This window comes from Solimicrobium silvestre (genome assembly GCF_002976435.1).
GTDB lineage: Bacteria > Pseudomonadota > Gammaproteobacteria > Burkholderiales > Burkholderiaceae_D > Solimicrobium > Solimicrobium silvestre.
Genome location: NZ_PUGF01000015.1, coordinates 1 through 115,343 on the forward strand (window position 1 = coordinate 1; position 115,343 = coordinate 115,343).

The 115,343-nt window shown below is 46.2% G+C and carries 104 protein-coding genes and 1 tRNA gene (1 of these 105 running past the window's edge); 72 read left to right on the plus strand and 33 right to left on the minus strand.

Translation table 11 applies throughout. The features are described from left to right. Window positions 1-325: 325 nt before the first annotated feature. On the minus strand, window positions 326-2,935 hold the full coding sequence (mutS, locus tag S2091_RS15155; RefSeq protein WP_243405444.1) for a DNA mismatch repair protein MutS: 2,610 nt from the start codon (window positions 2,933-2,935) through the stop codon (window positions 326-328). 537 nt (window positions 2,936-3,472) lie between these two features. On the opposite strand from mutS, the gene S2091_RS15160 reads away from it, so the two are divergent. From S2091_RS15160 to lon, 6 genes are all read left to right on the plus strand, one after another. Beyond that, window positions 3,473-5,386, plus strand: a complete 1,914-nt coding sequence (locus S2091_RS15160) for a bifunctional diguanylate cyclase/phosphodiesterase (RefSeq protein ID WP_105532795.1) — start codon at window positions 3,473-3,475, stop codon at window positions 5,384-5,386. Between the two features lie 358 nt (window positions 5,387-5,744). Further along, window positions 5,745-5,831: transfer RNA gene (locus S2091_RS15165), tRNA-Leu, on the plus strand. A 26-nt stretch (window positions 5,832-5,857) separates the two neighbouring features. Further along, window positions 5,858-7,207: a trigger factor gene (tig, locus tag S2091_RS15170; protein ID WP_105532796.1), complete on the plus strand. Its 1,350-nt coding sequence runs from the start codon at window positions 5,858-5,860 to the stop codon at window positions 7,205-7,207. 46 nt (window positions 7,208-7,253) lie between these two features. Then, the gene (gene clpP / locus S2091_RS15175) at window positions 7,254-7,880 is read left to right on the plus strand and encodes an ATP-dependent Clp endopeptidase proteolytic subunit ClpP (protein ID WP_105532797.1); all 627 of its coding nucleotides are present in this window, start codon (window positions 7,254-7,256) and stop codon (window positions 7,878-7,880) included. 161 nt (window positions 7,881-8,041) lie between these two features. Next, window positions 8,042-9,310 carry an ATP-dependent Clp protease ATP-binding subunit ClpX gene (clpX, locus tag S2091_RS15180; RefSeq protein WP_105532798.1) on the plus strand — a complete coding sequence of 423 codons (1,269 nt, stop codon included), beginning with the start codon at window positions 8,042-8,044 and terminating at the stop codon, window positions 9,308-9,310. 183 nt (window positions 9,311-9,493) lie between these two features. Then, entirely contained in the window at window positions 9,494-11,902 is a 2,409-nt protein-coding gene (gene lon / locus S2091_RS15185; RefSeq protein ID WP_105532799.1) for an endopeptidase La, read from the plus strand. Window positions 11,903-12,023: 121 nt separating this feature from the next. Here lon and S2091_RS15190 read toward each other — a convergent pair whose 3' ends face one another. The 3 genes from S2091_RS15190 to lexA form a co-directional block, all read right to left on the minus strand. Next, window positions 12,024-12,530: a hypothetical protein gene (locus S2091_RS15190; protein ID WP_243405445.1), complete on the minus strand. Its 507-nt coding sequence runs from the start codon at window positions 12,528-12,530 to the stop codon at window positions 12,024-12,026. An 89-nt stretch (window positions 12,531-12,619) separates the two neighbouring features. Next, window positions 12,620-13,132 carry a carboxymuconolactone decarboxylase family protein gene (locus S2091_RS15195; RefSeq protein ID WP_105532800.1) on the minus strand — a complete coding sequence of 171 codons (513 nt, stop codon included), beginning with the start codon at window positions 13,130-13,132 and terminating at the stop codon, window positions 12,620-12,622. 54 nt (window positions 13,133-13,186) lie between these two features. Then, a complete protein-coding gene (gene lexA, locus S2091_RS15200) occupies window positions 13,187-13,828 on the minus strand; it encodes a transcriptional repressor LexA (RefSeq protein WP_105532801.1) in 642 nt (213 codons plus the stop codon). A 398-nt stretch (window positions 13,829-14,226) separates the two neighbouring features. Here lexA and S2091_RS15210 point away from each other — a divergent pair, with 398 nt between their 5' ends. Further along, window positions 14,227-14,379, plus strand: a complete 153-nt coding sequence (locus tag S2091_RS15210) for a DUF3096 domain-containing protein (RefSeq protein ID WP_105532803.1) — start codon at window positions 14,227-14,229, stop codon at window positions 14,377-14,379. Window positions 14,380-14,463: 84 nt separating this feature from the next. Here S2091_RS15210 and S2091_RS15215 read toward each other — a convergent pair whose 3' ends face one another. Further along, the gene (locus tag S2091_RS15215) at window positions 14,464-15,816 is read right to left on the minus strand and encodes a sensor histidine kinase (protein WP_105532804.1); all 1,353 of its coding nucleotides are present in this window, start codon (window positions 15,814-15,816) and stop codon (window positions 14,464-14,466) included. A gap of 18 nt (window positions 15,817-15,834) precedes the next feature. After that, window positions 15,835-16,491, minus strand: coding sequence for a response regulator transcription factor (locus S2091_RS15220; protein WP_105532805.1), 657 nt, complete (start codon window positions 16,489-16,491; stop codon window positions 15,835-15,837). A 146-nt stretch (window positions 16,492-16,637) separates the two neighbouring features. Between S2091_RS15220 and S2091_RS15225 the strand changes: the two genes are divergently transcribed. Further along, complete coding sequence (locus tag S2091_RS15225; protein ID WP_105532806.1) at window positions 16,638-17,834, plus strand: serine hydrolase domain-containing protein; 1,197 nt, start codon at window positions 16,638-16,640, stop codon at window positions 17,832-17,834. 113 nt (window positions 17,835-17,947) lie between these two features. Here the strand turns inward: S2091_RS15225 and S2091_RS15230 are convergent, their stop codons facing one another. From S2091_RS15230 to map, 3 genes are read right to left on the minus strand one after another with little or no spacing between them, the layout of a single operon-like run. After that, on the minus strand, window positions 17,948-18,706 hold the full coding sequence (locus S2091_RS15230; protein WP_279338094.1) for a pseudouridine synthase: 759 nt from the start codon (window positions 18,704-18,706) through the stop codon (window positions 17,948-17,950). Between the two features lie 46 nt (window positions 18,707-18,752). Next, complete coding sequence (locus S2091_RS15235) at window positions 18,753-21,308, minus strand: [protein-PII] uridylyltransferase (RefSeq protein WP_105532808.1); 2,556 nt, start codon at window positions 21,306-21,308, stop codon at window positions 18,753-18,755. Window positions 21,309-21,319: 11 nt separating this feature from the next. After that, window positions 21,320-22,132: a type I methionyl aminopeptidase gene (gene map / locus S2091_RS15240; protein WP_105532809.1), complete on the minus strand. Its 813-nt coding sequence runs from the start codon at window positions 22,130-22,132 to the stop codon at window positions 21,320-21,322. Window positions 22,133-22,454: 322 nt separating this feature from the next. On the opposite strand from map, the gene S2091_RS15245 reads away from it, so the two are divergent. The 22 genes from S2091_RS15245 (at window position 22,455) to S2091_RS15350 (ending at window position 45,244) form a co-directional block, all read left to right on the plus strand. Next, the gene (locus S2091_RS15245) at window positions 22,455-23,324 is read left to right on the plus strand and encodes an ABC transporter ATP-binding protein (protein WP_105532810.1); all 870 of its coding nucleotides are present in this window, start codon (window positions 22,455-22,457) and stop codon (window positions 23,322-23,324) included. Next, a complete protein-coding gene (locus tag S2091_RS15250) occupies window positions 23,321-24,883 on the plus strand; it encodes a hypothetical protein (protein WP_105532811.1) in 1,563 nt (520 codons plus the stop codon). The genes S2091_RS15245 and S2091_RS15250 overlap by 4 nt, the downstream gene beginning before the upstream one ends. Before the next feature lie 226 nt (window positions 24,884-25,109). Continuing rightward, window positions 25,110-25,862 carry a 30S ribosomal protein S2 gene (rpsB, locus tag S2091_RS15255; RefSeq protein WP_105532812.1) on the plus strand — a complete coding sequence of 251 codons (753 nt, stop codon included), beginning with the start codon at window positions 25,110-25,112 and terminating at the stop codon, window positions 25,860-25,862. Between the two features lie 132 nt (window positions 25,863-25,994). Then, complete coding sequence (tsf, locus tag S2091_RS15260) at window positions 25,995-26,876, plus strand: translation elongation factor Ts (protein ID WP_105532813.1); 882 nt, start codon at window positions 25,995-25,997, stop codon at window positions 26,874-26,876. A 328-nt stretch (window positions 26,877-27,204) separates the two neighbouring features. Next, window positions 27,205-27,924, plus strand: a complete 720-nt coding sequence (pyrH, locus tag S2091_RS15265; RefSeq protein ID WP_165795001.1) for a UMP kinase — start codon at window positions 27,205-27,207, stop codon at window positions 27,922-27,924. Window positions 27,925-27,952: 28 nt separating this feature from the next. Further along, window positions 27,953-28,513 carry a ribosome recycling factor gene (gene frr / locus S2091_RS15270; RefSeq protein ID WP_105532814.1) on the plus strand — a complete coding sequence of 187 codons (561 nt, stop codon included), beginning with the start codon at window positions 27,953-27,955 and terminating at the stop codon, window positions 28,511-28,513. A gap of 109 nt (window positions 28,514-28,622) precedes the next feature. Beyond that, window positions 28,623-29,381, plus strand: coding sequence for a polyprenyl diphosphate synthase (gene uppS, locus S2091_RS15275; protein ID WP_105532815.1), 759 nt, complete (start codon window positions 28,623-28,625; stop codon window positions 29,379-29,381). After that, window positions 29,381-30,217, plus strand: coding sequence for a phosphatidate cytidylyltransferase (locus S2091_RS15280; protein WP_105532816.1), 837 nt, complete (start codon window positions 29,381-29,383; stop codon window positions 30,215-30,217). The genes uppS and S2091_RS15280 overlap by 1 nt, the downstream gene beginning before the upstream one ends. Further along, a complete protein-coding gene (ispC, locus tag S2091_RS15285; protein ID WP_105532817.1) occupies window positions 30,214-31,386 on the plus strand; it encodes a 1-deoxy-D-xylulose-5-phosphate reductoisomerase in 1,173 nt (390 codons plus the stop codon). Before S2091_RS15280 ends, ispC begins: the two co-directional genes overlap by 4 nt. A gap of 1 nt (window position 31,387) precedes the next feature. Then, a complete protein-coding gene (gene rseP / locus S2091_RS15290; protein ID WP_105532818.1) occupies window positions 31,388-32,737 on the plus strand; it encodes an RIP metalloprotease RseP in 1,350 nt (449 codons plus the stop codon). A 95-nt stretch (window positions 32,738-32,832) separates the two neighbouring features. After that, window positions 32,833-35,220 (plus strand): outer membrane protein assembly factor BamA, encoded by a 2,388-nt coding sequence (bamA, locus tag S2091_RS15295; RefSeq protein WP_105532819.1) that lies wholly within the window; start codon window positions 32,833-32,835, stop codon window positions 35,218-35,220. Between the two features lie 115 nt (window positions 35,221-35,335). After that, a complete protein-coding gene (locus S2091_RS15300) occupies window positions 35,336-35,812 on the plus strand; it encodes an OmpH/Skp family outer membrane protein (RefSeq protein ID WP_105532909.1) in 477 nt (158 codons plus the stop codon). After that, on the plus strand, window positions 35,812-36,882 hold the full coding sequence (lpxD, locus tag S2091_RS15305; protein ID WP_105532820.1) for a UDP-3-O-(3-hydroxymyristoyl)glucosamine N-acyltransferase: 1,071 nt from the start codon (window positions 35,812-35,814) through the stop codon (window positions 36,880-36,882). Before S2091_RS15300 ends, lpxD begins: the two co-directional genes overlap by 1 nt. Next, on the plus strand, window positions 36,875-37,357 hold the full coding sequence (fabZ, locus tag S2091_RS15310) for a 3-hydroxyacyl-ACP dehydratase FabZ (protein WP_105532821.1): 483 nt from the start codon (window positions 36,875-36,877) through the stop codon (window positions 37,355-37,357). The genes lpxD and fabZ overlap by 8 nt, the downstream gene beginning before the upstream one ends. Window positions 37,358-37,371: 14 nt before the next feature. Next, window positions 37,372-38,160, plus strand: coding sequence for an acyl-ACP--UDP-N-acetylglucosamine O-acyltransferase (lpxA, locus tag S2091_RS15315; protein WP_105532822.1), 789 nt, complete (start codon window positions 37,372-37,374; stop codon window positions 38,158-38,160). Next, window positions 38,160-39,302 (plus strand): lipid-A-disaccharide synthase, encoded by a 1,143-nt coding sequence (lpxB, locus tag S2091_RS15320; RefSeq protein WP_105532823.1) that lies wholly within the window; start codon window positions 38,160-38,162, stop codon window positions 39,300-39,302. The genes lpxA and lpxB overlap by 1 nt, the downstream gene beginning before the upstream one ends. 413 nt (window positions 39,303-39,715) lie before the next feature. After that, entirely contained in the window at window positions 39,716-40,495 is a 780-nt protein-coding gene (locus S2091_RS15325) for a TatD family hydrolase (RefSeq protein ID WP_105532824.1), read from the plus strand. Then, window positions 40,492-41,154: an ankyrin repeat domain-containing protein gene (locus tag S2091_RS15330; RefSeq protein ID WP_105532825.1), complete on the plus strand. Its 663-nt coding sequence runs from the start codon at window positions 40,492-40,494 to the stop codon at window positions 41,152-41,154. The genes S2091_RS15325 and S2091_RS15330 overlap by 4 nt, the downstream gene beginning before the upstream one ends. A 370-nt stretch (window positions 41,155-41,524) precedes the next feature. Next, entirely contained in the window at window positions 41,525-42,046 is a 522-nt protein-coding gene (locus S2091_RS15335; RefSeq protein WP_165795002.1) for a DUF2844 domain-containing protein, read from the plus strand. After that, entirely contained in the window at window positions 42,043-43,362 is a 1,320-nt protein-coding gene (locus tag S2091_RS15340; RefSeq protein ID WP_105532827.1) for a DUF3443 family protein, read from the plus strand. Before S2091_RS15335 ends, S2091_RS15340 begins: the two co-directional genes overlap by 4 nt. Before the next feature lie 185 nt (window positions 43,363-43,547). Next, complete coding sequence (locus tag S2091_RS15345; RefSeq protein WP_243405446.1) at window positions 43,548-44,234, plus strand: transposase; 687 nt, start codon at window positions 43,548-43,550, stop codon at window positions 44,232-44,234. 458 nt (window positions 44,235-44,692) lie between these two features. Then, window positions 44,693-45,244, plus strand: a complete 552-nt coding sequence (locus tag S2091_RS15350) for a hypothetical protein (protein WP_105532828.1) — start codon at window positions 44,693-44,695, stop codon at window positions 45,242-45,244. A gap of 191 nt (window positions 45,245-45,435) precedes the next feature. Here the strand turns inward: S2091_RS15350 and S2091_RS15355 are convergent, their stop codons facing one another. Then, a complete protein-coding gene (locus tag S2091_RS15355) occupies window positions 45,436-45,753 on the minus strand; it encodes a hypothetical protein (RefSeq protein WP_105532829.1) in 318 nt (105 codons plus the stop codon). A 670-nt stretch (window positions 45,754-46,423) separates the two neighbouring features. Here S2091_RS15355 and ltrA point away from each other — a divergent pair. From ltrA to S2091_RS15375, 3 genes are all read left to right on the plus strand, one after another. After that, window positions 46,424-47,665, plus strand: coding sequence for a group II intron reverse transcriptase/maturase (ltrA, locus tag S2091_RS15365; RefSeq protein WP_105532910.1), 1,242 nt, complete (start codon window positions 46,424-46,426; stop codon window positions 47,663-47,665). A 556-nt stretch (window positions 47,666-48,221) separates the two neighbouring features. Beyond that, on the plus strand, window positions 48,222-49,091 hold the full coding sequence (locus S2091_RS15370; protein WP_243405447.1) for a YXWGXW repeat-containing protein: 870 nt from the start codon (window positions 48,222-48,224) through the stop codon (window positions 49,089-49,091). Window positions 49,092-49,185: 94 nt separating this feature from the next. Further along, a complete protein-coding gene (locus S2091_RS15375) occupies window positions 49,186-49,497 on the plus strand; it encodes a BON domain-containing protein (protein ID WP_105532832.1) in 312 nt (103 codons plus the stop codon). Between the two features lie 162 nt (window positions 49,498-49,659). Here the strand turns inward: S2091_RS15375 and S2091_RS15380 are convergent, their stop codons facing one another. Genes S2091_RS15380 through S2091_RS15390 form a run of 3 tightly spaced genes read right to left on the minus strand, consistent with a single transcriptional unit; the run spans window position 49,660 to window position 53,648 of the window. Beyond that, window positions 49,660-50,505, minus strand: coding sequence for a response regulator (locus tag S2091_RS15380; protein ID WP_105532833.1), 846 nt, complete (start codon window positions 50,503-50,505; stop codon window positions 49,660-49,662). A 33-nt stretch (window positions 50,506-50,538) separates the two neighbouring features. Continuing rightward, window positions 50,539-52,836, minus strand: coding sequence for a PAS domain-containing hybrid sensor histidine kinase/response regulator (locus S2091_RS15385; protein ID WP_243405448.1), 2,298 nt, complete (start codon window positions 52,834-52,836; stop codon window positions 50,539-50,541). A 47-nt stretch (window positions 52,837-52,883) separates the two neighbouring features. Beyond that, window positions 52,884-53,648, minus strand: coding sequence for a Crp/Fnr family transcriptional regulator (locus tag S2091_RS15390; RefSeq protein ID WP_105532834.1), 765 nt, complete (start codon window positions 53,646-53,648; stop codon window positions 52,884-52,886). Between the two features lie 238 nt (window positions 53,649-53,886). On the opposite strand from S2091_RS15390, the gene S2091_RS15395 reads away from it, so the two are divergent. Continuing rightward, window positions 53,887-56,763, plus strand: coding sequence for a bifunctional diguanylate cyclase/phosphodiesterase (locus S2091_RS15395; protein ID WP_105532835.1), 2,877 nt, complete (start codon window positions 53,887-53,889; stop codon window positions 56,761-56,763). 187 nt (window positions 56,764-56,950) lie between these two features. Here the strand turns inward: S2091_RS15395 and S2091_RS15400 are convergent, their stop codons facing one another. Further along, window positions 56,951-57,616, minus strand: a complete 666-nt coding sequence (locus tag S2091_RS15400) for a glutathione S-transferase family protein (RefSeq protein WP_243405449.1) — start codon at window positions 57,614-57,616, stop codon at window positions 56,951-56,953. A 1,067-nt stretch (window positions 57,617-58,683) separates the two neighbouring features. Here S2091_RS15400 and S2091_RS15405 point away from each other — a divergent pair. After that, window positions 58,684-59,421 carry an NINE protein gene (locus S2091_RS15405; protein ID WP_133166925.1) on the plus strand — a complete coding sequence of 246 codons (738 nt, stop codon included), beginning with the start codon at window positions 58,684-58,686 and terminating at the stop codon, window positions 59,419-59,421. A 210-nt stretch (window positions 59,422-59,631) separates the two neighbouring features. Here S2091_RS15405 and S2091_RS15410 read toward each other — a convergent pair whose 3' ends face one another. From S2091_RS15410 to S2091_RS15430, 5 genes are all read right to left on the minus strand, one after another. Beyond that, window positions 59,632-60,021 carry a VOC family protein gene (locus S2091_RS15410; RefSeq protein WP_105532837.1) on the minus strand — a complete coding sequence of 130 codons (390 nt, stop codon included), beginning with the start codon at window positions 60,019-60,021 and terminating at the stop codon, window positions 59,632-59,634. A gap of 105 nt (window positions 60,022-60,126) precedes the next feature. Next, window positions 60,127-62,841, minus strand: a complete 2,715-nt coding sequence (acnA, locus tag S2091_RS15415; RefSeq protein ID WP_105532838.1) for an aconitate hydratase AcnA — start codon at window positions 62,839-62,841, stop codon at window positions 60,127-60,129. A 122-nt stretch (window positions 62,842-62,963) separates the two neighbouring features. After that, entirely contained in the window at window positions 62,964-63,389 is a 426-nt protein-coding gene (locus tag S2091_RS15420; RefSeq protein WP_243405450.1) for an MliC family protein, read from the minus strand. A 13-nt stretch (window positions 63,390-63,402) separates the two neighbouring features. Beyond that, window positions 63,403-64,368 carry an HpcH/HpaI aldolase/citrate lyase family protein gene (locus S2091_RS15425; protein ID WP_105532839.1) on the minus strand — a complete coding sequence of 322 codons (966 nt, stop codon included), beginning with the start codon at window positions 64,366-64,368 and terminating at the stop codon, window positions 63,403-63,405. Window positions 64,369-64,474: 106 nt separating this feature from the next. Then, a complete protein-coding gene (locus S2091_RS15430) occupies window positions 64,475-65,464 on the minus strand; it encodes a malate dehydrogenase (protein WP_105532840.1) in 990 nt (329 codons plus the stop codon). A gap of 383 nt (window positions 65,465-65,847) precedes the next feature. Here S2091_RS15430 and S2091_RS15435 point away from each other — a divergent pair, with 383 nt between their 5' ends. The 18 genes from S2091_RS15435 (at window position 65,848) to modC (ending at window position 86,422) form a co-directional block, all read left to right on the plus strand. Continuing rightward, a complete protein-coding gene (locus S2091_RS15435) occupies window positions 65,848-66,660 on the plus strand; it encodes a GntR family transcriptional regulator (protein ID WP_105532841.1) in 813 nt (270 codons plus the stop codon). Between the two features lie 149 nt (window positions 66,661-66,809). Beyond that, window positions 66,810-67,211 carry a succinate dehydrogenase, cytochrome b556 subunit gene (sdhC, locus tag S2091_RS15440; RefSeq protein WP_105532842.1) on the plus strand — a complete coding sequence of 134 codons (402 nt, stop codon included), beginning with the start codon at window positions 66,810-66,812 and terminating at the stop codon, window positions 67,209-67,211. A 1-nt stretch (window position 67,212) separates the two neighbouring features. Beyond that, complete coding sequence (gene sdhD / locus S2091_RS15445) at window positions 67,213-67,578, plus strand: succinate dehydrogenase, hydrophobic membrane anchor protein (RefSeq protein ID WP_105532843.1); 366 nt, start codon at window positions 67,213-67,215, stop codon at window positions 67,576-67,578. A 20-nt stretch (window positions 67,579-67,598) separates the two neighbouring features. Then, the gene (gene sdhA / locus S2091_RS15450; RefSeq protein WP_105532914.1) at window positions 67,599-69,371 is read left to right on the plus strand and encodes a succinate dehydrogenase flavoprotein subunit; all 1,773 of its coding nucleotides are present in this window, start codon (window positions 67,599-67,601) and stop codon (window positions 69,369-69,371) included. A gap of 22 nt (window positions 69,372-69,393) precedes the next feature. Then, entirely contained in the window at window positions 69,394-70,104 is a 711-nt protein-coding gene (locus S2091_RS15455; protein WP_105532844.1) for a succinate dehydrogenase iron-sulfur subunit, read from the plus strand. Between the two features lie 107 nt (window positions 70,105-70,211). Next, entirely contained in the window at window positions 70,212-70,481 is a 270-nt protein-coding gene (locus S2091_RS15460) for an FAD assembly factor SdhE (RefSeq protein WP_105532845.1), read from the plus strand. An 88-nt stretch (window positions 70,482-70,569) separates the two neighbouring features. Further along, entirely contained in the window at window positions 70,570-71,871 is a 1,302-nt protein-coding gene (gene gltA / locus S2091_RS15465) for a citrate synthase (protein ID WP_105532846.1), read from the plus strand. Window positions 71,872-72,143: 272 nt separating this feature from the next. After that, complete coding sequence (locus S2091_RS15470) at window positions 72,144-74,999, plus strand: 2-oxoglutarate dehydrogenase E1 component (RefSeq protein WP_105532847.1); 2,856 nt, start codon at window positions 72,144-72,146, stop codon at window positions 74,997-74,999. A 126-nt stretch (window positions 75,000-75,125) separates the two neighbouring features. After that, entirely contained in the window at window positions 75,126-76,367 is a 1,242-nt protein-coding gene (gene odhB, locus S2091_RS15475; RefSeq protein ID WP_105532848.1) for a 2-oxoglutarate dehydrogenase complex dihydrolipoyllysine-residue succinyltransferase, read from the plus strand. A gap of 84 nt (window positions 76,368-76,451) precedes the next feature. Further along, entirely contained in the window at window positions 76,452-77,879 is a 1,428-nt protein-coding gene (gene lpdA, locus S2091_RS15480; protein WP_105532849.1) for a dihydrolipoyl dehydrogenase, read from the plus strand. Between the two features lie 137 nt (window positions 77,880-78,016). Next, window positions 78,017-79,114, plus strand: coding sequence for a cell division protein ZapE (gene zapE, locus S2091_RS15485; protein ID WP_105532850.1), 1,098 nt, complete (start codon window positions 78,017-78,019; stop codon window positions 79,112-79,114). Further along, window positions 79,101-79,565: a hypothetical protein gene (locus tag S2091_RS15490; RefSeq protein ID WP_105532851.1), complete on the plus strand. Its 465-nt coding sequence runs from the start codon at window positions 79,101-79,103 to the stop codon at window positions 79,563-79,565. The genes zapE and S2091_RS15490 overlap by 14 nt, the downstream gene beginning before the upstream one ends. A 4-nt stretch (window positions 79,566-79,569) precedes the next feature. Beyond that, window positions 79,570-80,145, plus strand: a complete 576-nt coding sequence (locus S2091_RS15495; RefSeq protein WP_105532852.1) for a chromate transporter — start codon at window positions 79,570-79,572, stop codon at window positions 80,143-80,145. Window positions 80,146-80,149: 4 nt separating this feature from the next. Then, window positions 80,150-80,728 carry a chromate transporter gene (locus tag S2091_RS15500; RefSeq protein ID WP_105532853.1) on the plus strand — a complete coding sequence of 193 codons (579 nt, stop codon included), beginning with the start codon at window positions 80,150-80,152 and terminating at the stop codon, window positions 80,726-80,728. A 372-nt stretch (window positions 80,729-81,100) separates the two neighbouring features. Next, the gene (locus tag S2091_RS15505; protein WP_165795003.1) at window positions 81,101-83,854 is read left to right on the plus strand and encodes a DUF1631 family protein; all 2,754 of its coding nucleotides are present in this window, start codon (window positions 81,101-81,103) and stop codon (window positions 83,852-83,854) included. A gap of 80 nt (window positions 83,855-83,934) precedes the next feature. Next, on the plus strand, window positions 83,935-84,678 hold the full coding sequence (gene modA / locus S2091_RS15510) for a molybdate ABC transporter substrate-binding protein (RefSeq protein ID WP_105532855.1): 744 nt from the start codon (window positions 83,935-83,937) through the stop codon (window positions 84,676-84,678). Further along, the gene (modB, locus tag S2091_RS15515; protein WP_105532856.1) at window positions 84,678-85,361 is read left to right on the plus strand and encodes a molybdate ABC transporter permease subunit; all 684 of its coding nucleotides are present in this window, start codon (window positions 84,678-84,680) and stop codon (window positions 85,359-85,361) included. Before modA ends, modB begins: the two co-directional genes overlap by 1 nt. Beyond that, a complete protein-coding gene (modC, locus tag S2091_RS15520) occupies window positions 85,358-86,422 on the plus strand; it encodes a molybdenum ABC transporter ATP-binding protein (RefSeq protein WP_105532857.1) in 1,065 nt (354 codons plus the stop codon). Before modB ends, modC begins: the two co-directional genes overlap by 4 nt. Before the next feature lie 83 nt (window positions 86,423-86,505). Here modC and S2091_RS15525 read toward each other — a convergent pair whose 3' ends face one another. From S2091_RS15525 to S2091_RS15560, 8 genes are all read right to left on the minus strand, one after another. Beyond that, window positions 86,506-86,748, minus strand: coding sequence for a DUF6868 family protein (locus S2091_RS15525; RefSeq protein ID WP_105532858.1), 243 nt, complete (start codon window positions 86,746-86,748; stop codon window positions 86,506-86,508). Then, on the minus strand, window positions 86,745-87,155 hold the full coding sequence (locus S2091_RS15530) for a SpoIIAA family protein (RefSeq protein WP_105532859.1): 411 nt from the start codon (window positions 87,153-87,155) through the stop codon (window positions 86,745-86,747). Before S2091_RS15530 ends, S2091_RS15525 begins: the two co-directional genes overlap by 4 nt. 322 nt (window positions 87,156-87,477) lie before the next feature. Next, window positions 87,478-88,395, minus strand: coding sequence for a pseudouridine synthase (locus S2091_RS15535; protein WP_105532860.1), 918 nt, complete (start codon window positions 88,393-88,395; stop codon window positions 87,478-87,480). Further along, entirely contained in the window at window positions 88,392-89,765 is a 1,374-nt protein-coding gene (locus S2091_RS15540) for an MATE family efflux transporter (RefSeq protein WP_105532861.1), read from the minus strand. Before S2091_RS15540 ends, S2091_RS15535 begins: the two co-directional genes overlap by 4 nt. A gap of 164 nt (window positions 89,766-89,929) precedes the next feature. Continuing rightward, the gene (locus S2091_RS15545) at window positions 89,930-90,178 is read right to left on the minus strand and encodes a DUF2164 domain-containing protein (protein WP_105532862.1); all 249 of its coding nucleotides are present in this window, start codon (window positions 90,176-90,178) and stop codon (window positions 89,930-89,932) included. 131 nt (window positions 90,179-90,309) lie between these two features. Next, entirely contained in the window at window positions 90,310-92,649 is a 2,340-nt protein-coding gene (locus S2091_RS15550; RefSeq protein WP_243405452.1) for a TonB-dependent receptor, read from the minus strand. A 54-nt stretch (window positions 92,650-92,703) separates the two neighbouring features. Further along, on the minus strand, window positions 92,704-93,507 hold the full coding sequence (locus S2091_RS15555) for a substrate-binding periplasmic protein (RefSeq protein ID WP_243405453.1): 804 nt from the start codon (window positions 93,505-93,507) through the stop codon (window positions 92,704-92,706). A 357-nt stretch (window positions 93,508-93,864) separates the two neighbouring features. Next, window positions 93,865-94,224, minus strand: a complete 360-nt coding sequence (locus tag S2091_RS15560) for a YXWGXW repeat-containing protein (protein WP_105532864.1) — start codon at window positions 94,222-94,224, stop codon at window positions 93,865-93,867. Window positions 94,225-94,516: 292 nt separating this feature from the next. Between S2091_RS15560 and S2091_RS15565 the strand changes: the two genes are divergently transcribed. Then, window positions 94,517-94,933 carry an ANTAR domain-containing response regulator gene (locus S2091_RS15565; RefSeq protein ID WP_105532865.1) on the plus strand — a complete coding sequence of 139 codons (417 nt, stop codon included), beginning with the start codon at window positions 94,517-94,519 and terminating at the stop codon, window positions 94,931-94,933. 15 nt (window positions 94,934-94,948) lie between these two features. Here S2091_RS15565 and S2091_RS15570 read toward each other — a convergent pair whose 3' ends face one another. Next, complete coding sequence (locus S2091_RS15570; protein ID WP_105532866.1) at window positions 94,949-95,560, minus strand: Maf-like protein; 612 nt, start codon at window positions 95,558-95,560, stop codon at window positions 94,949-94,951. Window positions 95,561-95,633: 73 nt separating this feature from the next. On the opposite strand from S2091_RS15570, the gene S2091_RS15575 reads away from it, so the two are divergent. The 17 genes from S2091_RS15575 (at window position 95,634) to S2091_RS15655 (ending at window position 109,195) form a co-directional block, all read left to right on the plus strand. Then, window positions 95,634-96,131 carry a YceD family protein gene (locus S2091_RS15575; RefSeq protein ID WP_105532867.1) on the plus strand — a complete coding sequence of 166 codons (498 nt, stop codon included), beginning with the start codon at window positions 95,634-95,636 and terminating at the stop codon, window positions 96,129-96,131. Window positions 96,132-96,232: 101 nt separating this feature from the next. Beyond that, on the plus strand, window positions 96,233-96,415 hold the full coding sequence (gene rpmF, locus S2091_RS15580; RefSeq protein WP_105532868.1) for a 50S ribosomal protein L32: 183 nt from the start codon (window positions 96,233-96,235) through the stop codon (window positions 96,413-96,415). 271 nt (window positions 96,416-96,686) lie between these two features. Next, window positions 96,687-97,793, plus strand: coding sequence for a phosphate acyltransferase PlsX (gene plsX, locus S2091_RS15585; RefSeq protein WP_105532869.1), 1,107 nt, complete (start codon window positions 96,687-96,689; stop codon window positions 97,791-97,793). Window positions 97,794-97,814: 21 nt separating this feature from the next. Next, on the plus strand, window positions 97,815-98,798 hold the full coding sequence (locus tag S2091_RS15590; RefSeq protein ID WP_105532870.1) for a beta-ketoacyl-ACP synthase III: 984 nt from the start codon (window positions 97,815-97,817) through the stop codon (window positions 98,796-98,798). 47 nt (window positions 98,799-98,845) lie between these two features. Continuing rightward, entirely contained in the window at window positions 98,846-99,778 is a 933-nt protein-coding gene (gene fabD, locus S2091_RS15595) for an ACP S-malonyltransferase (RefSeq protein ID WP_105532871.1), read from the plus strand. A gap of 22 nt (window positions 99,779-99,800) precedes the next feature. Then, a complete protein-coding gene (gene fabG, locus S2091_RS15600; protein ID WP_105532872.1) occupies window positions 99,801-100,553 on the plus strand; it encodes a 3-oxoacyl-ACP reductase FabG in 753 nt (250 codons plus the stop codon). Window positions 100,554-100,722: 169 nt separating this feature from the next. Further along, window positions 100,723-100,962 (plus strand): acyl carrier protein, encoded by a 240-nt coding sequence (acpP, locus tag S2091_RS15605; protein WP_105532873.1) that lies wholly within the window; start codon window positions 100,723-100,725, stop codon window positions 100,960-100,962. A 165-nt stretch (window positions 100,963-101,127) separates the two neighbouring features. Next, window positions 101,128-102,375: a beta-ketoacyl-ACP synthase II gene (gene fabF / locus S2091_RS15610; RefSeq protein WP_105532874.1), complete on the plus strand. Its 1,248-nt coding sequence runs from the start codon at window positions 101,128-101,130 to the stop codon at window positions 102,373-102,375. Between the two features lie 134 nt (window positions 102,376-102,509). Next, entirely contained in the window at window positions 102,510-102,920 is a 411-nt protein-coding gene (locus S2091_RS15615; RefSeq protein WP_133166926.1) for a hypothetical protein, read from the plus strand. A gap of 184 nt (window positions 102,921-103,104) precedes the next feature. Further along, window positions 103,105-103,707: an RNA polymerase sigma factor RpoE gene (gene rpoE, locus S2091_RS15620; protein ID WP_105532876.1), complete on the plus strand. Its 603-nt coding sequence runs from the start codon at window positions 103,105-103,107 to the stop codon at window positions 103,705-103,707. A gap of 34 nt (window positions 103,708-103,741) precedes the next feature. Continuing rightward, a complete protein-coding gene (locus S2091_RS15625) occupies window positions 103,742-104,365 on the plus strand; it encodes a sigma-E factor negative regulatory protein (protein WP_105532877.1) in 624 nt (207 codons plus the stop codon). Next, entirely contained in the window at window positions 104,365-105,345 is a 981-nt protein-coding gene (locus S2091_RS15630; protein WP_105532878.1) for a MucB/RseB C-terminal domain-containing protein, read from the plus strand. Before S2091_RS15625 ends, S2091_RS15630 begins: the two co-directional genes overlap by 1 nt. 81 nt (window positions 105,346-105,426) lie before the next feature. After that, window positions 105,427-106,896 (plus strand): DegQ family serine endoprotease, encoded by a 1,470-nt coding sequence (locus S2091_RS15635; protein ID WP_105532916.1) that lies wholly within the window; start codon window positions 105,427-105,429, stop codon window positions 106,894-106,896. Between the two features lie 73 nt (window positions 106,897-106,969). After that, window positions 106,970-107,248, plus strand: coding sequence for a glutaredoxin family protein (locus S2091_RS15640; RefSeq protein WP_105532879.1), 279 nt, complete (start codon window positions 106,970-106,972; stop codon window positions 107,246-107,248). Beyond that, a complete protein-coding gene (gene rnhB, locus S2091_RS15645; RefSeq protein ID WP_105532880.1) occupies window positions 107,241-107,858 on the plus strand; it encodes a ribonuclease HII in 618 nt (205 codons plus the stop codon). The genes S2091_RS15640 and rnhB overlap by 8 nt, the downstream gene beginning before the upstream one ends. Continuing rightward, window positions 107,855-108,628: a TrmH family RNA methyltransferase gene (locus tag S2091_RS15650; RefSeq protein ID WP_105532881.1), complete on the plus strand. Its 774-nt coding sequence runs from the start codon at window positions 107,855-107,857 to the stop codon at window positions 108,626-108,628. Before rnhB ends, S2091_RS15650 begins: the two co-directional genes overlap by 4 nt. A gap of 54 nt (window positions 108,629-108,682) precedes the next feature. Then, window positions 108,683-109,195 (plus strand): GAF domain-containing protein, encoded by a 513-nt coding sequence (locus S2091_RS15655; RefSeq protein WP_105532882.1) that lies wholly within the window; start codon window positions 108,683-108,685, stop codon window positions 109,193-109,195. Window positions 109,196-109,212: 17 nt separating this feature from the next. Here S2091_RS15655 and S2091_RS15660 read toward each other — a convergent pair whose 3' ends face one another. The 4 genes from S2091_RS15660 to moaA all read right to left on the minus strand — a co-directional run bounded on the left by S2091_RS15660 (window position 109,213) and on the right by moaA (window position 113,124). Continuing rightward, window positions 109,213-109,824, minus strand: coding sequence for an OmpW/AlkL family protein (locus S2091_RS15660; RefSeq protein WP_105532883.1), 612 nt, complete (start codon window positions 109,822-109,824; stop codon window positions 109,213-109,215). 85 nt (window positions 109,825-109,909) lie between these two features. After that, window positions 109,910-111,163, minus strand: a complete 1,254-nt coding sequence (gene moeA, locus S2091_RS15665; RefSeq protein WP_105532884.1) for a molybdopterin molybdotransferase MoeA — start codon at window positions 111,161-111,163, stop codon at window positions 109,910-109,912. 198 nt (window positions 111,164-111,361) lie between these two features. Beyond that, window positions 111,362-111,982 carry a molybdenum cofactor guanylyltransferase MobA gene (mobA, locus tag S2091_RS15670; protein ID WP_105532885.1) on the minus strand — a complete coding sequence of 207 codons (621 nt, stop codon included), beginning with the start codon at window positions 111,980-111,982 and terminating at the stop codon, window positions 111,362-111,364. Window positions 111,983-112,002: 20 nt separating this feature from the next. Then, entirely contained in the window at window positions 112,003-113,124 is a 1,122-nt protein-coding gene (gene moaA / locus S2091_RS15675; RefSeq protein ID WP_105532886.1) for a GTP 3',8-cyclase MoaA, read from the minus strand. A gap of 151 nt (window positions 113,125-113,275) precedes the next feature. On the opposite strand from moaA, the gene S2091_RS15680 reads away from it, so the two are divergent. Beyond that, window positions 113,276-114,646, plus strand: coding sequence for a DNA recombination protein RmuC (locus S2091_RS15680; protein ID WP_105532887.1), 1,371 nt, complete (start codon window positions 113,276-113,278; stop codon window positions 114,644-114,646). A 406-nt stretch (window positions 114,647-115,052) separates the two neighbouring features. Here the strand turns inward: S2091_RS15680 and S2091_RS15685 are convergent, their stop codons facing one another. Then, window positions 115,053-115,343, minus strand: partial view of a GNAT family N-acetyltransferase gene (locus S2091_RS15685; RefSeq protein ID WP_105532888.1) — the 3' portion only. 126 nt of this gene lie beyond the right edge of the window; only the last 291 of its 417 coding nucleotides appear in the window; its start codon lies off the right edge, out of view — the gene reads right to left on this strand; the stop codon is at window positions 115,053-115,055.

Here is a 115,343-nt window from a genome sequence, read left to right on the forward strand (position 1 = left end):
AACGTAAGTCCATAGTATTGGCTGTATTCCAGGTCATAATGGCGGCTCCGATTGGACATCATTCTTGATGCCCAATAGTGTTACCTATGTCCTGATACAGGTGTTACCCATGTCTCACGTCTATACACTTTTACAAATAAAGAAAAGCCCGAAGTGAATCAGGCAGATCAATGCAAACATGCTTAACTTTATTAGTTTTTCAAAAAGTCGCATTTGGGAAGTTTTATATTGAAATTGCTTTATTGTAATTTATTTAGTTGAAATTGTATTTCAACTATTTTTAAGAATAAAAAAACCGCTCAATTGAGCGGTTTTTTATAACCGATTACAGAGTTAGCGCTAATTTTTTGAGCTGGTACAAAGCATCCAATGCTTCCCTCGGACTTAACGAGTCTGGATCGATGGCATCCAGCGCTTGTTGCAAAGGTTCGTCTTTCGTTTCAATTACTGGTACCGCTTCGGCAAATAAATCAAACTGCGGTGTGCTTTGGATTGAATGTGCTTCTAATTCCGCCAAATGTTTGCGTGCGGCGCGGATTACCTGATTTGGAATTCCAGCCAATTGAGCTACTTGTAAACCATAGCTTTGTGAAGCAGGGCCGTCTTGCACTGCATGTAAAAACACAATGGTTTCCTGATGCTCGACTGCCGATAAATGCACGTTCTGCGCGCTGGAATGAATGTCAGGTAACTGCGTCAACTCAAAATAATGCGTGGCAAACAGCGTGTAGCTGTTGGTTTGGGTGATGAGTTGCTTGGCGATGGCCCAAGCTAATGCCAGACCGTCAAAAGTGGATGTGCCGCGTCCAACTTCGTCCATTAATACCAGCGACTGCTCAGTGGCCGCATTCAGAATGGCGGCTGACTCGGTCATTTCCACCATAAAGGTGGAGCGTCCGCCAGCTAAATCATCTGCCGCGCCGATACGGGTAAAAATGCGATCAATCGGGCCGATGGTGGCGCTGTTGGCTGGCACATAACTACCGACATATGCCAATAAAGTAATTAGTGCGACCTGACGCATGTAGGTCGATTTACCGCCCATGTTCGGGCCGGTAATTAGCAGCAGTTTGCGATCAGCATTTAATTGGCAATCATTGGCAATAAAACGCTCAATCTGATTTTCTACGACTGGATGGCGACCTTGCTGAATATCTAAAATTGGCTCTGTTACCAATTGCGGCGCGCACCATTGATGGCGCGTTGCGTGTTCAGTCAACGCCACTAAACAATCGAGTTGCGCTAAGGCTTGCGCTATCGTTTGCAGCACAATAATGTGCGGTAACAGTTGCTGCAACACTTGTTCGTACAAGTATTTCTCACGCACCAGGGCGCGTTCCTGAGCGGACAAAGCCTTGTCTTCAAAGGTTTTTAATTCCGGGGTGATATAGCGTTCGGCATTTTTTAATGTTTGCCGACGGCGATAATGTTCTGGAACTTTGTCGGTTTGTCCGTTAGTGACTTCGATATAAAAACCGTGTACGCGATTGTATTCCACACGCAAATTAGCAATGCCGGTAGCGGCTCGTTCTCGGGTTTCCAGGTCGATTAAAAATTGTCCGGCGTTTTCAGACAGGCCGCGCAATTCGTCGAGTTCTGCATCAAAGCCGGCAGCTATAACGCCACCGTCACGTACCATCGTGGCCGGTTCTTGCATGATGGCGATTTCGAGCAAGTGCTGGCACTCGTCAGGTGTTGCTAGTGCGCCTAATAAGTCGTTTAGTAAAGGCGTCGCAGGTGTGCATTTTTCTAATGAGTTGCACAGTGCTGGTAACTGCAGCAAGCCGTCGCGTAAGCCGGCTAAATCACGCGGCCGAGCGGATGCTAGGGCGATACGCGTGGTGATACGTTCGATGTCGGGAACTTCGCTTAACGTTGCCAGTAAACTAGGGTTGGCGTCGGATTCTATCAGCGTTTGGATGGCCTGATGGCGTGCAATTGCTTGCTGCTGGGCGCGGCTCGGGTGGTGCAGCCAATGGCGTAATAATCGCGAACCCATGCTGGTGCGGCAATGATCCAACAGCGAAAACAAGGTTGGCGACTCTTGGCCGCGGATGGTTTCGGTAAGCTCCAGATTGCGTCTGGTGACGGCATCCAAACCAATAAATTCATCAACAGTTTCCAACCTTAAGCTATTCACATGGCGCAGGTTTTTACCTTGTGTTGCAAGTGTGTAGCGCAACAACGCGCCGGCGGCAGTGATGGCACTGGTCGCGTGTTCTGCGCCAAAGCCACTTAGGCTGGCGACGCCGAGTTGTTCTTGTAGTGATTTTTTAGCGTGTGCAAAATCAAAATGCCAAGCGGGCAGGGCGGTAATTTTGCAGGGCAGGCTGGCGAGTAGTGCGCTGATGTCGGGTTGATTGACGTCTTCGGTATATAAAATTTCAGCCGCTGCAATCCGTTCGCATTCTTGCAGTAATAGATGGCTGAAGTTTTTTTCAGTAGTGCTGACTTCCAATAACTTTAGCGCGCCGCTGGAAAGCGATAACCACGCAAAACCCAACGTCATTTGCTTGCGCTGGGTGGTTACAGCAATCGATAACAAAGGTCGTTCTGATTTGGCTGGCAATAAGTCCGTTTCGGTCAGTGTGCCCGGTGTAATGACGCGCATCACTTTACGTTCAACCGGCCCTTTGCTGGTGGCCGGGTCGCCGATTTGTTCGCAGATTGCAATCGATTCGCCGAGCTTGATCAGTTTGGCTAAGTAGCCGTCGATCGAATGATAGGGCACGCCGGCCATTTTGATCGGGGTGCCGCCGGAACTGCCACGCTGAGTCAGTGTGATGCCGATTAAGCGCGACGCTTTTTCTGCATCTTCAAAAAACAATTCGTAAAAATCACCCATACGGTACAACACCAATGTGTCTGGGTAATCTGCTTTAATGCGCAGGTACTGCTGCATCATCGGGGTGTGTTTTGCGTCTTCAACAGCCATAGTCTTTGGTTTTTCGTTTATTTGGGGTGGATCTGATTGCTTGAATTCTGATTTTTGTGTTTCAGCATACTAAAGTATATTTTTGTGATTTTTGTTCTAAGTGGCGGTGAACGCTTTGAGCTTTAAATATACTGTCTGAAAACTACTTTTTATCGTCTGGAAAGCCATTGGATACGTTAAGTTCTTATAAAAATAGGGTGGGGTATATGAAAATACGTGAAAAAGCGTGAATTTTCTGAATTAAAGCCGCTAAATAAGCTAAATAGTTACACCCGGAGCGCACCTTAGCATAGACATAAACAGCGGTCTAGAGTTTGACCGGTTCTGTCCCGCCAAAATTGTGCGGCATTGCCAGCAAGGCAATCAGCAATTAACCCTGAAATTGTTATCACTCCTCAAATTAATTCAAAAATAAAATTAAACTTTACTAAAATCAACAATATTGAGTGTTCTATTGCCGTACGCATCATGAAGGAATTTAATTCGATGGGATTCATTAGCCGGAAATAAGCTGAGACCAATAATCGGAAATTAACCATGTCCATGTATCGTCAAATCTGGCTTTCTTTGATACTTACGGCGCTGCTGAGTTTGGCGGGTGGTTTGTTTGCCTCAACATTTAGCGTACGTGCTTATCTTGAAGATCAGTTGCGCATGAAAAATACCGACAATGCGACATCGTTGGCGTTAGCGTTAAGTCAGCGCAACATCGGTACGATAGAAATAAAATTAGCCGTTACTTCCTTGTTCGATAAGGGGTATTACGACCTGATTCGTGTCGTTGACGCCAGCGGTCGTGAAATTATCTCGCGCAAAGCACTGACCAATAGTGATGATACGCCTAGTTGGTTTATGCAAAGTCTGCCGCTCACTGTGGTACCTGGGATAGCGCACTTTAACAATGGCTGGAATCAGGTTGGCACAATCACGTTAGTGAGTAATACCCGCTTTGCCTATAAAGCCTTGTGGGAGTCGACATTGGCGCTAATTGGCGCGCTGGTTTTCACCAGTCTGGTTGGTGGCTGGTTAGGCACTTTAGTGTTGCGACGAATTAAAGCGCCGCTCAATGCGGTGATCGCTCAAGCACAAGCTATTACCGCACACCATTTCATTACCATCCCGGAATCGACCGTGCCTGAGTTGCGGCAATTGACTTCTGCCATGAATTCCACGGTATTGCTGCTGAAAAAAATGTTTGCTGATGAAGCGCAGCGCCTTGAGTTAGTGCGGCTGGAGGCGAATTCAGATTCGCTGACCAAGTTAGCTAATCGTCTTTCTTTTATGGCGCAGCTACAAGCGACGCTGGAAATGGAAGATTCTTATGCGGGCGCATTAGTACTGGTAAAGATTGCGGATTTAGGTGCGATCAACAAACGGCTGGGGCGCACAGAGACTGATAATTTTTTAAAATCGGTAGCAGTAACGATGTCTAAGGCGGTAGCAGTAGTGCCGAATGCATTAGTCGCGCGCTTGAATGGAGCGGATTTTGGGCTGCTGCTACCGTTATCGGAAGCGCACCCGATCACTGACCAGTTATTGGATGCGCTAGTGCTGGAAACCTCGGCCTATATACAGAGTGGCCCCGTGGCTTTTATCGGCGTCGGTAAATTTAGTTACGGTGTAAATCTCGCCAGTTTGATGATGCAAGTCGATGCGGCGTTGGCTGGGGCTGAGGCACAAGGGATTAGCTGTATCAGAGATGCGGCTAGCTTGAAGAGCGACGATGCACCGCGTAGCAATGAAGAGTGGTCAAAATTAATCTATCACGCGATAGAAAACCAGGAAACCAAACTCGGCTCTTTCCCCTTGACGGACTTTGCAGGTAAATTGCTGCATAGTGAATGCCCCTTACGGCTGAGGTTGGCGCATGAATGGCTTCCGGCCGGGAGTTTTTTGTCGGTAGCGGAACGCTTGGGAATGAGTTCAACTCTGGATACCATCGCCATTACGCTGGGTATTGATGAGCTGAATATGAATCGGGAAATTGTTGGGCTCGCTATTAATCTATCGGCCCGTTCATTGGAAGATGGCACGTTCTGTGAATATATACGCGCAATGTTACTGGCCAACCCCAAAGCTGCCCGGCGGTTATGGATAGAATTTCCTGAATATGGTGCTTATGCGCATTTTGCGGCTTTCAACGAGTTCCTCAATAAAATGGCAGGAACCGGTTGTCGTTTAGGTTTGGAACATTTTGGGCGACAATTTAGCAAAATCGGCTTGTTGCAAGATTTAAAGCTGGATTATCTGAAAGTCGATGTCAGCTTCATCCGCGATATTAATAATAATCAGGGCAATCAAGTTTTCCTCAAAGGCTTAATTGGGATTGGTCACAATTTTGGCATGCAAATTTTTGCAGAAGGAGTTGCCAGCCCAGATGAATTAATCACCTTGGCGCAGTTGGGGTTTGATGGCGCCACTGGGCCAGGGGTTAAAGTTGCATCTATGTAGGATTAATGCGGGTGGGCAGAAAAGCTTGCCCACATTCATATTTGCGCACGATGGTATTAAATCCACAATTTATTTTAAATATATGTTTTTGAGATTTATTTGATGAGATTGCGCGCTTTTTGTATTTGAGCGAATGAGGTGAGCGCATGATAATTCGAGCTGGATTCGAATAACCCACCGCAAAATCGAGAAAAAATGCAAAAAGGAACAGTTTTCTTCATAAATTGAGAGCAATCTTGAATAAATTCTTGTAGAATACGCGGCTGGAGTTAAAATGCCGCAAGCGGAAATGTGGGCGACTTAGTCGCTTTTGTTTTTTCTGCGCAATGCATACAGTAGTTAAAGTTATGCACATCCCGCGAGGATGGCGAAATTGGTAGACGCACCAGGTTTAGGTCCTGACGCCAGAAATGGTGTGGGGGTTCGAGTCCCCCTTCTCGCACCACAGACAATTTTTATTTGGACGATTAAATGGCAACTGCTGTCGAAACATTGGGTAAATTAGAACGCCGTCTTACAATCACTGTGCCTTTGGCCGATGTGCGTGTAGAAGTTGAAAAACGACTAAAAGTGCGCGCCCGTACAGCTAAAGCGCCAGGCTTCCGTCCTGGTAAAGTTCCTATGAAAATGGTCGCAGCACAATACGGCTATCAAGTAGAAACAGAAGTATTGAACGACAAAGTTGGCCGCGCTTTCAGCGAAGCTGCCAACGAAAACAAATTACGCGTGGCCGGTTATCCAAACATCGCGCCTAAAACCAGCGCAGAATCACAAGAAGGCCACGTGGCTTTCGATGCAACGTTTGAAGTTTATCCAGACGTTACTATCGGTGATTTGGCTGGCGCAGAAGTTACGCAAGTTAAAACCGTAGTTAGTGATGTTGAAATCGATAAAACTGTCGATATTCTGCGCAAGCAACGCGTTCATTTCCACGTTAAAGGTCAAGCTGGCGAACATGGCGACGGCGGTGCAGATGTTTCCGCACAAACCGGTGACCGCGCTACAGTTGACTTCGTCGGCTCTATCGATGGCGTTGAATTCCCAGGCGGAAAAGCTGATGGTTTCGTGTTTGTATTAGGCGAAGGCCGTATGTTGCCTGAGTTTGAAGCCGCAACATTGGGCTTGAAAGTCGCTGAATCAAAAACTTTCTCAATGACTTTCCCAGCGGATTACCACGGTAAAGACGTTGCAGGCAAGACAGCTGAATTCACCATCAAATTAACTAATTTGGAATGGGCGCACTTACCAGAAGTTGACGCAGAATTCGCTAAAATGTTGGGCGTAGAAGATGGCGATATGGCCAAAATGCGTGCTGATATTAAAGAAAATTTAGAGCGTGAAGTTGGTGGTCGCGTTAAAGCACAAACTAAAAACAGTGTGATGGATGCATTGTTGAAAATCTGCGAATTCGATGTGCCAAAAGTCTTGATCACTCAAGATTCAGAGCGTTTGTCAGAAATGACACGTCAAGATATGGCGCAGCGCGGCATGAACGTTAAAGACGTTCCATTCCCACTCGAAATGTTCGCAGCACAAGCAGAACGTCGTGTACGTTTAGGTTTGATCTTGGCTGAAATGGTTAAGGCAAATGGCTTGAAAGCGACTTTTGAGCAAGTTGAAGCGCAAGTTGCTGACTTTGCTAAAAGCTACGAAGATCCTAAACAAGTGATGCGTTATTATTTTAACGACAGAAATCGTTTGGCTGAAGTTGAAGCCCTTGTATTAGAAGAAAACGTCGTTAACTATGTGCTTGGACAATCAAAAGTAACTGAAAAAGTTATTTCTTTTGATGAGTTGATGGGCAATAATAATCAAGCGTAAGCTTAATTAAGCCACTAAAGCATAAGCAAACCACTAGGAAAAATACATGACAAGCTTGATACGAAATTCTGCACTAAACACCGAAATGCTTGGTATGGTTCCGATGGTCATTGAGCAGAGTGGACGTGGTGAACGCTCGTATGATATTTACTCGCGCTTATTGAAAGAGCGGGTAATTTTTCTGGTTGGTCCAGTTAATGACCAAACTGCTAATTTGGTCGTCGCGCAATTGTTGTTTTTGGAAAGCGAAAATCCGGATAAAGATATTTCGTTTTACATCAATTCACCAGGTGGTTCTGTATCAGCTGGTTTGGCAATTTACGACACGATGCAGTTTATTAAGCCCGATGTTTCTACATTGTGTACCGGTATGGCGGCGTCCATGGGTGCATTTTTGTTGGCAGCCGGTGCTAAAGGCAAACGTTTTTCCTTGCCTAATTCACGCATTATGATTCATCAGCCATTAGGCGGCGCGCAAGGTCAAGCGTCCGACATCGAAATTCAAGCCCGCGAAATTTTGTATTTGCGTGAGCGTTTGAATGAAATGTTAGCTACTCATACAGGTAAAACTGCTGAGCAAATTGGCAAAGACACGGATCGCGATAACTTTATGTCAGCAGCTGATGCTGTTGAGTATGGCCTGATTGATAAAGTCATGGCGCACCGGGTTTAATCTACTTGCAATAATAAAACGCCCGTTATGGGCGTTTTTTATTTGTTGAGTTGCACTTTTGATTTTATTCTTAATGCTGCAATTAAAAATCGAATTAATCACGATGACGAATTCAGTAATTACAGGTAATATCAAACCACTTCCTTCTTTAAATTAGTATCATGCCAGATAAAAAATCATCCAGTGGTGAAAAATTGCTCTATTGCTCATTTTGTGGCAAGAGCCAGCACGAAGTCAAAAAATTAATCGCCGGTCCTTCCGTATTTATCTGTGATGAATGTATCGATCTGTGCAATGACATTATTCGCGACGAAATTTCTAGCATAGAAACCATCGGTAACGCGAAAGCAGACTTGCCAACGCCAGCCGAAATTTGCGAACTATTAAACCAGTACGTGATCGGTCAATCAACTGCTAAACGTATTTTATCGGTAGCGGTTTATAACCATTACAAACGTCTGAAATACCTCGGTAAAAAAGACGATGTAGAACTGGCAAAAAGTAATATCTTATTGGTTGGCCCAACCGGCTCCGGTAAAACTTTATTAGCGCAAACCTTGGCGCGCATGTTGAACGTGCCTTTCGTTATCGCTGATGCGACTACATTGACTGAAGCTGGTTATGTAGGCGAAGACGTTGAAAACATCATTCAAAAATTACTGCAAAACTGTAATTATGAAGTTGAAAAAGCGCAAAAAGGAATCGTCTATATTGATGAGATTGATAAAATCTCACGAAAGTCCGACAACCCATCGATCACCCGTGACGTATCCGGTGAAGGCGTGCAACAAGCGCTGTTGAAATTGATTGAAGGCACTATGGCATCGGTTCCACCACAAGGTGGACGCAAGCACCCTAATCAAGATTTCGTACAAATTGACACGACCAATATCATGTTTATTTGCGGCGGCGCATTTGATGGTTTAGCTAAGTTGATTTCTAATCGTTCTGAAAAAGGCGGGATTGGATTTTCGGCCAGTGTAAAAAGTAAGGTCGAATCCACTTCTAACCAACATCTGCAAGAAGTTGAGCCAGAAGATTTGATTAAATTTGGATTGATTCCTGAATTGGTCGGTCGTTTGCCGGTGGTTGCTACATTGAATGAATTGGACGAAGAATCGTTAATTCAGATTTTGATCGAGCCTAAAAACGCGTTGATCAAACAATATGCAAAATTACTGGAAATGGAAGGCGCAGAATTAGAAATCCGTCCTTCGGCTTTACATGCTATTGCTAAAAAAGCGATTGAACGTAAAGCTGGCGCACGCGGTTTGCGTTCAATTCTGGAAAGTGCGTTGTTAGATGTCATGTATGACTTGCCTAACGAACAAAATGTGGCAAAAGTTGTCATTGATGAAAACACGATCACGCAGGGAGCTAAACCGATCTTGATTTATCATGAAAAACCGAAGGCTTCTGGTGCAAACTAGGTGTATTGTTTGAGCTAGCTAGCAAGCGCGATCGAAACCAGGCAATTGGTTCGTAAAGCCACTTCGGGTAAATCCCGTGAGTGGCTTTTTTTATGAAATAGATGTGAATATATTCTTTGTTGGGCTTGTGTTTTAACAATCCGTGCCAACATGTTGTTGAGAATTAATTAAATAAGGTAAACCATGACGACTTCACTTCCTACAGAGCACACCCAGTTGCCATTGTTACCCTTGCGGGACGTTGTAGTATTTCCGCATATGGTGATTCCACTTTTTGTGGGGCGTCCTAAATCAATTAAAGCACTTGAAGCAGCGATGGAGCAGGGCAAAAGTATTTTGTTAGCAGCGCAAAAAGCTGCCGCTAAGGATGAGCCTTCCCCTGACGATATCTATGAAATTGGTTGTATCGCCAATATTCTGCAAATGCTGAAACTGCCGGATGGCACAGTTAAGGTATTGGTAGAAGGCGTACAACGTGCGCGGATTAATCAGATTCGTGAATTGGATACGCATTTTGTAGCGAACTTGATTCCGGTTGAAACCGAAGAGAGCGATGATTCCGAAGTCGAGGCGATGCGCCGTGCGATTGTTCAACAATTTGATCAATACGTCAAACTCAATAAAAAAATCCCCCCTGAGATTTTAGCTTCCTTGTCTGGCATTGATGACGCTGGCCGTTTGGCCGATACCGTTGCCGCCCATTTGCCGTTGAAGCTCGATCAGAAGCAAGAAATACTTGAGATTTTTAGCGTCGCCAAACGTCTAGAGCATTTGCTTGGACAATTAGAGGGCGAGCTGGATATTCTGCAAGTAGAGAAGCGTATCCGTGGTCGGGTCAAGCGTCAGATGGAAAAATCTCAGCGCGAATACTATTTGAATGAACAAGTTAAAGCCATTCAAAAAGAATTGGGCGAAGGCGAAGAGGGCGCGGATTTAGAAGAGATCGATAAAAAAATCATTGCGGCTAAAATGCCGAAAGAAGCCAAAGACAAGGCCATGGGCGAGTTGAAGAAACTCAAAATGATGTCGTCCATGTCGGCAGAAGCAACCGTGGTGCGCAATTATATTGATACCTTGATTAATTTACCTTGGAAGAAAAAATCCAAAGTAACCAATGATTTGGCACATGCTGAAAAAGTGCTCGATGCCGATCATTACGGTTTAGATAAAGTCAAAGAACGGGTATTGGAGTATTTGGCGGTACAACAGCGCGTGGATAAACTCAAAGCACCGATTTTGTGTTTTGTAGGTCCGCCAGGCGTGGGTAAAACTTCCTTGGGGCAATCGATAGCGCGTGCCACGAATCGTAAATTTGTGCGCATGGCATTAGGTGGCGTGCGTGATGAAGCTGAAATTCGCGGACATCGCCGTACTTATATCGGTTCGATGCCGGGTAAAATTTTGCAAAGCCTGTCTAAAATTGGCGTGCGCAATCCTTTATTCTTGCTCGATGAAGTCGATAAAATGGGCGCCGATTTCCGTGGCGATCCTTCCTCTGCCTTATTGGAAGTGTTAGATCCAGAACAAAACCATACTTTCTCAGATCATTATCTGGAAGTCGATTTTGATTTGTCTGACGTGATGTTTGTGGCGACGTCCAATTCCTACAACATTCCTGCCGCCTTGTTAGACCGGATGGAAGTGATCCGGTTATCGGGTTACACCGAAGATGAAAAAAGTAGCATCGCTCAGCGTTACTTATTGCCTAAGCAAATTAAAAACAACGGCCTGAAAGAAGAAGAAATTTCGATTTCAGAAACAGCGATTAAAGACATTATTCGTTATTACACGCGTGAAGCCGGCGTACGTTCTTTAGAGCGCGAAATTTCCAAAATCTGCCGCAAAGTAGTCAAGATGCTGCTCTTGAAAAAACAAGAGAAAAAAGTCACGATTACTTGCAAAAACCTGGATAAATATTTAGGTGTGCGACGTTACGATTTCGGTATGGCAGTTAAAGAAAACCAGGTTGGTCAGGTAGTTGGTTTAGCCTGGACTGAAGTCGGCGGCGATCTGTTGACGATTGAAGCGGTATCCATGTCAGGCAAAGGTAATGTCATCCGCACTGGTACTTTGGGTGATGTGATGAAGGAATCAATCGAAGCAGCCCGCACCGTGGTCAGAAGCCGTTCTGCGCGTTTGGGCATTAAAGCTGATGTGTTTGAAAAAACCGATGTACATATTCACGTACCGGAAGGTGCAACACCTAAAGATGGCCCATCCGCGGGTATTGCTATGACGACTGCTTTGGTCTCGATCTTTACTGGTATTCCAGTCAGAGCCGATGTGGCGATGACAGGTGAAATCACCTTGCGCGGCGAAGTGTTGCCAATTGGTGGATTAAAAGAGAAGTTGTTGGCAGCGCATCGTGGTGGTATTAAAACCGTCATCATTCCAGAAGAAAATGCCAAAGATCTGGTGGAAATTCCAGATAATGTCAAAAATCATTTGGAAATTATTCCGGTACGCTGGATTGATCGTGTGCTGGAAATCGCGCTGGAGCGTCAGCCTACTCCGCTAGTGGAAGAAGAAGTTGTAGTGAGTGCCAAGCCGGCGGTGCCGGGTGAGGTTGTTGATCCTGTGGTTAAGCATTAATACATATTAAATACGCAGTAAATTCAGCTTTAAAATCCCACAATAAAAAACGCCCGTCAGGGCGTTTTTTATTGTGGGGGAATAGAATGAATTGTTATGTTCAAAATTAGGAATAGGTTTACTAAATATTTTGCATATCTAATTCAAGAGACGCATAAAAAGGAACTTGTAGCCATCGTTGAGCTAGTGCCAGCACGACTTCGTATAAATCTCTCTCAGGATTAATTTTGCTCAAATCTGGTACTGCTCGATTACGCATTGAGCATGCTCCTTCTAGTCCAGCTAAAAACTGTTCGTTATCAAACATGCCGCTCCACATTTGCGCTTGAAGGCTTTCCACCAAGGCTTCAGCATGTGTCGCCTGATCAGCAATTTGTTGATTTTGGATGTCGTGCGTTTGCTCCATCGCAAAGGCAAGATCAGCCCCTTTCGCTATTAAACCTAAAAAACCATGCTCGTAGCCCAATGCAGTTTCCACTACATAGTGAATCAAATCATGAGGTAGTTGGCCTTGGCGCGGCATCTTTGTCGAAGTTTCAGTTCCGTTCTTACGCACGCAGCGTAATACATCGTATTTTTCGGTTTTACCTTGTTTGGTGGCGATTAATTTCATTTCCTGTAAATTCACTTAAAGTTCACAACATGGATTCAAGTTTGAAATGCGAATGGACGGCTTTTAATGTGAGTATGTGTAAACTGGCAATCCGTGTTTTTTGATTACTCAATTTTGTTTGAAAATACCGGCGCAGGTGGTGCGTAATTAAACGCGACTGCAATACGATTCCAGCTATTAATTGCGGTGACAGCTGCTGTTAAGAACGGTAATTCGGCGTCGCTAAACTGCAATTTAACCACTGCGTATGCGCTCTCAGACACGCCGTTGCCTGCGATGTTGGTTAAGGTTTCGGTCCATGCAAAGGCTGCCATTTCTCGTGCGCTAAACACGCCTGCCTCTTGCCATACTGCGATCAGATCGAGCTTGGTTTGCGGTATGCGTAATTCACGCGCTACGTTTAAATGATATTGCACGCAAAATGCACAGCCGTTAATTTGCGATGCCCGTAATTTAATAAGTTCAGATAACTCTTTTTCTAAGCCGGAATCATCGATCGCTTTGCCCATCGCATAGAGCGCTTTGTTCACAGCAGGAGCTATGTCGTTAAAGCCATCGCGACTTAAACGATTGTGTGCATTAGAGACTGGACTTGAAGTTGAATTTGTTAATGACATTTTTCACCTTTGTTAATGAACTAAATGGAATAAAAAATTACTGCAAGCCCTGAGTTAATTCCAGCTGCGTAATAATCCTACAGCTAAACCTTCTAATGCAAAATCTTCGGTCTCGACCTTGATGACGCTGTAATCAGGATTTTCTGGGAACAGTTCAATCAGCGAGCCGGTTTTTTTATAGCGTTTAACCGTTACTTCATCACCAATCCGCGCCACGACTATTTGTCCATTATTTGCATGGCTGGTTTTTTTGACGGCCAATAAATCACCTTCCAAAATACCGACGTCACGCATTGACATGCCACGTACTTTTAATAGGTAATCCGGGCGGGTTGAGAACAGGCTAGGGTCAACATTGTAGCTGGCTTCGATGTGTTCCTCGGATAACATCGGCGAGCCTGCGGCAACACGGCCAACGAGTGGTAATACGAGTTGTGGTGTTGAGGAGATAGCACTAACTTGCTCTGATGCACGCGATTGTATTGATTCACATAAACGAATTCCGCGTGACGTGCCAGGTGTCAATTCAATTACTTTTTTACGTGCCAATGCTTGTAGATGTTCTTCTGCGGCGTTGGCGGAGCGGAAACCTAGTTCTGTTGCGATTTCTGCGCGAGTAGGTGGGAAACCGGTGTTTTGGATGGCGTCGCGAATGAGATTTAAAATTTGCTCTTGGCGTGCGGTAAGTTTTTGCATGGCAATGGTATCCAACTGGGTTTATATGCAGTCTGTAATTTTATACAGTATTTGTAGGATTGTAATTGTTGTTTTGCATATTGGGGAGTTTTTATGTGTATTTACATAAAAATAGCCACGGAAAGCCGCATTAAAATTTCAAAATTTAAATTTTGGAATAATTAAGGTGAACTCGGGGTTTCAGGCGATACAGTGTCAGCCGACGAAGCGATTTTGCCTTGCAAGGTAAAATTCTTTAGCGGCCATTTTATTTTTGTAATACAGGAGCATAAGTGTCATATTAATGCGTTATTGCCGATGTATGACTTTGAGATTAAAATATACTGTCAAAAAATGGTTTTTTCATCGAAAGTAGAGCCATTAGATACGTTAAATATTTTAAAAAATAGGGGGAGTATATGAATTTGCATTTTTCAATCATGCCTTTGATCTCATTGATCGCTGGTATCCTGATTCTGGTCATGCCGAAATTGTTACATTTGATTATTGGATTGTATTTGATTTGCATCGGTTTGATCGGTTTGGTTGGCGCTGGTCATTTGCATTTATAGTTTGTTCGAATAGACATACACTGCTCTGCACTGATCGTTTTTCCTTCTCCGGCAAAACGATTCATCATTCACCTATCCAACGTCTCAAATTCGCGCGGTCACAGTTGGAATAACAACCGTGAATTGGCAACCGCGACCAACTAATCCAGTTGAAAGCAGCACCTCGCCACCCATGCGTGCTGCTGCTTGCTGCACAATCGCCAAGCCTAGCCCTGAGCCGGGCAGGTCGTGCGCTTTTCCTCGGTAAAACCGTTCAAATACCGCGCTTCTATCTTCTTCCGCAATACCGGGCCCATCGTCGGCTACTGTCAGTGTGAGTGTATTTGCTTGTCGTTTGAGTTTAACGATAATTTTTCCGCCGGGATGAATATAGCGGATCGCGTTGTCGACCAGATTATGCAAAATAGATTGAAATGCGTGCATTTCCATCGGATGCGGCAATTTGTCCGGAGCATCCAGAGAGAGTTCTATCTGGCGGGCTTTGGCGGCAGGCGCAGCTTGTGCCAGTGTCAGCCGGGTGAGATGTGATGCATCGAGAGGCGCAAGATTCTCTAAGGGTTTTCCATCTACCCGTGCTAGTTCCAGTAATTGTTGAACTAGATGGGATGCACGTGCAATGGCGTTGTCAACGCGCTGTTCTGCTTCCAGTTTTTCTTGAAATGTATCCGCTTTGGCTAATACATGGACATGTGCCGATATCACTGCCAGTGGTGTTCTTAATTCATGCGCTGCGTCTTGTACAAAGGCGTGCTCCCTGGCTATTTTTTTGCTGAGTTGGTTCAACAGGCGATTGATGGCGGAGACTACTGGTTTGAGTTCGCCGTAATAAGGATCAAAATCGACGGGGGATAAGTCGTCGGTATGGCGTGCCGCAATGAGCGCTGACAGTGTGCGCAATGGGTGTAATCCACGCCAAACCGCATACCAGATCGGTAGCAGGATGAAGGGAAATGCAATGAGCATTAGCGTGCCAATGACACTGCCAAATTTGCGCACGGCGTCGCCGACAGTCAGGATCGGATAAGCGATCTGAAAAGTCCAGAGCGCAGTTTCGCCTCTGAAGATCAGATAGTCCTTTCCATCCAGCTGAGTGGGAACGACCTGATTCAATATTCCCTTCAGCGGGTGATCGGTTACCCAGAACAAGCGTTTGCCGTGCTGATCCGATAGCTCCATTAAGACATCGTGACGACCATCGGAACGGCGGCTTCGGTTGAATTCCCGCTCCAGCGAAAAGGCATATTGAATCGCTTCGGGTGCGGTGCTGGCCGTATCGAATCCCTGCATTTCGTATTGTATAAATGAGCTCATGCCAGCGCGAACATCATCGGTGTTGCGCTCAGTAATATATTTGTATGTAGTGAGTACCAGCCAAATGACGGAAAACGCGATGAAGATCGCCGTCACCACACGTCGGACTAGAGTAGGTTTGAACATGGTTGCTTGGTTGTTTTGTTACGAGGCGAGCGTGTAGCCGACGCCATGCACGGTTTGAATCCGGTGCGCGCCGATTTTCCGGCGCAGATTCGATATATGCACTTCAATTGCGCTGAAATCCACCGGGTCGCCTAATGGTTCCAGTCGTTGCGAAAGTTCTCCCTTGGGCATGACGACGCCAGGTTCACGTGCTAACTCCAGGATCAAACGGAACTCGCGTGGAGATAGGTCGAGCAATGTGCCGTTCAGGCGTGCGAGGTATTTTCTCGGCTCGATTTCGATATCGCCGACTGACCAGATATCGCTGGCTTGACGTACATAGCGACGTTGCACGGCATAAATACGGGATATCAATTCGGCGGTTGCAAACGGTTTTACGAGATAATCGTCTGCTCCACTGTCGAGGCCGGCCAGCCTGTCATCTAATGCCGATCTTGCGGTAATCACGATTATTGGGATAACGATTCCATCGTCACGCCATAGTTTCAGCAGGTCGAGGCCAGCGCCGCCTGGCAGGCAAAGATCAAGCAATATGCAATCAAATGGAGCTGATTCAAATGAACGCGGCGCATGGTCAACCCTGCGAACCCATTCGCTACTGAGGCCGTTGGTTTTTAGTGCCTTCTGCAAGGCAAAACCAAGGTCGATGTCGTCTTCAACAATCAAAATATGCATAGCGGGAGAGTGTACAGCGAGCCATTAAGGTTTGCCAAAGGTTTGGTTTGTTATAGTGCAAATCGTCGTAGTCTAGTCACACACTAATCTGATTAGGTAATACATCGATGAATCATCGCAGCCAAAAATAATTACCCGGAGATTCCATGCAATTTTTTGTAAAAGATATTTTCAAACAGATTTATACCTGCACCATTGTCGTTTTCCTGGGCGCCTGCGGAGGCGGAGGAGGTAGTTCGACAGCGACCACGCCAACCCAGCCAGTGAGTTTGAGCGCGACAGTCGACGGTATTATGTCTTCTACGATGGCGAGTACCGGAGTGACTGCTGCGACAGTGACCATTATGCATAACGGCGTGGTGCTGCATGATAAAGGGTACGGTTTTTTAGACGCAGCTGGTACGATCCCATTGCCCGCTAGTGCCTTGATGGTAACGGCCAGCATAGTCAAGCCAGTTACCGCTTCAGCGATCCAGACATTGGCCAGCAATGGCACGCTGGCATTATCGGATCATGTTTTTTGCACGGGCAGTAATACACCGTGCTGGTTGTCTGCGGATTTGCTTTCCTCTAGCACTGATCCACGCGTTGCAAACATCACTATTCAGCAGCTTATTGCGCATGAAGGAGGCTGGGATATATCCCAACACGGTAACGTGGATTTCGATAAGCTTGAATCTGTCGTTCAAAGCTCGCTAGCATTGAGCACGCCACCGGCGCAGACTGATGACATTCGCTACTGGATGGCAAAGCCGCTCGATTTCACGCCAGGCGCTCGGGCGGCATATACCAATTTCGGTTATTTGTTGTTAGGTCGAATCATCGCGCAGGCAAGCAATACCAGTTATCTCCAGTATCTGCAAAACACGATTTTGAGGCCGCTGGGTGTTGCTAGCGCCGATTTTTCTGGAGCGGCTTCATTGCTGGCAGACCGTAATCCGCGCGAACCAAACTACATCACATCGATTATGGCGCCCAGTATTTTTGCCCCCGGCACAACCGTCATTTGCACTAATGGCGCGATTAATACGCTGAATTGGGTTTCCGCCACAACCTCTATTACGACCTCAAAAGCTATGGCAACGTTTGCCGGTAGTTATTTGATACAGACCAACGCTGATGGAACTGACGAGGCGCAAGATGGTATTCCTCTCGCTGGCAAGACCAATGATGGATTTCATTTTGGAAATTATCCGGGCACTTCTGCCATCATCCGGCAATTACCATCGGGCGTGAGCTACGCCGTTTTGATGAATAAATCCAACGAGACCGGGTCGGTTGGATATCAGGGTTCGCTAATGACTAGTATTGATGCAGCGATTGCTGCAGCGGGTTTATATTAATGTGTAGTTGAAAGAGGGGGCGGGATGCGTGCATTCTGTCCACATAACGATTTAGCATATCTTTGCAAATATTTTCAATATAGCGTCATTGAAAATATTTGCATTGGGCTAATTTAAAACATTTCCGTTTCACTCAAATAACGCCATTTTCCTTCCGGTAAATTACCCAATTTAACTCGTCCAATACGCACTCGTTTTAAGCCAATAACGGTCAACCCAACCGCTTCACACATGCGGCGAATCTGGCGTTTTTTGCCTTCTTTTAAAATGAAATTTAATTGATCTTCATTTTGCCAGCGAACTTTGGCAGGCAGCAATGCTTTGCCATCCAGCCACAAGCCATGATTCAGGCGTTTTAAATCGGCATCGGGCAGGGTGCCGCCTTTGCTGTAGGAAACGCGCACCAAATATTCTTTTTCAACTGAAGTGTCTTGGCCGATCAGGTGCTTGGCAATGCGGCCGTCCTGTGTGAGCACTAACAGGCCGGTCGAATCAATATCCAACCTGCCAGCGGGCACCAGGCTACGTAATTGAGTTGGATGGAAATGAATCGGTAATTTATCTTCTTCCCAGCGATTTTCCACCGTCACCATACAGATTGCCGGTTCATAGCCATCTTCTGCCTGGCCGCTCACATAACCAACCGGTTTGTTGATGAGCACGGTAACGCGTTTTGATTGTTCAGCGGCGGCTTGACGTTCGATGGTGATGTGCTGATCGGGCAGGATTTTAGTGCCCAGTTCTGAAACCACTTTGCCATCCACTCGTACCCAGCCACGGCTAATCCATTCGTCGGCTTCGCGGCGTGAGCACAGCCCTAATTCGGACATACGTTTTGAAAGGCGGAGCGGTTCGTTGTTCGGAGTATTCATGAGATTTTTAAGGTTAAATTGCAGCTAAATTTTTGATGAGTCGCAGTTAAATTGTGAGAGCATCCAGCAAATCCGTTTCCAACTGGATTTGCGTACGTGAATTTTGCAGGGCTGCGCCATCAATTAAGAAAACGTCTTCGACCCGTTCACCGAGCGTCATAATTTTAGCGGTATGCAGGTTGATTTTATATTTGGCGAGTACTTTTGCAATCGAATACAACAAGCCATTGCGGTCATTGGCAGTGACGGAAAGCAAATAGTATTGGCCGCGTTCATCCGGCAATAAACCAACGGTGGGCGTAATGGGGAAAGTACGCGATAAGCGTGATAAGCGGCCTTTGCTTGGTACCGGCAATGCGGTTTGCGAGCTTAATAATTTCGTCAATTCGTGCTCCACTAAATTGATGATGTCGCGATAATTTTTAGAAAACGCGGACGCGGAAATTAAAAAAGTATCTAGTGCGTAATCATGTTGCGTGGTGTGGATTTTGGCGTCCAAAATGCTAAAGCTCTTGGCATCGAAATAACTGCAAATACGGGCAAATAGATCAGGCTGGTCTTTGATGTAGACGGCCACTTGCAAACCTTCGCCGATCGGTGCGGTGCGGCATTTTACTGCCGGTTTTTCGCTATTGACCTTGTCATAAAATACCCGCGTTTGCCACACAATGTCGCTGGCATCGTTACGTAAAAAATAAACGACGTCCAGCTGCTTCCATAATTCGGCGTGCGCGTTTTCTGGTAAGCCATACAGTCGTAAATTCTTTAATGCTTCGTCTTGACGGTTTTTGAGTTCCCGGTCCGGTGATGGGATTTCACCACCTAAAGCACGTAAAGTGAGGTGGTATAAATCTTCCAGCAATTTGCCTTTCCACGCATTCCACACTTTAGGACTGGTACCGCGAATATCGGAAACGGTCAGTAGATATAAAGCGGTCAGATGGCGCTCGTCTTTGACAACCTTGGCAAAGTGTTGAATCACTTCAGGATCGGATAAATCTTGTTTTTGCGCGACTTGCGACATTAATAAATGATGCTCAACCAAAAATACCACCAGCTCGGTTTTATCTTTTGCCATGCCATGTTGGCGGCAAAATCGTCTGGCATCTTCTCCGCCTAAATGGGAGTGATCACCATTGCGACCCTTGGCAATATCATGGAACAGCGCGGCCACATACAGCACCCAGTGCTGCGGGAAGTTGGCGATTAACTGACTGCAAAATGGATATTCATGTGCATGCTCCGGCATCGTAAAACGCCGCAAATTCCGCACCACCATCAAGATATGCTGGTCAACGGTATACACATGAAATAAATCGTGCTGCATCTGCCCGATAATACGACGGAAATTCGGTAAATAGCGGCCCAATATACTCATCTGATTCATGCCGCGTAAAGCGTGGGTTACTCCTTGTGGAGCTTGCAGAATTTGTAAAAACAAGTCGTGATTGATCGGGTCGCGTCTAAATTTGCTATTGATTTTGAAGCGGGCATGCCAAAGCGCGCGCATGGTTGGCGCGGACATGCCTTTGAGTTCGGTCTGCTGCGACAGTAATAAATAAAGCTCCAGCATGGCCGAGGGGCGATGTTCAAATAACTGTGGATCAACCGGTTCAATAAAACCATTGATTTCATTGAAATCGGCATTAATAGCGTGCGGTTTTGAGGTGGAGATAAACAGTTGCGCTTCAATATTTTGCAGCAAAATCGTGTTTAATTGGGTGACCGCTTTGGCTGCCCAATAATAGCGCTGCATTAAATATTCGCTGGAACGACGGGTAGGCGTGGCGACGAAGCCAAAGGTTTCCGCTATTGGTGTTTGTACGTCAAAAACCAAGCGGTCTTCACGTCGTTTGGCGAAGATGTGCAGGCGTATCCGAATGTCTTTGAATGCGCGTTCATTACGTCTTAACTGGCGCGCTTCCGGGCCGGTGATCAAACCACGTGCGGCTAATTCAGACCATGAATTGCCTAGTTTTGCGGCTTTGGATATCCACAAAATAACCTGTAAGTCGCGTAACCCGCCGGGGCTTTCTTTGCAGTTCGGTTCCAGGCTATATGGGGTGTCTTCAAACTTGACATGGCGCTGGCGTAATTCCAGTGTTTTTGCCTGAAAAAAGGCTTGTGGATTCATCGCGGCATTGTAGTGCTCGCGCAGAGCTCGGAATGATTTGCGGCTCCCGGTGACCAGCCGTGCTTCTAGCAGACTGGTTTGAACGGTAATGTCCGCTTTTGATTCTTGCAGGCATTCATCAATCGTGCGGATGCTATGGCCGATTTCTAAGCCCAAATCCCAAAATTGTTGCACTAATAATTCAAGTTTTACCCGTAACGCATCATCTGCTGCATGCGGCAACAGAACCAGTACATCAACATCGGAATAAGGAAACAACTCGCCTCGGCCATAACCGCCAACGCCAATTAAGCTAACGTCATTGGGTAACGCTAATGCCTGCCAAAGCTCGATGAGCGCTGTATCGACACTGTGGCAAATGTCATGTAACAGCGCCTCCGGTTTTTTCTGGTTTTGTGAAAATGCGGCAGTAATTAGCTGATGGCGAGCCTTTAATTGTTCCTTTAGCTTTTGCGCTAAGGGTTGCATAGTGACTTTGCTTAAGATTTTGCCGATATAAATTCAGGAGGAGGTGGCATTCCAGCTGATGCGGTGAGTACTTCATAGCCGGTTTCGGTCACTAACACAGTGTGTTCCCATTGTGCTGACAAGCTGCGGTCGCGGGTTTTAATTGTCCAGCCGTCCGGCATTTCACGAATTTCCTTGCGTCCGGAGTTAATCATCGGTTCGACGGTAAATATCATCCCCGGCAACATTTCAGCCAGAGTTCCTGGGCGACCATAATGCAGAATCTGCGGCTCTTCATGGAAAATTTTACCAATGCCATGTCCGCAAAATTCCCGGACTACGCTGTAACCGGCTTTTTCTGCGTATTGCTGAATAATGAAACCGATATCACCTAAATGATTACCCGGTTTGATTTTAGAGATGCCCAGCCACATGCATTCAAACGTAATCGCTGAAAGGCGTTTCGCCATAATTGACGGCTCACCGACAAAAAACATGCGGCTAGTGTCGCCGTGATAGCCATCTTTAATCACGGTAATGTCTAGATTCACTACATCGCCGCTTTTCAATACTTTATCGCCAGGAATCCCGTGGCAGACCACATCGTTGACCGAGGTGCAAATTGCTTTTGGATAAGGCGTGTAACCAGGCGGGCAGTAATTTAACGGCGCAGGAATCGTGCCTTGCACGTTCACCATATATTCATGGCATAAGCGGTCAAGTTCGCCGGTTGTTACGCCAACCTTGACATAGGGGGTGATGTAATCAAGAACTTCAGAACCTAAACGGCCTGCTATACGCATACCTTGAATGTCTTCTGCAGTTTTGATTGTAATAGCGCTCATGATGTTGCCTGATAAGTTAGTGGTGCAATTGAGGGGGTAAGTTTGACCTGCGGCGGTGACGATGTGGCGGCCAATAATTAAATATAGACCGAAATTATAGACGATTTGCAACCGGCTGGACTTTGAATCCGCCTAAATCTGGCGCTAAATTAATGAAAAGCCAGTCCGTAACGCCATTCTATTTTTTCATCAATTCCCTATAAATTTGCAATCTACACCACTAAATTTGCAATCCGTCGGATTCAGGGCCGCTCTTAAAGCCGCTTCCAATACAGTTCAGTCATTGATCATCTTGATGGCTTATTACTGTAAGGGGTAAGAAATGTTAGAACTTCGTCATGTAGTTAAACGCTTTGGTAAAAACCTCGTCGCAGTGGACGATGTCTCGCTCAATCTGACGCATGGGGTGGTCGGCTTGATCGGGCATAACGGTGCCGGCAAGACCACGCTGATGCAAATGATCGCCACACTCACTGTTCCGACTAGCGGGCAGATACTACTTGATGGGCAGGATATTACTAAAAAGCCAAAGCTGATCCGCCCACGATTGGGCTATTTACCACAAGATTTTGGTATTTATCCTAATCTGAGTGCGCTCGAATTCATGCAGTACTTTGCTGCCTTAAAAGGCTGTAATGATCCTGAGCGGATACGTTATTTGCTGGAACTGGTTAATCTGCATGAGCATGCCAAACGTCCGGCCGCTTCATTTTCCGGCGGTATGCGACGTCGTTTGGGGATTGCCCAGGCACTCATCAATGATCCGGATATATTAATTGTTGATGAACCAACCGCAGGTTTAGATCCGGCAGAGCGCATGCGCTTTCGCAATTTGCTCTCGGAATTAGGCTTTAGTAAACTGGTGATTATGTCTACCCATATCGTGTCGGATGTAGAAAGTATCGCCACACAGCTAGCCGTGATGCGTTCCGGGAAATTGCTGGCATTTGAAACACCTGAAACTATTTTGGAGCAAGCGCAGGGGCAAATTTGGACAGCGGAAATTGACAGCCAATATTACGAACAGCTGCGCAGTAAAGTGCACGTACTTAATGCGCAAAGGTTGGGGAATTCAATGGTCGTGCGTATCGCCCATCCGCATCAGCCATGCTTTGATGCGGTGCTGGCAGAGCCAAGTTTGGAAGAAGCTTTAATGGCGCAACAACTTACAAAGCAGGTGGCGCTAGCATGAATGCTACTACTATCAAGATACTTATATTGACGGAGGCGCGCTTGAGACTGCGCCGCCTAAGCACGTTGGTTACTTTATTGCTCGTTGCCGCGCTCGCCTGGTTGATGTTAGCGGATCAAAGCAGTGGTAATACCTTCATTGCGGTTCAAAATGCAAAAGTACTCTATACCAGCTCAGCTTTAGCGTTAGGCAGTGCAACGATGTTTAGTCTGGTATTTGGTTTGGCAGGTTTTTATTTAGTGCGTGGACGTATTAGCGAAGATGTGCGTAGCGGTGCAAGTGGTGTGATCGCATCAAGTACGATTAGTAATGCTCTGTTTTTATTGTGTCGCTGGTTGGGTGGGGTCGGGTATTTGGTGGTGTTAGCCGGCGCATTTATGCTCAGTATTATGGCTTGCCATTTGTTTCGTGGGGTAGGGGCGATTAATGTATTTGTTTACCTTGAAACTTACGGTGTCATCTTGCTGCCATTGATTTTTTTTAGCGTGAGCTGTGCGGTTTTATTTGATGGTATTGCGCCATTGATGGGGAAGCTCGGCGATGTCATTTATTTCTTTTTGTGGATTGCGCAAATTTCAATCTTAGGTAGTTCTGAAGCTAATGCTACTCATCAAATAACGAGCATAATGTTATTTGATTTTTCTGGAATTGTGATGACTATGCAAAGTTTGTTCGCGTATTTACACACTTCCAATATTTCAATGGGTTACGCATCCTTTGATCCTAAACTGGTACCAGTTACTCTTACTAATGATTTATGGTCTGGTCCGATGTTGTTAATGCGCTTTGCATCGGCGGCAGTTGCCAGCTTAATTTTATTACCCTCATTTTTTCTGTTTCATCGCTATTCTCCAGATAAGGTCAAGGTGAGTCATGCCCGTGAGCGGCGTTCGCCTATTGCGGTACTGAATCAGGTTTTGCGTCCTTTATCAGGGTTGGTACAGCCATTGTTTCCGATGGCGGCACGTTTGCCAGGCATTTTGGGGCAGGCTTTGGCTGATGTTGCGCTGACCTTAACCAGTTCTCCTGCCGCCATTCTCGCTTTGATCCTTGTGCTGTTGAGTTCCATTTTCGTTAATTTGACCATGTTACCTAGCGTGTTGCTGGCAGCGCTTGCCTACTGGGGTATTTTAGTTAGTGACATCAGCACTCGCGATTACATGACCGGATGTGAAGACATGACTGGCGTTGTTGCTGGTGGAGCTAAGCAGCGTTATCTTCGACAATTAGTTGCAACATTCATGCTGGGCTTGTTATTTACTATTTCTATTGCATTGCGTTTAGCATTTCATGCACCATTGTTAGCTTGTGCTTTGTTGGTTGGGCTATTTAGTTTGAGCGCGTTAGCTAGTCTGTTAGGGCGTACTTCGCGCTCTTCCCGCACATTTTTAGCTCTATTCTTATTTTGGCTATATGTTGCGACCCAAGTATCGAATGTGCCCATAATCGATGTGGCTGGGTTTAATGCGGTAGCAAATAGCATCTCGATAACAACGCAAATGATCATAGCAATAACTGCCTTAATTTTTGGTTATAGTTACAACCGTTTGGCGAAATAGGGTGGAAAGTAGGGTGGAACCAAGGATGAAGTGCGTGGCAATGTAGGTTTAGCTTGAATTAATGAGTGGTCTTGGTGTAAAATCCTGCCCTGACTCATGAAGTGGTGCTTATGTAAGTAAATAAGTTCGCAAATGAGTTGTAAATTTGAAATCGCGAATCCGATCTAAAAAGGGTGCTCAGTATTGAGTCACTGATTGGATTCCAGACCAAACCCTGGAGAAAATTATGTCAGTAACAATGCGCGAAATGTTGGAAGCCGGTGTCCATTTTGGTCACCAAACTCGTTTCTGGAATCCAAAGATGGCTCCGTTCATCTTCGGTCACCGCAACAAAATTCACATCATTAACTTGGAAAAAACCTTAGGTTTGTACCAAGAAGCAATGAAATTCATCCGTCAAACTTCCGCTAATCGCGGCACTATTTTGATGGTTGGCACAAAACGTCAAGCACGCGAATTGATCGCTTCCGAAGCGCAACGCGCTGGTATGCCGTTTGTTGATCAACGTTGGTTGGGCGGTATGCTGACTAACTTCAAAACTGTTAAAACTTCGATCAAACGCTTGAAAGACATGGAAGCGCAAGTTCAAGAGGGTACAGTTGAGAAGTTGAGCAAAAAAGAAGCCTTGATGTTTGATCGCGAAATGACCAAATTGCAAAAAGCAATTGGCGGCATTAAAGACATGGGCGGCGTTCCTGATGCAATTTTTGTTGTAGACGTTGGCTACCACAAAGGTGCTATCACTGAAGCAGCTAAATTAGGTATTCCAGTTATCGGCGTGGTTGATACCAACCATTCACCAGACGGCGTTCAATTCATCATTCCAGGTAACGATGATTCATCTAAAGCAATCGCTTTGTATGCTCGCGGCGTTGCAGATGCAATCCTCGAAGGCCGTGCAAATGCGTTGAATGAAGTTGTTGAATTGGTTAAAGCTGGTGGCGATGACTTCGTTGAAGTTAATAACGAACAAGCTTAAGTTTTAAATATAGAAGTTATCGCTAAGATGACTTTATGAAAAAGGGGCAGTTTAGCCCCTTTTTTTTAAGACGCTTATTGTGATATTTATTTTGATACGCCCGTATTGGGCATAGTGAACCAGGAGAGAAACATGGCAGCGATTACAGCAGCGATGGTAGGTGAATTGCGCGCAAAAACAGATGCGCCTATGATGGAATGTAAAAAAGCATTGACTGAAGCCGAAGGTAACATGGAACGCGCTGAAGAAATTTTACGCGTTAAATTGGGCGGTAAAGCTTCTAAAGCAGCTTCACGCGTTACAGCTGAAGGTGTTATTGCAGCATATGTTGCTGGCAATGTTGGCGCGTTAATTGAAATTAACTGCGAAACCGACTTTGTTACTAAAAATGATGAATTCTTAGCGTTGGCAAATGCCTGCGTTAAATTGGTTGCTGAACACAACCCGGCTGACGTAGCAGCTTTGTCTGCATTGCCATTGGGCGAGTCTACCGTTGAAGGTTTGCGTACTACATTAATCGGCCGTATCGGCGAAAACATGTCGATCCGTCGTTTTGTGCGTTTTGAGTCAACTTCTAAAATCAGCACATATCTGCACGGTACACGTATCGGCGTTATCGTTGATTTTGATGGCGCAAATGAACAAGTTGGTAAAGACGTTGCTATGCACATCGCTGCAATGAAGCCAGTTTCTTTGTCAATAGAGCAAGTTCCTGCTGAATTGATCGAAAAAGAACGTTCAGTAGCGACATTGAAAGCTGCTGAATCAGGCAAGCCTGCTGATATCGCCGCAAAAATGATTGAAGGCTCAGTACAGAAATTCTTAAAAGAAGTTTCTTTGTTGAATCAACCATTCGTTAAGAGCGACAAGCAAACTGTTGAGCAAATGTTAAAAGCAGAAGCCTCAACTGTTAAAGCATTCCAGATGTATGTGGTTGGTGAAGGCATTGAGAAGAAACAAGATGACTTCGCTGCTGAAGTTGCTGCTCAAGTAGCTGCCGCTCAAAAGGCATAAAGTATCGACAGGGAGTAATCAGATGAATTTGACACTGACCAATAGAGGTAAGGCAGATCAAGATGCAAAGCATCTTTGGTCAGTTATTCTGCTCAGTTGTTTTGATTCATCTGTGAAGTAAGCTAGGCGGGCCGTTGGGCCCGTTTTTTTTAATGCTTATGATGTAACAAGATATAGAATGTAACTTTTACGGGAAATGTCCATTTTCGCCAAAGTTTGCAGGAATGCAGTTGAAGTAGCGCGCAGAAGTAGTGTGTAGAAATGCTGTGCAGAAGCGCTGTGTAGAAGTACAGCAACCAGACAGTCAGATAAAAACAGTGGAGAAAAAATGTTGAAAAAATCAGCTTATAAACGCGTACTACTGAAACTTTCTGGTGAAGCTTTAATGGGTGATGATGCTTATGGCATTAATCGCGCCACAATAGAGCGCATGGTCGCTGATGTGGCAGAAATTAAAGCGTTAGGAATTGAGTTGGCCATCGTTATTGGCGGCGGTAATATTTTCCGCGGTGTGGCTCCTGGCGCCGAAGGAATGGATCGTGCAACCGCTGATTACATGGGGATGTTAGCAACCGTTATGAATTCCCTGGCACTTGCCGATGCAATGCGCCAGGCAGGAATAACGGCACGCGTCATGTCGGCTATTGCAATTGATCAGGTGGTGGAGCCTTACGTTCGACCAAAAGCGTTACAGTATTTAGAAGAAGGTAAAGTCGTTGTCTTTGCTGCCGGTACCGGTAATCCATTTTTTACGACGGATACTGCTGCAGCGTTACGTGGCGCGGAAATCGGCGCAGAAATCGTATTAAAGGCTACTAAGGTAGATGGCGTGTATTCTGCTGATCCTAATAAGGACAGCAATGCAGTTCGCTATAGCACCATTAGTTTTGATGAGGCGTTGTCACGTCAATTGCAAGTGATGGATGCAACGGCATTTGCTTTATGTCGTGACCGTAATTTGCCTATTAAAGTATTTTCTATCGTAAAGCCCGGCGCATTGAAACGCGTCATTATGGGTGAAGATGAAGGTACGTTAGTGCATGTTTAATTATTTTATTTTGATGTAGGAGATTCGCATGGCAGTTGTTGATGTTAGAAAAAACACTGAACTAAGAATGCAAAAGTCACTTGAAGCCCTCCGGGCCGATTTGGCAAAAGTACGCACTGGTCGGGCGCACACAGGTATTTTGGATCATGTTCAAGTTGATTATTATGGAAACCCAACCCAATTAACCCAAGTTGCCAATGTGACGCTGATCGATGCACGCACTATTGGTGTTCAGCCTTGGGAAAAGAAAATGGTGGCTGTGGTTGAAAAAGCGATCCGTGATTCCGATTTGGGTTTAAATCCATCCACCCAAGGTGACATGATTCGCGTTCCAACACCGCCGCTCACTGAAGAGCGTCGTAAAGAGTTTGTTAAGTTGGTTAAGACGGAAGGTGAAGATGCCAAAATTGCCGTCCGTAATATTCGCCGTGACGCCAATGAAGCATTCAAAAAAATGTTGAAAGACAAAGAGTGTTCGGAAGATGATGAGCGTCGTGCGCAAGATGATGTCCAAAAATTGACGGATAAATTCGTGTTGGACGTGGATAAAATGGTTTCTGAGAAAGAAAAAGAACTGTTGACGGTATAACGTTAACAATTCACCACTTTGAATGGCGCTTTGAATAGCGCTTTGAATTGGAATCAGCACTACCTGTTGCTAGGTAGTGCTCAGTTTTTATATTTTGAATTGCTTCGACATGCCTGAATTAAGTTCTACTCAAACTATTCCCAAAGTGGGTGCTGTACCCAAACACGTTGCCATCATTATGGATGGTAATGGTCGTTGGGCGACGCAGCGGTTTATGCCACGTGTTGCCGGACATTCAAAAGGCGTAGATGCTGTTCGTACCATGGTCGAAGCATGCATAGAGCAAGGCATTGACTATTTAACGCTGTTTGCTTTTAGTTCTGAAAACTGGCGTAGGCCGGAAGAAGAAGTGTCGATACTCATGCGCTTGTTTATGACGGCGTTAGAGCGTGAAGTTAATCGACTACATGCTAATGACATTTGCTTAAAAGTGGTTGGAGATTTATCCCGCTTTAGTGAAGCTTTGCAGGAAAAAATTCGCGACGCGGAATCTAAAACCGCGAACAATAAACGTCTGACGGTCACGATTTGTGCAAACTACGGCGGCCGTTGGGATATCGTCCAGGCGATGAATAAATTGCTTGCGGCACAGCCGGAAATTACCCAGATCGAAGAGCATCACCTGGCCCCATATCTATCGATGGCATATGCGCCAGAACCTGACCTGTTTATTCGTACCGGCGGTGAAAAACGCGTATCTAACTTCCTATTGTGGCAACTCGCTTACACAGAGCTGTATTTTACCGATACCTATTGGCCCGATTTTGGACGTACTGAATTAACGGCGGCCATTCAATCCTATCAACATCGCGAACGACGGTTTGGTCGCACCAGTGAGCAATTGCTCGAGTCTAAGAAAGCCCCTTAATGTTAAAAACCCGCATTCTCACAGCAGCGGTGCTGTTGGCAGTATTGTTGCCGGTTTTATTTTTTGGCGCTCCATTAGCGATAAATATTCTTTGTGCCCTATTTTTTTGTGCGGCCTGCTGGGAAAGTCTGCGTCTATTCGGACATCGCCTGCTTATTCCCGCAACCATCGTTTGGACCGGTATATTTATTTGGCTGGCGTTCATGGGAAATACGGCGCAATTTTTCCCTGTTTGGGCGCTAGGCATTGCAGCTTGGATAGCTAAATTTATTCCCTCATTAAAATTTGGTTTGCCTCCGCAAGCCAGTGCTTCAAACCGCATATTTAGCACGCTATACCTGATCTCGATACTGGCCTGTTTTTTAGCAATTCTTATTTTTCAGCGCCATTCAACAAGTTATTTGTTATCGGTGTTGGTCATCGTTTGGGTGGCCGATATTGGGGCGTATTTCTCAGGCAAAGCATTTGGTAAACGCAAGTTGGCGCCAACTATTTCACCAGGAAAATCCTGGGAAGGCGCAATTGGCGGTTGGGTTTGTGTAGTCGCGCTTGGCGCAATCAGCACTCAAATTCCATTTTTCTCAGATAGTTTTTCCGTCACCCTGCAACATCATTGGGGTTGGCTGGGTTTATGTTTGGTATTAAGTTTATTGACTGCCTTAAGTGTGGTTGGTGATTTGGTTGAGTCGCAATTAAAACGCCGTGCACAGATAAAAGACAGTAGTAATTTATTGCCGGGTCATGGCGGAGTTTTGGATAGAATTGATGCGTTGATTTCTGTTTTGCCGATGGCAATATTAATTGAAATTTTGGTTGAGATAACAAGCAAATCATGAAGCAAACAATCACTATTTTAGGATCAACCGGTTCTATTGGGGTGTCCACTTTAGATGTAATTTCCCGGCATTCAGATCGCTACCAAGTAGTTGCCTTGACCGCGCACAGTCGCGTGAATGAGCTTGCCAAACAGTGTGTGCAATTTAAGCCCAAGTTTGCCGTTGTTGGCAGCGTTGACGCGGCTGACGCATTGAAGGCCATATTGGCGCCTTATGACCTGAATATCAACGTGTTATTTGGTGAAGCTGCATTGTGCGATGTGGCGCGTGAATGCGATGTGGTGATGGCCGCGATTGTTGGTGCGGCTGGGTTGGCGCCAACCATGGCGGCAGCAAAGGCTGGCAAAAAAGTGCTGTTGGCGAATAAAGAAGCGCTGGTAATGTCCGGGCAATTATTCATGGATGCCGTGCGGGAAAATGGCGCAACCCTGTTGCCTATCGACAGCGAACACAACGCTATTTTTCAGTGCCTGCCGCATGATTTTAATCTTGACTCTGCCCAGCAGGGCATTGCAAAAATTTTGTTGACCGCATCAGGCGGACCTTTTTTACATAGACCGATTAATACCTTACACGATGTTACTCCCGAGCAGGCTATTGCTCATCCGAATTGGGTGATGGGCAAGAAAATTTCGATAGACTCAGCCACCATGATGAATAAGGGGCTGGAAGTCATAGAGGCACACTGGTTATTTGCTGTGCCGGTTGACCAAATTGAAGTGGTTATACATCCTCAAAGTGTGATTCACTCAATGGTCTCGTACGTTGATGGTTCCATGTTGGCGCAATTGGGTAATCCAGATATGCGTACGCCAATTGCTTATGGATTAGCTTACCCAGAGCGGATAACGTCCGGTGTGCCCCAGCTCGATATCACAAAAATTGCTCAACTTCAATTTGAAAAGCCTGACTTTTCCAGATTCCCTTGTTTAGCGATTGCGTTCGATGCCTTACGTGCTGGTGATACTGCACCAGCCATAATGAACGCGGCCAATGAAGTTGCTGTCCAAGCGTTTCTCGATAAAAAAATTGGCTTTTTGATGATCCCAGAATTAATTACCAGTGTCATGAATAAAATTGCGAATAGCCCAGTGATCGATTTAGATGGTGTGATGGAGCAAGACGCATTGGCGCGTGAAGCAGCTATGCACTTTATTGCATCGTATTGATATGAGTTTCATTCATACGGCGCTAGCCTTCCTCTTTGCTCTTTGCACATTAATTGTGTTTCATGAATTGGGACATTATTGGGTCGCACGACTTTGTAATGTCAAAGTGCTGCGGTTCTCGCTTGGAATGGGCAAGGTTTTGTTTTCTCGTCGGTTTGGCCCAGACCAGACCGAATGGGTGATTTCGGCGCTACCGCTGGGCGGTTACGTCAAAATGCTGGACTCGCGTGAACAAGAACTGGGCGAAATTGCCCCGGCTGATTTGGCCCGGGAATTTACCCGTCAATCAGTTTGGAAACGCATTGCTATTGTCGCCGCTGGCCCTTTGGCTAACTTTATCCTGGCGATTTTTTTGTTTTCAATTCTGTACATGGTGGGTATGCCCGAGCCCATTGCCAAGTTACGCCATCCAGCACCATCCACCCAGGCTTATCAGGCAGGAATACGCGGTGATGAGCTAGTTACTGCGGTAAATAGTAAGCCGATACAGTTTTGGTCTGAATTACGCTGGGAATTGCTGCAACAAGCGGTAGATAAGCAGGCGGCCACATTAACGCTGGTTTCGGACGGATCAACCCGTCAAGTGACATTAAGCTTAGACGGCTTATCACCGCAAGATTTAGAAACGGATTTTTTGAGTGCGTTAGGATTGAGTTTAGCGCTCTCCAAGGCGCAATTAGGTCAGGTGGTGCCAGATGGCCCAGCAATGCGCGCAGGCCTTCAAAAAGACGATATTGTTACTGAGATTGACGGCAAAGTGATTTTTGATAGTTTGGATTTAATCGAAACGGTTCGAGCCTCCCCGAATAAATTACTTCAACTCAAGGTCAGCAGATCTGGCGCCATACTCGAGTTCACAGCCACTCCCGAGGCAGTCACCGTGAATGGGCAGCTAATTGGCAAGCTGAATGTGGAAGTTCGCTCTACACCCGAGGTGCTTGATCATCAGGAATCACTCTTCGCTGCGATTCAAAAAGCCTCCCAGCGTACTTGGAGCACCAGTGTTTTGACCTTGAAAATGATAGGGAAAATGGTGCTTGGCGAAGTTTCGCTTAAAAATATTACCGGACCGCTGACCATTGCCGATTATGCCGGGCAGACTGCCAAAATTGGCTGGATCAGCTACGTAAATTTCCTAGCTTTCATTAGTATTAGCCTCGGAGTGATGAATTTACTACCCATACCTGTATTAGATGGCGGACATTTGTTGTATTATTCGCTGGAAGTTTTAACTGGACGACCAGTTTCAACACGTTTTTGGGAAATGGCCCAGCGGGCTGGACTAGCTATTTTGATGATATTAATGTTTGTCGCCTTCTTTAACGATATTGTGAGATTGCTGCCAACCTAGTTTCAACTAAGTTTCAAAATAGCGCCAGCCTATTGCCGACGTTGTCATATTTTTTGCTTTACTTAATAAGAATACTGTTAAAGAACTCATTGCCAATGAAATTACATTCTGCGTATTTTCCCCTGCCTAATTTCCCGCGTCGTTTGGTTGCTATTGCCGCTTTTGCACTAAGCAGTGGTTCTGCTTTGGCTATTCAGCCATTTGTAGTCAAAGATATTCGTGTTGAGGGTGCTCAAAGAACCGAGGCCGGTACCATTTTTAGTTATCTGCCAGTTCGGGTAGGAGATACCTTTACAGATGAAAAAAGTATTGCAGCGATTAAATCACTGTACGCAACCGGATTTTTTAAAGACGTTCAAATTGAAGCGCAAGGCAATGTTTTAGTCATTGTGCTGGAAGAGCGTCCGTCGGTTGGGTTGGTTGAGTTTACCGGGATGAAAGAGTTTGAAAAAGACGTATTGATTAAAGCGTTAAAAGAAATTGGCGTTGGTGAGGGCCGTATTTTTGATAAAGCTTCGGTTGATCGTGCCGAGCAAGAGTTGAAGCGCCAGTATTTATCACGCGGTTTGTATGGCGTGCAAGTCACTACCACGGTTACGCCAATTGAGCGGAATCGCGTCAATATTAATTTTGTGGTGGATGAGGGTGAAGTTGCCCGGATTAAAAAAATTAGTTTTATCGGTAACAAAGCGTTTAGCGATAAAGAATTGCAAGACAATATTGCCCTGCGTACTCCTGGTTGGTTTACCTGGTATAGCAAGGCTGATCAATATTCAAAACAAAAACTCTCTGGCGATTTAGAGTCATTAAAATCGTTTTATCAAAATCGTGGTTATATCGAGATGAATGTGGATTCGACGCAGATATCGATTACCCCTGATAAAAAAGATATTTATATAACAATTAATTTAACTGAGGGTGAGCAATACACCGTCACCGATATCCGACTAGAAGGCGAAACTTTTGGACGTGATGCAGAATTTAAATCATTGCTCACCTTAAAATCTGGCGAAACCTATTCTGCAGCGAAATTGACTGAAAGTACCAAGAAGATTACTGATCGCATGGGTAATTTCGGTTATGCATTTGCGAATGTGAATGCTAACCCTGACGTGGACAGAGAAAAGAAAGAAGTTGCATTTACGATCTTCTTGGATCCTGGTAAGCGCGTCTATGTACGTAAAATTGGTTTCGCTGGTAATACCACCACGCGTGACGAAGTTATTCGACGCGAATTCCGGCAATTTGAAGGTTCGTGGTACGACGGCCAAAAAATCAAATTGTCACGCGACCGCGTTGATAGATTGGGTTATTTTAAAGAAGTCACTATTGAAACCCCTGAAGTGGCAGGCAGCACGGATCAAATTGACGTTAATTTGAATGTGGTTGAAAATCCGACTGGTAACTTCACCTTGGGTGCTGGTTACTCACAAGCTGAGCATTTCACAATTTCCGGCGGTTTATCAAAAAGCAATGCCTTTGGTAGCGGTGACACGATAGGTATTAGCGTTAATACCAGCCAAATTAACCGTACAGTGGCTTTGTCGCGCTATGAGCCGTATTTAACGGATGACGGCATTAGCCGCAGTGAGGAAGTGTATCTGCGTACCAATACTGCACCGATCGGCAGTTTCGGTGGCTATAACGTGCGAACCATCGGTTCTGATGTGAAGTTTGGTGTGCCGTTTACTGAGCTTGATACCATTTATTTTGGTTTGGGTGTTGAAAACACTAAAGTAGAAACCAAGACAGGTAGCCCTTATCGTTATCAAAAATATGTGACTGATTACGGTAATGGTCAAATTTTCTATGTGCCAGAAAACCCTATTACTGGTGCTCCATCGTATATTGATGAGGTGCCAGGAGTTGCAAAAACATTCGCTTTCCCAATGACCATGGCTTGGCAACGTGATAGTCGTGACAGTGCTTTAACACCAAGTATTGGTAGTTACCAACGCGCTAATTTGGAAGTGGCATTGTTGGGCGATATGAAATACATGCGAACTGTTTATCAACGGCAATATTTCCAGCCATTTTTTAGCAATTTCGCCACCTTGGCATTAAATGGTGAGATTGATTACGGACGTGGTTTTAACGGGAATCCTTTCCCTATCTTTAAAAACTGGTATGCGGGCGGTATCGGTTCTGTGCGTGGCTTTGAAACATCTTCTTTGGGTAGTAAAGATCCTGTTACCGGTGACTCAACCGGTGGTGCATCGCGTTTGATTTTAAATGCTGAATTACAATTCCCATTCCCAGGATCAGCCAATGACCGTTCCTTGCGTTGGTTCGTGTTTAGCGATGCAGGTAACGTATACGATGAAGGCGCGGCATTTAGAGGCGGTGTAAAAGCTTCCTACGGTATAGGTATTTCTTGGCTTTCACCGATGGGACCGTTGAAGTTGAGTTTGGCTCATGCAATTAATGCAACAGATCTTGATAGGAAAAAACCATTTGATTTCCAAATTGGTGGTGGCTTCTAATTCCATTGAAGTGTTGTTCGTAAATGGCTATTATGTGATGGTTTTGTAAGAAAAATTATTTCAGCGGAGAATTATCTTGAAACACTATGCAATTTCATCTTTATTGCAGTTATTGATGGCTTCTGGCTGCATGTTGGTCGTCGTGAGTGCTACCGCGGACGAAACTAAAATTGGATTCGTGAGTACTGAACGCATTACGCGTGAATCAGAGCCAGCCAAAGCGTCCGAAGCCCGGTTGGAAGCAGAGTTCTCTCAGCGTCGTAAAGATTTGCAGGATTTCACTATCAAAATCAAAGCGATGGCTGAAAAATTAGATAAAGATTCCCCTGTTATTTCTGAATCAGATCGCCTCAAACGGCAACGTGAGTTATCGGATATGGATCAGGATTTTCAGCGTAAGCAACGCGCTTATCGTGAAGACGTGAATCAACGTATTAATGAAGAAACTGTTAAGTTAAATGAGCGCGCCACAAAAGTGATAAAGCAAATTGCTGAAGCTGAAAAATTCGACATCGTCCTGCAAGATAATGTTGTGTATTTCAGTCCACGTATCGACATCACTGACAAAGTGATGAAAGCATTGAGTAAATAATGTCTGGACTTCATCTAAGTGAATTAATTGACCGCTTAGGCGGTCAATTAATTTGTGATACTGATTTAGTGGTGGATAGCATTGCCCCTCTGGAGCACGCACACGCAAACAGCATCACGTTTCTATCTAATCCCAAGTTACGCAATCAAGCCGGTAATACTCTCGCTGCCGCCATCATTATCAAAGCAGCCGATGCTGAGTTTTTGCGATCGCAATTTAAGGGCGCGTTGATTTTAGTTGATAATCCGTACGCGTATTTTGCAAAAACCGCGCAATTATTTGCTGAATTAAAACGGCAGCCCCTAGTGCCCGGCATACATCCTAGTGCCAGCGTTGATCCGACTGCCCGTATTGCTGCCAGTGCGGCGATTGGACCGTTGGTTTGTATTGAAGAAAACGCCGTTATTGGCGAGCATGTGCAAATTGATGCCGGCTGTTTTATTGGTCACGGCGCACAGATTGGCGCGCACAGTCATTTTCACGCTAACGTCACCTGGCACCATGAATGCCGTATCGGGCAACGTGCCATTATTTATTCTGGTGCGGTGATCGGCGGTGAAGGGTTTGGATTCGCGAATGAAGCTGGGCGCTGGTTGAAGATTCCCCAAACGGGTGGCGTAGCGATAGGTGATGACGTTGAGATTGGTGCGAATACCTGCATAGATCGCGGCGCCTTAACTGACACGATCATCGAAGACGGCGTTAAGTTAGATAATCAAATTCAAATCGGCCACAACTGCCATATCGGCGCACACACGGCCATGGCTGGTTGCGTTGGTGTTGCCGGTAGCGCCAAAATTGGCAGTCATTGTACTTTTGGTGGTGCTGCAATGGTGTTGGGGCATTTAACCATTGCTGACAATGTGCATATTTCTTCGGGAAGTATGGTGTCAAGATCCATCTTGGAAGCAGGTCAATATACCGGTTTTTATCCTTTGGCAAAAAATGCCGATTGGGAAAAATCTGCTGCAATCGTTCGTAATTTAGATAGCCTGCGCGACAAAGTACGCGCCATGGAAAAAACAATTCAATCGCTCACTAGCGCTCAAAATGGAAAAAAAGATGAATAGCTTAGACATTAATCAGATCAAAGAATACTTGCCGCACCGTTACCCAATGTTACTGGTTGACCGGGTACTGAATTGGGAATCAGGCAAGACTATTACCGCGATTAAAAACGTGACTGCCAATGAAGAATTTTTCAACGGCCATTTCCCGAATAAACCGGTGATGCCTGGTGTATTAATGATTGAAGCAATGGCACAGGCCGCTGCTTTATTATCGTTTCTAACCATGGGGCAAAAACCCGATGAAAATACCTTAGTGTATTTTTTAGGAATTGATAATGCACGCTTTAAACGGCCAGTTGAGCCGGGTGATCAGTTGAAATTAGAGGTTGAAATTGTCAAGGTTGCGCGTGGTATCTGGAAATACAAAGCAACTGCCTCAGTGGATGGTCAGTTAGCCGTGGAAGCTGATTTGATGTGCACTTTACGCACAGTAGAAAGTTCAGCCGCTAAGCCAGCCCCTGTGGTGCCAGATTAATCAGGAGCGTGAGCATGAGTAAAATCCATTCGACAGCGATTATTGCTAAAGAAGCGTGTTTGGATAGTTCGGTCGAAGTAGGTGCTTACAGCATCATCGGCCCACATGTGCAGATTGCTGCCGGGACTAAAATCGGCCCGCATGTGGTGCTGGAAGGTCATACGACGATTGGCCGTGACAATACATTTTTTCAATTTTCCTCCATCGGCGCAGCGCCACAAGATAAAAAATATGCAGGTGAGCCGACTCGCCTGGAAATTGGCGACCGTAATACGGTGCGTGAATTTTGTACTTTTAATTTAGGTACGGTGCAAGATGCTGACGTGACTCGGATTGGTCACGACAATTTGATGATGGCGTATGTACACATTGCGCACGATTGCCAAGTTGGGAATAACACTATTTTTGCCAATAATGCCTCTATCGCCGGTCATGTGGAAATTGGTGACTGGGTAATTTTAGGCGGCTTTGCTGGCGTACATCAGTTTTGTAAAATTGGCGCGCATGCCATGTTGGGGATGAATACCAGTCTCACTCAAGACGTGCCTCCGTTTGTAATCTTGTCAGGCAATCCGGCGGCGGTACATGGCTTGAATCTGGAGGGCTTGAAACGGCGCGGTTTCACACGTGAGCAACTTAATGCCATCCGACAGATTTACAAATTATTGTATAAATCTGGTTTAACGTTGGAAGAAGCCAAGTTGGCAATGCAAGCTGCTCTTGCCGAACACCCTGCAGCGCAGCAACAGATTCAGCAAATGCAAACATTCTTAGAGCGCTCTACGCGTGGAATTGTGCGTTGATGAGCGCTAATATTGCGGTTGTTGCGGGTGAAACCTCTGGCGATTTATTAGCTAGTCGTTTGTTATCTGGCTTACGCCCGCAATTGCCGGATGCGCATATGCACGGCATCGGCGGCAAGCACATGGCCGAATACGGTTTTGTGTCGGACTATCCGATGGAAACTTTATCCGTGCGCGGCCTGTTTGAAGTGCTGATGCATTACCGTGAAATAAAAGCAGTCCAGACAAATTTAAGTACACAATTATTGGCTGAGCGGCCAGATGTATTTATCGGAGTTGATGCGCCTGATTTTAATTTTACGGTGGAACAGCGCCTTAAAGAAGCAGGTATTCCCACGGTACATTTTATTGGCCCGTCAATTTGGGCTTGGCGTGCAGGGCGGATTAAAAAAATCATTAAATCGGTGTCGCATATGCTGGTGATTTTTCCGTTTGAATCGGAAATCTACCAAGCTGCCAATATCCCTGTTACCTATGTCGGTCATCCGTTAGCTGAAGTTTTGCCGCTTGAGCCAGATATGATGGCCGCACGTAAAGAACTTGGATTGCCACTCGACGCGAATGTGGTGACGATTATGCCGGGCAGCCGGTTATCGGAAATTAATTACAATACTGCGGCCTTTATTGGCGCTGCAAAATTGCTGGCCGAGCGTGATCCATCGATTCGCTTTGTGGTGCCTATGGCGGGTTCTAAACAGCGCGATGCGTATATTCAACAAGTGGTTCAGGCTAAGTTAATGGATGTGCCGGTGCTGTTAATTGATGGCCGTTCACACACGGCGATTACTGCTGCAAATAGTGTCTTGGTGGCGTCTGGCACGGCAACGCTGGAAGTGGCTTTGTTGAAAAAGCCGATGGTGATTGCGTATAAGCAGATATGGGCTAGTTGGCAAATTATGCGGCATATGGGGTATCAGCCGTGGGTCGGTTTGCCGAATATTTTGGCGCGGGAGTTTTTGGTGCCGGAATTTTTGCAGGATGCGGCTACGCCGTTGGCATTGGCTGATGCGCTTTGGAAGCAATTGCATGATGATAAATTGGTGACGCGCTTGAAGCAGCGGTTTTTGGAGATGCATCATAGTTTGTTGCGGGATAGTGCGAGGGAAAGTGCGCAGGCTATTCTGCAGGTTATTAATAAGTAGGCAGGTAGGGTGGGCACGGTTTTGTGCCCACGCGTTACGGTTGATCAACAACTATTCTGGTTTTGTTTGCTGGTTGAATATTGATTGGCGCTAGATTTATTTTGGATTGCTGGTCGGGGGTAGCCCGACAGCTACTTACCTTTTTTGCTTCGCCAAAAAAGTGTAAGCCAAAAAAGGCGACCACGCTATTTCGGAAACCCCGATTTTTCACAGGGAAAATGGGAAAAGTTCGAAACTCGCCTGCGGCTCAGACAACGAACCTTTCTTATCCATTTTCCCTGTGAAAAACCGGCCGAACTAGAAGTGGGGGTAGGTCAAAAGCAACGTCAAAACCAACTTCAACACATACATATTTCAACCAGTGCAGTATTTCACATCAGTTAATCACTACCTCAATTTTTAGGCTCATTCCCATGTTTATCGATTCCCACTGCCATCTTGATTTCCCCGAACTATCTGCTCGCCTGCCTGAGATTTTAGCGACGATGGAAGCTAATCAGGTGGGGCGTGCTTTGTGTGTAGCGGTGGATTTGCCGGATTTTCCGCGGGTGTTGAATCTGGCTGAAACTTATCCGCACTTATACGCTTCGGTTGGCGTGCATCCTGATTATGTTGATACGCCGGAACCAACGGTGGAACAATTGGTGACTTTATCAAATCATCCTAAAGTTATCGCGATTGGTGAAACCGGGCTGGATTATTTCCGATTAACAGGTGACTTGGAATGGCAGCGTAATCGGTTTCGTACCCATATCGAAGCCTCTCGCATTACTGGAAAACCGTTGATTATTCATACCCGTGCGTCGGCTGAAGACACGATTAAGATCATGCGTGAATCTGGTGCCGGAATAGAGCAGGGCGGGGCGGGTGGTGTGATGCATTGTTTTACGGAAACCTTAGACGTGGCTCTGGCGGCAGTTGATATGGGGTTTTATATTTCCTTCTCGGGGATTTTGACTTTTAAAAGTGCCAAGCAAATTCAGGAAGTGGCAAAGGCATTGCCATTAGAACGGATTTTAATTGAGACCGATTCGCCGTATTTAGCACCAATACCGCATCGCGGAAAAATGAATGAGCCGGGTTGGGTTAAACATGTGGCCGAGTATTTGGCGGATTTAAAACAGATCCCGCTGGCGCAAGTTGAGCAGCAAACTACCGAGAATTTTTTTACACTGTTTAAGCATGCAGCATGATGAACAAAATTCTGCGCCGCTTACTTGTTAGCCTGTTGTTGCTAATCACATTCCAGCCCTTGTTGGCGCTGGCCAGCGACCAGGACGATTTTTTAAAAGCAGCTGAATTTGATTATGTCAGCGATTTGAGTAAGTTCATCGCGCGCGGGGTTGATCCGAATTGTCATGAGCCGATGCGGGGCGAAACCGCCTTGATCTTGGCAGTACGAGAAAACTCGCTCAGAGCCATTGATTTTTTGGTGCAAGCGCCAGGCATAAATTTGGATGCCACCGCAAATAACGGCAATACTGCCTTAATGATGGCGGCTTACCTTGGTAATCAGCATGCGGTAGAAACACTGATTGCACACGGTGCTCAAGTTAACAAAACCGGCTGGACTCCGTTGCATTACGCCGCTACGGCCGGTAATGACGTCATCGTCACTATTCTCTTGCAGCACGACGCAGATATTGACGCTGCCGCGCCCAATGGATTAACGTCATTGATGATGGCAGTACGTGCTAACAAAACCCGCACAGTTAAATTGTTGCTGGATAACGGTGCCGATCCATTACTTAGCAATGCGTTGAGCGTGAGCGCTCTTGATATGGCTAAAAAACTGGAATTTAGAGGAATGGTTGAGTTGCTGGAAACTGGCGTTAAAAAATCCAATCGTTAACTCTAAAAATGCCATTAATGTAATTACATACTGCAGTACCAGAACTCCATTCGTTTAATTAGTTGACTCTTCAAATAAAAATTGCCTCAAGCCAATTTTTGCCAAATAATCGTTGTGATGATGCTACAAAAAAGTCATTAGACAAAACATACTACAGTTATTCGTGCCATTTTTGACACTTTGTTTCCTCCCCGGCAACAAAGTCAGCTAGTATCTTTTTACTCAATTGCTGCACGGCACATTCATTTTTTTCATTATTACCAGCTCGCGCAGTGTATTGAGAGGCACTATGTCCGTCAGGCCAGTGGTAGCTATTAACGACTTGAAAGGGCATATTTTTTATTTGGAAAATAAATGGGGAGTTAGTATCGTGTCAAATCGAATAACTGCTAAAGCAGAAAATAAAGTAATTTCCTTATTGCCGAAAGCGGCAATAAGTTTGGCAATGTTAGCCATATCGTTTTCGGCGCATGCCACTTTGGGTGAGCAAGCCGCCAGTGTTACCGCGGATCAGTCCGCACTGCATGCCACCATGACCGCTACTGTCGGCACAAGCTATACCGACTATGCGCTCACACTGCCTAAGGGCTTGGTGGTGCATGAATTGGTAAATCCGGCCGGTCGGGTATTTGAAGTGACTTGGAGCGGGCGTGGTCAGCGTCCCGATATGGCACAGCTACTCGGCACTTATGTCACGCGTTTTACTCGTCAGACTCAAGCAGGTCAGGTAACAGGAAAACCGACAGATCGACACATGGATCGGGTTGAATCCGATCTGGTTATTCACTCAGCTGTGCGTAATCGTTTCTTTTCTGGTACGGCACATATTCCCGGCATGATTCCTGACACAATGTCCGGCCCTGTTAAAGTTAATGTTGAGGTGAACCAATGAAAAATACACGCAATCTCACCAAGCTTTTTTTTGCCGCAGTTGTCTTACTTGGCTGCATGAATACATCTTGGGCGCAGTCGACGGCAATGGGTTGCGGCACAGTAACCTCAACCGGTACCGGTAACACAACGCCATTAGTTATTGACGGTTTTCCTTGCGCCGCTGGCGGTACTGCCGGTGCAGTGAATGCAGCGATGGAACCGTATGTCAGTGTCAAAATTTGCGCGCCTGGTAGCACAACCAATTGCCAAATCATCGACCATGTAATTGTTGATACCGGTTCAACCGGTTTGCGGATTGCAGCGACGGCCTTGTCGTCCAAACTGCAACCTGGCGTCTCCGGCGGTTTGCCTTTAGTTGCCGGATCTAGTTCAGGCACAAAACTGACTGAGTGCGAAACCTATGTGGATTCTTACGTGTATGGCCCAGTTGTGAATGCCGATGTGTATATTGCCGGTGAACTGGTGAAAAGCACCACGATGCAAGTGTTTGGCAGTTCCAGCTATACCGTCCCTAAAACCTGCAGCAGCCAAGGTGGTACACAGACTGACACAACGCAAAGCTTCGGTGGTAATGGTTTGATCGGTGTGAGTTTTGATTTGGCTGACAACTATCCGCTGTATTTCAATTGTAAAACTGCCACCGGCAGTAGCTGTTCTGCGAACACGGCTTATGCAGGTATGCCAAGTACGGTCAGCCAGTTTGCTACCGACAACAACGGCGTGGTATTGAGTCTTCCAGCGGTCGGTGCCAGCGGTTCTACAACGGCCGTGGTCGGTACGTTGATGTTTGGTGTGAGTACCCAAAGCAATAATGTTCCGGCAGCAGCGACTTTACCGATCGTGAATTTGGGCGGTAATACATCGCTTAGCGGTACTTTCAACACAGAGGTCGGTGGTACTTGGTATTCGGCTTATATTGATAGCGGCACTGATGTAATTTATTTCAATGACACGGCTAACAAGAACCTGAAAGCATGCCCGACCTCAGGTAATTTTGATGGCTGGTATTGCCCGACAACCGTACAAAGTGTGCCGTTTAGTATGGCAAATACCGGTTCAACTACAGCCAAAGGTACGTTGACATACTCTGTCGCGAATGCCAGCGTTATTGCTGGTAGTAAAGTCATTGCTTATAACAATGTGGCAGGATCAGACGGCAGCTCAGCAACGACTAACTCGTCGGTTGGCTTTGGTCTGTCGACATTTTTAGGTCACAACATGTATATCCTGTTTAACGGAATGACTGCACCAGGCACCGGCTTGGGCGGCAATTCAAGCACGACTGTTACAGGCCCGATCAACGGTATCGATTAATTTCGATTTGCCGTATTTCAACCCAAAGCCAGCGCAGTGCACTTGCTGGTTTTGGGGGAGTTTCATCAAGATACGAGCAAAAGGGGGGGGGGGCAGGTCAAGCATTGTAATATTTATAATGTTTGTGTTATCTTCCTGTAATGGCTAGACCACTCCGATTAGAATTTGCAGGCGCTCTGTATCACGTGACTTCACGTGGGGATCGGCGTGAGGATATCTTTTGGGATGATGCAGATAGGGAGGAGTGGCTAGCAGTGTTGGCAATGGCGTGTAATCGGTTTAATTGGGTGGTGCATTCCTATTGCCACATGACGAATCATTATCATTTGTTGATCGAAACTGTCGAAGGCAATTTATCTGCTGGTATGCGTCAGTTGAATGGCGTTTATACACAAAAATTTAACCGCCATCATCAACAAGTAGGACATTTATTTCAAGGTCGGAATAAGGCAATATTGGTACAAAAAGAAGCGCATCTATTAGAGCTATCGCGCTATGTTGTCTTGAATCCAGTGCGGGCTTGTATGGTAGAAACGCCAGAAGAATGGCCTTGGAGTAGCTATGTTGCTTGCGTGAGTGATGAATTCGCACCACCTTGGTTGGACACGGATTGGCTGCTGACTCAATTTGGAACGCAACGCAAACGGGCATGTCGGGCATTTCAACGGTTTGTGCTGCAAGGCAAAGGGTTAGCGTCGCCGTTGCTAGCGACCCGGCATCAATTGTTGTTGGGTGACGATGATTTTATAGCGCAGCATCAAACCGATATAAAACAAGAAAATTTAAGAGAGATGTCGACCGCACATCGCCGAACGCTGGCATTAACACTAAACGAATACCAAAAAAATACACAAGTAGAAATGAATCCATAGCAAGAGCTTACAAGTCGGGCGCTTATACGATGGCACAAATAGCGGATTATTTTGGAGTGCATTACATGAAGGTGAGCCGAGCATTGCGAGCATTTGAGGATGGGAAGTTTTGAAAAATGTATTAATAGACCTGACCCCTTTGAGTGACCTTGGTTAAATTCTACATTGCATGGTAATAGCTGACGTATAAGGCATAAAAAGCGCAATCTATTTATGGATTGCGCTTTTTTTATTCAATAACTTCTCAATTGCTTTATACCGAGCTCCCCAATCGTAGCCATATTGAGCGTTATTGCTACTCATTAATAAATAATTAATATAATAGAAATAAAAATTAATATGCATTATTATCAATATCGCTTCAGCACGAATCACTCACCAGTAGCAATCAATCTAAGTCAGCGCCTCTTGTTGGAGCACTCTTACATAAGTTCCTATTAATTTAATAAGGAGTTGTTATGAACAAGATTAGTCTTCTATTAATTGCTATAACCTTAGGCATTAACTACCACAGCACTCAGGCTCAAACCAGCCCAGACGCATTGCTAGATCTATCGAAAGATATCTCAATTGAACCCGGCGAAATCCCCGGGTTTTTTTCCAGCCCACCTGGCGTCAATATGGTAAAAAATGCCGTCAAAAATCGCGACGGATCCAAAACGATTAAAGCAGGTCAGCAGGTACCAGAGGCCAATGATCTAAATCGAAAAGTATGTGAAAGTATGGGAATGAAAGATATTACCAATGAGAATGATTTTACATTGGGGGCTGGCGCAGCCTACGGCGGAGTTTGCTTCAGCACAGAGCCTCCTCGCAACCGATCCACCAGAGTGCAAGCTATTCCAGGTAAGGGGACTGGGCGCGTATTTATACCTATTCCAGAAAACGATCTAAATAAACCACAAGCACCTATGCCATATTCTACCAGGGCACCTATGCAAATAATTCCATATGCGACCACAGGATCATCAACATTTAATCAAATGTATTATGCACATTCTCTTGTTTAACGGAATGACTGCACCAGGCACCGGCTTGGGCGGCAATTCAAGCACGACTGTTACAGGCCCGATCAACGGTATCGATTAATTTCGATTTGCCGTATTTCAACCCAAAGCCAGCGCAGAGTACGTGCTGGTTTTGGGGAGTTTTATCAAGATACTAAATGATGTATCAATCCAACTATAAGTGAACCTGGGTTTTAACCGGCATCACTATTGGTATGAGCAGTGTGACCGTTGTCAGCCTTCAGTTCATCCAGTGTCTTATAAGCGTCGGTGATTTTTTCCTCAATGAATTCGAGCCGTTCCGTCGCATGACAAAACCCTGCCCGGAATAATATGGGTGTAATACGTTTATTGGAAAAATCTGTCAGAGCAAGATGATCGAGCACTTCAAAAATGGCCGAAAGATCGCTGACGATGTCACGCGCCTGGGTATAGGCGTCAATCGTGTCGACGGCGAGGTGGGTAATAAGTGGTGGGTGTTGTTGCGTGTGTATCTGATCGGTGCTGGTCATGGTGCGCTCCTTCCAGTTCGGTTTGAACGCCACCCGCTATTAAACGGGTGGGCGGCAAATAGCGGGTTGAGAGACTGGCACTTACTATCAAATCCAGCAGCCCGAAGGCTCCTGCTACCACCGCCGTGTGTCAAGAACGCGAAAGCCGAAGTACTGGCTGAAGCGATGCTTTATTGAAGATGAGGGCCGACCCCTCGTGATCGGCGTGCAGGCGCAGGTCACAAACCACCTCAAGCTGCGAGGGTAAAGAGCCCTGGTGGTGAGCGTTGAGGCTAAAAGGCGGAGTTAACTCCGTCAGGTAGGAATCGAAGAGACGAACGCAAGTGAACCATTGTTGAAGCGTCGTAAAAGCATAGAGAAGTCGTCGAAATCGTGGAGTGGTGGTGTCTGCGGGATAAGCTCAAGGGAAACCTGATTACTGCTTGAGCGGCGACCGGCGTAGAGATGGCGTGAATTCGATTCAGGCTTCGATAAGGAACTTGAGAACCTGTCGTGCCGATGCCAAGGGAGACTTTCAAGTGGGTAGCCCCCACGAGGAACAGAGTACCGAAGCGGCGCACAGGGGCAGAAGTGCTCGTAGTAGGGATGAAGGCGCTGTAATGGCGCTGGACCAAAGGGGCACTGTCGTTCAGCCTGATTCAGGCGAACAACTTATAAGAGGATGATTCGCATGAAACAGGTAAAGCCATTTGTGATTTCCAAACGGGAAGTCTGGCAAGCGTACAAACAAGTCAAAGCCAATCGCGGCGCGGCAGGCGTGGACGGCGAGACGATCGACCAGTTTGAACAGGATCTGAGTAAGAACCTGTACCGGCTGTGGAATCGACTTTCGTCTGGCAGTTACCTACCGCGTCCGGTACGTCGGGTGGAGATTCCGAAGAGCGATGGCAAGACGCGACCGTTAGGCATTCCCACGGTAGCCGATCGCATCGCGCAAATGGTGGTCAAGAACATCTTGGAGCCGCAGTTGGAGCCGATATTTCATCGCAACTCCTACGGCTATCGACCCAACCGTTCGGCTCATGAGGCCGTTGGCTGTGTCCGGCAGCGATGCCGAAACATAGACTGGGTGGTGGACTTGGACATCAAAGGATTCTTCGACAATATCGACCATGAGCTATTGATGAGGGCGGTACGTAAGCACACCGACTGTCGCTGGGTGTTGTTGTACATCGAAAGATGGCTGACAGCGCCAGTGCAAATGCCGGATGGCTCATTGGTGACCAACACGGGAAAAGGCACGCCGCAAGGCGGAGTCATCAGCCCGTTGCTGGCCAACCTGTTTCTGCATTACGCTTTCGATCGGTGGATGGATAAACACTTTCCAGATCTACCGTTTGCACGGTATGCAGATGATGTCATCTGTCATTGCTTCAGCAAGACGCAAGCCAACATGCTGCGGCGGGCGGTACAGAAGCGGCTGGCCGAGTGCAAGCTGGAACTGCATCCGGACAAGACCAAGATCGTGTACTGCAAGGACGAAGCACGACGAGGTCGGCATCCGGTCTACAAATTCGATTTCCTCGGTTTCGAGTTTCGGCCCCGTTGGGTTCGTAACCGTCAACGAGGAACGATATTTGCCCGGTTCACGCCGGCAGTCAGTCCGAAAGCATGTAAAACCATGCGGCAGACGATCCGAAGTTGGCGGCTGCATCTGCAGACGGGATCCAGTCTGGATGAAGTGGTCCAACGAATACGCCCGATTCTCAACGGGTGGATTCAGTACTACGGGCGCTTCAACCGGGGCTTGCTCATCAACGCACTAGCGACGATCAATCTGTATCTGGTGCGGTGGGCAATGCGGAAATACAAACGATTGCGGTATAGCTATGCCAAGGGGTGGCAATGGATGATGCGGCTGTGTGCCCGTCAGCCTGATCTACTTCCGATATGGCTGCCGAGTCAGGGCTGAGCGACAAGAGCCGGATGAATCGAGAGGTTCACGTCCGGTTCTGTGAGAGCCTGAGGGGGAGGCTCCCTTGGGCGACTCGATCAATGAAGAGACGTGATAGTACACGCACGTAAAAAAACGGCTTCACGCCGTTCATGCGGATAGTAAGTAGAGCAGGCTCTCAAACCTGCTTCCCCTTTTTCTCAGGGAAGCCTGAAGTATCAGGTAATGCGGTGTATAGAGTCAAGCATTTTTGATAATTAAAAAACAAACTCGGTCATACGTTTTCAGCCAGTAATTTGATTGCGGTCAGTGATCGGTTTAATGCGTTGCGCTGTATTATTTAATTAAATTTTTAAATGCCGTCATTGGTTATTTGGGGAATTGGTTACGGCGAACCTATGTGCGTCACCGTACAGAGTTTATTGTGCATCGGTGTAACATGAGTTCAACATAAGCGATTAGCCAATTGCTTGGTATTCAGCTAAGAAATTACCCACTCTATCATTCGATAGGTATGCAGATTAACAAATCAAAAAACCGTGTTGTCGCATTCTGCGGCTTGAAAGGATCTACCATGCATAAAATCATTATTCAATTGACTCTTGCTGCGGCTTTGGTTACCCCGTTTATTGCTCAGGCAGATGTCTCACTTTCAATTAACATTGCACCTCCTGCGTTGCCGATTTATGCGCAACCGGCAATTCCTGGTGATGGCTATTTATGGACGCCAGGCTATTGGTCATGGAATGATGCAGATGCCGATTATTACTGGGTGCCGGGAACCTGGGTTGTCGCACCATTTGTCGGGGCTTTATGGACGCCGGGTTATTGGGGCTGGGCTAATGGCGGTTATGCCTGGCATGGCGGTTATTGGGGTACCCATATCGGTTATTACGGCGGTATTAATTATGGTTATGGCTATGTAGGTGTTGGCTATCAAGGCGGGCATTGGAATAATGGCGTGTTCAATTACAACCGCAGTGTTAATAACGTCGGTAATCGCCACATCACCAATATCTACAATTCAAGAGTTGTTAATACGACGGTGAATCGGGTTAGTTATAACGGTGGACAAGGTGGTGTTCGGTTGCAGCCGACCAAGGCTGAAGAAGTCATTGCCGGCATGCCGCATAAAGTGCAAACTCCATTGCAAACACAGCATGAATCCGCTGCACGTGGCAATCAAGTTCAGCGTGCTTCAGTTAATCATGGCGTGCCAAAGGTCGCTGCGACACCAGAGCCGAACGCATTCAATGCGCCAAATGTGGTTGCTGCAAGGGTGGCACAAGCTGCGTCATCGCATCATTCGCCTGCCGGGAATGCACAACATCCGCAAGCCCGGGCACCGAAACATGAGGAGCAGCAGGCATCACATTCAGAACCGCATCCAGCGCAGCATTCAGCACCACATGAGGGTAATCAGCATGAGGAAGAGCATCGTTAAAATAGTGCGCCTTAACGCTGCATTGTTCAGCAAGCAGGTGTTCATTTAAGCCACTTAACTTAACGATGTTAATTACCAACTAAGGAATTTCATCATGAAAAATTTTAAACTAGCATCTAGCGTAATTGTCACCGTTTTGTTTTCTACGCTGGCGGCTTGTTCATCCACTCCAACACACGAAAGCACAGGGCAATACGTGGATGACACGGTCATTACCACCAACGTGAAGGCGGCAATTTTAGGCGAGCCGTCGTTGAAAGTGGCTGAAATTACTGTCAAGACGTACAAGGGAGAAGTTCAGTTGAGCGGTTTTGTGGGTTCTGTCGATAACATACGCACGGCGATTGCCGTAGCGGAAAAAATCGACGGTGTGAAATTGGTTAAGAATGAAATGACGCTGAAGTAATTACGCGTTTTTTTGATGACGATAATGAGGGCAGGGAAAGGTAATTCTGAGCGGCGTATTTTGTAGGCACTGAATTGCTTTTGTCGCTGGAAGCATTCCTTGCAAGGGATGTCGGTGCATGCAACGCGACATCCCTGCTGCTATACCATCATTTACGATGAACTAGTCATTTTTAGCTTGCATGCGCTCAGTAACATCCATCCCTATTCCGCGATAACCGACAAAGCAGCTGTTTGAATCAAAGATCGGTTCACCACTAACTTGCAAGTATTGTGTTTTCCCATCGGGTTGATAGCGTGTATAAATAAAATCGAGAAAAGGCCGGCGCGCCGCAATATTGGCGTCCAGTTGCGCACGCTCGGAAGCATTCCATTGTCCGGTAAAATTTGTGCTGGTTGAGTCCGCCGATCCAAGCATCTCTTGAGCATCAATCCCTAGCATTTCAAATACCGGGCCATACACTTTGGTAAACTTTCCGGCTTGATCCTGTTCCCAATACCAATCTGAAGAAAGTTCGGTAAAACTCTTGAAACGGGCTTCGCTCTCGCGCAGTTCAGCCGTGCGTGCTTGTACTTCGGCTTCCAGTTCCTTGTTGTAGTTGGCTAGTTTTCTGTATAACAAGCGCACTTCCAGCATGTTATGTATGCGGGTTTGCACCTCAAGCAAGTCAAATGGTTTGCTGACGAAGTCTTTGGCACCCGCTTGTAAGGCGCGTAATTTGTGTGCCGGTTGGGCGGTGATGACCAAGACGGGAAAATAGCCATCGGCCTCAATTTCCGACAAACCCTGCATAACCTCGAAGCCATCCATGGTGGGCATTTGCAAATCGAGCAAGATCAAATCGTAGCGATGTTCTGCATGCAAAGCGCATACCTGACGCGGATCTGTGGTGGACGTAACCTGTGTGTAGCCCACATTTTTCAACATGTTCTCCAGTAACAGGACATTCGCTTCCTGATCATCCACAATCAAGATGCTGGCATTTAAAAAATCAGATAGTTTAGGCATGACATTCTTTCAGTAAATCGGTCTTGATTGGCATTACTCTATCTTGCTAACTTCATCTCCTACATCATTTTCTGCCGTGTAGCTCACGGCGGTGTTCAATGCTTCCATGAATTCATCAACCTTAATTGGCTTGGTTAAATAGCGGAAGAAGCCTGCTTCCATTCCTTTTTCGATGTCACGCGGTACCGCATTGGCAGACAGTGCGAGAACCGGAATGTGTGCCGTTAATGGATCTTCTCTCAGAATTCTCAAGGCCCCGAAGCCGCTGATGCCCGGCAAATTAATATCCATTAAAATTATGTCGGGCTGGAAGGTGCGCGCCAGTTGAATTCCCAGGTGGCCGTTAATGGCGGTCAGTAACTTCAAGTCGCTGCGGCGCGCAATCAATTGTTCGACCAAGGCCAGATTGGCCGGATTGTCTTCAACATACAGCAAGGTACGGCGGTCAGAATCGGGGTTTTTACTGTTATGTGTTTGCTGGTCGATATTCAGATTGCTGGTCTCGCCGTACATCAGTTCTGGCGCAACGGAGGCTTGTAATTCAACCCAAAAAACACTGCCGATACCAACGCTGCTTTCAACGCCGATTGTGCCGCCCATTAATTCGATCAATTGCTTGGTAACGACTAAACCGATGCCCGTGCCTTCTTCGGTGCTCACTTCTTGTCCCAGTCGGTTAAACGGCTGGAATAGTTGTGTCAACTGATCTGTTGATAAGCCGATGCCGGTGTCTTTTACGCTGATCCGAACCCAGTTTTCTGCACGCAACTCACATTGCACAATGACCCCGCCACCAGGGCGATTGTATTTGATTGCGTTGGACAGCAAATTGATCAAGACTTGCTTAACGCGCGTGCGGTCGGCATGCACATAAAAAGGCGTATCAACGTGCATGAAGGTCATCTGTATGCCGCGACTGTGTGCCTGCGGTTCGATCATGGACTGGCAATCTTGCAGCACATCGGTGAGCGAAATCGATTCTTGCGACATCGTTACTTTGCCCGATTCAACCAACGCCAAATCAAGAATTTCATTAATCAGTCGCAGCAGGTACCAACCGGCTTGCAATATTTGATCTATCGACATCTTCTGAGCCGCAGTTGGCGGTGGTACTTCAGACGCCATTAACTGCGCAAAGCCTAGCACTGCATTCAGTGGTGTGCGTAATTCATGGCTCATGCTGGATAAAAAATCGGATTTGGCCAGGTTGGCTTTTTCTGCGGCGGCCTTAGCGCTCTCCAATTCGACATTGTTTTCTTGCAAGCGATGCTCGAATTGTTTACGGTCAGTGACGTCACGCGCTGCGGCAAATACACCTTGTAAGCGTCGGTCGCGGTCGTAAAACGTCGTCGCGTTATACGAAACTACGGTTTCTTTACCGTCACGCGCATGGGCAGTGAGTTCGTAATTGGTAACCTTGCCTTCACGCAGCACTCGTGTGATGGCCGCTTCGGCACGTTCCGGTTCGGTGAAATAGTTTTTGAAAGGTGCCCCGATCAATTCATCGCGGGTGCAGCCAGTTAATGCTTCCATCTGCTGGTTCACGTCGCTGATAATGCCGCGGTGATCGGTGGTCATTAATGCGTCGATATTTGATTCAATCAGTGAGCGGGTATAGAACTGCTGGTCACGCAAACGCTGGTAGAGCAAAGCCTGTTCCGCTTCAACTTGTTTGCGTGCCGTATTGTCGGTACCGATGAGCAGGTAACCGATGATTTTATCCTCCGCATCACGCAACGCGGTAACGGAAACAATGGCGGGAAAACGGCTGCTATCCTTACGGATGTAAGTCAATTCATAAATGTCTTCAATGCCGCGCGAGGCTTTGAATACCAAGGCTTCAAAGCCCGGTGTGATGCGCGTATCGAACTCCAGACTAAGTGCTTCTGCCCGCAAAATCAACTCATGTGCGTCAGAGATACCCGCTGGCGTGATCTTGTCCACCACGTCAGCCGCTTCGTAACCGAGCATGCGCTCAGCACCGACATTAAAAATTTGTATTACACCGTGGGCATCGGTGGCAATACTGGAGAAATTGGCACTGTTAAAAATAGCATCTTGCAGGCTTCCTGCCTTTAATAGTGCCGGCTGAATTTTGTTTATGGAGCTTGCCGCCTGAGCTTGAATTTCGCGCTGGATACGGGTAAACATCAGGGCCAGAAACACGAGTAATAAAATGACACAAGCGCCGATGAAGAAGCCGACGATTGGGCTGGACAAGCTGTATGCAATGCCGCCAATCAGCAGCAATACCGCTAGCGTTAGTCCGAATCCGATTTCCATCAATTTGTCGATCGGGGTATTTTTCATAGTAAACATAGGTACAGACATAAATGAGCAAACTTCTGGGCGCAGGCCTCGGCCCAAACAAGGTGATATTAGCGTGCCTGTTGTTGGCCTCCGCTGTTATTACTCGATGAAGTTTGACGCTGCCGCACGTCAGATAACAGTCGTGCAAATTCTTTCTTCACAACGCCATAGCATTCGCAAACGTTACGCTCCAACCCAGCCCGATCTGTAACGGTAATGTGTCCACGCCGGTAGCTGATGAAGCCGTAGCTCTGTAGTTTGCCTGCCGCCTCAGTAACTCCTTCACGTCGCACGCCCAACATGCTGGCAATTAATTCCTGGGTCATGGTGAGTTCATTGGTCGGCATGCGATCCAGCGTTAACAGCAGCCAGCGACACAGTTGCTGTTCCACGGAATGATGGCGGTTACAGACGGCTGTTTGCGACATTTGGGTAATCAGCGCTTGGGTATAACGCAGCAATAGTCGCATTACTGCTCCAGCGCGATTGAATTCTTCTAGTAATAGCTGGGACTTAAGGCGATAGCCATAACCGCCAGTTTGTACAATCGCACGGCTGGGCGTGGTATTGCCACCCATGAACAAAGAAACTCCCAATACGCCTTCATTCCCGACCCCGGCAATTTCAGACGAACTGCCGTTTTCCAGCACATAGTGCAGTGAAATGATCGACGTGGTGGGGAAGTAGACATGTTGCAGCTTACCTCCCGACTCATACAATAAGTCACCAAGTTTCATCTGCACTAACTCCAGATGCGGTGAAATACGATCAAACTCGGCATCGAGCAATGCGGCGAGTAATTGATTTTGATTCGGATCATGCAGACTGGGCATGTCAGCTTCCCTATTTTTGTTTTTATGCGTCGCTTTAGGCATGAACAATATAGATGCTCTAAAGCATTTCGTCCGTCAGAGAGTAACACAGCCATACTCTTATAACGGACTGTATTACGCAGGGGCTATTTGGTCTGTGTGCTAACGCACATACATGGCGAAAATTTTCATTCATAGTCGCCTTTAATTTCGCCGTTTTGTTGATTAAACTGGGGAGAGACGACTTTCGAAGGACAGTATGGACAAGTTATTACGTCGGGTTAGATTCTCATTTACGGTGTCGGCGCTGCTAACTTTATTCGTCGGTCTATGCTTAACTATGCTGGTTTTTACCGCAATTCGAAAAGTTGAGTCAGATCAGCAGAAAATTCAATTTCGGCAAAATGCCAATTTGCGCATCTCGGTGATCGAAATTGGACTGCAAGATGCTGTTGAGCAATTAGTGATACTTAATCAATTATTCCGTACTTTCGGCATCATCACCAGAGAACAATTTCACACCTTTACTGCGCCAATTTTGAAGCGTTATCCTGAAATTCAGGCGCTCAGCTATCAGCGCCTGTTGCGACAAACTGACCGGCATAATTTTGAAATGGAAATGCGGCGTCGCAACCCCGACTTCATGTTGACCGAAATCGTGAACGATCAACAACGGCGTGCCTCAATTCGTGACTATTACAACGTCATTGATTATCTGGAACCAAGCATAGGCAATGAGGCCGCATTAGGGCTGGATACGGCTTACAACAATGATCAAACACTGGCTAGGCAGCGTTCCCGCGACACAGGTAATGCGGTTTCTACCGGGTTGATTTCGTTAGCTCAACATAAAGGTTTGCATAGCGGCTTTTTGGTATTAGCACCGGTTTATCTGCAAGGCGTTCCGCTCGACGGTGCAACTGCACGCGAACGCGCTGCGATAGGTGAAACTTCCGCCGTATTTCGCAGTGATCAACTGATCAACACCATACTGCGTTCTGGCGGGGTGGCAGAAGCTACCGGTATGGGGATCAGTATTTATGCCAGTGCGCAGGCTGATCCGCAAAACCTGGCGTTTCAACAGAGTGGACCAAAACCGGTAATGGAGTCTATAAAACTGCCTGTAGGCTGGCTGTTTTACGATAATGCCGAGCCACTTGGTCACACTTTTACGTTGGCAGGAAATGAGTGGCATTTAGAGGTAATTCAAGCATCGACACCGTTCACCGTGTATCACCACGGCGCCTTGTACGTATTGCTGGGCGGCTTGTTATCGAGCGTGCTGGCGGCCGCTTATGTGTACAAATTAGTGCTGCGCATCGCCACGGTTGAACATGAAACCAGCGAGCGTGCCGCAACCTTACAGTTTGCCAATTTGCGCTTATCGGAAGATATTGCATTGAGCCTGCGCACCGAAAAATCGTTACGCTTACGCGAGCGCGTGATTGAGGTTTCCGCTAATGCCATCATCATTTGCAGTGCCAATGCGCCGGACTATCCGATTGAATATGTCAATCCGGCCTTTGAACGTATTACCGGCTACAGCGCCGACGAAGTGCTTGGCCGTAGCCTGGAGTCATTGCAGGGCAATAGCCAGGACCAGCAGAATATTGAAGAGATACGTGCGGCATTACGCGATAAGCGCGAAGGTCACGCATTGTTGCGTAATTATCGTAAAGACGGGACTGGCTACTGGAACGATTTGTTTATCGCGCCGGTGCAAGATGAACATGGTTTGATCAGTCATTTTGTGGTCGCGCAATACGACATTTCGGCTGTCATGAAGTATGAAGCGGAAATGGAGTTTCAAGCCAGTCACGACACATTGACCGGCTTAGCTAACCGTAATTTATTACGCGAACGTCTCACCGAAGCGATTGCCGATGCGGAACGCAGCGGTACGCCGTTATGGGTGGTATTCGTGGATTTAGATCGTTTTAAATTCATCAACGACACACTGGGCCATGAAGCAGGCGATGCTTTACTTAAAGTGCTGGCAATGCGACTGCAATCGGCCACCGGAGAAGCCGATACCGTGGCGCGGCTGGGTGGTGATGAATTTGTGTTGGTGTTCCCTAATCAAACTGAAGATGCGCCGGGTTTAGTCGTATTGCAGCGCATTATGGACTCGGTTGCGCAACCGCTGATGTTGCAAGATCATGAGTTTTATTTAACCTGTAGCATGGGAATAGCCCAATATCCGGGTGACGGCAATACAGCCGAAAGCTTGATCAAACATGCCGATATTGCGATGTATCGTGCCAAAGAAATGGGCCGTAATACGTTTCAATTTTATACGCCGACCATGATCGAACGCACGCTCGACCGCTTAAGCATCGAAACCGATTTGCGTTACGCGCTGGACCGCGATGAATTTGTTATTCAATATCAACCACAAGTCAGTCTAGCTACAGGCCGCATCGTCGGTATGGAAGTCTTGCTGCGATGGGAGCATCCCGTTCTTGGTTTGATTGCGCCAACCCGTTTCATTGGTTTGGCGGAAGAAATGGGCTTAATTGTTCCCATCGGTGCATGGGTGATACGTACTGCCTGCATTCAAACCAAAGCCTGGCATTTGGCCGGATACACCGATCTGCGGGTTGCGGTGAATCTGTCGCCGCGTCAGTTCACGCAAAAAGCGTTGGCGCAGTCGATAGCCGATGTGTTAGCTGCAACCGGACTGGAACCACATTTTCTGGAACTGGAGCTGACCGAAAGCATGATTATGAATGATGTCGATAATGCGATTACGATTTTGCGCGCGTTGAAACAACTCGGTGTGCATATTTCTATCGACGACTTTGGTACGGGTTATTCTAGCTTGTCCTACCTGCGCCGTTTCCCTATTGACGTGTTGAAAATTGACCAGTCTTTTGTCAATGAATTGAACATAGATGCCGATGCAGCCGCTATCGTGATTGCCATCATTTCACTGGCGCATAGCCTGCGGTTGAAGGTGATTGCCGAAGGTGTTGAAACACCGGAGCAGCTAGCTTTTTTACGCGCGCACGGTTGTGATCAGATGCAGGGTTATTATTTCAGTAGACCGGTGAACGCCGAGCAATTTGAACTGCTGTTGCAGCAGGAGAGTGGTGCAATTATTGATGATAATGTTTTGTATTTTGGGCCGCATTAACTGTATTAGCTCAAGCTTGAACATACATACGAGGTTTGATCGAATCGAAACTTAAAGCCTCTTTATTTAAATTTTTGGTTACTTGCCAATAAATTTAAACTTATTAACTGGCAGGTCACCGCCGCCAGTTAATAGGCATTGAATTTTATACGGAGATTGTCCTTGTCATGTCCTGAGCTGATCTTCATCAGCCGCTCGATGGCTTGCCAGTGAAAACAGCCAATTGAGCGTCGAAAGCACGCTGGTAGGCGGGCCGCGCTTTGCCGCGGGCGACATAGGCGGAGAGGTTCGGATATTCGTCCAATATGCCCGATCTGCTCAACCTGAGCAGCACCGACACCATCAGAAGATCGCCTGCACTGAATGCACCATCGAGCCAGTCGGCATCGCCAAGGCGAACGGAAAGTTCGCCCAGCCGGATACGGATGCGATCCTCGACAACAGGCAGGCGCTGCTCAAACCAGGGTTTGTCGCCCTCCATGAGTCTGGCGATCCCGAGATCAATGATTGGCGGCTCCATCGTATTTAGCGCGGCAAACATCCATGTGATCGCGCGCGCCCGGGCATTCGCATCGTCTGGCAGCAGGCCTGCATTGCGCTCCGCAATATGGAACACGATCGCCCCAGACTCGAACAGGGCGAGATCGCCTTCTTCATAGGTCGGAATCTGCACGAAAGGATGGAGCGTACGATGCGCAGATGCTTTCATCTCGGTGAACGAAACAAGACGAACTTCGTAGGGTTGGCCCACTTCTTCAAGTGCCCAGCGAACGCGCATGTCACGCGCAAGCCCCTTGCCTCCATCGGGCGACCGTTCAAAGGCTGTAATAGTGGGGATCATTGGAAGGGTCATGGTAATTTCTCCTTTGCTGGATGGGCGGGCTTCATTTGGTATGTGCCGTAATCATGCTTATCATAAATTCAGTTCGACTTAAGCATCGAACACGGGGCAGCGGTGTCCGACCGTCCCAACATCATCAATAGCTTTGATGCTAATAATTTAGTGACTAATGGGAAGGGAAGTCCACTATATTGTGGTACGTCATCTGGAACGTCAGTATGCCATCCGGGCACCACAGCGATGGCGAGGTTTATCGTGAGCAGAATTTCTGATGCCAGCTGTCTGCCAAATCGTTATCGACCATCGTCGATACAGGGCGATATTGTTGTACGCTGTAAATGCACTGTGGATGACCTGCTAAATCGCCAAATGAGTGTGAGATTGAGTATGCGCCGCAGCTCTCTAATTCCTGCTGTCACTGATCAACAGCATTTCGTGGTCATCACATTCACCAGAATTAACCACCAAATCCCCATAGACCGTCGCTCACTCTGAATGCACGGATTGTTTTACGCGGTTTCCTCCCTCGGGGCTTGTCCGACACCTGCCTGCAGGGATTGCTGTTGCTTGGGCGAGCTTCAGTGGTGGGCAGATGACTGACAACCCTTAACGATTCCGAGCTTTCACCAAAGCACGCTGACCGGCTCTTAACAGTCCTATACATGATATTCGTTCAAGAAAAGTAACACAATATTGAAATGGCGCAATTTTGAGACGATGAGCGCAATAGAGTCTATAACTGAAAATCAGTTCGCGAAATCCGGACCAGATCGAACTTTAAAATGCATGATCGAAGACCTAGATGATTATGGGGGCTGCCATGTTCGATTTATAGCCCTTAAATCCACCCATCTTAATTCTCTGAATAATAAATGTGGAAAGAGGATGTGTTGTAATTTCGATTTTACTTATTATTGGATAATTGCTATTTTTGGAATTTTGTTTTATTGTTCCTCGGCAATAGGGGGGCTTGATTGACTAAGTAAACGACCAGTCTGGCGCGAACTTTGCGGCCTGGTTACCGCTCAAGTAAACATTTACTTTGAGCGCTCAATATAACGTTTTATAAAAAGGGAGAGATGATGTCCGATATGGTCTTCTGCAGAGGATGCGGGAAAGAAATTCATGTTACAGCACCGACATGCCCCGGTTGCGGTGCCCCACAACGGGTGGCTAAAGCTGGAAAAAGCAAAGTTGTCGCTGCGGTTCTCGCCCTCTTTTTGGGTGCTCTCGGCATCCATCGTTTTTATCTGGGGCAATGGTGGGGAGTCTTCTACCTATTGTTCTGCTGGACGGGTATTCCGTCCTTGATCAGTTTCATCGAGACTATTGTATTTCTTTGTACCAGCGACAAAACTTGGGACGACAAACATAACGGTGGCATCCCCTCCAATGGAGGCTCGACTGCGGCAGTGGTGGTTACAGTCTTTGTATGTCTGTTCGGCGGCGTGTTTGTAATCGGCATTCTAGCAGCCATCGCAATCCCGCAATATCAAACTTATACGATAAAGGCGAAAATGGCTGAAGTTGAAAGCGAAGGGCAAAAAATCACTTCGTCATTTACACGTTACATGCAAGACAATAAATCTATTCCTGCAAACATTAATGTTTTGGGGGTGGATGTATCTAACAAATTTATTTCAGAAGTCGAGATCAATCAGGTGAACGGCGTTGTCAGCCTAACGCTTACGGGTAGCGTACCGATCAACGGGAAGCATTTTCTATTGATTCCTAAGGTAGATGCAGACAAGAAACTTATATGGGGATGTGGGAGCGAAGATTTGGCCGTTGCATATATCCCGACCAAGTGCCGCTAGACTGCATGCTTCGTATTACGCTCACAACAGACCCAGTCTGAAGAAAGTTGGTAGTTCGGCGTTACTAGGGTGCAAGTTCCTCCTTTAATCGACGCTGGTGTCTAATTGGCCTGCTGATCATTATGTTTGAATCATCACCTATCTGGAAGTCTACTTTTAGTCTTCCAGGCAGGTGATAAAAGGTTGGCGACACAACGCAGGTATTCCCACTTAGCTCATAGGCGAACACAACTCAATTAAAGAGCCTTCGGCTGAACGCACATAAGCAACCTGTTGTCCCCAAGGTTTTTGGGCAGGTTCTTTAATTGCCACTGCACCAGCTGCCACTGCCTTGGTAAAGGCCGCGTTAACGTCCTCAGTAACAAACGCCAATTCCACGCCAAACGGCGCGCCCGTTGCCACTACCTTTTGATAGTGTCCGTCCAGATTCATTTCACCCATCTGGTGTGCCCCAAACGCTAGCACGGTGGCACCGGTTTCAAGCTCGCCATACATCTCGGACTCATGCAAAAAGCGTGTCTCGAATCCGAATGCTTCTTTATAAAATTTGAGAGTATCTGGAACGGAGGTAACGTAAATAATCGTGTAGCCAAATTTCATTTTTATTCCTTGTTTGGTTTATAAAAAAGCTGCTCAACACATTCTAAACTGCCCAATAAAAAACAGCGGCTTGCGCCGCTGTTTTTTTACTGAGTTACATACTTATTACGCCGCTAACAACTGACGCAATACAAACGGCAAAATACCGCCATGTTTGTAGTAATCAACTTCAATCGGTGTATCAATACGCAGCAACACAGTCACTTCTTGTGATGTGCCATCTTCACGATGAATCACTAAAGTTGCGTTTTGTTGTGGTTTGATTTCGCCATCCAAGCCTTTTAAGTCATAGGTTTCTTTACCTGTAATGCCTAAAGTTTGCACGCTATCGTCGCCGATAAATTGCAATGGCAAAACGCCCATGCCGACCAGGTTGGAACGGTGAATACGCTCGAATGAACGAACGATAACTGCTTTAACACCTAACAACTGCGTACCTTTAGCTGCCCAGTCACGTGAGGAGCCTGTACCGTATTCTTCGCCACCAAACACCATCGTTGGAACGCCGTTTTCAACGTATTTCATTGCTGCGTCGTAGATCGCCATTTGTTCGCCGGTTGGCTGGTAAGTGGTGATGCCGCCTTCAACCTGGCCGCCGTCTTCTTTCAACGGGATCATGCGGTTTTTGATACGCACGTTAGCAAAGGTGCCGCGCATCATGATTTCATGGTTACCACGGCGTGAACCGTAGGAATTGAAATCTGCCTTGAGTACATTGTTCGCTAATAACCATTTGCCAGCAGGGCTGGTTTCAGTGATAGAACCGGCTGGAGAAATGTGGTCAGTCGTGATCGAATCGCCAAACACACCTAAAGCACGTGCACCGATGATGGTGGTTGCAGCAGCTTTTGGTTCCATTTCAAAGTCATTGAAGAACGGTGGTTCAGCAATGTAAGTGGATTTTGGCCAGTCGTACACGTCACCTTCAGCGCCACCTTTAATGTTTTCCCACAGCTTGCCTGGTGCGCCTTTAACGTCTGCGTAATTCTCTTTAAATACTTTAGAATTCATCGCAAATTTCATTACCTTGTTGATTTCTGCGCTAGTTGGCCAGATATCGCCCAAGAAAATGTCTTTACCTTTAACGCGGCCAACTGGCTCGGTCATTAAGTCGCGTGACATGTTACCGGCAATGGCGTAAGCCACAACCAGCGGAGGAGAAGCCAAAAAGTTGGAGCGGATATTGCCGTGAATGCGCGCTTCAAAGTTGCGGTTACCTGACAACACGGCAGATGCCACGATGTCGTTCTTGATGATGGCTTCGTTCATGGCTGGTGTTAAATCACCAGCATTACCGATACAAGTGGTGCAACCGTAAGCAGCAACGCCAAAACCGAGTTTTTCCAGGTATGGCAACAAACCAGCAGCTTCCAAATACTTGGTTACTACGCGTGAGCCAGGAGCTAACGAAGTTTTGATATGTGGGGATACTTTCAAACCGGCTTCAACAGCTTTTTTAGCCAATAAACCAGCCGCCATCATGACGCTTGGGTTGGATGTGTTGGTGCATGACGTAATCGCAGCAATGACGATGTCGCCATTTTTGATTTTTACGCCGTCTGAAGTTTCATAAACCGCATCCAGATCTTCGTCTTTTTTGTTGAAGCCGTTTTCTGATACCGGTTTGGAGAATAAATCGCGGAAAGTTGATTTAACATTGCCGATTTCGATCCGGTCTTGTGGACGCTTAGGACCAGCCAATGAAGGAGCAACAGTAGATAAATCTAACGACACTTCTTTGGTGTAATCGATGTCACCTTGTTTTGGAACGCCAAACAGGTTTTGCGCTTTGAAATAGCCTTCAAATGCACTGATTTCAGCTTTGCTGCGGCCAGTACCTTTGAAGTAATCCAGAGTCGCTTCATCCACTGGGAAGAAGCCCATGGTTGCGCCGTATTCTGGAGCCATATTGGCGATGGTAGCGCGGTCAGTTAATGTTAATGTGCTAGTGCCTGTGCCGTAGAATTCAACAAACTTGCCAACGACTTTTTCTTTACGCAGCAACTCAGTAATGGTCAACACTAAATCGGTTGCGGTAACGCCTTCACGTAACTGACCGGTCAAATTTACACCGACTACGTCTGGTGTCAGGAAGTAAACTGGTTGGCCTAACATGCCGGCTTCCGCTTCAATACCGCCCACGCCCCAACCAACTACGCCAATACCGTTGATCATGGTGGTGTGGGAGTCAGTACCAACTAAAGTATCTGGATAGTAGATGTCCTTTTTAGCGATTTTATGTACGCCGCGTGCCAGATATTCCAAATTGACCTGATGGACAATACCGAAGCCTGGAGGAACTACGCCGAACGTATCAAAGGCTTGCATGCCCCATTTCATGAACTGGTAACGCTCATTGTTACGTGAGAATTCCAGTTTCATATTTAAATCGAGGGCTTTCTTTTCGCGGTAATGATCAATCGTGACAGAGTGATCAACTACTAAATCAACCGGAACCAATGGTTCGATATTTTTAGCTTTAATGCCCATTTTAGCGGCTACATTACGCATCGCGGCTAAGTCAGCCAGCAATGGAACGCCGGTAAAATCTTGTAAAACAACGCGTGAAACAACAAAAGGAATTTCATCGTTACGGTCTGCATTGGCACCCCAGTTGGCCAATTGTTTTACGTGTTCTTCGGTTACTTTTTTGCCATCGCAGTTACGCAATACGGACTCTAAAACAATACGGATGGACACTGGTAAGCGTGAAATTTTTACGCCGAGTTTTTTTTCTAGCGCAGGTAAAGAATAAAACTTACCTTTTTTGCTGTCTGAAATTTTAAATTCTTTCAGGGTTTTAAATGCGTCTTGACTCATGGCTGTTCCTTTTAGTGTATTGAGTGCTGCAGTTATGGAGCGATTACTGATTTAATTTATTTTACTGTCTTACTTACTATTTTTGCTATTGATGCCGTGCTGACTAGTCAGGCTCTTATGCCTTATTGACCAGCCGTTTTGCAATCATTGGCCAATTGCTGACCATGACGTGAATCTAGCAACATACCTTTAGTTGGAATGCCGATCCAGACTAAGCCGGCTTTTTTATTTTCAAAGCGATTCGCACCGGTCGTGGTGACTACACGTTTTAAGCGATACAGCTTGTTTTTCCAGCGTAAAGCAACATGGTCATTATCATCGCTGTTGGTATAAATAGTCAGCGAATCTTTAAGCTCGCATTTATACTCGTAAGTCGTGCTTTCTTTGATGTCGGGAGTCATGTCGTCTTCATCGTTGCTGACTTCTTGTGCTGGAACGGCTTTTTTAGTTGCCGTTTTTTTTACCGGGGTAGGCGTAGTCGATTGCGCAAAAACGAATTGGCTGGTGATTGAAAGGGTGATAGCGGCGCAAATGGTGCAAAATTTCACAAATTTCTCCTGTTTATAGTAGTTCTAATGCTGTTTCTGGTAAGGCTAAGCCATTGGTTTTGGCGCGTTTTAAGACCATCCAATAGTAGCGGTAACTAGCGCGGTCATGTAAGCGACCATTCACTTGAATTGGCCCCCATGCTGCTGCTTGTGCTGCAGTTAAAATGGTGATCGCTTCTTGTAATTCTGAGCTGCGTGGTGCAAATGCTTTAATAATGGGCTTAATCTGGTCGGGATGAATACTCCACATGCGACTGTAACCGCATTCATTAAAGGCGCGTTGCGCATCATTGGCGACCACCGCGGTATCTTTAAATTCAGTGGTGACATTATGCGATGCAACTTTTCCATGCAAATGGCAAGCCGCCGCAATATCTAATTTTGCACGCATTACCAACGGATGGGTAAATTGCCCGGGCGTGCGCATGGCATTGCCGGGAATTGCACCGTAGTGTGCGGAAACAAAATCCATAATTCCGAATGACAAGCATTCCACCGACTTAAGTGCGGCGATCTGTTGTACTTCGGCTAAAGCGCCGTGGGTTTCGATTAGTACATGAATCGGAATTGCCGGTAAGCCTGAAAAATCACGTTGCAACGCAATCGCTTTGATAGCGGTTTGAAGTTGTGCCACATTGTGTACTTTGGGTAGCACAACATAGGCTAACTTGCGGCTGGTGCAAATGTGTTGAATATCTTGTGCAAAAAACGGACTGGACGGTTCGTGCAGTCGCACGCCGATACGTCCAAAATGATTGGCGTCGGACTCTAGCAACTCAGCAATCAGTTGTGCGTGTGCTGTTTCGTTGCCATAGGCAGCGCCATCTTCACAGTCAAAGGTAATGTCGAATAAAGTCGCTGATTCCTGTTGCAGAATCATTGATTTACGCATTAACTTTTCTGAGCCAGCATAATGGTCGCAGACAGGTAGCGAAACCGGTAGTAGGTCGTCTTGGAATAATACGTTAGATGGATGCATCGTTTATATGTATAGACTACCCAAGCGGTTAGCCTGGGTAGTTGTATCACATTAGAAATAGAACAGTGAAGCTGCTAAGAAAATAATCGAAATAAAATAACCTAAATTATCCGACTAAATGTTTAACGCCTTCACGCTCTTCTGACAGTTCTTTGAGTGTAAGGTTAATGCGTTCTTGTGAGAATGCGTCAATCGCTAAACCTTGCACGATTTGGTATTCGCCGTTAGCTGTAGTAACAGGGAAGCCAAACATTGTGCCTTCAGGAATGCCATAAGAACCGTCAGATGGGATACCCATGGTAGTCCATTTGCCATTAGTGCCTAAAGCCCAGTCACGTACATGGTCAATTGCTGCATTAGCTGCTGATGCTGCTGAAGACAAGCCGCGTGCTTCGATAATGGCTGCGCCACGTTTTCCAACTGTTGGCAAGAACACGTCTTTGTTCCACACGTCGTCATTAATCATTTCTTTGACTGATTTGCCATCGGTAGTCGCAAAACGGTAGTCGGCGTACATCGTTGGTGAGTGATTACCCCATACGCACATTTTTTCAATTTCTGTTACTGATTTGTTGACTTTGGCCGCGACTTGCGACAACGCGCGGTTGTGATCCAAACGCAGCATTGCTGTAAAGTTTTTGGATGGCAGGCCTGGTGCCGATTTCATGGCGATGTAGGCATTGGTGTTAGCTGGATTACCTACAACTAAAACTTTAACAGTACGCTTAGCAACTGCGTCGAGTGCTTTACCTTGAACGGTAAAAATTTGTGCATTCGCTTCTAATAAATCTTTACGTTCCATGCCTGGTCCGCGTGGGCGTGCGCCAACTAACAGGGCAAAATCGATATCTTTAAATGCTGTCATTGGATCGCTGTGAGCGGTCATTCCAGCCAATAATGGGAATGCGCAATCGTTGATTTCCATCATCACGCCTTGCAGCGCTTTTTGTGCTTTTTCATCTGCAATTTCTAATAATTGCAAAATAACCGGTTGATCTTTGCCGAGCATATCGCCATTGGCGATGCGGAATAATAAGGCATAGCCGATTTGTCCAGCGGCGCCGCTTACAGAAACGCGCATAGGTGATTTAGTCATGTTCAATCTCCAAAGTAATAAAAACAAGATTACAAAAGTGCCGGATAAATGCAGTAAAAAATCAATAAAAGCAGTAATTTTACTAGCAGTTGTCTGGCGAGTTAGTAGGTATATCTTTGGGCGTATCAGTCAGCCCCGTCCTATTGCTGAATTTATATTGAGCGTGTGCTCAGGCTATATTTTATATAATCATTCACAATGCCACATAAACTTGACAGAAATATGACCAGTAATGCTGAAATTGCGCCGCTCAATATTTTCTTAGGCGCGAGTTTAGGCTCTCAGATAATGCATGTCAATATATATCATATGTCTTATATAAGACATGTTAAGTGCACTATTTTGCTGGACGATTAATGGGTTTTGTGGTGAAATCTAGGTCTATGAACCCTGACCTGCCTAATCCATCAGCAACCGACCAAGTAAGTCAAACTACATTGACTCCGACGGTTGCACATGCCCCATCTCCAAATCAGTCAGCCCCAACTTTTAGTCCCTTATATCAACAGATTAAATCACTCATCACACAAAGTCTACAATCAGGTGAGTGGAAGCCGGGTGAATTAATTCCTAGCGAGGTTGAATTGGCGGTGCGGTTTAAGGTCAGTCAAGGCACCGTGCGTAAAGCGATTGATGAATTGTCGGCGGAAAATGTCGTGGTGAGAAGGCAGGGTAAAGGCACTTTTGTTGCCACTCATCATGAGGCGCGAGCACAATTCAGGTTTTTACGTTTAAAGCCGAATGAGGGCGTGCAGCAATATCCTTCAAATCGTATTCTTGAGGTAAAGCGAATTCGCGCTCCGGCTGAAATTGCTAAATTGCTGGATATAAAAGTGGCCGACTCGGTCATTTTTATACGCAGGGTGCAATCTTTTGACGGTGTGCCAACAATTTTGGAAGAGTTATGGTTGCCGGGCGCTATCTTTAAAGGTTTAACCGCCGAGTTACTCAATGAGTACAAGGGGCCGATGTATGCCTTATTCGAAACTGAATTCGGCACGCACATGATACGTGCGTCAGAGCAACTTCGATCGGTAGCTGCGGATCAGGCTGCTGCGGATTTGTTAAAAATAGATGTGGGTGCGCCACTATTAAATGTGGAGCGAGTTTCCTACACTTATGGGGACAAACCGGTTGAGTTCCGCAGAGGGTTATACTTAACGTTAAATCATCATTATCATAATGAATTGAGTTAGTAGGACAAGTTGCATTGGTTAAATTTTGCTTGTTGTACTAATCTTTATAAGAATTATTTTGCAAGTTTGTCGAATAAGTCTTGGTGCGTCGCACAAAATAGGTGAAAATTATGCGCCTATGAAATATTTCAATAAAAGGAGTAGTTGTTATGCCTGAAGCCCACCGGCCACAGTTTCGTAACATTCATGTTACACAATTAGCCAAATATCGCCTACCTCTAGCCGGAATTGTGTCCATCTTGCACCGTATTAGCGGCGTATTGATGTTCCTGCTTTTGCCATTTATTCTTTACCTGCTCGACAATAGCCTGACTTCTGAAGATACCTTTGCGTATTTGAAGGGTTACATCCAATTCCCGTTGGTTAAGTTAATTATTTTAGTCCTGTCTTGGGCCTATTTGCATCATTTCTGCGCTGGCGTTCGCCACGTGGCGATGGATATGCACGTGGGTTTGGACAAAGACACAGCGCGTAAATCTGCCGCTGGTATTTTTATGGTGAGCATTCCACTTGCAGCATTGGTTGCCCTGAAATTGTTTGGAGCATTTTAAAATGGCAAATAATAATATTGGACCAAAACGCCTGGTAGTCGGCGCGCATTACGGCCTGAAAGATTGGCTGGTGCAACGTTTAACTGCAATCATCATGGCACTGTATACCGTGATTTTGCTGGCCAAGTTTTTAATGGCGAATGATTTTAGCTATGTTGGTTGGGCTGGCATGTTCGCCCAGCAGTGGTTTAAGCTGGCTACCTTTGCAGTGCTGATGTCGTTGTTCTATCACGCATGGATCGGTATTCGCGATATATCAATGGATTATGTTAAGCCACTTGTGTTGCGGTTGACATTGCAAGTTGCCGCCGTATTGTGGTTGATTGGCTGTGCCGGTTGGACAGTACAAATTTTGTGGAGAGTGTAATCGTGGCTGAAGCTAAACCTATTTTAAAATCAACTATCCCTACGCGGCGTTTTGATGCGGTGATTGTCGGCGCAGGCGGCTCTGGTATGCGCGCTTCGTTGCAATTGGCCGAAGCAGGCTTGAATGTAGCGGTTCTCTCTAAAGTATTTCCTACCCGTTCACACACTGTTGCTGCACAAGGCGGTATCGGTGCTTCCCTGGGAAATATGTCGGAAGATAACTGGTACTGGCATATGTTTGATACCGTAAAAGGATCAGACTATTTAGGCGACCAGGACGCGATTGAATTCATGTGTCGTGAAGCACCAAAAGTGGTGTACGAATTAGAACATTTCGGTATGCCTTTTGACCGTAATGCAGACGGAACTATTTATCAGCGTCCATTCGGAGGACATACCGCTAATTTCGGTGAAAAACCTGTGCAGCGCGCTTGTGCTGCGGCCGATCGTACCGGACACGCTTTGTTGCATACGCTGTATCAGCGCAATGTTAGCGCTCGCACACAGTTTTTTGTTGAGTGGATGGCGTTAGATATTATTCGCAATGAAGATGGTGATGTTTTGGGTGTGATCGCACTTGAAATGGAAACCGGCGAATTGATGATACTTGAAGGTAAAACCACTATTTTTGCAACCGGTGGAGCAGGGCGTATTTTCGCGGCATCTACCAACGCATTTATCAATACTGGTGATGGCTTGGGTATGGCTGCACGTGCTGGCCTGCCGTTGGAAGATATGGAGTTCTGGCAATTCCATCCAACTGGCGTTGCCGGTGCTGGTGTGTTGATTACCGAAGGCGTTCGTGGTGAAGGCGGAATTCTGGTCAATTCAGAAGGCGAACGTTTCATGGAGCGTTATGCGCCAACCTTGAAAGATTTGGCACCTCGCGACTTCGTTTCTCGCTCGATGGATCAAGAAATTAAAGAAGGTCGTGGTTGTGGTCCTAATAAAGATCACGTGATGTTGGATCTGCGTCATATCGGTGCAGAAACAATTGAAAAACGTTTGCCGTCAATTTTGGAAATTGCCCATAAATTCGCTAACGTTGATGCGACTAAAGAGCCGATTCCAGTTGTGCCGACAATTCACTACCAAATGGGTGGTATTCCAACCAATATCCATGGTCAGGTAGTTGCGCCAAAAGACGGCCAGCCGAACGCTATCGTTAATGGTATGTATGCGATTGGTGAGTGTGCTTGCGTGTCTGTGCATGGTGCAAATCGTTTGGGTACTAATTCATTGTTAGATTTGTTGGTGTTTGGTCGTGCTGCCGGTAATCACATTATTGCCGCTGATTTAAAAGCGCAGGAACACAAGCCTTTACCAGCGAACGCAGCAGACAAAGCGTTAGCGCGTTTGAATGCGTTGGAAAACAGCTCAGGTACTGAAAAAGTTCAAGACGTGGCTAATGCAATTCGTAGCGCAATGCAGCGTTATTGTGGCGTGTTCCGTACTGACGAATTGCTGCAGCAAGGCTACAAAGAAATTATGGTCATCGCTGAACGCTGCAAAAATGTTTCATTCAAAGATAAATCAAAAGTATTCAACACCGCGCGCGTTGAAGCCTTGGAATTGGATAACTTGATTGAAACGGCAAAAGCCACCATCACTTCGGCAGCAGCTCGTAAAGAATCACGTGGCGCACATGCGCACCGCGATTACTCTGCACGTGATGATGAAAACTGGATGAAACATACTCTGTGGTACTCAGAAGGTAATCGTTTGGATTACAAACCAGTTCAAACAAAACCGTTGACTGTGGATACGTTCAAACCGAAACCACGTACATTTTAAAAAGAACACCAAAAGGTAGAACATGGCACGTACTTTAAAATTTCAAATTTACCGCTACGATCCTGATAAGGATGCTAAGCCGTATATGCAAGATTTGTCTGTAGAGCTGCAAGATACAGACAAAATGCTGCTCGATGCATTGCAACGCATCAAAGCCGATGTGGATGATTCATTGTCGCTGCGCCGCTCATGCCGTGAAGGCGTGTGTGGCTCTGATGCGATGAACATCAATGGCAAAAACGGTTTGGCTTGTACAACCAATTTGAATGAACTCAAAGAACCTATCGTATTGCGCCCATTACCTGGCTTGCCGGTAATCCGCGATTTGATCGTCGATATGACGCAATTCTTTAAGCAATACAATTCAATCAAGCCATTCTTGATCAATGATTCCATTCCGCCTGAAAAAGAGCGTTTGCAGTCACCTGCTGAACGCGAAGAGTTAGATGGTTTGTACGAGTGTATTTTATGCGCTTGCTGCTCAACTTCTTGCCCATCTTTCTGGTGGAATCCGGATAAATTTGTCGGCCCGGCTGGGTTGTTGCAAGCGTATCGCTTTATTGCTGACTCACGTGATGAAGCTACTGGCGAACGTTTGGATAATCTGGAAGATCCGTATCGTTTATTCCGCTGCAAGACCATCATGAATTGCGTGGATGTCTGCCCTAAAGGACTGAATCCAACCAAGGCAATTGGCAAGATTAAAGAACTGATGGTACGCCGCGCTGTATAGTGTTTGTTTTATGATAAAAGTGGGTAAGCTGAAGTCGATCTTCTTTTGCCCACTTTATCCGATGTGCCTCACTTCCCGGTGCAGGGCCACATCAAAAAAGGAATTGTATGTTGATTACTCACCAAGCTGATCCAATTAAACGCGCCAGATTACGGTGGCGTGCGCGTCGCGGTTTATTGGAAAACGATTTGATTTTGACGCGATTTCTTGATGCAAACGAAGCAACGTTAACCGATGATGAAGTTGAAGCATTTTCAAAACTTATGGAATTGTCAGATAACGATTTAATGGGTTTGATACTTGAACGAAATGAGCCAACGGGTGAGCTTGATGATCCTGTGGTTCACACACTGATTCAACGATTACGATCTGCTTAGCTTAGTTATAAACTGCGCATAACAACGTTCTACTGATTTTTTTTGAGCCGTTCGATTAACGACTCACCCCTCCCAAGAAGGAAGAGCCATGACTAACTCTGAAACCAAAGCCACGCTAACCTTTTCTGACGGTTCTGCACCGCTGGAAATGCCTATCTACAAAGGGACTGTTGGTCCTGATGTCATTGATATTCGTAAATTGTATGCTGCAACAGGTATGTTTACTTATGATCCTGGCTTCATGTCGACTGCCGCTTGTAATTCTGCGATCACTTATATTGATGGTGATAAAGGCGAATTGTTATATCGCGGTTACCCGATTGAACAATTGGCAGCTAAAGGTGATTTCCTGGAAAGCTGTTATTTGTTGCTGAATGGCGAATTGCCTAATACAGCGCAAAAAGAAGAATTCGTGTACATGGTTTCGCGCCACACAATGGTGCATGAGCAGATGCAATTTTTCTTCCGCGGTTTCCGTCGCGACGCACATCCAATGTCGGTGTTAGTTGGTACTGTTGGTGCGTTAGCTTCGTTTTACCATGATTCATTAGATATTAATAATCCACGTCATCGCGAAGTATCTGCAATCCGTCTGATTGCCAAGATGCCTACGTTGGTTGCGATGGCTTATAAATATTCAATCGGTCAGCCGTTTGTTTATCCTAAAAACGAATTGTCGTTCAGCGCCAATTTTATGCACATGATGTTCTCCACTCCTTGTGAAGAATATAAAATCAATGACGTGTTAGTGCGCGCTTTAGATCGTATTTTGATTTTGCATGCAGATCATGAGCAAAACGCATCGACTTCTACAGTGCGTCTGGCAGGTTCTTCAGGTGCAAATCCGTTTGCATGTATCGCAGCTGGTATCGCTTGTTTATGGGGGCCTGCACATGGCGGCGCTAATGAGGCAGCGTTATCCATGTTGGAGCAAATTGGTAGTGTTGACAATATCCCTGAATTTATCCGTCAAGTTAAAGATAAAAATTCTAGCGTTAAATTGATGGGCTTTGGACATCGTGTTTACAAAAACTACGATCCACGTGCCAAATTAATGCGTGAAACCTGCTATGAAGTGTTGGCAGAACTTGGCCTGGAAAATGACCCATTGTTTAAATTGGCGATGGCGTTAGAAAAAATTGCGCTGGAAGACGAATACTTCGTTTCTCGCAAATTGTATCCAAACGTTGACTTCTACTCAGGTATCGTACAACGCGCGCTGGGTATTCCAACCGCTCTGTTTACTGGTATTTTTGCAATGGCACGGACCATTGGCTGGGTCGCTCAGTGGAAAGAAATGATTTCGGATCCAGAGCAAAAAATTGGCCGTCCACGTCAATTGTTTGTAGGCGAAACAACACGTACTGTTAAACCGATTGCAGAACGTTAATCAAAATTCCATGTAATTTTTAATGGAAAAAGCGAGCTTTAGCGGCTCGCTTTTTCCAAAAATTATATGGTATGCTTCGCCCTAGTAATTTATTGGAATTAGTGTAAAGTGCAGTCGAGAATTACTTTCTCTTAACCGTAAAAGTAATTAACAGACTAAAACCTCGAGCCCTTCCCCACAACTTGATGTGCAATCCGCTAACCGGTCAGGCCGTGTCGCGGAAGGTTAGATTAACCCGCTAATCTCGCGAAACGCGAAGAAAGGTGAGCAAGATGATGCAAGAATATAACGCCAACTCCTATTTGTTTGGCGGCAATGCCCCCTACGTAGAGGAACTCTACGAAGCCTACCTGAATAATCCTGGGTCGGTGCCTGATAATTGGCGCTCGTATTTTGATGCGATGCAAAACGTCCCTGCTGTAGATGGAACCAGCAAACCTGACGTCGCTCATGCTCCTGTTATAGCTTCTTTTGCCGAACGCGCAAAAAGCGGCCCTATCCGTGTAGTTACTGCTTCCGCTGATGTGGAAATGGGACGTAAACGTACCGCCGTGCAGCAAATTATTGCCGCGTATCGTTTTCTTGGTAGTTCATGGGCCAATTTAGACCCATTGCAACGTCAAGAACGCCCTAACATTCCTGAATTAGACCCTGCATCATACGGACTCTCCGATGCGGATATGGATGTTAAATTCAATATCAGCAATACCTATTTTGGCCCTGAGACATCATCTCTGCGTGATTTGATGAACTCGTTGCGTGACACTTACTGTCGTTCAATTGGTGCTGAATTCATGTATATCAGCAACCCTGTTGAAAAACGCTGGTTGCAACAAAAACTCGAATCAATCCGCGCTACGCCGAATTTTACGGTTGAGAAAAAGAAGCATATTCTTGATCGCTTAACTGCTGCGGAAGGTTTAGAGCGTTATTTACATACACGTTATGTTGGTCAAAAACGCTTCTCGCTTGAAGGTGGAGAAAGCTTTATCGCCTCCATGGACGAAGCAATTCAACGCGCCGGTGAATTTGGCGTGCAAGAAATCGTTATCGGTATGGCGCATCGCGGTCGTTTGAACGTGTTGGTCAATACCTTGGGTAAAATGCCGCAAGATTTGTTTGCTGAATTTGAAGGCAAACACGGCGATGATTTACCTGCTGGCGACGTTAAATATCATCAAGGTTTCTCTTCCGATATTTCTACCCCGGGCGGCCCGGTGCATTTGTCATTGGCGTTCAACCCATCCCATCTTGAAATCGTCAACCCAGTGGTTGAAGGTTCAGTCCGCGCACGTATCGAACGACGTGGCGATGGCGGTAGCGCACAAGTATTGCCTATCATCGTACATGGTGATGCGGCGTTTGCAGGGCAGGGCGTAGTAATGGAAACCTTGAATCTGGCGCAAACACGTGGCTACGGTACTGGCGGTACATTACATATCGTGATTAACAACCAGATCGGCTTTACCACTTCTGATCCACGCGACGCTCGTTCGACGCTGTACTGTTCAGACGTAGTGAAAATGATTGAGGCACCGGTATTGCATATCAATGCCGATGATCCTGAAGCGGTAGTCTTGGCAACGCAAATTGCGCTCGATTATCGTCAAGAATTTAAAAAAGACATCGTACTGGACATCATTTGCTATCGCAAACTTGGCCATAACGAGCAAGATACACCTGCATTGACTCAGCCGTTAATGTACAAAAAAATCGGTCAACATCCTGGTACACGTAAATTGTATGCAGATAAATTGGTTGCACAAGGTAGCATTGGTGCGACTGACGGTGATGACATGGTTAAGGTATTCCGCGATGCGATGGATGCAGGTAAGCTCACAGTCGATCCGGTTATTACCAACTTCAAAAATAAATTTGCCGTTGACTGGATTCCATTTTTAAATCGTAAATGGACCGACGCAGCGGACACCGCTGTGCCGATGACCGAATTAAAACGCCTGGCGCAACGTATCACCACTATTCCTGAAAGCTTCCAGCCGCACAGTCTGGTTCAAAAGGTATTGGCTGACCGTGCTGCAATGGGACGTGGTGAAATTAATCTCGATTGGGGTATGGGCGAGCATTTAGCTTACGCTTCCTTAGTCGCTTCCGGTTATTCCGTGCGCTTAACAGGTCAAGACGCTGGACGCGGTACTTTTGTACATCGCCACGCTGTTTTGCATGATCAAAAGCGTGAACGTTGGGATTCCGGTACCTATGTGCCGCTGCAAAATGTATCTGACGGACAAGCTCCGTTTAGAGTAATTGATTCAGTTTTGTCAGAAGAAGCGGTTCTTGCTTTTGAGTACGGTTATTCTGCTGCAGAACCTAATGCATTGACAATTTGGGAAGCGCAATTCGGCGATTTTGCGAATGGTGCTCAAGTCGTTATTGATCAATTTATTAGCTCCGGCGAAGTCAAGTGGGGTCGTGCATCTGGTTTGACGATGATGCTGCCACACGGTTATGAAGGTCAGGGCCCTGAGCATTCTTCAGCTCGCCCAGAACGTTTCTTGCAATTGTGTGCTGATAACAATATGCAAGTGGTTCAGCCGACTTCCGCCGCGCAGATTTTCCATTTGTTGCGTCGTCAAATGATTCGTCCATTTAGAAAACCGTTGGTCATCCTGACGCCTAAGTCTTTGTTGCGTAATAAAGATGCCGGTTCACCGTTGACTGAGTTTGCTAAAGGTAATTTCCACACCGTGATCGGTGAAGTGGATGAAAGCATTGATCCTAAAAAGGTTAAGCGGATTATTGCCTGCTCAGGAAAAATTTATTACGACCTGGTGAATGCCCGTAAAGAACGTGCCCAAACTGATGTCGCTATTATCCGTGTTGAGCAGTTGTATCCTTTCCCACATAAAGCATTTGCTGCGGAACTTAAAAAATTCCCACTCTTTAACGAGTTAATGTGGACTCAGGATGAACCGCAAAATCAGGGCGCATGGTTCCAGATTCAGCATAATATTTTTGAAGCGTTGGAAGATGGTCAGAAATTGGCTTATGCCGGACGTCCAGCTAGTGCTTCACCTGCCGTAGGTTATTACGATAAACATTACGCGCAGTTGAAGTCATTAATCGACACGGCTTTTTCTAAGCTCAAAGGTTTTGTTCTAACCAAATAAGAGATGGCTGAGCGCTTAGTGTTGCACTAAGCGCTCAGTTGTACGTTTATACGTTTAAATTCAGCGCTACTTACATAAATAAAATGGTTAGGTTAGCGCTGCGAACTAAAGATTACGGAGAATTACATGGCAATCGTTGAAGTTAAAGTACCGCAGCTGTCAGAGTCAGTTGCCGAAGCCACCTTGTTGCAGTGGCATAAAGAAGTAGGTAGTTCAGTTGCTCGCGACGAAAATCTGATTGATATTGAAACAGATAAAGTCGTGTTGGAATTGCCAGCACCGCAAGCTGGTGTGATTACGCAAATTGTCCGGCCAAACGGTAGTACCGTGGTTGCCGGTGAAGTGATCGCCATCATTGATACAGACGCGACAGCTTCTGCGGGCGCAGCTCCAGCACCAGCAGCAACTTCGGCCGCCGCTCCAGTAGCCGCCACTGCTAACGTATCTAAAGCTGATGTGGCTATGCCAGCCGCTGCCAAAATTTTGGCAGAAAATAATATGACGGCAACCCAAGTTGCTGGCAGTGGTAAAGATGGCCGTGTCACCAAAGGTGATGCCCTGGCTGCTGTTTCTGCACCTAAAGCACCCGTAGTTGCGCCTCTGGCTGCTCCGGCTGCCAAGTCAGCATTAGCACAAGTTGCGGCACCTGCTGCGCCTAACCTGGGCGATCGTCCGGAAGAACGCGTACCGATGAGTCGTTTGCGCGCACGTATTGCCGAGCGTTTAATTCAATCCCAATCCACTAACGCCATCCTGACGACGTTTAACGAAGTCAATATGCAGCCAGTGCTTGATCTGCGTAATAAATACAAAGATAAATTTGAAAAAGAACACGGCGTTAAGCTGGGTTTTATGTCGTTCTTTGTTAAGGCTGCTGTTGCCGCATTGAAGAAATACCCGATCATTAATGCATCAGTAGATGGCAATGATATTGTTTATCACGGTTACTTTGATATCGGTATTGCAGTAGGTTCGCCACGCGGTTTAGTCGTGCCAATTCTGCGCAATGCCGATCAAATGTCGATCGCTGATATTGAAAAGAAAATCGGTGAATTCGGTAATAAAGCCAAAGAAGGTAAATTGACTTTAGATGATTTAACTGGCGGTACTTTCTCGATTTCAAATGGCGGTACGTTTGGTTCGATGTTATCGACACCGATCATTAACCCACCACAATCCGCGATTTTGGGCGTTCATGCCACTAAAGATCGCGCCGTGGTTGAAAACGGTCAAATCGTGATACGCCCAATGAACTATCTGGCGATGTCATACGATCACCGCATTGTTGATGGACGTGAAGCGGTGTTAGGCTTGGTTGCAATGAAAGAAGCCTTAGAAGATCCAGCACGTTTGCTGTTGGATTTGTAATCTAAATGTAGTGTCTGCGCAGCCTGATTGAGACTTAAATCATCAGGCTGCGCTTTAGTTATTACCCAAATAAGAGATTCTGCTATGAGTATTCAATTTGATGTGGTCGTCATTGGTGGCGGTCCTGGCGGTTATATCGCCGCAATCCGCGCTGCGCAACTCGGGTTTAAGGTTGCTTGTATCGACGAATGGAAAAACGCCAAAGGCGGTGCTGCGCCTGGTGGAACTTGCACCAATGTAGGTTGCATTCCATCTAAAGCATTATTGCAGTCGTCCGAACATTTTGAACATGCCGGTCATTCCTTTGCCGATCATGGCATCGAAGTACAGGGCTTAAAACTCGATCTGGTGCAAATGCTCAAGCGCAAAGAGACGATTATTAAGCAAAATAATGACGGTATTTTGTATTTGTTTAAAAAGAATAAAGTCAACTTTTTCCATGGTCGCGGCGCATTCGTGGCGGCTGTTGATGGTGGCTATGAAATTAGCGTTACTGGGGTAAACTCAGAAAATATCACGGGCAAACATATTATTGTTGCCACCGGTTCAAACGCCCGCGCTTTGCCGGGTACACCGTTTGATGAAGAGTTGATTTTATCGAACACCGGCGCTTTAGACATTAACGCCGTGCCTAAAAAATTAGGCGTGATCGGTGCTGGCGTAATCGGTTTGGAAATGGGCAGTGTTTGGCGTCGTCTTGGTTCTGAAGTGACGGTGCTGGAAGCGTTACCGGCCTTTTTAGGTGCAGTGGACGACCAGATTGCTAAAGAAGCCCTCAAATTATTTACCAAGCAAGGTTTGGCTATAAATTTAGGCGTAAAAATCGGCAAAATTACCAGCGGCAAAAAGAACGTCACTGTTGAATACACTGACGCAAAAGGCGCGGAACAGAAAGCCGAATTCGATAAACTCATCATCTCCATCGGACGTACACCAAACACCATCGGTTTGAACGCTGAAGCAATTGGCTTGCAATTGGATGAGCGCGGCTTTGTGGCTGTTGACGGTGATTGCAAAACCAACTTGGCTAACGTTTGGGCGGTTGGCGACGTAGTGCGCGGTCCTATGCTGGCACACAAGGCGGAAGAAGAAGGCGTTGCAGTTGCTGAGCGTATTGCGGGTCAGCACGGTCACGTTAACTTCAATACCGTACCTTGGGTTATCTACACTTCGCCAGAAATCGCTTGGGTTGGTCGTACTGAGCAGCAGTTAAAAGCCGATGGCGTAGCATACAAAGCTGGTACTTTCCCGTTTATGGCGAATGGCCGTGCACGTGCTTTGGGCGACACTTCCGGTATGGTGAAATTTTTAGCCGATGCAGTAACCGATGAAATCTTAGGCGTGCATATTATTGGGCCGATGGCATCTGAATTGATTTCTGAAGCAGTCGTTGCGATGGAATTTAAAGCATCTGCCGAAGATATCGCCCGTATTTGCCATGCTCACCCATCGCTTTCTGAAGCAACCAAAGAAGCGGCCTTGGCAGTGGATAAACGCGCATTGAATTTCTAAAGTAGGGTGGGCACGGTTTTGTGCCCACGTTTTACTTTTGATTATTAGTATTCTCAATAAAATTCTTTGTTCATTCGCGGTTACGCGTGGGCACGATAAAACCGTGCCCACCTACTAAGCATTAATTTGGACCAATTATGAATGTAGTAGAGTTTTACAAGCACGCGCTCGCTGAGCGTGGTTTTACTGCCGATGAAGCACAGTTTCGCGCGGTAGAGCGGCTGCAAGTTGCCTTTGATGAGTGGCTTGCGTATAAAAATCGGCGTACCAATAAATTGATGCGGATGCTTAATCCGCCAGAGATTCCGCGTGGCGTTTACATGTGGGGCGGAGTAGGGCGCGGCAAGTCCTTTTTAATGGACAGTTTTTATAATGTCGTACCGCTGCAACGCAAAACCCGCATTCACTTCCATGAATTCATGCGCGGAGTTCATCAGCAGTTGGATGAACTCAAAGGTGTGGCTAATCCGTTAGATATTGTCGCAGCCAAAATCGCCAAAAAATACCGCCTGATCTGTTTTGACGAATTTCATATTTCCGACGTGGCTGATGCCATGATTATGTTTAATTTGTTGACGGGGCTATTCAATCATGGCGTGTCATTTATCATGACCTCCAACTACCAGCCCGATACTTTGTACCCAGATGGTTTGCACCGCGACCGCCTGTTGCCTACCATCAAACTGCTTAATGAGCGGTTGGATGTGATGAATGTTGATTCAGGCAATGATTACCGCAAGCGCGCTTTGGAGCAGGTAGAAGTCTATTTGACGCCATTAAATTCCGCTACCGACGCGGCGTTGCGTCTGGCGTATAAAAAAATTGCCGAAGTCGCCGACGAAGATGCGCGGCTGCGCATAGAATCGCGTGAAATTCACGCATTGCGCCGTGCCGGCGGCATAATCTGGTTTGATTTTGCGACCTTGTGCGGAGGCCCGCGCTCGCAAAATGATTATCTGGAAATTGCCAGCCAATTCCATACCGTGATATTGTCTGGCATTCCCCGTCTGTCCGCCGCCATGTCGTCTGAAGCGCGCCGCTTTACGTGGTTAATTGACGTATTTTATGATCATAAAATTAAGCTCATTATGTCGGCCCAAGTAGCCGCAGATGAGCTTTACACAGAAGGCACTTTATCCAATGAATTTCATCGCACCGTTTCGCGCATTATTGAAATGCAATCCCGCGAGTATATGGACAGCCAAACCAGAGCTGCGACCGATGAACTGGTTTAAGCGCGCTAGCGCCGTGCTCTTGGTGTCGTTGTGCAGCGCATGCGCAAACAGTCCGCCGGTTATCGATACCAATGTGACGATCAACTTTCCAGAAGTCGCGCCAATTGTTAGCGTAGAGCAGGCTGATGCAGCGCTGGAAGCGGTTGCCTTGTCTCGGGCTCAAATAGACTGGCGGTTTCGTCAGAAAGAGCAAATCTGCTATACCAAATTTTTTATGAATCACTGCATGCTGGAAGCCAAAGAGCAGCGCCGTATCGATTTGGCGACAGTTAAAAAAAGCGAAGTCGCAGCGAATTATTTTAAGCGCAAAAATAATGTGGAAGAAATGGATCGAGCGCTAGTTGAAAAAAATTTGGCGCACCCTCTGCCTGGCACCACGCCAAATGATGATGCGGAGAATAAGTCAGATAAGCCTGCTACGACTGACTTAGTTAAAAAACCGGTCAACTAACTCAATGCTAGACCCCTTGCCTCATCAACACCCAGCCCCGCAATCTATTGCTGATTTATTTTACTCATTCACTCTAATTGCGTTGCAGGGTTTTGGTGGTGTGTTAGCGATAATTCAGCGCGAACTGGTGGATAAAAAAGGCTGGCTGACTAGAGAAGAATTTATTGAAGAGTGGGCCGTGGCGCAAATTATGCCAGGGCCCAATGTTGTTAATTTATCGTTAATGGTGGGTGCACGCTATTTTGGCCTGCGTGGCGCGCTGGCCGCTTTAGCGGGAATGTTGTGCGTACCGTTAATTATCGTCGTAATTCTGGGCGTGTTGTACGCCGAATTCGCGACGCATCCCGGTGTTAGCGGTGCCATACGCGGCATGAGTGCGGTAGCGGCAGGGTTAATCATTGCTACCGGGCTCAAACTGTTTGCCGGGCTTAAATCCAATCCACTTGGAAAAACGCTTTGTATTACTTTGGGCTTGATGTGTTTTGGCTGTATAGCCTTGCTACGTTGGCCGTTATTGCACGTGTTATTGGGTCTGGGGCCAATAGCGTGTATTGCAGCGTATCGCGCATTGAAAACCTGAATCTATGCAGCCAGCGTTACAAATTTCTCTTAATTGGTCTGATTGGCTGGATTTATTTCAGCACTACTTCATGTTGTCGATGCTATCTATCGGCGGCGCCATTTCCACTTTGCCCGAAATGCATCGGTTTTTAGTCGAGCAGCATCACTGGCTGACCGAAACGCAATTTAATGCGTCGATTGCCATCGGGCAAGCATCGCCCGGCCCCAACCTGTTATTTATTGCTTTGTTAGCCTGGAATGTCGGGATTAATTCAGGTAGCGTCGCGGCAGGACTTTTTAGTGTTTTGATTGCCATGGTCGGTATTTTAGTGCCGAGCACAACGCTGACTTATCTGGTGGCGGGCTGGCTGCGCAATAACAATGGACTTCGTCCTGTTCGTGCTTTTAAACAAGGGTTAGCGCCAATCGTGATTGCGCTATTAATTGCCACTGGCTGGATTATGGCGAGCTCACATCCTCAGGGCGAATGGCATTTGTGGTTAGTTACTATCGTTACCGCAGTGCTGATCTGGCGCACTCGTATTCACATGTTATGGCTGATTGGTGCTGGTGCATTATTAGGCTGGTTTGGGTTTATTTAAACTTTTTTCATTCACCACCTTCAAGCAGGCATCGCCTAAATTCAATCGGCTCCTTAAGCTAGCCCAAATTGCTCATTAGTATTAACTATTCCCATCACTCCCATCGACGTTAACTGACATAAAACCTTGTTTGTTGCCTGTTTTGCGACTAACTTACAAAGGAAACTTCCTTGGTTTTAAGTACTCCTTATCAAAAAACAACATCAAATAACTCGCGCTTAACATTGGTAACTGTTGTTTCAATTTGAAATATATTGTTAAATTGCATCTTAAATTGATCATGCCGGCTTAATTAAAAGTACACTTGTCAACTCATTACTAATTAATCCAGAAAAAATTCTTTTTTAATAAGTAGGCACAGGGAAAATGGGAATGGATAGAAATACTTTACTTAATTCAAGTCGCGCTACATTCCTCTCAACATTCAATTCGTTGATTGAGGGCGTGGTGCGTCGGTCTTTTGAACAGCTTTACGATAAAGCCGATAAAAGTATTAATTCACAAATGCAACGGCATATGTTGGATGCGCGTACTTTATTAATGCGCAATGACGTTGCGTTGATCAAAAACATCGTCGGCAAACTTGAAGCATTGCTAAACCGTAGTTTTCAGACAGCTTACGATACCTTTAGACCTTCCTTTTTCACTGCCGGTAAGGCGAGTTCTTTGGCGTTGATGGATCTCAATACGTTTGAAGATGACTTGCGGGTGGATATTATTACCAGCCGCTTTCGTAGTGAAGCTGAAGAACAATTACGCGATTTGAATATCCGCATCGCCATCCTTTTTGAGCGCAATGATATTGCCGAGCGCGAAAATCCATTTCGTCCTTATTTACTGACTCGTGCCATCGTTCTTGGTGTTGAGGCGATCAACGCAGAAGCCGAGCTGGCAGTAATTTTAACTGACCAACTGGCCGAAGAATTGGGGCTAAATATCGTCTCGCTCTATGAGTCAATTAACCAGCATTTATCTGAATGCGGCGTAGCTGCTCAACTGCAATTTAAACCGCAACGCATGCCATCTGACTTGACGAACCCGGTCGGTTATGAGGCCGAAGGCAATGCAGCGAATGTGGGCGCGAACGAAGCTTCGGCGCATCCGCGTCACCATCCGCATCCGGCAAATAAGGCCGAGTCAGCTGCGAACAAAGCCGGAAAAATTGAGCATTTATTGCAGATGGTGAAGCACGGTAATCCGCAGCAAATGCAATCTGGTGCTAGTTACGATTCTTTTAATGAAGGCAGTTTTAATGGCGGTGGTGGCGCAAGTTCTGGTTCCGGAAGAACCGGCGTTGGTGGCTTCGGCGGATCAGGCGGTGGAATGGCCGGTGGTTCGCATGCCGCATCACCCATGAGTCATGGAAGCTCGCAAGGTTCGGGCGGTGGCTTATTGAATCATGCCGGCTCGGCTGTCAGTGGCTGGCTGGAAGGTGCGCAAGAAGTCGGTGATGCACTGCGGCGTGTGTTCTTGGGTGGAACAAGCGGCGGCGCTAGTGCGCATGGTAATAGTAGTGGCAATGAATACGGTAATGCCGCACAAGGTAATAGTATGCACGGTGAAGGGCATGACCAGGGTCAATCTGGTGGCGCTGGGCACTTTAAGTCAATTTCGCCGCAGCTGAGTCATGCGCTGCATTCACCGGTTCCAAGTACCGGTGAGATGACGGGTGTGGATGGTGAAGTACGTAACCTGATTATTGAGAGCCGCGATAGCCTGAATGCGATGGCGGCAGATCAGCATGAAAAAATGACCATCGACATCGTTGCGATGTTATTTGAGTTTATTTTAAAAGATCATCAAGTGCCTGCAGAAGTACGCGCTCAATTGGGACGCTTGCAATTTTCTGTGCTCAAAATGGCGCTGATGGATTCGGCGTTATTAACTAAAAAAAGTCATCCCGCACGTTTGTTGGTGAATCGAATCGGTTCTATTTCTGTCGGACTCCAGCAGATAGATCCAACCGGTGAGCGGATTTCAGCAGAAATCTGTCGGATAGTGGAAGAGCTGTTAGCCAGTGACTCTGAAAGCCCTGAATTGTTTAGCAAAATGCTGGATCAGCTGGATGTGTTTATTGCGCGCGAATTATTGGCATCGAATACAAATGTGGAGCAGGCAGTTAATGTAGTGATTAATGCCGAACATCGTTCAGAGCGTTTTAGTCACGCCAGCGCCAAGCTGGAAAAAATGTTGGATGGCATCGCCGTTACACCGTATTTGCGGCGGTTTTTGCTGGATACCTGGTCACATGTAATCGAACGGGTAGAGCGTAATCCTCATGTCGATTCCACTCGCTTTCGCTTGCTGGTGCCTAATTTATTGTGGAGTATTTTGCCTAAAGCCAGCCACGATGATCGTGCGATGTTATTGCAGGTTATCCCCGGTTTGGTTCCTGTGTTACGGGAAGGAATGAGCTTGGTGGCATGGCTGCCTGAGCATCAGCAAGAATTATTAAATTGGTTGGTTGATGCGCACACCACCGTTATGCGCGCCGCAGCAAGTATTGATCCGGTCGTATCCCTGGTTGAAGTGCAACGCCATTTCCATGAGTTTGTTTATCCGGATGATGAACCTTTGCCGGCTCTTCCAGTGACATACAAAGGGGATGTCAATCGTTCGTTTTTAGATGAGGCAATCAGAGAGCTGGAACTTGAGTTGCATGCAGTTGGAGTGCTGCAAGATCTGGATGTGAAGCCAGAGCTGATTGACCCGGATCACCACTATGAAGAAGAATTTGTATCTAAGTCTGAGCCAGAAACTGAATTCGACACGACGTCGAGCGGGTTTTATACGACAGTCGGTGCGATCGAAAAAAATAGTGCAGCTAAAGAGGCGGAGGGTAGTGAAACTGACATCCTGGATCGCTTGCGTAGCGGTGTTATTGTTGAAATTAATCTCTCAGGAACGCCAACTAAAGGCCGCCTGAATTGGATTAGCCCGAATTCGTCCAATTTGATTTTGACGGTCAATGGGCAAGAAGCCCCATCGATTATCAGTGTGCGTATGTTCCGGCGCATGCTAAAAAGTTCGCGGGCCCGGTTTGTGGAAGTGGCGCCCTTATTCGAGCGCGCTGTACAGTCGTTATTAGAATCTGCCGACTTGGTGGATTTAGCACACGCAGCATAATCTCAGAATAATCTCACCTTGCTGGTTCCTCGCACATGCTAGAATTTGGCGCACTATTTATTCGCTCAAGTGAGATCGCCATGTTACGCAAATTGATTGGTTGTTGCCTTGTTTTACTGGCTGGCTCCAGCTTTGCCGATGAAGTACAAGTCGCTGTGGCTGCTAATTTTGCTGCACCCATGAAGCAGATTGCACTGGCATTTGAGCAAACTACCGGACACAAAGCGCTGCTGTCTTTTGGCGCAACCGGCAAATTTTATGCGCAGATTAAAAATGCCGCACCGTTTGATATTTTGTTGGCAGCCGATCAAACTACTCCCACCCAATTAGCCCAAGAGCAAGCCGCTGTAGCGGGCAGTCAATTTACCTATGCAATCGGCAAATTAGTCTTGTGGTCAGCTGCGGCGGGCTTGGTTGATGCGCAAGGTGCCATATTAAAACACGGCAGTTTTGCGCACTTGGCGTTAGCTTCACCCAAGCAAGCGCCGTATGGCGCTGCTGCGCTGGAGACATTGACTGCGCTGAATTTGGTCAAGGAATTGTCGCCCAAATTTGTGCAAGGTGAAAGCATAGGCCAGACCTATACCTTTGTCGCTACCGGCAATGCAGAACTTGGCTTTGTGGCATTGTCGCAAGTGTGGGAAAACAATCAAATCAAATCCGGTTCTGCGTGGATAGTCCCTGAAAATTTATATGCACCGTTGCGCCAGGACGCGATTCTGCTCAAGCATGGCAAAGATAATTCGGCCGCTTTAGCCTTGTTGGCGTATTTAAAAACCGATGCCGCTAAAAACATCATTCGCTCTTACGGATACCGTTTTTAATGGACGCCGCTGATTTAGGCGCAATCTGGTTAACTCTTAAATTAGCCACGCTCACCACGGTTATTTTGCTCTTGCTAGGTACGCCGTTAGCGTGGTGGTTGGCGCGCACCAAATCCAGATCTAAAAACGTAATACGCACTTTAGTCGCGTTGCCACTAGTGCTGCCGCCGACGGTGATTGGTTTCTATTTGCTGGTATTTATGGGCCCGCATGGTGCATTTGGGCAGTTGACGCAAACACTGGGTCTGGGCTTGTTACCATTCACGTTTTCTGGTTTAGTGATTGCTTCCATGCTGTATTCCATGCCGTTTGTCGTGCAACCTTTATATAACGCGTTTGAAGCAATCGGCGAGCGGCCATTGGAAGTCGCTGCCACTTTGCGTGCAACGCCGTTAGATACGTTTTTTTCTGTAGTGCTGCCGTTAGCCAAGCCTGGTTATTTAACGGCCACGGTGATGGGTTTTGCGCATACGGTCGGGGAGTTTGGGGTAGTGCTGATGATAGGCGGGAATATCGCTGATAAAACCCGGGTAGTTTCCGTGCAAATTTATGATCATGTCGATGCGCTGGAATATGCACATGCGCATAGTTTGTCGGCTGTCATGCTAGTGTTTTCATTCGTGGTATTGCTGTTACTGTATAAATTCAATCCGACTAATTCCGCGGGAAAATCCTCGTTATGAGCGGCGTACATCTGCAATTAAAGCTGCCCAATCTGGCGATAGATTTATCGCTGCCAAATATTGGAATTAGCGCTATCGTCGGGCCCTCTGGCGCAGGTAAAACAACCTTGCTGCGCGCAGTGGCTGGGCTGGAATCTGTTTGCCGTGGACGAGTCGACATTAATGGCGCAGTTTGGCAGGACGATACTCAAAAAATATTTTTGGCGGCGCACCAACGCTCGGTCGGATTTGTATTCCAGGAAGCGAGTTTATTTACGCATTTATCGGTTCAAGGCAATCTCGAATTTGGACTACGCCGCATTCCGGTTGCGGAGCAAAAGGTGTCTTTATCGCAGGCGGTGGAATTGCTAGGGATTGGGCCACTATTAAATCGCTCTCCAGCGACTCTTTCTGGCGGTGAAAAGCAGAGGGTAGCAATCGCCCGTGCTTTGGCAACCAGCCCCAAATTATTACTCATGGATGAACCGTTAGCCTCGCTCGATGAGCCGCGCAAAGCAGAAATTTTTCCGTATCTGGAACGACTGCACAGCGAGTTGGAAATTCCGCTGTTGTATGTAAGTCATGCTACCGATGAAGTAGCGCGTCTGGCTGATTATGTTGTGATGTTGGACGCTGGGCAAGTGCGTGCGAGCGGCAGCGTGTTTGAATTATTAACCCGCGCTGACTTACCTTTTGCCCACGGTGATGCTGCTTCCGCTTTAATTGGCGCGAAAGTCATCGCACACGATCCGCATTATCAACTTTCTCAATTTGAATTCTCCGGTGGCATATTGTGGCTGCCGCATAGCGCAACTGCATTAGGGAATACGGTACGTTTGCGGATTCAGGCGCGTGATGTGAGCTTGTCATTGACTCAGCAAATTGGCTCTAGTATTTTGAATTCTTTGGCGGTGAAAATTAGCGCAATCCAGGGCGATGCGCTGGGTTTGGTGATGGTGGAGTTAGACGCCGGCGGCACGCGTTTGTTGGCGCGCATTACTAGAAAATCGGCAGAACAATTAGGGTTGGTAATTGGCATGGCGTTGTTCGCGCAGATTAAGGGTGTGGCGATATTGAAGTGAGTTTACATGACTGGCTACGACATGCAGCGTTAACCTAACTGAGCTGCTCTAGGGCTTGTAATTTCTGTACCGCTATCATCGCGTTACGACGAAAAATAAAGAGCAATCAAAGGGACCAGATTGAACAGAATGATTCCAATTTTATAAATGGCTAATCCCGCGTAGTGAATGGAGTCAAAAGTTTCAACAGAAAGCTTGAACCAGCGTGTATGCAGACGATAAAGTAAGTCGTGAGCAAGGATTAAGACTCCAAACCAGATGAAAAGCACCGCATAGTTAATGGCAACACACCACAACAATGCCTCTTTTATTTCATGCGCATTCATGACGTTAACTGCAAGTTTTTCGCACTTGTCGATAATTGCACAGGGGCGGTCTCCAACCAGTGACGTGCCTTGGCGTCGTCGATAAATGGGAAGTGCCTTATTTCGGCTGATGTAAGGTAGTTGCCAAGTGATGCTGCTATGCCGGCGAAATGGCTGTCCGTTACGATCGCTACGCGTTCGACGGACTTGTCATGATGACCAACAAAGTGCATATGGGCAGCCAACCCACCGAAGTCTTCCCAGCCGGGAAATTCCATGGAATGAATCAAGATACCTTGCAGTTTAGTATGATCCGCGAGATAGGCATTTATCGCCGTATTAAGCCCGTCAAAATCCTCTTTGCTTAATGATGTGTGAGGAGCCAGCTCCAAGATACCTTCCGGTTGTGAAATTGAGTAGTCGAGCATGTGATTCTCCTTGAATATGTGTCTAATCGAATAAGGTAATCTTGTTGCTGACTGAAAGCTTACTTCCAGGTTCTGGGTAAGTCTGTGCGTATCCGCACTTAGTGTTGAATAAGGTTGGTTTGGATGAATTGAAGTTTGGATTACATGCTTAGGTAGTAATACATGTGCCAACGTAAAATTTAGTCATTTTGACGATTATTGAAAAATACTGTTCCAGTATTCCCATTGGGTCGCTATGGAGTTTCGCCTGGTAGGGTGAAGCCGTTTCATGAGCAGGGGATATATAGTCCGAAACCCTCACTTCACCTCCAGTATTCTCAATTCAAAAAACTAATTTCCGCTGACTTTCAAAATAACGTTCTTGGCCCGTAATCGGGTCGTTAAAGCCGATAGAGCGGGCTAGTAATTGCAAAGGCTGCGACATGTCGTCGGCTTTGCAGGGCAGGGCTATTGGGTAGAAGGCATCGTTCAAAATCGGAATGCCTAATGCAGCCAAATGGACTCTGAGTTGATGTTTGCGCCCGCTTAGTGGGTGCAGACGATAGCGGCTTACTTGCCCGCTGATTTGTTCGATAAGTTCAATCCGCGTTTCAGAATTGGCGATGCCGGGTACTTCCTGCATGCGGAAAAATGGCGTGCCGGGTGCCATGCGACTGCGGTAAGTTAAGGGTAACTCGTGGCCGATTAAATTAGGCGCTAAGGCTTCGTATTCTTTCTGCACAGTACGTTGCTGGAATAAAGCTTGATACGCGCCGCGACTTGCCAGGTTGATGGAAAAAATCATTACGCCCGCGGTTTCGCGATCTAGCCGGTGAATTGGCGTGAGATCATGGAAGTGGTATTTATTTTTTAAACGCACCAGCAAAGTTTCATGCAAAAACCGGCCGGTAGGAATCACCGGTAAAAAATGCGGTTTATCAACGACTAAAATATGCTGATCTTGAAACAGGATCTGCTCTTCAAAGGGGATCGGCGTTTCAGCTTCAATTTCACGGTAATAAAAAATCCGTCCGCCCCAGCGATAAGGGCTGGTAGCAGAGTATGGTGCGCCAGTTTCATTCACTACTTCACCGCGCGCCATGCGGCTTTGCCAAATCTCACTGCTCACATCGGGAAAGCGTTGAATTAAAAATTCCAGCAAGCTGCTCCACTCACCCTTTTGTAGCCATAAATAACTCGGCGCGACACCATCGCGTATCGGCAACGGTGGGTTCGCGGAAAGGTATTGTTTGGGACTCATGGGTTAAGGAGGTTATGTTGATTATTGTGCAAAATAAGCTGGCTATGGCTAGTGCGTCTGAATAAAAATTGCAAGGCCAGCGCAGTAAATGTGAGTGCAATAATTAACGCAATCCAATAGCCGCGCACGCCTAAACCTGGATAAGTATCGGTGCCAAAAGTGAGTAAATAACCGAGCGGCATGCCGATAATCCAGAACGCAGTCATGTGTATCATCATCGGAACGCGGGTGACTTTGTAGCCGCGTAACACGCCGGCACTAACGACTTGGGTAATGTCGGAAAATTGGAAAATGCCTGCTAATACAATCAGGTTCCCGGCCAATGCTAATACCGCTTCGTCTTGGGTGTACCAGCGGGATACCCAATGCGAACCAAAAATCATCAAGCAGCCTGACATGACCGCAATGAATAGCCCTAGGCGGATGCCGTTTTGACCTATTGCACGTGCTTCTTCAAAATTTTTCGCGCCGACTGCATGGCCAACCCGCACGGTTAATGCTGTGCCGACTGCCATTGGTACCATAAAAGTGAGTGAACAAAAGTTGAGCGCAATTTGATGTGCCGCGACTGACGTCGTACCAAGTTTGGCGATGATTAAGGCGATAAAACTAAACGCACTGACTTCGACTAAAAACATGATGCCGATCGGTAAACCAAGTTTGAATAACTGTTTTTGTACGGCAGAGTTCCAGCCTTGCCAAGCCCTGAATGGATGGGTTTGTTGATAGTAGTCGGTGCGCAAAATCCACGCGGAAAGCAGGATGAAATTAACCCATACGCAAAATGCAGTCGCCCAGCCGCAGCCAACGCCGCCCATTGCTGGGAAACCTAAATGGCCATAAATTAAGATCCAGTTTGCGGGGATATTTAACAGCAGGCAAAACACCGAAATGATCATCATCGGCTTGGTATGTTTCAATGCCGCGCTATAGCTGTATAGCACCCGATATAGTGCAAAGGCCGGTAAGCCCCAGCTGATTGCTTTTAAAAAATCTGCTGCCTTATTCGCGATTAATGGTTCTAGCCCAAGGTGTGGAAAAATCGGCAGTAGTAAGCGGGTTGCGATCCAAGCGAGTGCTGCGATTATTAAAGCTTGTACTAATGCTTGCTGGGTCAGCGCTGAAATGGAGCCGGTGTCATTTGCCCCGACTTTTTGTGCGACCAGTGGGCTAGTCGCCAGCAAATAGCCGAGCATGGTCACGATTAAGGTGACCCAAATTGAGGAGCCAACAGAAACCGCGGCCAGGTCGCCGGCAGACACGTGACCTGCCATAACCGTATCAATAAATGCGGTGCCGGTAGAGGCCAGTTGGCCGACGGCAATCGGCCAGGCTAAATGCCAGGTGGCGCGGGTATCTTTTAAACGCATAGTAGTCTTCGTTGATGAGTTGCAATGTTTTGGACTGAATTTATAGGACTTACGCAAAGTCACTCCAGCGGCGTTGCGCACTCCTTGCTGGAACAATTTTACGTAAGCCCTATTAATGTAGTCAGTTTTTTCCGGAATGTAGTTAGATAAGTGCCGACTGAGATCTATTTTTTCCAGTAGGATATTTCTTGCTCATGGCAAGAAATATCCATTTCGGCAACACGATCTTGCATATGTGATTGCGCATCGGCAATTGCCTGATTGTAGATGCTTGGGCCTAATTCTCGTAAGCAAAAATCTAAAAATAGTGTGGATTTTAAGCTGCCAATTTCCTCATCCATATGCTCTTTGAAAAAGCGCTGGATCGAGCCTAATAAACGCTCTTCATTTTCTTTGCTTAGTTTAATTGCCATGATCGCGTCTCACTGATCCTCTATTTATAAAGGATGAATGCTACACCAAACGCGATGTTCTTGGATATGGCAGGAGACGTGGCAGGGAGGATTACATGATCCGTAAGCGTTGTTAGAGTTCAAGCGGCTCATTACATTTGATATTTTAAATTTATCCCAATTGTGCGTGGGCGATTAATGCCGATACGTCTAGTGTCTGGCAGGTCGGCAGATATTGCGGTTGGCAAGCCAGTTTCACCGATTTTGTTGAAGACATTATCAACAAATAGCGATGCGCCCCAATGGCTTGATTCGGAGATTTTTCGGCTGCCGACCCGTAAATTAACCAGTGAAAATCCTTTGCTTAAATAAAAGGGGCTGGTTCTGTCATACAGAGCGATTGAATTTCCTATGTAGGAATAATCAACCCGGGCAAAACCCGGCATGCCATTTGGCATCAGCAAGCTATATTCGGCCGATGTTGACGCGCTCCAGCGCGGTACATCGAGTAATGGGTCGCCTTTTTGGGCGGGTGTTCCCGGCACATCATTACCCAACTTTGCTTGGGTAAAATTGCCTGCCAGTCGTAAATTTAATTTTTTTATTGGGCGGTAGTTCATTTCTAATTCCGCGCCTTTGCTGGTCGCCGTGCCAAAATTTGCCGTAATGTTGAAGCCGCATTGCAACACAATTTGCTGCTGAACCTGGCTCCAGTCTATGTAATACACCGAAGCATCGACGAGCAAGGAGTTGTCTAGCCAGGCTGATTTTTCTCCTAACTCGTAGTTCCAGAGCGTATCCGGCCCAAATTTAACCAGCGCACTATTACTCAGGTTGAGGGTGGCTACTTCTGCGCCACACACGGCAGCTGGTGCTGGATTATTTGGCCCTCCTGGGCGATAGCCTTTGGATGCGGTAGCAAAGAGCAGTACGTCTTTGTTCATCTGCCATGCAAGATTGAATTTGGGGTTGATACCGGTGTCGGATGACACGCCGGTAACGCTGGAAGCGACATCGCCAACAAACTCACCAGATACTTGTTGCGCATAAGTCTGATTAACCCGAAATCCGCGCAAGCCAACTAGTGCAGTGAGGTCAGGCGAAATACGATAGGAGGTTTCTTCAAACAAGGCTGTTTCGCTGACGGTTGCCTGTCTGGCTCCGGCAAAGATGCTATCGATCTGGGTTCCAAAGGTTGCATTGTAGCCAGGAGGAGTTGGAATAGATGAAGCTAGCGGTGCGTTTACGTGGTGGTAATAAGCGCCGCCAATAATTTGCCACGGGCCTTTAAAGTCCGATGTAAATCGAACTTCTTGCGTAAATTCCTTATTAATATAATCGCCCGTCATGACAGTCGGATAAATGTAGGATTGCTGGGCGGGTGCATAAAAGTAATACAGCACCTTGGACGCGTCCTCGGCAATTTCGACACTGCGATCATAGTAGGAAGTCGAGGATAGCAACTCAAACTGGTCATAGCCTTTGTGTACTGAAATATTCGCCAGGGTTGAAATTTGCGTGCTGGGTTCTGGTACTAAGCGTGTTTGTATTAATGAATTTAAATTTCCGGGAGGAACGTCAATCTGAAAAGGCGCTGCTAAGAATGTATTTTGATGCATGCCGGAAACTGCAATGGTAAGGTCGTCTTCCAGCCTGAATTTTACGATTGCACGGATCCCGGTGGTTTTTTCTGAATTGGCATTTTCTTGAGTCGGCGCTGTCGTTGGCGCGGTAAGATAATTGGTTGGGTTGATGGTGTAGCGATCAATAAAACCGTCTTGCCGCCGGTCAAAGACCGCTATTCTCGCTGCAACCGTATTCTCAACCAAAGGAATATTAACAACGGCGTTGGTCGTGTAATTCCAGCCACCGCCATCGGTTTTGGATATGCTGGTGTCAAGGTTGAACTGGAATGTATCGAAATTCGGCTGTTTGGTGAGATAGCGTACTGTTCCGCCCATGGAGCTTGACCCATACAGAGTGCCTTGTGGGCCGCGCAACACTTCGACCTGATCGATGTCGAAAATCGAGGGATCTATCACCCCGCGTAACGACAATAATGATGCATTGCTGGATGCTGCAATGGGAGTGTCATCCAAGTAATAACCGACGGTTCCTGCTGTTCCTGCCGTGGAGGAAATGCCGCGGATGATGAGAATATTTTGGCCAGGTCCTGATGAAACTACGGTCAGTCCCGGTGTTTGGCGCGCTACATCAGCAACGCTTTCTATGCCCATTTTTTCTAACTCGTGCGAATCTAAAGCGGTCACACTGATCGGCGCATTTTGTAATTGCTCGCTACGTTTTTGTGCGGTAATAATTACTTGGTGCTCGCCATCATCATCGCTTGTAGGGGCAACTGTTTTAGTGGTTGGCGTTGCCGCATTGTTCGCTTCCTGTGCTGCAGCGTTTGGCAAGCTGACTATCTGCATAAGGATAAAGATCAAACTGCTGCGAATATAAAAGGATGCTTGAGTGATTATTTTACGCATAATAATTCTCTGGTCGCTGATAGATGGAATGGGTGATCGGTGACTATTTTGACGTTACTGCTGAAGCAACAACTGAGATTTATGTAATGCTAAAATTTTTTCCAATTGACCAGAATCTGCCAGTTGCTGATAACCCTGATCGAAGCGATCGCGTAACTCTTGGGCCTGTGGCAGATTACGTCTTACGACCAAATAGACAGGAATTATGGAAATTGCTTTACGTTGAAAAGTAATTTTTTTTCGCTCTTCTTGCGAAAAATTATTTTTCAAAAGAAATAGCCCAACATCTTGATCTATGGGGAATAAATGTATTCGACCAATCAGCAACTTTTTAAAATTGGAAATATCACTCGGCGCAGGATCAGTATGTAGTGCGCCTGAGGCGCTTAACGATTCGAACTCGTCAGAGTAGTAATTTCCCATGGTGACGCCTATCGTATATTGCGCTAAATCCGTTAAGGAATTCCATTCAAGGCCTTCGCCACTTCGCTGAAAAAATACGATCCGTAAAAAATAAATCGGCTTGCTTGAGTAGATTAACTTGGCATCCCGCTCCCGGCTGTGTGCCCAACCATAACTGCCTTCATATAAGCCCTGCATCAGTCCGGTAATTGCCCGGTTATTGGGAACGGAGGTAAATACGGCTTCAACTTTGGCTAGCTTGAATGACTCGCGTACGATCTCAGTGAGTACGCCCTCAGTACCATTGCCATGAATTATTAGTGGCGGATATTCCTGCTCGGTTAAGGTGATTTTCAGCCATTGTTGAGCATTTGCGTCCGACACGAATTGAAGCGACACCACGAAAAAAATTAGTAAAAATGCTATCCGGTTAGTTGTTGAATGTCGAGAACTCAAAATACACTCCATTACGCAACAAGAAAGCATATCTATAAATTTGATTGTTGGCAGACCCTAATACCTAGAGGTGATAAAGCCAGTCTAGTTCAGCATGTGTGTATATGCAAAAAATAAATCTGGCAAATTAAACAAGCCTTGGCTTATGTTTTTGTGCTGAAATCGGGTGAAGTAATGCGCGTATAGCGTGCTGCGATCAATGGAAAAATCGCGCAAAACGGATGTGTGCAGATTAATGTGATGCAGTTAATGCCGTGGAAGAGCGGAGGTGTGTGATTGCTCATTGAGCATGATGTGTGACAACAGTTTTTGTTGAATTGGCTAAACTGTTATAAGTTTAGCCAATTCATGTGTCAATTAATGACGCTGCCAATGTCCGCCATCCATGTGCCACGCATTACCTTCTTGGTGCCAGTGATGCGGTACCCATGCATATCCTGGGCGAGGAGCTGCCCAATGTCCTGAATGCCAAACATGGTGTCCGCCTTCCCAGAGCCAAACGCCGGAAATCCAGAAATAGCCTGAAACAGGTGCTACGCCCACAACTTCAACTTGAGGTGCTGGCGGTGCGGTATAAACAATGACTGGCGGTGGTGCAACGTCTGGGTAAACTACTTCAGCGCGGTAGTGATAGGGTGCTGGGGTGACAACGCAACCTGATACCAAGGTGGCTGCTGCAAGAACAATTGCGCTGCAGATTAGAGTGCTATTTTTCATCATATTTTCCAATATTAGAGTAAGACTATGCAATGGGAGGCGAGCCAATAATTATCGCCTTACAACTATTAGCTCTTGAGCGACGGTTTTGGATGACACGGAAATGTAAAGAATTGTAGAGATTTGTTAGTCTGGCGGCATTATATTTAACAAGAAGCAATTAATAAAGTGTTTCCTTGCTGAGGGAAAACTTGCAAATGGCAAATTTCCATCTTATTGTGAAAGTGAGCAATAGTGCTCAGCTTCACAGTAATATGAATGATGAAGTGCCTATAAGCCTGGAGAAAGTCCCATGCTAAAAGTGGTTGTTATCGATGGCAATGCCATCTCACGCGGATTGTTGAATACAATGCTGACCAATGGCGGTCATGAAGTCATTGGCGGCGGCAATGTCAGTTCTTCCAGCATTGCGCGCATGGTTAAATTAAAGCCACAACTAATCTGTATGGATTTAGGGCAGGTTGAAGACGATAAAATGGCCGTTTTGGATAATATTCGTAAGGAATTACCTAAAACCATTGTTTTCCTTGTGTCAAATAGTTTTGATGCGGAAACAATCAAGCAGGGCCAAGAGCATGGGGTCAGAGGTTTCATCGTGAAGCCATTCAACTCTGCAACCGTGCTGACCAGCATTCGTACAGCTGTGCTTACCTTTGTTCGTGAAATAAAGCAGGCTAAAGCGCAGGGCGAGCCGCCCGCTGGCGGCTAGTGATCCGCTGAATGATTAGGTTGGTTTAAAAAAACTGACGCCAGCTTTCCGTAACATGCTGGTGAGAGTAATGAGCGGCAAACCAGTTAGCGCAGTGGGGTCGCTACTGTCGATGCGCTCAAGAATGGCAATTCCCAAACCTTCATTTTTTGCGCTACCTGCGCAGTCATAAGGTTGTTCAATGCGCAGATAGGCATCTAACTCAGCGTCCGATAAATCTCGAAACGTTACACTGGTCTGCACGTTTTCAACTTGAACCAACGGCATTGGCTGGCAATCTTGATATACGCACAAGGCACTATGAAAAATAACTTGCTTGCCACGCATCATTTGCAATTGGGCAAGCGCGTTTTGATGATTGCCGGGTTTGCCGATGTGTAAATTATTTAGCGTAGCTACCTGATCCGAGCCGATGATGATTGCGCCGGGTGCTATTTTGGCAATAGCGCGCGCCTTTTGCTCGGCTAAACGCAGAGCGGTTGCTTGGGGTGTTTCACTGGGAAAAGCAATTTCATCAATATCGGGAATCATCACTTCAAACGGAAGATTCAGGCGTGATAACAATTCTTTGCGGTAAATAGAGCTAGAAGCGAGTATGATGCGGTTTTCGTTGCATAAGACAGTCATTTTTTACGTAAACCTTTGGCGGAAAAGGAAGAATGCTGTTATTATCGCAGGTTTTCTAAGGGTGTAATGCATTATGCTGATCATTGATGCGTTTGCTTTTTGCCGAAATAGCGAACAACAAACAGGGAAATTAAAACTGTCTGAGTTAGCTAGACTACGCGCAGAATGTGTTTCAGACGATGGTGAAGTGGAATGGACGCTAGTAGGGAATACACATACTATCGGTTATCCTAGTCTGCAATTAACCGTTACTGGAACTGTGCAATTAGTGTGTCAACGGTGTTTAACACCTTATGTTTTTCAGATTTCATCAGACGCAAAAATGCTTTTAGCTAAGGATGAGCAGGCTGCGGATGAGTTAGATACTTCTCTGGAAGACGATGGAATTGAAGTAATTGTAGGAAGTAAGGCATTCGATATCATTGCATTGATTGAGGATGAGGCATTATTGGCTATTCCGTTATCGCCAAAGCATGAGGTTTGTCCCTCTAAGGAGAAACTTGATGCATTTGCGACTGCAAAGAAGGTTTCGCCGTTTGCCGCATTGAAGGATCAGTTGTCAAAAAACTGATCATGTTTTAAAAAGTAGTAAGGTTTCTTGGCTGGGACGACGAGTTTGCTGGCCGGATATGTTAAAATTTCAGAACTTAAGTTCGAGTATTAGGAGTTATCATGGCTGTTCAGCAAAACAAAAAGACCCCGTCTAAGCGCGGTATGCATCGTTCACACGACTTTTTAGTCGCACCACAATTGTCTATCGAGCCAACAACTGGTGAAACGCATATGCGTCATCACATCAGCCCAAATGGCTTTTATCGTGGTCGCAAAGTACTGAAAACTAAAAACGACGAGTAATCTACTCGACGAATTTAGTTAAGAGTTGAAAAAAGCACAGCGCTTAATTGTGCTAGGCAACAATGAAGCGGCGTAACCAGTTTTTACTTGGCGCCGCTTTTTTTGTGCCTGATTCGTGTATTTTATTCCTAAACTATTTCTGATTTGAATAGTATTCAATCGGACTGGTGTTTGTCATCGTGCAAAAAAGCATAGTGATGCGTAAGTCCTAAGCAATCTACAATAGGCAACTTAACGTATTCAACCCTGAATTCAGGAGACGATTTAAAAAATGACCATACGTATTTCAATTGATTGCATGGGCGGTGATCATGGCCCAGCTGTTACTGTTGCAGCGGCAGTTTCTTTTGTTAAACGTACAGAAGATGTGCAGATGATTTTGGTGGGGCAAGAGAATATTATTCGATCAGAATTAAAAAAACTAAAATTTGATCATCATTCACGCTTTCCATTCATTTCAATAGTTCACGCAAGTGAAGTGGTAACGATGGAAGATCCTTTGGAAGTGGCTTTGCGCCGCAAAAAAGATTCTTCCATGCGAGTAGCTATTAACCAAATTAAAGATGAGCAGGCTGATGTCTGTGTTTCCGCTGGGAATACCGGCGCGCTAATGGCTATTTCACGTTATGTGTTAAAGACTTTACCTAACGTCGATAGGCCAGCAATTTGCAGCATCTTGCCGAATCAAAAAAATAAACCGACTTATATGCTTGATTTAGGCGCCAATGTAGATTGTGAGCCTAGGCACTTGCAGCAGTTTGCCATTATGGCTGCAGCCTTGTTTTCTGCGGTTGAGGGCACGGCAATGCCGACGGTGGGTTTGCTGAACGTTGGTGAGGAAGATATTAAGGGAAATGATGTCGTTAAAAAAACCGCTCAATTATTGCGTGATGAGCACGCTAAGGGTGTGATTAATTTTTATGGCAATGTGGAAGGTAACGATATTTTCGCTGGAACGACCGATATTGTGGTCTGTGATGGCTTTGTCGGCAATGTTACCCTGAAGGCCGCGGAAGGTTTGGGGCGTTTCGTTAAAACCGTTTTGAATGCCGAATTTAAGCGTAACTTCATCACGATGTTGGGTGCTTTAATTGCGCGAAGTGCATTAAAAGCAGTTGGAAGCAGATTAAATCCATCCAATTATAATGGTGGGAGTTTATTGGGTTTGCGCGGTTTGGTGATTAAGAGTCACGGCGGTGCAGATGCCTATAGTTTTGAATGGGCGATACAACGTGCCTACGACGCAGCCAAAAATGGCGTGTTGGAACATATTGCCTCTGCCATGAACGAGTTGGTAGCGCAGCCAGTGTCAGAATCAGTTGCGGGCGCAATTGACGTATCATCAGAAACCCCGCTAGGCGAAACTGGAACTAGCTAGTTAATAAAGAGCATAAATAGTATGAAGATATTTAGCAAAATTACCGGTACTGGCAGTTATTTGCCGCCTAAGCGAGTTACTAATCACGATTTAACTAAGCAGTTGGCCGAGCAGGGCGTGGAAACGTCCGATGAATGGATATTTACTCGTAGCGGTATTTCCGCTCGCCATTTTGCTGAGTCGGATGTGAGCGCAAGTGATTTGGCGGTGCATGCGGCGCTGCGCGCGATTGAGATGTCTGGTTTAGATAAAAATCAAATTGATTTAATCATTCTGGCGACTTCAACGCCGGATCATTTGGGTGGTTTTCCAAGTACGGCATGCATAGTTCAGAAAAAACTGGGAATTGCCGGTTGCGCTGCCTTTGACGTGCAGGCAGTTTGTAGTGGATTTATCTATGCCGTTTCTGTTGCGGATGCCATGATTAAGGCTGGAAACAATAAAAACGTTCTGGTTATTGGTGCAGAAGTTTTCTCTCGTATCCTTGATTTTAATGATCGCGGTACCTGCGTATTGTTTGGCGATGGCGCAGGCGCGGTGGTAATGTCTGCGTCAAATGAGCCGGGCGTGCTGGCCACTAAATTGCATGCTGATGGAAATTATTCGCATATTTTGTCGGTTCCGGGAAAAGCAGCTGGCGGAGTTGTTGAGGGTAGTGCCTTCGTATATATGGACGGTCCGGCGGTATTTAAGTTGGCTGTTTCTGTGCTTGAAAAAGTCGCCCGCGAAGTATTGGAAATCGCCAATATGACTTCCGCAGATTTGGACTGGTTGGTGCCACATCAGGCAAATATCCGCATTATGCAAAGCACGGCTAAAAAATTACATTTGCCGTTGGATAAAGTGATCGTGACTGTCGATCAGCATGGTAATACCTCCGCTGCGTCAATCCCACTCGCGCTGGATTGTGGCGTGCGTGATGGTCGCATTAAGCCAGGTCAGACGGTGTTAATTGAAGGCGTTGGTGGCGGCTTTACTTGGGGTGCTGCTGTCGTCAAGATGTAATTAATTTTTGATATATTTCATACTTATTTAGTGAGTTATTTTCGTTTATGAATAAATTTGCTTTTGTATTTCCTGGGCAAGGCTCCCAAGCGATTGGCATGTTGAATGGTTTTGCTGATCATCCGATAGTGAAACAAACAGTTGCCGAGGCAGCGGATGTATTGAATTTTGATTTGGCGAAGTTAATTGCTGAAGGTCCTAAGGAAGAATTGGACTTAACCGTTAATACCCAGCCTGTCATGCTCACCGCCGCAGTTGCTTGTTATCGCGCATGGTTAGAAGCTGGGGGCGCTAAACCTGCTTTTGTGGCAGGGCATAGCTTGGGTGAATATTCGGCCTTGGTTGCTGCTGGTGTTTTGGCGTTTAAAGATGCTGTGCCGCTGGTGCGGTTCCGTGCTCAGGCAATGCAAGAAGCGGTGCCATTCGGTGTTGGTGGTATGGCTGCTATTTTGGGTTTGTCTGATGAAGACGTGCGTTTGGTTTGTTTAGAGTCGGCGCAAGGTGAAATTGTTGAGCCGGTTAATTTTAATGCACCTGCTCAGGTGGTTATTGCTGGTCACAAAGCGGCTGTTGAGCGCGCTTGCGAAGCGGCAAAAGCACGTGGCGCCAAGCGCGCTTTGGTGTTGGCTGTTTCGGCACCATTTCATTCCTCTTTGTTGAAGCCAGCGTCTGATAGATTGCGCGAATATTTACAGCAAGTACCATTTGCTGAGCCGCAAATTCAATTGATTAATAATGTGGATGTGACGATCTTGCGGGATGCTGCTGATATTAAAGATGCGTTGGTGCGTCAGGCTGCTAATCCGGTGCGCTGGGTTGAAACTATTCAAAAAATGGCTGAGCAAGAAATTACACATATCGTTGAATGCGGTCCTGGCAAGGTGTTGACCGGCCTGGTAAAGCGTATTAACTCTGATTTAGTGGGTGAGGCTTTATTTGATGATGCTTCATTAAATAAAATTTTGACGCTGAGTCGTTGAACATGCTGGAGATTAAAAAATAATGAAACCAATTTTCGATTTAACCGGACAAGTTGCTTTAGTTACTGGCGCTTCACGTGGAATAGGGCGCGCTATAGCGACTTTATTGGCGGAGCGCGGTGCGACAGTTATCGGTACTGCGACGACCGAAGCAGGAGCTGCAAATATTTCGGCTTATTTGGCTGAGGCTGGTAAGGGGTGTGGCGTAGTTTTGAATGTGTGCGATCCGGTTGCTAGTGTGGCTTTGGTTGAGCAAATTCAAAAGGAAAATAACGGCCTGTCCATTTTGGTGAACAACGCCGGCATTACTCAAGATCAATTGGCTATGCGCATGAAAGATGAGGAATGGGATGATGTAATTACCACCAATCTGACTGCGGTAGCGCGTCTTTCTCGTGCTGTGTTGCGCACGATGATGAAGGCCAAATACGGGCGTATTATTAACATCACTTCGGTGGTAGCTTCGGCAGGTAATCCCGGTCAAATTAACTATGCTGCTGCAAAAGCGGGCGTGGCTGGAATGAGCCGTGCGTTGGCACGTGAAATTGGCAGTCGCAACATTACAGTGAATTGTATCGCGCCAGGCTTTATTGATACAGATATGACTAAGGCCTTAAATGAGCAGCAAAGCGCGACAATTTTGCAGCAAATTCCATTAGGGCGTTTGGGGCAGCCGCAAGAAATTGCTGCTGCAGCATTGTTCCTGGCTTCCTCTGAAGCGGCTTATGTTACTGGTACGACAATGCATGTTAATGGCGGCATGTATTTAAGTTAAAATTAATTTGTTGCAGGTTAGTATTAGTTTAGTGCCAGAACTCTAAAATTAAGCTGAATTTGGCAGAAGTTGCCTGAAGATAATTCGTAATTTGATAAACCCCCTTTTTTTTGCGCATAAGTCTGTTAAAATGCGCGCACTTTCTGTAACACACATCATGGAGACCTAAATGTCAGATATCGAACAACGTGTTAAAAAAATTGTAGCCGAACAACTCGGTGTAGCTGAAGCCGACATCAAAACTGAATCTTCTTTCGTAGATGATTTGGGCGCTGATTCTTTAGACACGGTTGAATTGGTCATGGCTTTGGAAGATGAATTCGAAATGGAAATTCCAGACGAACAAGCTGAAAAAATCACGACTGTACAACAAGCTATCGACTACGCAACTGCTCATTTAAAAGCGTAATTTATACTGTCTTTTCAGTTAAAAGTATTGGGTGATAACACGGTAACGCAGCAGACGGTAAACAGTAGATGTTATATTGCTTGCTGATGTTCCGGTTGTCCCCTTTAAGCGCAATGAGTGCATTAAAATTGCTTTTAATTATTTGACCGACTCCAGGAGAATCGCTTGAGCCGCTCGCAACATCGTCGTGTCGTAGTCACAGGAATGGGCTGCGTATCACCAGTTGGAAATAACTTATCTGACACCTGGAGTGCTGTAACCTCCGGTACATCAGGTATTGCCACCATCACAAAATTTGATCCTTCCCCATTTACCACCCATTTCGGTGGTGAAGTGAAGGGTTTTAATATCGAAGACTACATCCCCGCCAAAGAAGCTCGCCACATGGATACCTTTATCCACTTTGGTTTAGCGGCAGGTATGCAAGCAATGCAAGACAGTGGTTTGGTTGTAACAGAGCAAAATGCTGAGCGTATTGGTGTCATGGTGGGTTCAGGAATCGGTGGTTTGCCGCTGATCGAAGAAACACATACGGAATACACTAATCGTGGCGCACGTAGAATTAGTCCTTTCTTTGTGCCAGCTTCCATCATTAATATGATTTCTGGCCATTTGTCGATTAAATATGGATTAAAAGGCCCGAATTTATCGATCGTGACGGCATGTTCAACTGGCCTGCATTGTATCGGTGCTGCTGCTCGTATGATCGAGTACGGCGACGCCGATGTGATGGTTGCTGGTGGTGCTGAATCGACTATGTCACCATTGGGCTTGGGTGGTTTTGCATCGGCTCGCGCACTTTCGTCACGCAATGATGATCCTGCAACAGCTTCACGTCCATGGGATAAAGACCGTGACGGATTCGTATTAGGTGAAGGTGCCGGCGTGATGGTGCTGGAAGAATATGAACACGCTAAGGCTCGTGGCGCACGGATTTATGCTGAAGTACTTGGTTTTGGTATGAGTGCAGATGCTTATCATATGACAGCCCCGCTGGAAGATGGCGATGGCGCAAAGCGTTGTATGAATGCGGCATTAAAGAGTGCTCAAATTAATCCTGATCAGGTGGATTATATTAATGCGCATGGCACGTCCACTCCGCTAGGCGATTTAGCTGAAACGGTGGGCATTAAGCGTACCTTCGGTGACCATGCTAAAAAATTAGTCGTGAATTCGACTAAATCAATGACTGGGCATTTGTTGGGTGGCGCTGGTGGTTTGGAGTCGGTATTTACCGTGTTAGCGGTGCATCATCAATTATCGCCGCCAACGATTAATATTTTCAATCAAGATCCAGCTTGTGATTTGGATTATTGTGCAAATACTGCCAGAGCAATGCCAATTAATATTGCTGTTAAGAACTCATTTGGGTTTGGCGGAACAAATGGCACGTTGATTTTTGGTAAGATTTAAGTGAACTCTGAAAATAGCGACTTTAATATTTAAGTCGCTATTTTTTTGCCTGATTAATGTCAATCGCGATTTCAGTCTTACTACATCCTTCTAAAATTTTGCGCTTATGCGCAATTTCATTCTCCATCCTGTTGGTGCTGATCGGCATTTACATCGGATGCTTAGATGTTCCTTCAATTTTAATTCGCTCTTTCTTAGCTGTTCTTTGTGGGCTGGCGGCATACCGCATTTTTTTTCAGCATCAAAAAAATGCTAAAAAAATATGGCACATTGCTATCGATGGCAAAGGGCAGTTACGCTGCCTGCCAGTTTCCTCATCGGCTATTACCCCAACAAACCGAGAGTTTTTTGAAAGTAATCCTTTTTATTTGATGAGCGGCACCACTTTATGGGCACGCGTATTATTTTTACGTCTACATTGCCTGGAAGATGATGTAATGATAAATTTAGTGATACTCTCTGACGCTCTAAGTAGGGATGAATTTCGCCGACTATCTGTAGCCTGTAAGTGGATAGTTGCGCATGCTGAATCACCAACTTCATAAAAAAGTAAGATTTCAGCACAACAGCTCCCGTGATAATAGAAGTATTTCCTAGGTGGCCATTTAGTTCAGCAAGATTGAAAACAATGTAGCGGCAGTTCTAAATAATGATTTGGGGAACTAAAAATAGTGCCCAAAGTCTATATTTGTAGCGCGTGCATGTTGCAAAGAAACAGGGGGACGTGTAGTGACAACAGAACGCGATGTAGATCAGGTATTGGTTGAGTGCGTACAGGCAGGAGATAAACGTGCATTTGAATTGCTAGTTGTTAAATATCAACGAAAATTAATGCGTTTAATTTTGTATTTTGTAAAAGATCACGCAGAAGCGGAAGATGTGATGCAAGAAACTTTTATTAAAGCTTATCGCGCTCTTCCTAATTTTCGTGGTGAATCTGCGTTTTATACCTGGTTGTACCGAATTGGGGTTAACTCGGCAAAAAATCATTTGATCTCCCAGCGTCGTCGGGTACCAACCTCAACCGACAGTGATGCACAGGAGGCAGAAACCTTTAAAGATGCAGGCGGATTGCGAGAGTCGAATACGCCAGAGTCAATTTTGGCGTCAAAGCAGTTGGCGGCAACAGTGAATGAAGCAATGAATGCTTTACCAGAAGATTTACGAATTGCAATATCACTGCGCGAAATTGAAGGCTTAAGTTATGATGAAATTGCTGACATGATGGATTGCCCGATTGGAACAGTACGCAGTAGAATTTTTAGAGCACGTGAATCGATCGCAAATAAAATTCGCCCATTACTGGGTACTTCATTGGATAAACGCTGGTAATCAGTTGGCTGCTTGAGTAAGAATAGGATTTGATATGAATACGAATATGCAAAATGAGCAAAATAGGCAATCACAGATTTCAGCCTTGGTTGATGGTGAGCAAGCTGATCATGAATTGAGCGCTATTTTGGCCACATTACGTACCCAAGAGCATAAAGATGACTGGGATATTTACCATAAAATAGGTGATATTTTAAATTCGGAAGAGTTGTCCGTTAGTATCAGCGATGGGTTCTCTGCCCGGATGGCTGCGAGTTTAGCCGCTGAACCAATTTATTTGGGTTTAAAACCGCTTACTCCAAAAACAAAAACATTTTCCCAGGTGAGCACTAAAGTTGCTTATGCAATGGCGGCGATGTTTGCTTTTGCTTTGATTCTGGTGCCACGCTTCGCAGGTCAAGAGGGTGCTGAAACCAGTGCTCCATATTATGCAGGGCAGTTTGCCGCAGTAAATAGTTCATCCATGAATGGTGCTGAGGCTAAAAAAGAATTAGCCGCTTTATCGGCGTCGCACACAACTAGTTATGAATCTAAATCCCACATGCTACGCGATCCACAAATCGATAGCTATTTGGCGGCGCATCAACGCTACTCGAATTCGACATATAGTGCTGTCGAATATGAAACCAGTCCAACAAATCAAGAAGCAGGAAAGTAATGAGGACTCTATTTTTATCGTGCATTCTGTTGGTGACAGGTGTTCCTGCATTCGCTGATGATTCCGTAGAGGCGCAAGCAATTTTGCAAAAAATACAGACGGCGGCGCAAAAAACAAATTTTGCTGGCACCTTCGTTTTTCAGCAGGATAATGAGCTTCTTTCCTCACGTATCACGCATCGTTTTGAAGCTGGTGATGAGCAGGAGAAAATAGAAAAATTAGATGGTCGGCCACGTGAATATATTCGTCATAACGAAGACATTCTTAGCTATCTGCCAGATACTAAAACATTACGACCTGAGACACGCCAGGCCCAAGATATGTTTCCTGCGGTATTGGCTTTTAATGGGGCCAACTTGGGTGAGCATTATTTGTTCAAATTGGCTGAAGTTGCGCGTGTTGCAGGCATCGACTGCCGTATGGTTGTTGTTGAGCCCAAGGATTTATTGCGTTATGGATATCGCTTTTGTGCGGCAATTCCAAGTAATCTCATGTTGCAAGCGCAGACTATCGGTTTAAATAACAAAGTTTTAGAGCAAATTGCTTTTAGTAATCTGACTATTGGCAGTATTGATGAAAATAGCTTAAAAACCAGCTATACAGCTACCAGTGATTGGAAAACAGTGCGCGGCTCTGTTGCCGTCTCAACCGCATCTGGCTGGGCAGTGAAATCATTACCGGCGGGATTTAAAAAAATTCGTGAAGTACGGCGTTTAATTAACCATCATTTTGATGGTTCTTCCATTAAAAAATCAACCGATTTACACGAAGTATTGCAGTTGGTATTTTCTGATGGGTTGGCCACCATTTCTGTATTTATTGAACCGATGAATGGCGATCATCGGGTTGGTGTCACACAAGAAGGAGCGACTCTGATTTCCGGCCATCAGCAGGGCAATTTCTGGCTCACTATTGTTGGCGAAGTGCCATTGGCGACGATTAAATTAATTTCAGATTCAATTGAATACAAATTGAAATGATGTGATAAATATTTTTTTACACTTTTGAAGATAAATATGATTAAAATATCGATCCAACCCCCTCATAACCAACGTCCAACTATGAATAAATTTCTTTCTATCCTGTTAGCCGCAACGGTTACTTTGGTCGTGCCTGTTGCTGGACTTGTTACCGCAACGCCGGCGTTTGCCGCATTGCCATCCTTTGATTTTACTGAGCTGGTAGAAAAAACCAGTCCGGCGGTCGTCAATATACGCACCACAGAAAAAATCTCGGTTAACCAAGATGGGAATGCCGACGAGGAAATGCAAGAATTGTTTAAACGCTTCTTTGGCATTCCAATGCCACAGCAAGGCCCGGGTGGCGCAGCGCCAACACCGCGCAAAAGAGTGCCTGCTAAGCCTGCGCCAGGAGCAACGGAAGAAGAAGTGCCGCGTGGCGTAGGTTCTGGCTTCATCGTCTCTCAAGATGGCTACGTACTCACTAATGCCCATGTCGTGGATGGTGCTGATGAGGTGTACGTTAAGCTGACTGACAAACGTGAATTCAAAGCTAAAGTAATTGGAATTGATAAGCGTACAGACGTGGCCGTGGTCAAAATTGAAGGTACTAAATTGCCATGGCTGGCGATTGGTGATTCAGACAAAATTAAGGCCGGTGAATGGGTGATTGCCATTGGTTCTCCGTTTGATTTGGATAACTCAGTTTCTGCCGGAATTGTGTCTGCTAAGTCGCGTGATACCGGTGATTTTTTAAACCTGATTCAAACCGATGTAGCTGTGAACCCGGGTAACTCAGGCGGGCCATTAATTAATATGCGTGGTGAAGTTGTTGGTATTAATTCGCAAATTTATAGCCGCTCAGGCGGCTTCATGGGCATTTCATTTGCCGTACCGATTGACGAAGCGATGCGTGTGGTTGATCAATTGAGATCGACCGGCAAAGTGAGCCGTAGCCGGATTGGTATCAAATTATCTGAAGTGCCAAAAGATGTTGCTGAGTCGTTTGGTTTAAGCAAAGGGCAGGGCGCTTTTATTAGCATGGTGGAACCAGGTTTGCCAGCTGATAAAGCCGGTATTGTTGCTGGCGATATTGTGTTGGAATTTAATGGTCAGCCGGTGACTAAATGGACCGAGCTGTCGCGCATCGTTGCCAATACTAAACCTGGTACTAAATCAGCAGTGACACTTTGGAGTAAAGGCAAAACACGCACCGTGACCTTGGTGACTGGCGAGATGGAACAAGACAAGCCAACTAAGACAGCTAAAGAAAAAGAAGCCGAAGTTGAATCGAATTTACTGGGTTTGAATGTTATTAATTTAACGGATGATCAAAAGCGTGATTTGAAAGTAACTGCAGGCGTTATTGTTGATAATGTTGACGGTAGCGCAGCGCGAGCAGGTTTGCAGCCGGGCGATTTAATTACTCAGTTAAATAACAACGACATTAAAGATGTTAAACAGTTTAATGCTCTGGTTGCTAAATTAGATCCGAAGAAAGTTGCGGTCGTGTTGGTGCGTCGTGGTGATTCTTCCCAGTTTGTGCCATTGCGTCCTACGCCGGCAAACTAATTTTTATTTAACTTTATTTAACCTTAATAGGCTGCACATCGTGTGCAGCCTTTTGCGTTTTTGATCCATTTTTATGATCCATTTCACTTTATACAGCCGGAGCTATTGCCATCTTTGTGATGACATGCGCGCCGCATTGGAAAAGCAGTTGATTGATATACCTTATCAACTCACGATATTGGATGTAGACCAAGACCCGGATCTGCTTGCCTTGTATGATGAATTGGTGCCGGTTTTGTGCGCGCGACTGTCATCCGATGTAACTGTTTCAGGCGCGGGTCAACAACTGTGCCATTATTTTTTAGATGGTGAAAAAGTGAACGCATTAATTGAAAGTACCCGTAATGAGTAACTATGAATTGCCGTTAAGTGAAGTTGAGTTTGATTTTGAAAATCAACTCATATGCGGCGTAGATGAAGCCGGTCGCGGCCCGTTGGCAGGTGCGGTGTTTGCAGCGGCTGTAATTCTTGATCCGGCGCATCCGATTGCAGGTTTACGTGACTCAAAAAAACTCAGTGAAGCGAAGCGTGATCAGTTAGCGATTGAAATTAAAAAACACGCGCTATCCTGGTGTATTGCCCAGGCATCTGAGCAGGAAATAGATCAGATTAATATTTTGCAGGCGACTATGTTAGCCATGCAGCGCGCCGTGCAGGGTTTATCGATTACCCCCAGCCTAGCTTTAATCGATGGTAATCGTAGCCCAATATTGTCGATGGCTTCTCAGGCAATCATTAAAGGCGACGATAAAGTGGAAGCGATTTCTGCCGCGTCTATCTTAGCTAAAACGGCGCGCGATGCGTCGCTGATGGAATTACATGCGACCTACCCGCAATACGCATTTGATAAACATAAAGGCTATCCAACCGCCTTGCATTTGGCACTTCTGAAAGAGCATGGCGTGTCGCCCGTGCATCGTGTCAGCTATGCGCCAGTTCGAGCACTGTTACCTAAAGTATGAAACTAATTACTTCGCGCGAAAACGCGCTTTATAAAGAATTAAAACATTTGGCAACCAGCTCGCAAGCTCGCCGTAAGGCGAACTGCACTTTGCTGGATGGTGTGCACTTGTGCCAATCTTATCTTGAGCAAATTGGTCAGCCGCAATGGTGCGTGGTGAGCGAGGCTTCACAACATCATCCGGAAATTGCGGCATTGCTGGTACAAACCGAACATCAACTGATTTTAGCGGATGCTTTGTACCATGCGCTGAGCCAGGTTGAGCACGGCGTCGGCATATTTTTTGTGGCGCAAACACCGAGCCTGGTATTGCCTGAACAAATTACCCAAACGGCGGTGGCGCTGGATAACTTGCAAGATCCTGGTAATTTAGGTTCTTTGTTGCGTAGTGCTGCGGCGGCGGGAATTCGCCATGTTTTTTGCAGTACCGGGACAGTTTCAGCGTGGTCTCCTAAAGTGATGCGAGCTGGCATGGGCGCGCATTTTTTACTTGAAATTCACGAAAATGTGGATTTGCTGAGCCTGCTGAAAAACACCACGATTCCGGTATTGGCGACCAGTTCTTATGCCACCCAAACGGTGTATGACTGTGATTTAAAGCAACCGCTGGTTTGGTTGTTTGGCCATGAAGGGCAGGGTTTGTCGGATGAGTTGATGGCATACGCTACTGAGCAGGTAACTATCCCACATCAGGGACAAATAGAATCTTTAAATGTGGCAGCTTGCGCCGCGATTTGTTTTTTTGAACAAGTCCGTCAAAATTTGAAGTAACATTTTTTTGTAAGACTGTTTTTATTAACGCACAAATTAACTCATCCTCACATTATGTTTATATCCCCTGCAGCTGCACTGAAGCCAGACTATTCAATCCTTGCACGCCAAGTTACCAGTCTGCTCGATGGTGAGCGCGACTTGACTGCTAACGCAGCGCAGTTTTCTGCGTTGATTTATGAGGCGATTGCCGATTTGAACTGGGCTGGTTTTTATTGGGTAAGGCCGGCAAAAAATGCTGGGAATGATAGTCAACGCAAAGATTTATTAGTCGGCCCATTCCAAGGTAAAGTGGCTTGCGCACGGATCGCATTTGGTCGTGGCGTGTGTGGTACTGCGGCGTTGGAACGTCGCACTATATTGGTGGCAGACGTACATGCTTTTCCTGGACATATCGCCTGCGATTCAGCTTCGAATGCAGAGATTGTGATTCCGGTGATAAAAGACGGGCAGTTATTCGGCGTTTTTGATATCGATAGCCCGAGTACTAGTCGGTTTAGCGAAGAGGATCAGAAGGGCTTGGAAGAATTGGTTGCTGCGTTTATAGCCGCAACCGATTTTCATTAAAGCAGGCTTAATCAGGTTTAGAAGCGATAACCGACACCAACGCCGATTAGCCAAGGATCGATTTTGATATTGCTGATCTGCGATCCACCCAGATAAACATCGCTACGCATTTGCACATACTTTACGTCCATGTTGAGCGACCAGTTTTTATCGAGCTTGTAATCGATACCAGCTTGCAAAGCCAGGCCGAAACTATGGTTATCTAGAGAAATTGCGCCGTTGGCCAGTTCAACGCTAGAGAAATTGGTGTAGTTAATACCTGCACCTAAATAAGGGCTGAATTGCGATTCTGGTGTGAAGTGATATTGCACGGTGAGAGTAGGCGGTAATTCTTTTACGGTACCGATTTGAGCGCCAGACAAATATACATCGTGTTTTTGTGGGTAGGTCAATACTAATTCGGTCGCCCAATTCGGCGTGAAGAAATACGAAATATCAAACTCAGGAATAACTTTGTTTGATACCGTAATTTGATTGGATGCGCCAACACCGGCGATTGGATCAGATTTGTTTGCGGTATCAACATCAACGATCCGTGCTCGTACCAACCAAGGGCTTTCTTGCGCCATGACGCTTGCAGAGTTAAATCCAATGACTGCCAAAGCGATTACTAAGCTTATTTTTTTCATGCTATTTTCTCCAACGATTAAACATGGCTTATCTTATCGTTGTGCAGCACGTGCATCGTTGATTCAAATCAAATTTGTGCCTGTGTTAAATCAAGCCTTCAAACAAGACTAATTTAACCGTGTCACCAGCTTGTATATCTGCCTGTGTTTCGTTTAAAACCACCATGCAATTTGCCTGTGACATGGAGCTGAGAATTCCTGATCCTTGTTTTTCAGTGATGCTGACTTCTAATTGTCCTTGTGGATTTACTTTACATATGCCACGTTGAAATTCGGTTCTGCCCATTTTTTTGGAAATAGGCTGCGATGCAATGGCATTGATTTGCGGTATGTTGGAAATCGGTGCGCCTGAGAGTTTTTGCAAAGCCGGGCGAACAAAAAAATAAAAGCTGACCATCACCGCAACCGGGTTGCCGGGTAAACCGAATAAATACGTGTCCTTGAGTTTTCCGGCGATTTTTCCGAACGCGAATGGCCGGCCGGGGCGCATATTAATAGCCCAAAACGTGATTTCACCTAACGTTTGCATAACCTGTTTTGTGTAGTCCGCCGCGCCACTGGCAACGCCGCCGGAGGTAATGATTGCATCAACTTGTGGGGCAATGTTCAGTAAGGCAGATTCAAGCTCGGCAGGGTTGTCTGCTAACACGCCTAAGTCAATCACTTCGGCACCGAAGCGCGTTAACATCGCATGCAACGTGACGCGATTGCTGTCGTAGACGCTGCTGCCATCCAGCGCCTGGTCAATTGAGCGCAATTCGTCGCCGGTAGAAAAAATCGCCACGCGTAAGCGCCGTTGCACGCTTACTTCAGCAATGCCAAGTGAAGCTAATAAACCCAACTGCGCGGGGCCTAAGCGGCATCCTTTGGTGATGGCGATTTCGCCCATTCTTAAATCTTCACCGCAATTTCTTTTATGCTCACCGGCGCGCACCACGATGTTGCGCATATCCAGCGTATTTGCATCGATCAACACAGCTAATTCTTGCGGTATAACCGTGTCGCAGCGCTCTGGTATTTTGGCTCCAGTGGTAATCCGTATTGCTTGTCCGACTTGTAAAGAAGCTTGATATGGATGACCAGCCAAGGCAGATCCAACTAAGTTTAGCTGCGTGTTTAATGCTAAATCCTGCGCACAAAAAGCATAGCCATCCATGGCGGAATTATCAAATGCGGGCACATTCATCGGCGCAATGATGTCGCTGCTGGCGATGCGATCTAAGGCGCTGCGTAAGCTAATTTGCTGGGCATCTGCAATGGGCTGCATGGCCGCTTGTATTTGCTGCTGAGCTTGGCTAACTGACAGATTGACGGTGCTTGGCTGGCTGGTTTTGGACATGGATTTTATATTTCAGAATACGGTAGTATTACTTTTGTATTTATAGCCTATAAGCTTTTAATCATATTGGGCATTATATATTATTGAAAAATAACTTTTTTATCGATGGTAAAGCCATTGAATACATTAAAAAATCAAAAAAACACGGCGGTATATGAATTGCCGTAAAAATCAGATTTTTTGCGGATTAAGACGCAACTATGCCTTTTTAAAATTTGAGCATGCCAGCAATTCTTCCCGTGTATTTATATTCCTAAACTCCGCCTCATCCTCAAAATAGACTCTGGCAACAGTTAACTCCGTATACCAGCCATCCATTTTTCTTCCGCCGCCAGCCAAGTAGTGTTGCAGTTGTTCCAGACACGACGCTTTAAGGAGACAAAATACCGGTTGCGCTTGTAGGTGAGCCAGCTCACCTGTGCAGGCAATGGCGATGTCGGCCTGTTGATGCTGGAGCTTGTTCATTAAACGTTGCGCTAAATTCGTGGGCAAAAATGGCGAGTCGCAAGGTACGGTGAGCAAATAAGGCGTTTGGCAGTATGTTAAGCCGCTTTCCAAGCCAGCTAACGGACCGGCAAAATCGGGCGAAATATCGGGCCAAACCGGATAGCCGAATTTGGCATATTCATCTAGATTCCGATTGGCGCTGATGGCAATGGAGGTGACTTGTGGGGCTAGTCGGGTAATTACGTGAGCGATTAATCTTTCGCCATCTAATTCTTGCAAACCTTTATCGCAATTTTGCATGCGGGTAGCGCGTCCACCCGCTAAAATCAGACCGGTAGTTGCACTTAAAATCGAATCAATAGTCGAGTTCATGGTCGCTTTTATCTGCTCCGTTAGCCGCCAATATAAGACATTTCCACTTTGCTTACCTTGATCTCCGGGCTGGTTTGCTGGCTGCGCAATTCAGAATAACGGTCGCCGCGCATGTGCCAAACGTGCGCCAGTGCGTTAGATATGTGCGCATCATCGGAGTTGTCGCGTAATAAGTTACGTACATCATGTCCGTGACTGGCAAACAAGCAGGTATATAGTTTGCCTTCGGTAGAAAGTCGCAGGCGAGTGCAGTCGTGGCAAAAAGCTTGCGTTACGCTGGAAATGACGCCAATTTCACCGCTACCATCAGCATATGTCCAGCGTTGCGCAGTTTCGCCGCTGTAGTTTGATTGCAGCGGAATTAGCTGCATGTCAGGCGCTGCATTGCTGATTTGATTGATGACGGTTTGCGAAGCAATAACCTCACCCATCTTCCAGCCGTTACTTGATCCCACATCCATATATTCAATGAAGCGCAAGATGAATGGCGAGCCTTTAAAATGGCGCGCCATAGGCAGAATTTGTCCTTCATTGACTCCGGCTTTCACTACCATATTGATCTTGATCGGGCCTAAACCTACCTGTTGCGCGACGTCTAAACCATGCAAAACTTCTGTGACAGAAAAATCAGCGTCATTCATGCGTTTAAATATCGTGTCATCCAACGCGTCTAATGAGACGGTGACGCGATCTAAACCGGCATCTTTAAGTAGTTGCGCTTTCTTGGCTAATAACGCGCCGTTGGTCGTGAGTGTTAAGTCCAGAGGAACGCCGCTGGGTGTTTCTATTCGGCGCAACATGGCAACCAGTTTTTCTAGATTTTTTCGCAATAATGGCTCGCCGCCAGTTAAACGAATTTTAGTTACGCCGTGCGCGACCAGTAAATTGGCAAGGCGGGTAATTTCTTCAAACGTTAGCAGGGCGCTATGCGGTAAATACGGATAATTTTGATCGAAAACTTCACGCGGCATGCAATACACGCAACGAAAATTACAGCGATCGGTGACGGAAATACGCAGATCGCGCAATGGTCGTTGCAGAGTGTCAAGCAACAGGCCGTTCGCAACTGTATGGGCACCTGAATAGGGAGGCTGTAAGTTGTTATTAAGTTGCGCAATAATGGGAATAATTCGGTCAGACATGCAGATTTAATGGATGGGTGATAGTGCAGAGTAAGATTCTAGTAGTAGACCACAAAATCAACTATTCTGCTGATGATGTTGTAATTAAAAATCTAGCCTGAGATGCTATTATGCCGCATTAAAACAGTCAATAAACAGAGGAAATAAGACTATGGAAGCAAGTGTGTTTTTAATCGTGGGATTGGGTTTGGGTGCACTGTTTGCATGGATTGTGGTGAATTTAAAAACACGTAATCAAGTAGCAGAAATGCGCCAGCAAGGTGAAACAGAAATAGCGATACTAAAAGAGCGGTTGGCTGGGCAATCTGCCGTCGTTGCACAGGCTCAGCAACGAGCCATTGATACGCAAGTAAAACACAGCGAGCAGCAACAGCAACTAGCCGGGCAGCAGGCCAGAATAGCGGAATTAACTACTCGACTGGAAGCCGAGCGTTTGCAAACGTCTGAAAAACTCGCTTTGCTGGAAGCCGCGCGTAGTGAATTTGGACAGCAGTTTCAATTACTGGCAAATCAGATTTTAGAAGAGAAGTCACAAAAATTTACTGAGCAAAATAAAATTAATTTAGGCGGGATCCTGCTGCCGTTGCAAGAAAAAATTAACCAGTTTCAAACGCAGGTGGCAGATACGTACGATAAAGATTCTAAAGAACGCTTAACGCTTAAAAATGAAATTGAACGTTTGGCGACTTTAAATGGAAAAATCAGCGAAGACGCAATCAACCTCACGCAAGCACTGAAAGGCAATAATAAAACGCAAGGTATTTGGGGGGAAATGGTATTGGAAACAGTACTGGAATCTTCCGGTTTGCGACGCGGTGAAGAATATCAGGTGCAAAACAGTTTTGAGCGTGACGAGGGCGGCTTGCATCGACCCGATGTGATTATTCATTTGCCCGAAGGTCGGCACATGATTGTGGACGCTAAAATGTCATTGGTAGCGTATGAGCGATACGTTAGTGCTGCAAATGATGACGAACGGGCGGAGAGTTTAAAGCTGCATCTGGTTTCGGTGCGTGCCCACATAAAAGGTTTATCAGAAAAAAATTATCAGACATTAACCGGCTTAAAAGCACCCGATTTTGTGATGTTGTTTATCGCCGTTGAGCCTGCATTTATGCTGGCCTTTAGCCATGACCAGAGTTTGTTTAATGATGCGTTAGCGAAAAACGTTTTATTGGTCAGCCCAAGTACCTTGTTAGCGAATTTACGGACGATTGCCTATATCTGGCGGCAAGAACAGCAAAACCGCAATGCGCAAGAAATAGCGCAGCAATGCGCTAAGTTGTACGATAAATTTGTGGGTTTTGTGGAAGACTTGGAAGACATCGGCAAAAAACTTGGGCAAACGCAAAAGTCGTTTGATGATGCCAAATCTAAATTATCTAGCGGACGTGGTAATTTAATTCGACAGGCTGAGCAGGTTAAAAAATTAGGCGTTAAACCGACTAAAAACTTGCCAGTGCAATTGTTGGATGAAGGCGATGTGGATGATGATAATGAGGCAGTAGCGCAGATTTCCTAAGTGCAAATTTCTTAATGTGCAGTAGTTGCAACTTGATCTGACAGTCGCCCGGTTTGAAGTGCGGAATTGTCAGATCAAATTCAGTTGTTCAGTTTGGTGATTTCCCAGCGGCAGCACCGGCTTACTTTGCACGAAGTGCGATTGAGTGAATCGATCAACAGCACCAATGCGACTTCATGCAGACGCTTGAAACACTCACGCACGCATTTTCTGAGACAGGCCACGCGCCTGATGAAGCGAGAACGACACCTTAAGCATCCTCTGGCACATCGTTGAGCAGCAGGCCACCTTTGGCTTCGCTTGATGGTTTCACTGCGATGGCCGTATTTGCCTAGTTGGCAGGCATGTTCGCTGCATGGCAGCGGAAGATTGATTGAAGTGGTTCAGCGCTTTGGGTAAAACTTGTTTAAATCTTTATCGCCATGCCGATCGACTTTGGTGCGGTCGGTGCGAAACCAAATTGCGCATAGAGATCTCGTGCTTTACCGTCTGCTATTAAGCTGACATAGGCACTTTTCGGTGCGTGAGCCTCCAGATATACCATGATTTCATGCATGATCTGTTTACCTAAACCTTTGCCCTGATGTTCCGGTAGTACCGCAATATCTACGACCTGGTAGAAGCAGCCACCATCTCCGATGACACGCCCCATACCGATTGGCTCACCCTGAAATAATAATTGGACGGCGAACAGCGT

Excerpts from the sequence above, each read along its gene's own strand:
- lexA (WP_105532801.1), bottom strand. The coding sequence starts at position 13,828 with ATGCAAAAACTTACCGCACGCCAAGAGCAAATTTTAAATCTCATTCGC.
- pyrH (WP_165795001.1), top strand. The coding sequence starts at position 27,205 with ATGTTGAAAAAATCAGCTTATAAACGCGTACTACTGAAACTTTCTGGT.
- moaA (WP_105532886.1), bottom strand. The coding sequence starts at position 113,124 with ATGTCTGACCGAATTATTCCCATTATTGCGCAACTTAATAACAACTTA.
- S2091_RS15430 (WP_105532840.1), bottom strand. The coding sequence starts at position 65,464 with ATGACTAAATCACCTATGCGCGTTTCTGTAAGCGGCGCCGCTGGACAA.
- S2091_RS15405 (WP_133166925.1), top strand. The coding sequence starts at position 58,684 with ATGATGTCCGATATGGTCTTCTGCAGAGGATGCGGGAAAGAAATTCAT.
- S2091_RS15370 (WP_243405447.1), top strand. The coding sequence starts at position 48,222 with ATGCATAAAATCATTATTCAATTGACTCTTGCTGCGGCTTTGGTTACC.
- plsX (WP_105532869.1), top strand. The coding sequence starts at position 96,687 with ATGACCATACGTATTTCAATTGATTGCATGGGCGGTGATCATGGCCCA.
- S2091_RS15575 (WP_105532867.1), top strand. The coding sequence starts at position 95,634 with ATGCTGATCATTGATGCGTTTGCTTTTTGCCGAAATAGCGAACAACAA.
- mobA (WP_105532885.1), bottom strand. The coding sequence starts at position 111,982 with ATGAACTCGACTATTGATTCGATTTTAAGTGCAACTACCGGTCTGATT.
- S2091_RS15545 (WP_105532862.1), bottom strand. The coding sequence starts at position 90,178 with ATGGCAATTAAACTAAGCAAAGAAAATGAAGAGCGTTTATTAGGCTCG.
- S2091_RS15410 (WP_105532837.1), bottom strand. The coding sequence starts at position 60,021 with ATGAAATTTGGCTACACGATTATTTACGTTACCTCCGTTCCAGATACT.
- modC (WP_105532857.1), top strand. The coding sequence starts at position 85,358 with ATGAGCGGCGTACATCTGCAATTAAAGCTGCCCAATCTGGCGATAGAT.
- S2091_RS15215 (WP_105532804.1), bottom strand. The coding sequence starts at position 15,816 with ATGTTCAAACCTACTCTAGTCCGACGTGTGGTGACGGCGATCTTCATC.
- sdhD (WP_105532843.1), top strand. The coding sequence starts at position 67,213 with ATGGCAAATAATAATATTGGACCAAAACGCCTGGTAGTCGGCGCGCAT.
- tsf (WP_105532813.1), top strand. The coding sequence starts at position 25,995 with ATGGCAGCGATTACAGCAGCGATGGTAGGTGAATTGCGCGCAAAAACA.
- S2091_RS15385 (WP_243405448.1), bottom strand. The coding sequence starts at position 52,836 with ATGTCTGTACCTATGTTTACTATGAAAAATACCCCGATCGACAAATTG.
- S2091_RS15565 (WP_105532865.1), top strand. The coding sequence starts at position 94,517 with ATGCTAAAAGTGGTTGTTATCGATGGCAATGCCATCTCACGCGGATTG.
- acnA (WP_105532838.1), bottom strand. The coding sequence starts at position 62,841 with ATGAGTCAAGACGCATTTAAAACCCTGAAAGAATTTAAAATTTCAGAC.
- S2091_RS15535 (WP_105532860.1), bottom strand. The coding sequence starts at position 88,395 with ATGAGTCCCAAACAATACCTTTCCGCGAACCCACCGTTGCCGATACGC.
- clpP (WP_105532797.1), top strand. The coding sequence starts at position 7,254 with ATGACAAGCTTGATACGAAATTCTGCACTAAACACCGAAATGCTTGGT.
- S2091_RS15390 (WP_105532834.1), bottom strand. The coding sequence starts at position 53,648 with ATGCCCAGTCTGCATGATCCGAATCAAAATCAATTACTCGCCGCATTG.
- modA (WP_105532855.1), top strand. The coding sequence starts at position 83,935 with ATGTTACGCAAATTGATTGGTTGTTGCCTTGTTTTACTGGCTGGCTCC.
- S2091_RS15210 (WP_105532803.1), top strand. The coding sequence starts at position 14,227 with ATGAATTTGCATTTTTCAATCATGCCTTTGATCTCATTGATCGCTGGT.
- bamA (WP_105532819.1), top strand. The coding sequence starts at position 32,833 with ATGAAATTACATTCTGCGTATTTTCCCCTGCCTAATTTCCCGCGTCGT.
- S2091_RS15470 (WP_105532847.1), top strand. The coding sequence starts at position 72,144 with ATGATGCAAGAATATAACGCCAACTCCTATTTGTTTGGCGGCAATGCC.
- moeA (WP_105532884.1), bottom strand. The coding sequence starts at position 111,163 with ATGTCCAAAACCAGCCAGCCAAGCACCGTCAATCTGTCAGTTAGCCAA.
- S2091_RS15625 (WP_105532877.1), top strand. The coding sequence starts at position 103,742 with ATGAATACGAATATGCAAAATGAGCAAAATAGGCAATCACAGATTTCA.
- uppS (WP_105532815.1), top strand. The coding sequence starts at position 28,623 with ATGCCTGAATTAAGTTCTACTCAAACTATTCCCAAAGTGGGTGCTGTA.
- modB (WP_105532856.1), top strand. The coding sequence starts at position 84,678 with ATGGACGCCGCTGATTTAGGCGCAATCTGGTTAACTCTTAAATTAGCC.
- S2091_RS15235 (WP_105532808.1), bottom strand. The coding sequence starts at position 21,308 with ATGCAACCCTTAGCGCAAAAGCTAAAGGAACAATTAAAGGCTCGCCAT.
- S2091_RS15495 (WP_105532852.1), top strand. The coding sequence starts at position 79,570 with ATGCTAGACCCCTTGCCTCATCAACACCCAGCCCCGCAATCTATTGCT.
- rpsB (WP_105532812.1), top strand. The coding sequence starts at position 25,110 with ATGTCAGTAACAATGCGCGAAATGTTGGAAGCCGGTGTCCATTTTGGT.
- S2091_RS15630 (WP_105532878.1), top strand. The coding sequence starts at position 104,365 with ATGAGGACTCTATTTTTATCGTGCATTCTGTTGGTGACAGGTGTTCCT.
- gltA (WP_105532846.1), top strand. The coding sequence starts at position 70,570 with ATGACTAACTCTGAAACCAAAGCCACGCTAACCTTTTCTGACGGTTCT.
- S2091_RS15375 (WP_105532832.1), top strand. The coding sequence starts at position 49,186 with ATGAAAAATTTTAAACTAGCATCTAGCGTAATTGTCACCGTTTTGTTT.
- S2091_RS15380 (WP_105532833.1), bottom strand. The coding sequence starts at position 50,505 with ATGCCTAAACTATCTGATTTTTTAAATGCCAGCATCTTGATTGTGGAT.
- S2091_RS15490 (WP_105532851.1), top strand. The coding sequence starts at position 79,101 with ATGAACTGGTTTAAGCGCGCTAGCGCCGTGCTCTTGGTGTCGTTGTGC.
- tig (WP_105532796.1), top strand. The coding sequence starts at position 5,858 with ATGGCAACTGCTGTCGAAACATTGGGTAAATTAGAACGCCGTCTTACA.
- zapE (WP_105532850.1), top strand. The coding sequence starts at position 78,017 with ATGAATGTAGTAGAGTTTTACAAGCACGCGCTCGCTGAGCGTGGTTTT.
- S2091_RS15300 (WP_105532909.1), top strand. The coding sequence starts at position 35,336 with ATGGCTTCTGGCTGCATGTTGGTCGTCGTGAGTGCTACCGCGGACGAA.
- S2091_RS15245 (WP_105532810.1), top strand. The coding sequence starts at position 22,455 with ATGTTAGAACTTCGTCATGTAGTTAAACGCTTTGGTAAAAACCTCGTC.
- S2091_RS15655 (WP_105532882.1), top strand. The coding sequence starts at position 108,683 with ATGTTTATATCCCCTGCAGCTGCACTGAAGCCAGACTATTCAATCCTT.
- lpxB (WP_105532823.1), top strand. The coding sequence starts at position 38,160 with ATGAGCGCTAATATTGCGGTTGTTGCGGGTGAAACCTCTGGCGATTTA.
- fabD (WP_105532871.1), top strand. The coding sequence starts at position 98,846 with ATGAATAAATTTGCTTTTGTATTTCCTGGGCAAGGCTCCCAAGCGATT.
- odhB (WP_105532848.1), top strand. The coding sequence starts at position 75,126 with ATGGCAATCGTTGAAGTTAAAGTACCGCAGCTGTCAGAGTCAGTTGCC.
- S2091_RS15395 (WP_105532835.1), top strand. The coding sequence starts at position 53,887 with ATGGACAAGTTATTACGTCGGGTTAGATTCTCATTTACGGTGTCGGCG.
- S2091_RS15590 (WP_105532870.1), top strand. The coding sequence starts at position 97,815 with ATGAAGATATTTAGCAAAATTACCGGTACTGGCAGTTATTTGCCGCCT.
- S2091_RS15425 (WP_105532839.1), bottom strand. The coding sequence starts at position 64,368 with ATGCATCCATCTAACGTATTATTCCAAGACGACCTACTACCGGTTTCG.
- lpxD (WP_105532820.1), top strand. The coding sequence starts at position 35,812 with ATGTCTGGACTTCATCTAAGTGAATTAATTGACCGCTTAGGCGGTCAA.
- mutS (WP_243405444.1), bottom strand. The coding sequence starts at position 2,935 with ATGGCTGTTGAAGACGCAAAACACACCCCGATGATGCAGCAGTACCTG.
- S2091_RS15550 (WP_243405452.1), bottom strand. The coding sequence starts at position 92,649 with ATGCGTAAAATAATCACTCAAGCATCCTTTTATATTCGCAGCAGTTTG.
- S2091_RS15560 (WP_105532864.1), bottom strand. The coding sequence starts at position 94,224 with ATGAAAAATAGCACTCTAATCTGCAGCGCAATTGTTCTTGCAGCAGCC.
- S2091_RS15195 (WP_105532800.1), bottom strand. The coding sequence starts at position 13,132 with ATGTCATTAACAAATTCAACTTCAAGTCCAGTCTCTAATGCACACAAT.
- S2091_RS15250 (WP_105532811.1), top strand. The coding sequence starts at position 23,321 with ATGAATGCTACTACTATCAAGATACTTATATTGACGGAGGCGCGCTTG.
- ltrA (WP_105532910.1), top strand. The coding sequence starts at position 46,424 with ATGAAACAGGTAAAGCCATTTGTGATTTCCAAACGGGAAGTCTGGCAA.
- ispC (WP_105532817.1), top strand. The coding sequence starts at position 30,214 with ATGAAGCAAACAATCACTATTTTAGGATCAACCGGTTCTATTGGGGTG.
- S2091_RS15400 (WP_243405449.1), bottom strand. The coding sequence starts at position 57,616 with ATGACCCTTCCAATGATCCCCACTATTACAGCCTTTGAACGGTCGCCC.
- lpxA (WP_105532822.1), top strand. The coding sequence starts at position 37,372 with ATGAGTAAAATCCATTCGACAGCGATTATTGCTAAAGAAGCGTGTTTG.
- S2091_RS15325 (WP_105532824.1), top strand. The coding sequence starts at position 39,716 with ATGTTTATCGATTCCCACTGCCATCTTGATTTCCCCGAACTATCTGCT.
- frr (WP_105532814.1), top strand. The coding sequence starts at position 27,953 with ATGGCAGTTGTTGATGTTAGAAAAAACACTGAACTAAGAATGCAAAAG.
- S2091_RS15500 (WP_105532853.1), top strand. The coding sequence starts at position 80,150 with ATGCAGCCAGCGTTACAAATTTCTCTTAATTGGTCTGATTGGCTGGAT.
- S2091_RS15635 (WP_105532916.1), top strand. The coding sequence starts at position 105,427 with ATGAATAAATTTCTTTCTATCCTGTTAGCCGCAACGGTTACTTTGGTC.
- S2091_RS15680 (WP_105532887.1), top strand. The coding sequence starts at position 113,276 with ATGGAAGCAAGTGTGTTTTTAATCGTGGGATTGGGTTTGGGTGCACTG.
- S2091_RS15350 (WP_105532828.1), top strand. The coding sequence starts at position 44,693 with ATGAACAAGATTAGTCTTCTATTAATTGCTATAACCTTAGGCATTAAC.
- clpX (WP_105532798.1), top strand. The coding sequence starts at position 8,042 with ATGCCAGATAAAAAATCATCCAGTGGTGAAAAATTGCTCTATTGCTCA.
- S2091_RS15455 (WP_105532844.1), top strand. The coding sequence starts at position 69,394 with ATGGCACGTACTTTAAAATTTCAAATTTACCGCTACGATCCTGATAAG.
- fabG (WP_105532872.1), top strand. The coding sequence starts at position 99,801 with ATGAAACCAATTTTCGATTTAACCGGACAAGTTGCTTTAGTTACTGGC.
- S2091_RS15220 (WP_105532805.1), bottom strand. The coding sequence starts at position 16,491 with ATGCATATTTTGATTGTTGAAGACGACATCGACCTTGGTTTTGCCTTG.
- rnhB (WP_105532880.1), top strand. The coding sequence starts at position 107,241 with ATGAGTAACTATGAATTGCCGTTAAGTGAAGTTGAGTTTGATTTTGAA.
- lon (WP_105532799.1), top strand. The coding sequence starts at position 9,494 with ATGACGACTTCACTTCCTACAGAGCACACCCAGTTGCCATTGTTACCC.
- S2091_RS15505 (WP_165795003.1), top strand. The coding sequence starts at position 81,101 with ATGGATAGAAATACTTTACTTAATTCAAGTCGCGCTACATTCCTCTCA.
- S2091_RS15460 (WP_105532845.1), top strand. The coding sequence starts at position 70,212 with ATGTTGATTACTCACCAAGCTGATCCAATTAAACGCGCCAGATTACGG.
- S2091_RS15435 (WP_105532841.1), top strand. The coding sequence starts at position 65,848 with ATGAACCCTGACCTGCCTAATCCATCAGCAACCGACCAAGTAAGTCAA.
- S2091_RS15660 (WP_105532883.1), bottom strand. The coding sequence starts at position 109,824 with ATGAAAAAAATAAGCTTAGTAATCGCTTTGGCAGTCATTGGATTTAAC.
- S2091_RS15525 (WP_105532858.1), bottom strand. The coding sequence starts at position 86,748 with ATGAATGCGCATGAAATAAAAGAGGCATTGTTGTGGTGTGTTGCCATT.
- S2091_RS15280 (WP_105532816.1), top strand. The coding sequence starts at position 29,381 with ATGTTAAAAACCCGCATTCTCACAGCAGCGGTGCTGTTGGCAGTATTG.
- S2091_RS15225 (WP_105532806.1), top strand. The coding sequence starts at position 16,638 with ATGCAATTTTTTGTAAAAGATATTTTCAAACAGATTTATACCTGCACC.
- acpP (WP_105532873.1), top strand. The coding sequence starts at position 100,723 with ATGTCAGATATCGAACAACGTGTTAAAAAAATTGTAGCCGAACAACTC.
- rseP (WP_105532818.1), top strand. The coding sequence starts at position 31,388 with ATGAGTTTCATTCATACGGCGCTAGCCTTCCTCTTTGCTCTTTGCACA.
- S2091_RS15340 (WP_105532827.1), top strand. The coding sequence starts at position 42,043 with ATGAAAAATACACGCAATCTCACCAAGCTTTTTTTTGCCGCAGTTGTC.
- lpdA (WP_105532849.1), top strand. The coding sequence starts at position 76,452 with ATGAGTATTCAATTTGATGTGGTCGTCATTGGTGGCGGTCCTGGCGGT.
- S2091_RS15160 (WP_105532795.1), top strand. The coding sequence starts at position 3,473 with ATGTCCATGTATCGTCAAATCTGGCTTTCTTTGATACTTACGGCGCTG.
- fabZ (WP_105532821.1), top strand. The coding sequence starts at position 36,875 with ATGAATAGCTTAGACATTAATCAGATCAAAGAATACTTGCCGCACCGT.
- S2091_RS15530 (WP_105532859.1), bottom strand. The coding sequence starts at position 87,155 with ATGCTCGACTACTCAATTTCACAACCGGAAGGTATCTTGGAGCTGGCT.
- map (WP_105532809.1), bottom strand. The coding sequence starts at position 22,132 with ATGAGCGCTATTACAATCAAAACTGCAGAAGACATTCAAGGTATGCGT.
- rpmF (WP_105532868.1), top strand. The coding sequence starts at position 96,233 with ATGGCTGTTCAGCAAAACAAAAAGACCCCGTCTAAGCGCGGTATGCAT.
- S2091_RS15330 (WP_105532825.1), top strand. The coding sequence starts at position 40,492 with ATGATGAACAAAATTCTGCGCCGCTTACTTGTTAGCCTGTTGTTGCTA.
- S2091_RS15650 (WP_105532881.1), top strand. The coding sequence starts at position 107,855 with ATGAAACTAATTACTTCGCGCGAAAACGCGCTTTATAAAGAATTAAAA.
- S2091_RS15540 (WP_105532861.1), bottom strand. The coding sequence starts at position 89,765 with ATGCGTTTAAAAGATACCCGCGCCACCTGGCATTTAGCCTGGCCGATT.
- sdhC (WP_105532842.1), top strand. The coding sequence starts at position 66,810 with ATGCCTGAAGCCCACCGGCCACAGTTTCGTAACATTCATGTTACACAA.
- S2091_RS15355 (WP_105532829.1), bottom strand. The coding sequence starts at position 45,753 with ATGACCAGCACCGATCAGATACACACGCAACAACACCCACCACTTATT.
- S2091_RS15640 (WP_105532879.1), top strand. The coding sequence starts at position 106,970 with ATGATCCATTTCACTTTATACAGCCGGAGCTATTGCCATCTTTGTGAT.
- S2091_RS15570 (WP_105532866.1), bottom strand. The coding sequence starts at position 95,560 with ATGACTGTCTTATGCAACGAAAACCGCATCATACTCGCTTCTAGCTCT.
- S2091_RS15230 (WP_279338094.1), bottom strand. The coding sequence starts at position 18,706 with ATGAATACTCCGAACAACGAACCGCTCCGCCTTTCAAAACGTATGTCC.